The following is a 115,343-nucleotide window of genomic DNA, read 5'->3' as shown; positions in this document are numbered from 1 at the left end:
GTTTATAGTAAAGGGAGTAACATTGGCGGTGCTCAAAGTGGTGACGCCAGCATTCCCGCTGACCCAAATAGAATTAGAGTCCAATCCTGGTTCATAATAATTTTTGGGTGTCATATACCATTGGTCAAAATTACTATTTTCTAGTTGAGGTTCACTTCCTTCTTGTTTAACGGTTACAGTATAGGTTTTGGTACTACCATCTTCAGCTTTTACTGTATATATTTGTGGTGTAGAAAAGTCTAAAGTTTGGTTTTCGGATGGGGTAATTGATGCAAATGTAGAAAGTGTGATTTCTGTTGGTTTTAATTGTTTAATAGTCGCAGATGCCGAAACAGTAACTTCAATAGTTTGTTGAGTTTCGTTAATTATAGTATTACCGACCTGATTTTCAAGTATAAATGTCACTATCTTTTTTTGGTTAGAATGGCCATAATAATCTTCTGACACGCAGTTTGAAAGCGCCAAACATAGGAATGCGATGAAAAGGATATTTTTTTTCATTTTATTAAGTTTTAAAAAAGTAATAAAAGCTAATATTTAAAGATAAAATATTTAATTTTAAATCCAAATCGCTACTTTTAACTGTGGAACTTTCTATCTGATTTACAGTGGTTTTTTTGTTAGAATGAGTTAATCCAGCAAGATTTACTCCGACCTCAGTTGCAAATCCTTTTATAATAAAAACCTGGATACCAGGGGTTATTCCGATACTATAATTGTTAGTCGTGGTATAATAGCGGGTTAATATATCATCGGTGGTTTGTTCAGAAACTTTATTTTCAACATTCATTCCTAAGCCAACTACATTAAAAAGGTTGAATCTCCCATTGGGAGCTATGGGAAGATAATTTTTCATAAAAACACCTCCTCCAAGGCTGGTTTTTGCCTCTTTTACATAAGTAATCGCGCCTTCTGAATTTTCTAAAACCTGATTCAATTTTGCCCAGTCATATTTAATTATGCCTCCAACGGCAAATGACTTACTTAAAAAATACCCACCATTAAGTTGAATATTATATCCGTCTTTTTGTTTATCAATAATTTTTAAAATTAAGATGTCTTCGTTTACACTAGTTCTGGTACTAGCTCCGCCTGTTAAACCAATAAAAGCTAAGCCTTTTTGTAGGTTGGTAAATTTATAAAAATTTTTATGGTCACTGTTCGATTGTGCATAGATTGGTACAGAAGTGAAGTAGAGATGAATCACTAACAACAAAAGGAATATATTTTTTAAATAAAGCATCGAAGGTAGTTTATAGTGTTGGTTTTCAAATTTCTACAAAAAAAAGAAATTATTTTGTTTTTTATAAAAAAAAATTGAGATAACAATAAAAAATAAAGAGGTAAAAAAAGAACTCAATTGAATGAAGTTACGTGATTTGTTATTTACAATTAAGGAAACATCGAAATATTCCTGTATAATTTTTAATCGAAGGGTAACGCAAAGATTTTCTGCCACTTTTTTCGATAAGAATTAAAAAACAATTTTAAATTCTTCGTTTGGATACTTTAATTTCGCGTCAGAATGCAGAATTTTTACATACTTTTTTAAAATCTATTGCAGTTAATCCCAACATTCCATCAATAACAAATCCCCTTGTTCATGTTCTATAACAACCAAACCATCTTCTTTGACGTGGTTGCTGCTTCCTGTTCTGTAGCCAATAGTTAAGCTATCGTTTGCTAGCGGATAATAGAGGTTTTGCGAATGAATTCCGGTGACTTGTCCAACAGGAATTAGCGATATAGTTGTACGGGCTGGATACCATTTTTGGAATTTTTTGGGCAACAGAAAAACTCTTGAATGATCGTCGAGAAGTACTATTTTTAATAGATTTCGGTATTTAGAAATCGTGGTGATGTTGGTTATGGTGTGATCGGCTCTTTTTCCGGTAGCCCAAACCACATTTACCGCCGGAATTTTTCTTTCTATCAGATAATCAAATGCTTTTTCTAAATCGGTTTTGTTTTGGTCTGGGGTGTGAACAATGTCCAATGGGAATTGTTTTTCCTTGTAGTAATTAGGATCAAAACCTCGATCGAAGTCCCCCAACAGCACATCGACTTTTATGTTTAAGTCCAAAACACGTTCCATCGCCGAATCGAGTACGATTACTAATGGAGACCATTCGAGTAATTGTCCCAACAACTCCTGTTTGCAGGAAGCTCCGTTGGCAATAATTAAAGCGGGTTCTTGGTCATCGCGAACAATGTGGTGTGAAGACATTTGAATTTAGATTTTAGAGTTCTGATTTTAGATTTCAGATTTTGTGCAAATGTATGCAAAAATAGAAGATCGTTGATTTTACAATTCTAAAACATCTGAAATCAAAAGTCGTTAATCAAAAATCTACAATCACTAGCCCAGACAGCAATGGAAAGCCCGGACTGCAAAAAACTAATTTTTCTTGTTCTAAAAGAGCGACTCCCGAAGCTTCGGGAGAAGCTCCTTTTAGAGCTTAGAAAAATAGTTTTTTAAGGGAGGACTTGTAATGAATGGCTGGATTAGCTCCTTATTGAATGGTGTACTCTCGAACATCGACTTCGCTTAAAGAGAAAAATCCCAAGGCATAGTTGTCGATATTTTTTTGGTTTACAATATTTCCTCTAACGGTTGCTGGCGGCGTTTGGAAAGGACTTCCGCCACCGGAACTACTCGAAAGGGAAATGATTTTGTTCATATAATTATAGTACGATTCCGAAACTCCGTAATGCGTGATGGCAATTTTTCCACCTACTTTTAGGTCTTCGTCGCTAAACTGCCAGGACTTTTCATTTCCGTTGGTGTATTCGTCTTTGATGATGCTGTAACTTGGTGCTTTGAAAATGTCGGGAAAGAATTTTACCATATAGAAGTTTTTGGCAATAGGGTCCTGAAAGAATACTTGTATTTCGTAATCTTTGCCTGAAAATCCTCCGTTATCCTTTTGTTCAATTCTAGCTATTGGCGTGACAGATTTGAGTGTTTCTGTAGACGTGTAAGTTTCGCCTTTATAAACAACAGTCAAAGTATAACTTTCGTCAATTATGGGTTTGAATGTGCTGCATTGGTATTCGCCTGTGTTGGGAATTTCAGTAAAAACATACGTTAAATTTCCCCCGCTTTTTATAGAAACAGTAGCTCCAGAAACTTTTGGAATCACATTGCTATAAAAATCAGTGGTGGTCGATAAAATAATTTTTTGATTTGCTCCGGTGGTGCCTTTTTGCCAATTGATAGCAGCATCGATTACTAATCGTGGCGCGGCTGTGTTCAAATCGACCTCGATAACATCTTCGCAACTTGCAAAGAATAGAGATGCAAAGAATAAGGCTATATATTTTGTGATTTTCATGATATTAGAATTTGAAATTATAACTTACAGAAGGGACTGCGCCAAAAATGGAGAGTTTAACAGCTTCATTTGAGCCGGAAATTTGGTTTTCTCTAAAACTGATGGATGCTGCATTTTTTCGATTGTAAATGTTGTAAACACTAAATACCCATTCGCCTTGCCAGCCTTTTGTTTTGTTGGGTTTGGGAATATAAGTTGCCGATAAATCTAAATGATGATACAGTGGCAGGTTGTCTTCGTTTCTAGCGCCATAACTTGGAATTACGATTCCTTGATACTCGTATTGCCCATTCGGGAAGGTTACGGGTTGCCCAGATTGCAGAATAAAATTTCCTCCAAATGTCCATTTAGGGCTTAAACTATAGTTGGCTGTTACGGCCAGATTATGTAATTTATGAAAGCCTGTTTTGTACCAATTGCCATTGTTTATTCCGGATTCATTTGGTGTTCTGCCGGGTGTTTGTTGTTCGGAATTGGATAGGGTATAGGCAATCCAACCATTGAGTTTGCCTGAGTTCTTGCGTAGTAATAATTCAAGACCATACGCTCTTAACTGTCCGTTGAGGATGACTTGTTCGATGGCATTATTGGCAATCAAATCGGCGCCATCAATATAATCAATTCTATTTTTTATTTTTTTGTAAAAGCTTTCGACTTCTAATGAATACCGGTCATTGTTGAAATTTCTAAAATAACCCACAGCTACTTGATCGGCAATTTGCGGTTGAATGTATTCGTCACTTGGGGTCCAAATATCCAATGGAGTTGGTGAGGCGGTGTTCGAAACCAATTGTAAGTATTGCACCATTCGATTATAGCTTGCTTTTACCGATGATTTTTCGTTTAAAATATACGAACTCGAGAAACGTGGTTCTAGATTTGAAAAGGACGTAATTACCTCGTTGTAGCCATATTCTTTTGTTCCGATGGGAACACCTTTTTCGTAAATTTTGAGTTGGTCATTGTACGTTACGGCTAAACCGTCTTTGTATAAATTGACAGTCGATGCTCCCAATCTGTAAAACATACTATAACGCAAACCGTATAAAAAGGATAGTTTTGGCGATGCCTGGTGTTCAGCTTCTAGGTAAATCGCAGGTTCAAATGCATTCTTTTTATCTAATTGACTGAAATTGATACTGGAATTCTCATCAATGGGTTTAATTGTTCCGGGATTGAATTTGTAATAAATGGAGTTTAATCCATAATTCAATTTGATTTTGTCATTCAAATAATATTTCAAATCGTATTTCAAATTGAAGTTTTTGATACTCGATTGCCAATCAAAACCAACAGAGGTTAGTGTTAATCCATAATAATAATCACTAAAAATGGCTGATAAATTGGAAAAATGTCGTTCTGAAAACAAATGATTCCATCTCAAATTGAAGGTGGCGTTTCCATAGGTATTTTGGAATTCTTTACTAATATTAAAAAAATCTCGACCAAAATAACTGGAAATATAGAGGTTATTGTTCGGGTTTACTTCGTAGTGCAGTTTGGCATTCAAATCATAAAATGAAGCAGAATTATTATTATCAGTCAACTTCAAGAACAAATGCGCATAGGAAGTTCTACCTCCAACAAGGAAAGAACCTTTGTCTTTCACCAGCGGCCCTTCGGCCAATAAACGGCTAGAAATTAGTCCAACTCCGCCATTCATATGAAAGGAATTGCTATTTCCGTCTTTTTGATAAATGTCTAAAACCGAAGAAGCTCGACCACCATAACGCGAAGGAATTCCACCTTTGTACAATTTTAAATCTTTAATCGCATCGGGATTGAAAACCGAGAAGAACCCAAAAACGTGTGAAGAGTTGAAAATGGTGGCTTCGTCCAATAAAATTAAGTTTTGGTCAGCGCCACCACCACGAACATTGAAACCCGATTGGCCTTCGCCAGCGCTGGTCACGCCGGGAAGAAGTAATAAGGATTTTATCACATCGACTTCACCTAAAACCACTGGCATTTTTTTAATAGTGGCCATCGAGAGTTTGTTGACACTCATTTCGGGTGTTTTGATATTGGTGCTTTTTCTATTGGTAGTGATAACAACTTCTTTCAATTGTTGTTCGCTACTAACGAGTTTAAAACTTTTTTTAATGTTTTGTGTCAATTCAATTTTTTCCTCGATGGTCTGGAAACCTAAATAGTTGATTTGTAAAGTATAGCTCCCTTTGGGCAAGGTTATTGAATAAAACCCGTATTCATTGGTTGTTACCCCAGTTTTCAATTCTAAAATAGATACATTAACACCAATTAATGTTTCGTTATTTTTAGAATCTGTTATAGTTCCGCTGATGGTGATTTTTTGTTTTGAGGCATCACCTGAATTAGTTTCTTGAGCAAAAGAAGTAAGCGACAGCGACAAAAACAGGAGTAGGACTTTGATTTTAATAGCGTTCATTTCGAAAATTTTGTTATGCAAATTTCGTTATGTTTTTAGATGTTTTTACTAGACAAGTGTTAAAGTTTTGTGAAATAAAAAAGACAGCCTTTTCCAGCTGTCTTTTAGATATTTATAGAAATTTTATGGTGTATTAAGCGATTTTTGCCAATATCGAATTGAATGTTTCACTCGGACGCATCGCCTTACTAGTCAATTCCGGATTGGGTTGATAGTATCCGCCAATATTTTGCGGTTTTCCTTGTGATCCGATCAATTCGGCGTTGATTTTAGCTTCATTTGCAAAAAATTCAGCAGCGATTGGAACAAATGTGGCTTTGAGTTCAGCGTCTTTGTCTTGTGCTCCCAAGGCTTCTGCCCAATACATTGCCAAATAAAAATGAGAACCTCGGTTGTCGATTTGTCCCACTTTACGCGCGGGAGATTTGTCATTGGCCAAGAATTTCTCGGTGGCGACATCTAGGGTTTCTGCGAGAACAATCGCCTTCGGATTGTTGTGTGTTTGTCCAATATATTCTAAAGAAGCGCCTAATGCCAAAAATTCTCCTAGCGAATCCCAACGCAGATAGCCTTCTTCTACAAATTGCTGCACATGCTTCGGAGCCGATCCGCCAGCACCAGTTTCGAACAAACCTCCACCATTCATTAAGGGAACGATAGACAACATTTTGGCCGAAGTTCCCACTTCAAGAATTGGGAATAAATCGGTGAGATAGTCACGCAATACATTGCCCGTTACCGAAATGGTATCCAAGCCTTTGACGATTCTTTCCAAGGTAAAGTTCGTAGCCTCCACCGGATTTAGGATTCGAATGTCTAAACCTGTGGTATCAAAATCTTTTAAATATTGGGTTACTTTTTCGATCAATGCTCTGTCGTGTGCTCTTTTTTCGTCTAACCAAAATACGGCTGGCGTATTCGATAATCGCGCTCTGTTTACAGCTAGTTTTACCCAATCCTGAATTGGAGCGTCTTTAACCTGACACATTCTGAAAATATCTTTTGCTTCAACAGCTTGTTCCATTAAAACGGTTCCGTTAGCATCCACAACACGAACCACTCCGTCTGCAATGATTTGAAAGGTTTTGTCGTGAGAACCATATTCTTCTGCTTTTTGTGCCATCAAACCTACGTTTGGAACACTTCCCATAGTTGTTGGGTCGAAGGCACCGTGTTTTTTACAAAAATCGATGGTGGCGGTATAAATTCCAGAATAACAACGGTCTGGTATCATAGCGATGGTATCCTGCTGCTTACCTTCTTTATTGTACATCTGCCCCGAAGTACGAATCATCGCTGGCATTGAGGCATCGACAATTACATCTGATGGAACTTGAAGATTGGTGATTCCCTTATCTGAATTGACCATCGCCAAGGCGGGACCGTTTTCGATAGCTTGGTTTATGGCGGCTTCAATTTCAGCTTGCATTGCATGTCCAGCAATTTTTGCATACACATCACCCAAACCATTTCGGGTATCAACATTTAATTGATCAAATAAAGCGGCGTATTTTTCGAAAACCTCCTTGAAATATACTTCCACCACGGCACCAAAAATAATGGGGTCTGATACTTTCATCATCGTTGCTTTCAAGTGAACCGACAGCAATAGGTTATGTTCTTTGGCTTCTTTTATGGTTTTGGTTACGAAACTTTTCAACTCTTTCAAGTGCATTACCGAACTGTCGATAATTTCACCCGCTTTTAATGGAGTGCTTGCTTTCAAAACAGTAGTGGAGCCGTCTTTGGTCACCAACTCAATTTTCACATCTGTTGCTGCTGCAATCGTAACCGATTTTTCACTTCCGTAAAAGTCACCCGTTTCCATCGAAGCGACTTTGGTTTTTGATTCAGAGGACCAAGCTCCCATAGTATGTGGGTTGGCTTTGGCATAGTTTTTTATGGCTTTTGGCGCTCGACGATCCGAGTTTCCTTCGCGTAAAACAGGATTCACGGCAGAACCTAAAATTTTAGAATATTTACCTTTTACAGCGACTTCTTCTTCATTTGCAGGTTCATCAGGAAAATTTGGAACCGCATAACCGTGCGATTGCAATTCCGAAATAGCCGTTTTTAATTGCGGTACCGATGCGGAAACATTCGGTAATTTGATGATATTGGCTTCGGGAGTGTTGGCCAGTTGTCCCAATTCCGATAAAGCATCTGCTACTTTTTGATCTTCTTTCAAGAATTCAGGAAAGTTGGATAAAATTCTACCCGCAAGAGAAATATCTCTAGTCTCAATTTCTATATTAGAAGTGGTGGTAATTGCTTGTACAATTGGTAAAAAAGAATAGGTGGCCAATAAAGGCGCCTCGTCGGTAAGCGTGTAAAAAATTTTAGATTTTGTAGACATTATACTGAAAAATTACTTAATATTATTTTCGGGCTACAAATGTAAGAAAAACGTTTTCGTAAATAGTTAATCAGTCCTAATATGTTTCAATTTTAGCTAATATTTATGATATTATTATTTTTTAATTTGCGAAAAGAGAATAGTTAAATTTAGCTTGATTTTTTTATTAAATTGAAAAATTTGACTTACTATTTACTGCGCCTTATCCTAGCATTCCTTCGGTTTAGAGCAAAAAAAAGTCCCGAAATAATCGGGACTTAAAGGTAAAAAGATAATTTGACTATCTTCTTTTATCTCTAATCTTAGCTTTTTTACCGGTAAGTTCTCTAAAGTAGAAAATTCTTGCTCTACGAACGTGACCTTTTTTGTTGATTTCGATTTTTTGCAAAGCTGGCAAGTTTACTGGGAAAATACGCTCCACTCCAACTGAACCTGACATTTTACGAATAGTAAAAGTTTCTGTGATTCCAGAACCTCTTCTTTGAATTACAACACCTTTAAAAAACTGTGTTCTTGTTTTTTCACCCTCTTTAATTTCATAGAAAACTGTGATAGTATCACCAGCTCCAAACTCAGGGAAATCTTTTCTTGTTACAAACTCGTCTTGTACGAATTTCAATAAATCTGCCATCTTTTTTATTTATTATGATTTAAAATAGAGCAACATTCACGGTTTTCGCCAGAGGTTGGTCTAATGAGGGTGCAAATGTAATTAAAAATGTTTAAAGTTTAAAGTTTAAAGTTTAAAAATTTTTACGATAGTTTTAAATTCCCCCTTTGGGGGTTAGGGGGCTGTTTATTCCAACAAATCCGGTCGTCTGTTCTTAGTATGTTCATACGCCATATCCTCGCGCCATTTGTCGATTTTGGCAAAATTTCCGCTAGTGAGAACCTCAGGAACTTTCCAACCTTTGTAATCGGCAGGTCTTGTGTATATTGGTCCAGACAATAAATTATCCTGAAAACTATCCGTCAAAGCCGAAGTTTCATCGCTCAAAACTCCGGGAATTAGTCGTATTAAAGCATCACATAAAACCAAAGCGCCCAATTCTCCGCCGCTCAAAACATAGTCGCCAATCGAGATTTCTTTGGTAATAAAATGGTCGCGAACACGTTGGTCCACACCTTTGTAATGCCCACAAAGAATGATGATATTCTCGTACATCGACATCGTGTTGGCCATTTTTTGTTTCAAAGTTTCTCCGTCGGGTGACATATAAATGACTTCGTCGTAGGTTCTTTCGCTTTTCAAATGCGTGATGCAATCGTCGATAGGTTGAATATTCATCACCATTCCGGCGCCGCCACCATAGGGATAATCGTCGACACTTTTTTGTTTGTTGGTCGTGTAATCTCGCAGATTATGAAAATGAACTTCTACAATTCCCTTGTCGATGGCACGTTTCATCATCGAAGCCTCAAACGGACTTCGCAATAATTCAGGTAAAACGGTAATAATATCTATGCGCATTTTTTTATTTTCTAGGTTGCAAAGGTACAAAGTTTTTTTTGAGGAGCTATTTCCAGCACTTAATTGCAATCTTGTGGTCTTAACTGATAGATTTTTAGAGAAAAATAATCATTTATATTTTAAAATTTGTAATATAAATTTTATATATTTGATACATAATAAAGCGAAATAAACCTTCGCCAATATACCCTTTTTTGGGTTCGTATACGAAGGTTTATTTTGCCTATAAATGAGTTAGCAGAAATTTTAAACTAAACATTTGTGAAAATGAGAAAACATATAATTTTACTTTTTTTAATTACGCTAATATCTTGTGGAAAGGATGATAATAATGAACTATCAAGTGATTATTTTCGAAAAATTGAAATAAATACAACCCAAGGATTGACTGATATTTCGTTTATTAATGAAAACCAAGGCATCGTATGTGGAACGCTAGGATATTTTGCAAAAACAAATGATGGTGGTAAAACTTGGAATAAGTTAAATGTCGGAATTAATCATAGCTTTTTAAGTGCATTTATTTTAAATGAAAATAGTTTTTTTACTGCAAGAATTGGATTATATAAAACACAAAATTCTGGCTCTAGTTTTAATGAGATTGGGAGCTTAAATGGGAGTAGTATTTTTTCTATAAATTTTAGAGATGATAATTTAGGATTTATTACTCAAGGAGGAAGAATACTTAAAACAACTAACGGTGGCAATAATTGGGTTGAAAAATATAATACAAATACCTATTATAGTTTAAGTAATTTACAATTTGAAAATAATGTTGGCTATGCGTGTGGAGGTAGTAATTTTGATAACTTTAATGAAGGTGAAATTGTTAAAACAGTCGATAATGGTGTAAATTGGATTAAAATAACTTCATCTATAAATATAACTTCAATTAGTTTTGTTGATGAAAATATTGGGTTTTACTCAAATATTAATCAAGAAATTTTCAAAACTTTAAATGGAGGAATGTCTTGGATGAAAATATCTACAATAGGTTATTTACCATTAAGTATTTCTTATAAAAATGAACAAATAGGGTTCTTATCAACATACGAAGGTAAAATATTGAAGACTGAAAATGGCGGAAAAAATTGGAAAGTAATTTACGACAAAACAAATACGCCAATTTCAAAAATAATAACAATTGGAAATTCAGTTTTTGCAATCGGAGATAATGGATTATGTCTTAAATCAAAATAAAAAACTTCTGCTAACAGCTAGAGTTTCCTTGCGTGCGCAGCACGAACAATGAAGCTCCTGTTGAACGGAACCGGAGTACCTGCCGCCAACACTATGGAGTTGTCGTAAAGTTTTGAGAGAGCCCCGAAGGGTCGGGATCAAGAGGCAAGTGCGCCTCTTTTTTTTTGGAGCGATTTCAAAATCGTTTTATAGTGTTTTCGGTCACTTTTGAGCATAAAATCCCTTACCCATTATTTAGTTTTTATAGGGAATAGAGCTTTGGCTACCGCCAAGATACCAAGGCTTCGCAAAGTCTCCCAACTTTGATGTAGTAACTTTCAGTTTTCAACCGATTTTGTTTTAGTTATTTAATTTCTAAGTCAGTGAAATACTGAGGAACACAATTTCTTAGCTAGAGACTTTGCCGAGCGAGGTGGCACAGAAAGGAATCAATAAAAACTCCATTCTTTGTAATTGAGTTCTTTTTCTATTTTTTCTTCAATTTTCTCGGCCAGTTTTTCATTGAAATTGATTCCAGTGATTTCCTCGATTTTTTCGATGGTAGTGGCAAAATGATACAGCGCAGCATCTGACTTTTCATTGGGTACCAAAAACGGAATCATTACTAATGCGTCATTTTGCACTCGAACTACGATTTTGTAAAAATAATCAGGAACAGACACGTCTTCGTCGCCAATTTTTGTGAGTTGACTATGAAGTACGCTTCCCGTTACAATAAAAATTGCAGTATATTTATCGGCCCAATATCGTACTTTTTCTTCGAGTCTATTCCATATTCCAGAATTGAAATCTCTATTTTGTGGCGCTACATTCGAGGTTAAAAAAGTTTCGTTGTACGCTTCTTGACTGAATTTCATATCAGCAGCAGGCACCAGATGCCCTTTGTCGAAACCTGTATTTTTGTAATTTCTCCAATGCGCTGATTCGGTATCGACCAGCGGGTCTTGTTTGAAATACGGTCTTTGATAATGGTGGCGGTTGTTCTTATCGCTGGTTAAATAGTAAGCGGCCCATTCTGCTTGTTCGTGCTCTTCAGAATAGGACAAAAAGAAATGTTTGTGACGAACGATGCTCATAATAGTAAGATGAATAAGCGATGTATAGCGAGTTTAAACCCCAAATTGTTTTAAATGATGATCCAAATGTTTCCACATCAATTTATCCCAATCTTCGGATGTCATCTTTCCCCAAAACGGATGTTCGGTGATTTTGATTGCCTCCGGACCTTGGGCAAAACGGCTAAAATTGATGGTCAAATCTTTTTTTGCAGCTTCAAAATCATAGTGTTCTTTGAAAATAAATTCAGGAGCTGTGGGACTATTTTTTTTAAATTCGGAATTGAAAATTTTATGCTTCATCATTTTTCCTAAAAATCGCATTAGGAAATTAATTTTCAAGGTTTTTTCATCAAAAGCAATCAGAATGGCTTCGTTGGTGTGTTTCAGCATTTGATCAACTGTCATTTTCCCCCAGAGCGCCTTGCTTTCTGGTTTAAGAGATTCAATTCTGGAAAGTATCGCAGCATTGTCACTCGCATTATAAATTGAGCTCATAATGATTTTATTTTTAGTATTTCAAAAATACGATTATACTGCATTCATTCCTGAATTTATATAGTAAATTTACATTCCAATCAAAAAATAGCAAATATGAAACAGATAGGCTGGATCGGTCTCGGCAATATGGGAACGCCAATGGCAAGCAATTTGTCCAAAGCAGGTTTTCCACTAACGGTATTTAACAGAAATATTCTAAAGACAAAACCTTTCGAAAATACAGGTGTCACAATCGCTAAAAATAGTAGAGAATTAGTAGCGCAATCCGACATCATTTTTACAATGCTCAGTAATGACGAAGCCCTTGAGGCCGTCTTTGGCGAAATTCTTGGGATGGACGACATAGCGGGGAAACTTTTTATTGATATGAGTACCATTTCGGAACAACTTTCCGTGAGTACTGCCCAAAGACTAAAACAGAAAAAAGCTTCCTTTCTAGATGCTCCTGTGGCCGGAAGTACGCAACCCGCGGCCAATGGAACGCTAACCATTATGGTAGGCGGAGACGCAGCGGATCTGACTAAGGCGATGCCTTATTTTGAAAAATTGGGTAAATTCATCAAACACGTTGGGGTCAATGGCAAAGGAATTGCAACCAAATTGAGCGTGAATTATTATCTTTCCATATTGTATTTAGGCTTAGCAGAAACGGTGTTGTTTGCCGAAAATAATGGTATTGATCGTTCGGATTTGTTAGAAATTATTAACGAAAGTGCCTGTGGGAGTGGTGCTTCTAGGGTGAAAACCCCAATGTTGATTAAGGATGATTATCAAGCGGCATTTGCCTTGAGTTTAATGCATAAAGATGTATTGTTGGCTCAGAAAAATGGAGTGAATTTCGCATTGACAGATGCTATTATAGATACTTACACTAATGCTTTGAATTCTGGTTTGGGAAATCAGGATGTTATTTCGATTATCAATCAGTTGAAAAAACCTAATTCATAATTTAGTGCCTCCATATAAAACGGAAAACTAATAATTTTTGTAAATTTGCACTTCATTAAAAAAAATAAAAGAAATGGAAAACGGAATATATGCTAAATTCAACACTGCAAAAGGTTCGATTTTAGTTAAACTTACTCACGAATTGACACCGGGAACTGTAGGAAACTTTGTTGCCCTAGCTGAAGGAAATATGGAGAACAAAATTAAACCTCAAGGACAAAAATTCTACGATGGTTTGAATTTTCACAGAGTAATTCCTGATTTTATGATTCAAGGAGGTTGTCCTCTAGGAACTGGAACGGGAGATCCAGGGTATAAATTTGATGATGAGTTTCACCAAGATTTGCGTCACGATGGGCCTGGTGTTTTGTCTATGGCAAACTCTGGACCGGGAAGCAACGGTTCGCAATTTTTTATCACACACGTGGCAACGCCTTGGTTAGACAATAAACATACCGTTTTCGGAAATGTGGTTGAAGGACAAGATGTTGTAGATGCCATTGCTCAAGGCGATAAATTAGAAACTCTCGAAATTATAAGAGTAGGTGAGGAAGCTCAAAAATGGAACGCTATCGAAGCGTATGTAGGATTGAAAGGGGCGCGTTTGAAAAAATTAGCCGCTTTGAAAGCAGAATCTGAAGCCAAAATGGAACAACTAGCGGCTGGTTTCGAAAAAACAGAAAGCGGTTTGCGTTACCAATTTATCCAAAGAGGAAGCGGAAAACAAGCAGAGAATGGAAAAACAGTTTCAGTGCATTATGAAGGTTCATTAGAAAACGGAAAAGTGTTTGATTCTTCTTATCCAAGAAAAAAACCAATCGAATTCAAATTAGGAATCGGACAAGTAATCGAAGGCTGGGACGAAGGAATCGCATTATTGAAAGTAGGCGATAAAGCTCGCTTTGTCATTCCGTCGGATTTAGGATACGGGCCAAGTGGGGCGGGAGGAGTGATTCCACCAAATGCAACTTTGATTTTTGATGTCGAATTGATGGACGTGAAATAATATTCGATGTACACTATTTGTTGTACGATTTACAAGTCCCAAAGCGAAAGTTTTGGGATTTTTTTGTATTATTTTTTTGCAAAAAAAAAGCCTGAAAATCATATGACTTTCAGGTTTTTTTAGGGATTGGTTAGTTATTTTGGTAGTTGTTTTACAATTTAAATATCATCAAATTCGATATTCGTAAAATTCGAAGTGGACGGTAACTTTTCTTCTTCAAATGTTTCTGCTTCGTATTCTTTCTTGAAATCTTTTTGATGTCTTTCAGAAATTACTTCCTCGCCTTTATGGTTCAAAACATACGAAGTCATTTCTTCTAAAATTTCAGTAAAAGCAGCAAAATCTTCCTTGTATAAATAAATTTTGTGTTTTTTGAAATGAAACGAACCATCTGCTTCTGTAAATTTCTTGCTTTCGGTAATCGTAATGTAATAATCATCTGCTTTTGTTGCTCTCACATCAAAGAAATAGGTTCTTCTTCCAGCTCTTAAAACTTTCGAAAATATTTCTTCTTTTTCTAACAAATCGTGTTCTCTCATAATCATTCTATCTATTTAGTGTTCTTAAGTAGTACTCAAAAATCTAAAAAATAGTTGATTTACACAACATTTATTGCAATTCTTTTTCAGAAAGTTGTTTCAAATATAAAGCGGCATAATAGCCCTCTTGATTTAGTAATTGATTATGAGAACCTTGCTCAATAATTTGCCCTTCGTCTAGAACAATAATCCGATCGGCATTCTTAGCTGAGGAGACTCTGTGACTGACAATAATGGTGGTTTTGTCTTTACAAATTTCCTGAAGATTGTTCAAAATTGCCTCTTCGGTTTCGGTATCTACAGCAGATAAACAATCGTCGAGAAGCAAAATTTTTGGATTTTTGATAATAGCTCTAGCGATTGAAACCCGTTGTTTTTGTCCGCCAGAAAGCGTAATGCCTCTTTCGCCCAAAATCGTGTCGTATTGTTTGTTGAAGCCGATGATATTGTCGTGCACTACAGCACTTTTAGCAGCCGTTTCAACCTCCTCATCGGTAGCGTTTTCTTTTCCAAATTTGATGTTGTTTCGAATGCTATCCGAAAATAAAAATGCATCTTGGGGAACGATTCCGATGGTGTTTCTCAAATCGAATAAGTTCAGTTGGCTGATTTCTTTTTCGTCGATTGTAATTTGTCCCTCGCTGACGTCATACAGTCTAGAAATCAACGAAATAATCGTCGATTTTCCGGATCCCGTTTTCCCTAAAATCGCTAAGGTTTCGCCTTCTTGAACGGTAAAAGATACATTTTTCAAGGCCGTAATATTAGTGTCATCGTAAGTGTAGCTCACATTTTCGAAAGAAATTGCGCCTTCGATTATGGATTTTTCGGGATTGTTGTTTTGAATTTCAGGAACGATTTTCAGGAATTCATTGATGCGTTTTTGCGAAGCTTCAGCTTCCTGCACCATTGATGAAACCCAACCCAATGAGGCTACGGGCCAAGTGAGCATATTGACATATAAAATAAATTCGGCGATGGTTCCAATGCTTTTGATGGTTCCGTTGATGTACATTAAACCACCAAAATAAATCACCACCAAGTTGCTTATTCCAATAAGTGCCAACATCAATGGACCAAAAAGCGCTTGAATTTTGGCCAATTTCAAACTTTTGCTTTTGCTTTCTTGTGATAAATCCACCATATTTTTTTGATGTTGATCTTCTAACGAATACGCTTTTATCACTCGAATTCCTGAAAAAATTTCTTGTGTAAAACTCGAAACTTTAGATAAATATTGCTGAAAAATGGTACTTCGTTTATTGATTTCAGAGCTAATTTTGAAAATAGCATACGACAAAATCGGCAGGGGAAGCAGCGTGTAAAGAGTGAGTCGAGGCGAAACACTAAACATATACATAATGACGATTGCAAAACGAATGAACGTATTGATGGTGTACATTACCGCAGGGCCTACATACATTCTTACTTTCGAAACATCTTCGCTGATGCGGTTCATCAAATCGCCCGTGCGGTTTTGTTTGTAAAAATTCTGTGATAGCATTTCGTATTGGCGGAACACCTCGTTTTTCAAATCGAATTCGATGTGGCGCGACATCACGATCAGGGTTTGACGCATCAGAAAAGTCAAGAAACCAGCGATTATTGTGGTGGCAATGATGAGTAAAATGTTCGTAATCAACTCTTGTTGAATGATGCTTTTCGATACGGATTTATCTTTTGCAAACGCTTCGATGACCGTGAAGGATTTGCTGATTAACTTCGGTGTAAACAAAGAAAATATTTGCGCCACAATCGTAATCACGATGCCCAACAAAAAGCTGTATTTGTATTTGAAAAAATATTTATTTAAATGCTGTAATTCTTTCATCTGGATTTTTATTCTTTTAGAATTCCAAAGGTAATAGGAAAATTAGATATTTTTCAGGTTTAATTCTGTTTTAAAAAATGAAATTCTTATTTTTGCAAACTAATTTAAAAAAGTTCTTACAAGGTGGTAAACAGAAGACATATTCGTATTAAGGTAATGCAAACCATTTATGCGATGCATCAAAATGGGTCAGATAATCTCGAAAAGGAAGAAAAATTTCTTTTTTACAGTATCGACGCAATTCAGGATTTATACCTTATAATGCTTTCCTCTTTGATCGAAATTTGCAAAAAAGAATCTGAATTTTTGCACCTATCCAGTCAGAAACATCTCGCTACTCCGGAGGAACGCAAGCCCAATCAAAAATTCATAAAAAACGCTATTTTTCAGATACTTTCTGAAAATAATTCGTTGAGTATTGCTCTTGAAACTCGAAAAATCAACAATTGGACTTTGAATGATGATTACATTATTCTGCTCCTAAATGATATTAAGCAAAGCAAATTATATGCAAAATATATGAGCAATGCGGTGAACAATTTTGAGGAAGACAAAGAGTTTATTGCCAATTTGTTTCAAGAAGTAATTGTTCCCAACGACAAATTATACGATTATCTCGAAGATCATAAATTGACTTGGATTGATGATATTCCGGTGGTAAATACGGAGATTATCAAACAGTTAAGAGCTATAAAACCAGTAGAAGGCGGAAATTTGAAAGTACCTAAAATTTTCAAAGATGCTGAAGACCGCGATTTTGTTCGCGATTTATTCCGAAAAACGGTTTTAAACGAATCGGAATTAGCCAAAGAATATGTCGATAAAACCCCCAATTGGGACACCGAAAGAATTGCAGAAATTGATACAATTATCCTGAAAATGGCGATTTGCGAATTGTTGAAATTCCCTTCGATTCCGGTGAAAGTGACGTTGAATGAGTACTTAGAATTGGCCAAAGAATATTCTACACCAAAAAGTAGTATTTTTATCAATGGAATTTTGGACAATTTGGTCAAAGAACTACAAGTCGGCAACAGAATTCAAAAGATGGGACGTGGATTAATGTAAATTTCAACACAATTAATAATAAATAAACAAAAAAATAATTCAAAATTATGGGACAGTTAACTCAATTTGCGCCTTTTTTATTAATGTTCGTGGTTATCTATTTCTTTATGATTAGACCACAACAAAAAAGAGCTAAGCAAGAAAAAGAATTCGAAAGTGCTTTGAAAGTAGGCGACAAAATCATCACCAAAAGCGGACTTCACGGGAAAATCGCTGAGGTTGCTGAAACTACGGTTGTTATCGAAACTATGGCTGGAAAATTGAAAATGGAGCGCTCTGCTATTTCTATGGAAATGAGTGCTGCTTTGGCAAAAAAATAAATAGTGCACCACAATTAAAAATCCCAAATTCTAATTTTACAATTGGAATTTGGGATTTTTTAATGGAATAGCATCATACTATTTCTTTTTGTTCTTTTTGTTTTTCTTTGCTTTTTTAGCTTTTACTTTGGCCTTTTTTTCTTTCAGTTTGGCTTTCAGTTTGGCTTTTTTAGCTTTCTCTTTCTTTGCTTTTTTTGCTTTTTTAGCTTTCGCTTTTGCTTTTTCTTTTGCCTTTGCTTTTTTCGCTTTTTCTTTTTCTTTTTCCTTCATCTTGTTTTTTTTCTTTTTTTCTTTTTTTTCTTTTTCCTCTATTGGTGCAAAAATTTCTTCCAAGGTAGTTTCTTCTATAATTACCTCCTCTGCCGTTTCGGCTACAGTGGGTTGCTCGATTATTTCTTCAACGACTGCTTTTGGTTTACGCACTGTGGTGGCTGGTTTCCGAGCTCTCGGTTTTCGTGCTGCAGGCTTCGCAACCTCTTCCACTTTTTCTGTAGTAATTTCATTTACTGTTTCTTCTTTGTTTTCTTCCATGTGATATTTTGATTTTTTATGTTAATTAATTGTAAATTATGTGTTATCAAATATAATCATTAAATCAATTCGTCAATGTTAAGTTTTTAATCAGGGCATTCGCGTTTAAAATTCTCAGACACGAATTGCACGAATTAGCACAAATTGTATTAGTTTTAAAACTAAATCCCACGAATTTTAGTTGTTTTAATAAGTCGTGTAATCAAAATAGATTGAAATCTGTGTCAACTTTTTTTAAATGTGAATGCCGTGGTTTTTACTACAGAACAAAAAAACCATCAAACGATGGCTTTCTGAAAACGATTTTCAAGTGGTAGAAAATAGAATTATGGCTTAAAAGCGAGTGGTCCACCTCAATTCAACTCCTTCGTAATCCAAGACTTCATAACAATTTCCGGCATTGCACGCAGGGCCACCACGACGTTGTCCCGCAAATAACTGCAAGCTATTTTCGTTGTTGATTTGGTATTTTAAATTACCTCCAAACCAAGTTTTCCACGATTTATTTGTTAGAAATGGATCATTAGATAGCTCACTGACTAAGGAGAAAACCCATTTGGATTGGAAAGCGTACCCCAAGGTTAGCAATTGATTTTGGACATTGATGCCTCCGCGGTTGAAATACTGAAATTCATATTCCGTTTTTATTGATGATTTTTCGGCTATTTTCCAATCTGCATAAATTCCGGTGGAGAGGCGGTCAGTTTGGTCCTTGAACGGATCTTGAGCATAATCTAAAAATAGTTTGAAATCGTGATGTGCCGCGATCGAGAAGGAATATTCGGCGAAGTATTCTTGAAAAATATATTCTTTATCCAAATCATTTTTTGCCAGGGCGTTGTTGAGGGTCAAAACGGAGGAATCCGGGAAGGTATAATAGACTTCTATTTGGTAGCCAGATTCATTGATCGGTTGTACAACGTGCGTGCTTCTGTTGAGTACTCTGTAGCTGTGTTCCTTGATTAAGGCTGGAACTTCGTTGAAACCAGAGCCCAGAAGAAAATTATTGTAATCCTTGACTTCGGCGGTTATGCCTAAATTATCAAAAGTGAAATTGATATTGCCATAATAGGCGTGAGTCGCCGCATTGTCGAGATCATTAGCAATTTCGGTGTAATAATTTATTTTTGGCGAAAGCACGCCCGATAACGTAATCATACTATAATTGCTATTTCCTTTGTCGTTGTCCAGTGCGAGAAATGAAGCGCCCAGAGTTTGTTTTTTGAATGTATAATCAGAATAAATGGCTTTTATTTCATCGATCCTTCGAATGGCGTTGTCTTGATTCGGCGGAAAGACATTGTTCAAAGGCTTTCCCCAAATCACTTTGGTGGTAAAGTCTTTGAGTTTCAATTTTGCAGTTACTCCTTGTACATCTCTGAAAAAATAATTGCGGGACCTAAAGCCTTGGTCTTCGAGTATGGCTCCCGGAATTTCGAACGACCGCAGTAATATGCCACGTCCGATGGTTTCGTTGAAGTTCCCTAAGGAAACATCTAAAATATTAGAATTGTATTTTAGCGAATATTGGGTGAATTGTGTATAATTCCGCTCTTCGTAACGAGTGTAATAATTTTCTAAGGTTACACCTGCGGTAAATCGTTTGTAGGTATAGCCCAGTAAAGCTCTATCGTAGGCTGTACCAAAATTAATGGTGTCGGTGGGCAATTTTCCATATTGTGTTTCTAGGATATTGCTGCCATAAAATTGGGCAAATCCTCGATTGGTGCAGCACAGCAAAAGCATCACCACGGCGGCAAAAACTATTTTATTTTTCATTGCTGTATTTTTCGATTTGAGCCATTATTTCTTTTTCGTCACCGGGAACGAAACCTTCGTGAAACCATACAATTTTTCCTTTGGCATTGATAATAATTAAAGTGGGGAATGCCGATAAATTGAGTTGGGTTTTGATGGTAGAATCGATATCTAAAAGTACAGGATATTGTATTTTCAGCGATTGGCTCATCGGTCCTGCCTTGGCTATACTTCGCGGACCATCGCAATTAATGCTAATAAAGGAAACCCCTTTGTCGTGGTACTGCTCGTAAATGGTGTTGATGGCAGGAATCGATTTTAGGCAAGGTTTGCACCAAGTAGTCCAAAAATCGATGACAGTGAGTTTTTCACCTTTTAGATCTTCATAACTTTTGGTGTTGTTTTGAGTATCTTTTAAGCTGAAATTTTTGATCGTTTGTGCCTGAAGTTCAATGCCAATAAAAAACAGCAACGCTAAATAGATTAATTTCATAGTTTTTTGATTTTAAAATGGAATGCGATTTCAACTGAATTTTTGTAACAATTAATTTGTTCACGATTTCAAGACCGCGCCTGAGTGACATATTATTTGCATTATAGAGTAAAAAGAACCAAATAAGGGGCTCTTTTTTGGTTCTTTTTATAATTTTCTGGGCCAAAAAGAAGTTGAAATTTACTTTAAAAGTTCTTCAATTTTTGCTTTTGCAGCAGCAATATCTGAGGCAGCACCTTGATTTCCAGAGAACATAATTTTACCCGTTTTGTCGATAACAACAATTCGATCGTAGGTAGTTTTGTAACTAGCCGCAACCCCTGACCCCATCAATAATAAGGGGAAACTTACTGCAGTAATGGTTTGAAAGCTTTGCACTTTGGCTTCATTACCGTCCCATTGATCAATGCCATAGAGTTGAAAATCAGTTCTTTTGGCAAAAGGTGCGTTTAATTGCATACAAACCGAAGGAGCGGCTGCTTTGCAGGAAGGACATTCGTTTCCAAAAAAGAAAAGTACCACAACTTTGTTTTTGGAATCCGATAGTTTTACGGTTTGTTTGCTCAAGGATGTTAAAGTAAAATCTGGTGCCACATTTCCGGCTACTGGTGGTGTAGTAGGATTTGAATTGTCATCATCACTCGAACAAGAGTTTAATGCTAATAGAAAAAGCATTACTAAAGAAACTTTAAGCATATTTTGTAATACGCTCGATACTGTTGAAATTTTTGTTGCATTCATAATTTAAGATTTAAAGATTAGTGTTTAATTGTTTACGATTTATTTTGAATTATAGCAAGGCTTCGCCCAGGCATTCTTAGAATACTATTGAAATGGGTTGATAAATGAAATAGAATGTTGGTAAAGAAGGTGTCTACTACCTATCTTTTTTTAAATACATTTTAGTTTAAAAATGAAAGAACTTCCAGCGTTTTCTTTGCTCACTAAATCGAGCGTCGATTGATGTAAATCGAGTATCTTTTTTGCAATGGCCAGCCCAAGTCCTGTACTGTTTTTTAAATCAGTAAAATTATTGGCTTTGTAATAGCGGGCAAAAATTTGTTCTCTGTCGTTTTCAGGAATTCCTATTCCGTTGTCGGTGACCGATATTTCGATATTATTATCGGTGCTTTTTATGGTTTTTATTTCTATTTTTCCACCACTTGGGGTGAATTTTAAAGCATTGTCAATCAGGTTTTGCATTACTCTTTCAATCAAAGAAACATCGGCAAATACGGGTGGTAATTCTTTAGACAAAACAGTATTGATAGAAATATTTTTTGTTTCTGCTATCAATTGGTATTTGCTGCTGATGTCACTCACTAATTCGCTAATAATAAAGGGTTCTTTTTTGGCTAAAACTTGATTAGCTTCTAGTTTTGACAATTCAAAAAGCTCATTTACTAATCGTTCTAATTTCTCTGCACTTTCCCGTACGGTATTGATGTACTGCTTACGTTCTTCGATGGTTATGGTTTCTTCCTTCATTTGCAGGGTTTCTACATAGCCCCGAATGATGGCGATTGGCGTTCGTAAATCGTGAGAAACATTGGCAATTAGTTCTCGTCGAAGGTTTTCGACTTCATTGAGTTTGTCTATGTTTAAAGTTAGAATATCGGCCATTTCATTAAACATTTCGCCCAATTGTCGTTCGTCGCCCATAGACTTAAATTCGACTCTCGCTTTCAAATCTCCTTGACGGAATTGTTGCATTACCGTTAGAATTTTGGAGTAATTATTAGTTATTATCCTGATGATTAACAAACCAATTAAAAAGGTAAATAATAAGGTAATTCCCATTGTTCTGGCGCCTAATTTTAATAAATATCCACCAAAAAGTGAGTTGGAAGCTGCTTCTTGTTGCTCTCCGTTAAGTACCACATAAATGTAGGCGTACAGCATATTATTCATTGTCAAAGGCGACGCAGAGAATACTTTTTGCTGCGAAGGATTAAGCGGATCGTCACCCTTAATATAGGAATTCGCATTCGCAATGAAACTTAAAACCGGTTTTAGATTTATTTGTTTCAACGCAATTTTTCGTTCCGGCGGATACCAAGCAATTATTTTTCCTTTGGGATCGACTAGATATACCTCAAGACTTGGATTGATGGCTCTCACGTGGTGAAACATTTCTTCAAGAGCTGGTTTTATAACTTCGCCATTGTAAAAATTAGTGGAGTTCTCCACGATATTTTTGGCGGTATCGTGATTGAGTCTTTGGTTTACTTCCTCAAGATAGGTTTTAGAATATTCGTGACTTACATAAGTGTACATTACTCCAACTCCTGCAAGAAGAATAAAAAACACAATGGATATTTTCCAAAACAAGCTGTTAAATGTCGACTTTTCCATAATTATTTTAATTCATCAGTAAAACGGTAGCCAACTCCCCAAGTGGTCAATATGTATTTTGGATTGGTAAGATCGGCTTCGATTTTTGTGCGTAATCTATTAATGTGTGAATTTACCGTATGTTCGTAGCCCGAAAATTCATATCCCCAAACCAGATTCAAAACATTTTCTCGAGAATAACTTTTACCGGGATTTGACATAAAAAGATACAATAAATCAAATTCTTTAGGGGTAAGTTCTACTTTTACTCCTTCGAGTGTTACTTTTCTTTTGATGGGGTCTATCTTCAATCCGCTGCATTCAAAAACTTCTTCTTCTACTTTTTTCTCTGTATTGACCATTTCATTTCTTCGCAAAATGGCTTTTACACGAGCAATAAATTCTCTAATGCTAAAAGGTTTCGTCAAATAATCATCGGCTCCAGTTTCAAGACCAATTATTTTGTCAATTTCTTCGCTTCGGGCGGTTAACATTAATATGGGTGTGAATATTTTATCGGCGCGCAACCTTCTGCATATCTCGATTCCGTCCATTCCAGGCAGCATCACGTCAAGGATAATCATATCATACTTATTTTTGGAGGCCAAGCTTAATCCGTCAGTTCCGGTATGGGCTTTGGTCAATTCACAATAAATATCTTTCAAATGAATCGCAACAAGTTCCACTATGGAAATGTCATCTTCAATCATTAAAATATTTTTCATATCGTTCTATTTATGCTTAAAATCAGAATTTGTTTTACTCTTATTTAAGGTGAAAATTATTTTTATTTAGTTGCAATATACTCATTTTGACATCAATTCTATATGGCCTATCTTGAATGAGTAAAAATCATTGACTAAATAACTGTCTTTTTACAGTTACAAATCTCGCTCGAAGTTATCACGAAAAGATTGCGGAAGTATTCTTTTTTGATATTTATTAACCCGTTGGGTGAAATTATTAAATTTTTAGATGTAGTAAAATTGAAACGCATAGAATCATAGAAAAAAGAGGTTATAGCCCAATTTTTGGGTTCACATAGCTCTGATTTACTAAAATCAAGCGACGCGTCTTTTTAAAATCATTAAAAAAACTATGATTCTATGCGTTTAAAAAATTTAAATTGAATTACAACCAACGGGTTATTTATTAGATTTAAAATACAAATCCCAAAACTGTTGGTTTCAGCTTTGGGATTTAGGACTTCCTTAAAATTTAATTTTTATAGTTGCATTGCCTCTTCTAGATATTGCAAAATGGTTTCTTCGTCGATTTCGTCTTTCGATCTAAATCGCCATTGACGCATTGATTTTGTGACACCTTCTTGAGCATTTATCAAAACTTTTTTTTGGTCTGTTAGTTTCGCTCCATTAAAAAACCAAATCGTAAAAAAGTTTTTGAATCCCGCAATCCCAACTATATTCTTGCCATTGTGAACATATACATTACTGCCCCATTTGATAGTTTCGGTTAACTCTTTTTTAGCGATAATCGTTTTTAATAGGTCTAATTCAAGTGCCCATTGGTTTACTTTGTCCATCTTGTACAGGCATCGTTTATTTTATTTTTGACTTTACTTCTTTTTTAATAAAATCCCCTTTGGCCGTTAGTTCAGCAATTCTCACAATTACTTCTACCGCTTTTTGCATACTTTCTACCGGAACATATTCGTATTTACCGTGAAAGTTATGTCCACCAGCAAAAATATTTGGACAAGGCAATCCTTTGTACGACAATTGGCAGCCATCAGTTCCGCCACGAATAGGTTTTATAACAGGTTTAATTCCCAGTTCTTTCATCGCCTTTTCAGCAATATCTACAATATGTTTTACAGGAACGACCTTTTCTTTCATATTGTAATATTGGTCTTTTACCTCTGCGATTACAATGTCTTCGCCGAATTGCTTAGCGAATTTCTTGTTGAATTTCTGGGAGATTTTGGCAATTAATTCTTTGCGTTTTTCGAATTTTTTCTTGTTGTGATCGCGGATAATAAGTTCCAACACGGTTTCTTCGATACTTCCGGTTAAATGATGCACGTGAAAAAATCCTTGGTAGCCTTTTGTTTCTTGCGGGGTTTCTCCTTTTGGCAACTCGTTAATAAAATCATTGACAATCAGCATTGAATTGATCATTTTGCCTTTGGCATAACCAGGATGCACACTTTTTCCTTTGAAAGTAATTTTGGCTCCAGCCGCGTTGAAATTTTCATATTCCAATTCGCCTATTTGGCTTCCATCCATAGTATACGCCCAATCACAGCCGAATTTTTCTACGTCGAAATGGTGAGCGCCACGACCAATTTCCTCGTCAGGTGTAAATCCAACGCGTATTTTTCCGTGTTTAATGTCGGGATTATTGATTAGGAATTCCATCGCGGTAACAATTTCGGTGATTCCGGCTTTGTCATCGGCGCCGAGTAGGGTAGTGCCGTCGGTGGTAATCAAAGTTTGCCCTTTGTATTGCAATAAATCTTTAAAATACGTGGGCGACAAAATGATGTTTTGGTCCGCATTTAAGACAATGTCTTTACCATCATAATTTGGGATGATTTGTGGCTTTACATTGGCACCCGTAAAATCAGGTGTGGTATCAAAATGCGAAATAAATCCTATTGTTGGAACCTCTTGTTCTACATTCGAAGGCAAGGTCGCCATAATATAGGCTTTGTCATCAATGGTAACGTCTTGTAATCCAATAGTTTTTAGTTCTTCAACCAGTTTATGGGCTAAATCCCATTGTTTTACTGTACTTGGAGTAGTTTCTGAACTCGAATCCGATTCGGTATCAATCGTCACATAGCTTATAAAGCGGTCTATAATCTGTTGCATAAAAAAATATTTTCAACAAAGATACAAATAGGAATGATTGTGCAATGCATTGTCAATTAAAGATAAATTTTGGCAATGTAAAAATCGAATTTTTGAAATAGTGTAGGCGTTTTATTTTGTTTCTTCAGGAAACCCAAAGGTATATCCTTGCCCAGTGAGCATTAGTATTCCGTGAATGATGGATACTGGCAGAAAATCAAGTTTTTCTAAATAATTGTCAATAGTCTTATTGTCGTAGTTGGAAATCAGAAAGGGCAAAGAAATGGATGAAAGATAGATTTTTTTTACATTGTCGATGTCCAAAGCAGCATTTTCGTTAATGTTTTTGATGTTTATCGTTTTATTTTCTTTTTTTAAACGAATATATTCCAAAGATGAGAGTGGGATTTCAGGATTCGAAGCATAGAAAATAATCGATTTGGCTACATCTATCATTACCCATTTTTGTAGTTCATGGCAATATACTTCATTGTACGAATGTCCTCCTGAAATACTTTTGTCCGAAGAAAGATTTTTCATTCCCCATTCTCTAACTTTCAGCTCATTAATAACACAGAAATTATTGTAAATTTGCGAAAAGTCACTGCAAACACCCCCTTGACCAGCAATCATTTTTTGGAGTGCCATTGCCGAAGAATTCCCTAATCCTGGACCGCCTTTGATGTTGTTTCTTAGCCAAATCGCTATAGTTTTGGCTTTTTCAAAATCATTTAATTTTTTGGTAGTAGTATCAAATATTAGTTTATTTATTTCAAAAAATAAAGGTGGAATTTGGTTTTTCTTATTGATGTCGTTGTAACAAAAATTTTGGATATTTTCCGAAGCAACAGTTTTAGATACTAATTGGTACCTGATTTTATATAATAGTGGATGCCTTCTTAAGTACCAAATTAGCGGTTTGCTCATATTAGGATGGTTTTATACCATTTTTTACTCGAACCAATGGGTTTTGTATCATTTACTTCGGTACGTTATCATTTCTCAAAGAAACAATTTTTTTTTACAAAGTCCAAAAATAGTATGAAGAGTATATTATATTTGGTAATACTTTAGTTATTGTGCATCAAAACTGCGAATTCTTTCACTTTATCCCAATCGGTGTATTCGATTTTTGCTTTTGAATTGGTTGGACCTTTTGTCATCCACATGATCAACTGAATCATCCATCTGTCGGTCAAAGGATATTTTTGATAATCGAGATTACCGGCAAAAACGGCTGATGTTTTGGGTATCCAATGGATGGTTTGAAGGAATTTGATAAAATACGGATTGGTTTCCGGGCTTGCTTTTTCTGGTTTTCTGGCCACTAGATTCACCGAAAAGAAGGCATTTTCTACTTTGTCGAGTGCTATTTTATTTTGGTTTATGAATTCGATTATTTTTGGATTATGTTTCCCATAGCGGATGCTTGCACCTATGATAAACTTGTCGAAATCAGCTACTTTTCCATTGAAATCGTCAATAGAGAACAGTTGGACTAGATTGCCTTTTTCAACTAAAACATCCGCAATGACTGTACAAATTTTAAACGTTTGACCGTCAACAGTAGCGTATAAAATGCCGATATTTGAATTCATGCATTGTGTATTTTAGTATAGTTCAGTCTTTTTTATTCGGTCGATTTATATTTGCCCCGGTTTTTCACGATTTTGTCGCGCGCTACGATGCGGTTATCGTATTATCATAATCGCAATTCGTCCTAAAAAATGCGGCCAGTAAAAATGTTCTAATAAATACTACCCTAGTGCTTTACTGCCGCATCTGATTCGGTAGTACTTTTATTTTTGATAAGCTCCAGACGAATAGGTCAATTCATAACTATGGGTATATATTTCAAAAATAATTCCGAATGGATCTTCTACATAAACCATTTTATATGGTTTTTCATTAGGATAATATTCCCTTATTGGCATCCTTTGTTTGCCACCATATTCAATAATTTTTGTTGTCAAACCTTCGATATCAGGATCTTGTACGCAAAAATGAAATAGTCCTGTGTTGAAAGGTTTGAATTCAGGCGCTTTTTTTTCACCATGTGGAAAGCTAAAAAGTTCTATGCCTATACCATCCGAAGTGGACATATGTGCAATTTCAAATTCTTCCCAATCTTCACCGAATACATCAATACACATTTGTCCGATAGCCGTTGTTCTTTCTTTTTTGACTAGAGAGGGCTTCATTATGACGTACCATCCCATCACTTCACTATAGAATTTTACAGCCTTTTCTATATTAGGAACCGATATTCCAATGTGGGAGAATGATCTTGGATATTTAATTTCTTTCATATTTTTATATTTTAAGGTTTTAATAAATTCTTATAATCTTCAATCATCAGATCACTTTGATGCCCATCTATTGTTTACGAATTTGATGATTGACAATAGAATCTCATTATTGGAGTGCAAAGGCATTTTTATTTGAGCTACTAATTTAAGAATAAATATAATAGCTTTTTATTATTTTTACAACATGAGACTTACGGACGAATACATCTTTAGACAACCCGAGAAATATCAAGTGATTCTCCTGCATTTGGTTGCAGTTTTCGAAAGAGCAATTCCGGAAGTAGAATTGTTGTTCAAATGGGGGATTCCCTATTTTTATTATCGTAAAAAGCCGTTTTGCTATTTGGCTCCGAATCACAAGAAGGGCTTTGTTGACGCTGGTTTTGCAAGAGGTTTTGAATTGAAGCGAAACCAAGATTATCTAATCGGGGAAAATCGAAATACAGTCAAATCCCTTCGCTATTGTACCTTAGAAAGTATTGATAATCGGATTTTGGAAGATGTAATTCAAGAGGCATTAGGTTTGTATAAATAAAAAAATCTCCCTGAAGGAGATTTTTTTTATTGAATTATAATTTGGTTTAAAGTCTAAAAATTCCTCCAAAAGCGATGATAGTTTCGCCAAAGAAAAACTCTTGTTTTGCCGAGTCTGAACTGTTTTGAGTGGTTCGAATGTCAGGCATATTGATGTAGCCACCTTTCAAAACACCTTCTACAGTGAAATACTTGAAAATAGTCAGATTAAGACCTGCTTTGAGCGATGTTCCATAACCCGAAATATGAAACTGATCGTATCTTTCTTTGCCCAGCAGCGTAGTATTGGTTTTGGGATACAAAAGCCCAATACCAAAACCACCGTTGATATTGACTTGAAATTTATCGGTGTTTTTGATACCCAACCATTTCGAAATATCATCTTGACGGGCAATTTCGGTATACACATAATTTAAACCATCGGTATGTTCGAACATTAGAAAAGCAGGAGTCCCCACCTGCGTAGTACCTTCCTCGAAACCACCTTCTTGGGCGCCATTTTGAGACATATCTACAGGGGTGTTGCTGTAACTTCCGTTGTAATAAGATCCCGATTGATCTGCAGGTAAATTAATGTAACCAGTGACGTTAGCAATTTGGTTTTGGGTCATTACATATTTCATATGATCCACTCCGACAGAAATACTGTATTTGTCAGTGAAAAAATAGCCCAATTTGAAATTGGTTTGAGGAACGGTCATCCGACCTGGTGTAATGTAGTCGATATGCCAACCTTTGGGTTTGTCGTGTGCCTCGGCACTTTGTACCACAAAATTGTAATCCTCCCCCATAAAATGGATGTCGGATTGCGTAAATTTTTCGCGGTTTCCGCCCCACGAAATGGTGAATTTTCCCTTATTGTGTGCGGTATATCGCTCTGTTTTAATCGAGTCATTTTGTGCAAAGCTGTTGAATGCAAAGCTCAGAATTAACACTAAAGCGAATGATATTCTAGTTTTCAAAATATAAAAGTTAAAATTGATTTATGGTTTTTCGGATAGCGACTAACTTGGTCATCAAGGCTTCGAAATAGTCTAAATGCAACATATTGGCACCATCACTTTTGGCATTGGCAGGGTCAAAATGTGTTTCGATAAAAATTCCATCAACACCCACAGCGATTCCTGCTTTGGCGATAGTTTCGATCATATCAGGTCTTCCGCCCGTTACCCCCGAAGTTTGGTTGGGTTGTTGTAAGGAATGTGTTATGTCTAGGACGGTGGTCGCATATTCTTTCATTGTGGGAATTCCGCGAAAATCGACAACCATATCTTGGTAGCCAAACATCGTTCCGCGGTCGGTGACCATTACGTTTTGATTTTGGCAATCCAATACTTTCTGAACTGCATGTTTCATACTTTCGGGACTCATAAATTGTCCTTTTTTGAGGTTTACGACTTTTCCAGTATTGGCAGCAGCCACCACTAAATCGGTTTGACGCACCAAGAAAGCGGGAATTTGCAGCACATCCACATACTCGGCAGCCATCGCAGCATCTTCATTGGTATGAATATCGGTCACTGTTGGAACGCCAAAAGTTTCGGAAACTTTTCGTAGAATTTGTAATGCTTTTTCGTCTCCAATACCTGAAAAACTATCAATTCTGGAGCGATTGGCTTTTTTAAAAGACCCTTTGAAGACGAAAGGAATCTCCAATTTATCGCTAATTCCAACTAATTTTTCGGCAATTCGCATTGCCATTTCTTCGCCTTCGATAGCGCAAGGTCCCGCCAATAGAAAGAAATTGCCGCTTTCGGTATGTTTTATTTGTGGAATGTTCTGTATGTTCATAATGTGATTTTTGAAAGTGCAAAGATAGTTAGGATTTGTGGTTTTGAATTATTTTTTTTTCAAACTCATTCCAAAAGGCACCATCAAAACTCCTTTTTCGTAAATGTTGAGATATAAAAGTACGGGCGTTTTCTGACCTTCCCATTTTAGTTCGTAAACATCTAACAATCCTGCTCCCATTTCACTTCTTTTGGTGGGAAACGGACAGCAACTTTCTAGCTTGGTATAGCTTATTTTTTCGCCTTTAGGTCCAGCCAAAGCATTCAAAAAGCGTTGCTGATTGATAGTTACATTTCGAGTACTTTCGAAGAAAATATTAATGGGATAGTCCTTATCATACCCGTATTTTTTGTCTTTGCTGAATTCCGAAATTAAAAAAGTATTGTTTTCGACCAAAGTAAGATTGGGTGCATTATTGTCGATATTTTTTATGGTCGATTTTGTACTCGTACAGGATGCAATGCTAATGAATACGGCGATAAAAGGAAGTATTTTTTTCATATGTTGATATTTATTGTTTTTTATTTGTTCAATGTAATTGGCATATTATCATTGGTGTTTGCTACCAATTATCGGTTATGCTCATTTCATAATTGAAGGATTCGTTTTTTAAGGGATGATAGTTTTTGATTCGAAATATTGAATTGATTTGGAGCAACAAATTTAATAGGTATTGCTGCGATAAACAACAATTATGCCTTATTTATTCGCTATTATAAAATTAGAATTATTATTTTCGCTCCTTAAAAATGAGATGATGGAGATTTTATTTCAAACTTGGCCTTGGTATGTTTCAGGCTTTTTGATAGGAATGGTGATGATTAGCCTGATTTATTTCGGAAAGACTTTTGGTATGTCCTCCAATTTACGGTCCTTGTGTGCAATGTCAGGATTGGGTAAAAAAGTTGGTTTTTTTGATTTCGATTGGAAAGCGCAACGATGGAATTTATTGGTAGTTTTAGGAGCGATGTTGGGCGGATTTGTCGCAGTACATTTTATGAGTGATGCATCCAATGTGGCCATCAATCCGAAAACAATCGAGCAATTGTCACAACTTGGTATCGATGCTCCCAACGGAAAATTATTGCCCGATGCCTTATTTGCAAACGACATTTTTCAGTCGCCCAAAACGATTTTGATATTGATTATTGGAGGAATTTTGATTGGATTTGGAACCCGTTACGCCAGCGGTTGTACTTCTGGACACGCCATTTATGGTTTAAGCAGTTTCCAATTACCCTCTTTAAAAGCCGCAATTGGTTTTTTTATAGGCGGATTGATTATGGCACATTTTATTTTTCCTTTACTTTTTTAGACTATGAAAGCAGTAAAATACATCATTGTAGGATTTGTTTTCGGGATTGTGTTGACCAAATCCGAAGCGGTTTCGTGGTACCGAATTTATGAAATGTTTCTATTTCAATCCTTTCATATGTACGGAATTATTATGGTTGCTATCGTCACAGGCGCAATAGGAATCCAAATTATAAAGAGAAAAAATATCAAAGATTTCAGAGGTTTGCCAATAGAAATTATTCCCAAAGAACCCGGTTCTATTCGTTTTTGGATTGGTGGAATATTATTTGGATTGGGTTGGGCTTTGGTCGGTGCTTGTCCCGGTCCGATATTTATATTGCTAGGCGCAGGATTTTTGCCAATTATTCTGGTGCTTTTTGGAGCACTTTTCGGAACGTTTTTGTACGGATTGCTCAAAGATAAATTGCCGCATTAAAGCCTCACCCCAACCCTCTCCATAGGAGAGGGAGGTGAAATTGGATTAAAATAATTGTATCTTGATATAAAAAAAGCAGGATTTTCCAAAACGAAGATCCTGCTTTTTTATGGTGTAAAATGTAATTTTAAATTATTTCGGCACTCAAACCTGCTTAGAGTAATTGGGTGCACTGTGGTTTTAGTTTTTCTAAAACATCTGTTTTTACAGTACATTTTCCTTTGTAATGCACAATCAGCGCACATTGTTCTGCTTGTTCGGGTGTGTGATTGCATACTCGAATCAAGGTTTCGATCACGTGATCAAAAGTGTTCACATCATCGTTGTACAGTATAATTTCGTTGTTGATGGTGGTTGCTTCTTTAAGGCTTACTCTTTCTCTAACTTTTTCTTTAGTGCTCATTTTTAGATAAATTGTAGGTTATAAATAAAAATTGAATGGGTATTATTTGATTTTTTTAAATGTACAAAACGTGAAATTTTGCTTGGTTTCAAAAGGAGTTGTATGATCTTCTGTGATGCATTTTAGTTTTACAAAACCATTTGAAAACTGATTTTCCAATGCTATGTCTGAATATTGTTTGATGTCTAATCCGCTGCATTTTTTAGGGCCATTTTCAGAAAAAGTACCTATTATCAAATAATCATTCACCCATTTTTCGATAATTTTCACATAAGTTTTTATTTGTTCTGATGTGGTCAAAAAATGAAATGTAGCTCGGTCGTGCCAAATGTCATAACTGGTTTCGGGCTTAAATTCGGTTATATCCGAAACAATCCAAGTTACTTTTTCGGCATTTTTCCCCAATCTTTTTTTAGCTCTTACTAAGGCGTTGGCCGAAATATCCAAAACAGTGATATTTTCGTAGCCATCAGCTAACAAATAATCCACCAATTTACTGTCGCCACCGCCAATATCAATGATTTTTGCAGTTTTGTCTAAAAAGGTTTCGTGAATAAAATCAATCGAAGTTTTTGGATTTTCCTGTGTCCAACTCACTTCGTCGGGTTGTTTGGTTTCATAAACCGTTTCCCAATGATTTTTTCTATCGATTTCCATTTTTTATATTTGATTACTAATTTACATATTTTAAGGATACCCAATTGTTTCTTTCAAACTTTTTAACATACGTTAATCCTTTGTGGGTGCAGGAAGCATCAATAAACGGAATGTCTTCGGTATAAAATCCACTCAATAAAAGCGTTCCTTTTGGATTCAAACAATCGACATAAGATTGCATATCGTTCAACAAAATATTGCGGTTGATATTGGCAATAATCAAATCGTATTTTTTATCTTTTAACAAGGCAGCATCACCTTCATAAACTGTGATCTGCTTACAATTATTGCGTTCGGCATTTTCGATAGAGTTCAAATAGCACCAGTTGTCAATATCGATAGCATCGATAGGTTGAGCGCCTTTCATCTCGGCCAAAATGGCTAAAATGGCTGTTCCGCAACCCATATCCAATGTTTTCATTCCAGTAACATCCATTTCTAATAAATGCTGAATCATCATATGTGTGGTTTCGTGATGCCCAGTGCCAAAACTCATTTTAGGTTCGATGACAATGTCAAATTCGGCATCCGTTTTTGGGTGAAAAGGAGCACGTACGTGGCATTTTCCATCTACATCGATGGGTTCAAAATTCTTTTCCCATTCCTCATTCCAGTTGACTTGGTCGATTTCTTCTATTTTATAAGAAATGGTAAATTCAGGTGATTTTAGGATAAACAAATCGTCCAGAATATTTTCATTCCAAAGGTCTTTTTGGATATAGGCAACAATGCCTAAATCAGTATCGATAAAGCTTTCGAAAGGCAATTCTCCCAGTTCGGCAATCAAGATTTCGGAACCTAGTTCTTTGGGTTCAACAGTGAAGTGATAACCTAAATATATATTTGACATAAAATTATTTTTTGCAAAGGTAATAAAAAAGTTGGCAGTCAGCCTGTCTGTTGACAAGTGGCCAGTTTGCATTTTACATTTAAGGGGTAATCAAATTTATTTTCTAATATACTAAGTTCGATTATTGATTTTTAACCACATAGGCTATTAAAATAATATAATTTGGGTAGATTTTCATAGGTATTTTATTTACACATAACTATGACACGAGCAAAGCGAACTGACGGAGTAAACCTATGATAAGCAGAGTGCCTTTCTATTTATAAAATTTTTTTTCTATGTGGTTTAAATTTTTTAATAGTAATCGAGTTCAGGTTAATATGTTTTTAATAAAGGGAAATTATTTATGTAAATATTTATAAAATCGATTAGATAATTCTATTTTTGCAGTACAACACTTTTATTATGTACAAACAAATTATACGTCCTATCTTTTTCTGTTTTGACCCTGAAAAAGTGCATTATTTCACCTTTTCTCTCATTCGAAATTTATCCAAAATACCCGGAATACCTTCACTTTTTAGGGCATTATATGTTGTCGATGACAAGCGATTGGAAACCGAAGTCTTTGGCTTGAAATTCAAAAATCCAGTTGGATTGGCCGCCGGAATGGATAAAGACGCTTCTTTGTATAATGAATTGTCTAACCTTGGTTTTGGATTTATTGAAATAGGAACAATTACGCCAAAAGGGCAAGAAGGAAATCCTAAAAAACGCATTTTTCGTTTGGTTGAAGATACGGCTCTTATTAACAGAATGGGTTTCAATAACGGCGGAGTTCAAGAAGCTGTCGAAAGATTAAAGAAAAACAAAGGCGTTCTTATAGGTGGAAATATTGGCAAAAATAAAGTGACTCCAAATGAAAATGCAGTCGATGATTACCTGACTTGTTTTGATGCTTTGTATGATTATGTCAATTATTTTGTGGTGAATGTAAGCTCGCCAAACACCCCCAATCTTCGCGAATTACAAGAGAAAGAGCCGTTGAAACAACTATTGCAAACCTTGCAAAACCAGAATTTGACTAAGCCCAAGGCGAAACCTATTTTGTTGAAAATCGCTCCCGATTTGACCGATTCTCAATTGTTGGATATTATTGATATTGTCAAAGAAACTAAAATTGCAGGCGTTATTGCTACCAATACCACTTTGTCGCGTGAAGGTTTGCAATCTGAAAATAAAGTAGAAGTGGGCGGAATGTCTGGAAAACCATTGAAAAATCGTTCCACTGAAGTGATTCGTTTTCTTTCCGAAAAAAGCAATAAAGCCTTTCCAATTATTGGAGTAGGAGGAATCCATTCAGCCGATGATGCGATTGAAAAATTAGAAGCAGGAGCGAGTTTAATCCAATTGTATACTGGTTTTATCTACGAAGGACCAGGATTGATAAAAGCCATTAATAAGAAGATTTTAGAAAAACTTTAAGTTTTTAGAGACTAAACTTTCTTATATTTGGGCTTCTATGGAAGCAATAAAAATTATCGAATGTCCACGCGATGCGATGCAAGGAATAAAAACTTTTATTCCTACTGCAAATAAAGTAGCTTACATTCAATCTTTGCTGCGAGTAGGCTTTGATACTATTGACTTTGGGAGTTTTGTTTCGCCCAAGGCCATCCCACAAATGCAAGATACCACTGAGGTTTTGGCTCGTTTAGATCTTTCAAAAACGGAAAGTAAATTATTGGCTATCATTGCCAATACACAAGGAGCAATCGCTGCTTCGCAACACCAAACTATTCGATATTTGGGTTTTCCTTTTTCGATTTCTGAGAATTTCCAAATGCGGAATACCCACAAAACTATTGCAGAATCCTTAACTACTTTACAAGAAATTCTTCAAATTGCTGATAAAAGCAATAAAGAAGTGGTGGTTTATCTTTCGATGGGTTTTGGAAACCCTTATGGCGATCCTTGGAACGTGGAAATAGTGGGTGAATGGACTGAAAAACTTTCAAATATGGGTGTTAAGATCTTATCCCTTTCGGATACTGTTGGCAGTTCTACACCGGAAGTCATTCAGTATTTATTTTCGAATTTGATTCCAAAATTCCAAAATATAGAATTTGGTGCTCATTTGCACACAACTCCAGACAAATGGTTCGAGAAAATAGATGCGGCTTACAATGCGGGTTGCCGACGATTTGATGGAGCCATTCAAGGTTTTGGAGGATGCCCGATGGCAAAAGATGTTCTTACAGGAAATATGCCTACTGAGAAAATGTTGTCTTACTTTAATTCCAAAAAAGAAAATATCAATTTGAGAGCTATGAGTTTCGAAAGTGCTTACAATGCGGCTTCAAAAATATTTTCGAGCTTTCATTAAATAATACTAAAAAATAAATATCTTCGTTAAAAATGTAATTCCCCAATGCATTGAAACTATGAACAAACTATTAGGAATATTTATCATTTTACTGTTTTCTACATCCTGTTCTAGTGATTTAGATTTTAACCAAGCCAATGACTTAAAGTTGGAACCTGTAGTGGTTGCCAATATGGCTTCATTTGATATAAAAGCCAATCAATTTATTATCGGAGGAGTGGAGCAACCTTTGGTAGGTGATGTAGTGAATTTTGAAGTGTTTAATGATCCGGATTTTTCAAATAATATCCGAAGAACAGACTTTTTTTTCGAATTCACCAACACCATCAATAGGGCTTTTATCATCAATTTGTATTTATTAGATGATAATAATACTAGGCTTTATGCGATTCCATTTAGTTTGCCCGCCTATTCCGGAAGTCCAATTGTGGTTTTGAAAACTGAAATATTCGAAAATACCAAACTCGATATTTTGAAGAAAACCACAAAAATTGCCTTTGCAATTGTTCTTCTTCCCGGCACACCATTGACAGCCACTAGTTCAGGAAGCCTAAAACTTCGCTCCAGTGGCACACTTTATTTTGAAGTGCAATGAGAAAGTATTCCTTAGTTTTTATCCTTTTGGTTTCACTAGGTTGTTTTTCTCAAAACAAGCAAATCCTCTATAATTTCACCTCCGTGCCCCAATCTATGCTCAGTAATCCGGGTTCGGATGTTGACTATAAATGGTTTGTTGGTATTCCATTGCTTTCTGGATTTTCAGCAAATATGGGTTCGAGTAGTTTCTCCGTTTATGATTTATTTGCCAATGATGGAGTCGATTTTAATACCAAATTACGAAATGTTGTGTTTTCTACTTCCAGAAATGATAAGGTTAGTTTGAATCAACAATTAGAAATTTTTAGCGGTGGATTCAAATTGGGTGACTGGCAGGACAATGCTTACCTTTCCTTCGGTTTGTATCAGGAATTCGATGTTTTGACCTATATGCCCAAAGATTACGCTATTTTATTGTTGGATGGAAATCAGAATTATTTGGGAAAAGTTTTTGATATGGGCGATTTGAATGCCCGAGGCGAAATGCTTTCCGTTTTTCATATTGGTTATCACAAAAAAGTGAATGATAAACTGATTCTTGGCGCCAGAGGAAAAATTTATTCTAGTATTTTTAATGTGTCTTCTACTAAAAACTCAGGCTATTTTTATACCATTCAGGGAACCAATTCTATTTACGAACAAGTAATTTCGGCCAATGGATTGGTCAATACTTCTGGATTGACAAACTATCTCGAAAATTACTCCGGAAATGCAGGAAGTGATATCATGAAAAAAACTTTATTGGGAGGGAATCTCGGTCTAGGATTGGATTTAGGGTTGACTTATTACCCAAAAGAAAACCTGCAATTGACGGCTAGTTTGATCGATATTGGCTTTATAAATCACACCAAAGAAATCGAAAGTTACCGTTGGAAAGGCTATTATAATTATGTTGGATTAACACCAGATTTTGTTCTTGGCAACTCAAATGACATATTAGATGAATTTAATGATGCCATTCCTTTAGACACTTTGCATACAAAATACAAGACTTCGCGCCCCTTGAAATTTAATTCTTCTCTCCAATATTCCTTTGGCGATGGCAGAAGTTCGGATTGTAATTGCGTTGGTGGAAATGAAATTAAATATACAAACTCCGTTGGAGCACAACTTTTTGCAATGGCAACGCCCAGAACCCCTCTGATGGCATTGACAGCTTTTTACAGAAGACAAATTTTCGATTCTTTAGAAATGAAAGCCACTTACACCGTAGATTCTTTTTCTGCCAAAAACATTGGTCTTGGCTTGTCAACCACCCTTGGTAAAGTCAATTTTTACCTCTTAGCCGACAATCTTTTGGAATACCAAGATATTTCTAAGGCGCATAGTTTGTCACTTCAATTGGGACTCAATGTTATTTTTCCTTCTAAAAATACGCCTGATTAAATCAAGATTTTCTTCGCTTGAATGCTTTATAAATTTCTATCCAAAATACGCAAACAAAACCCACCATAATACTCATCCCTATTTGTAAAGTCGAAACGGCCTCAAACATAAAGAATCGGGCGAATACGGGAACAAACAGCAGTAAACTTGTGATGATAACGGTGATTCCTATGATCATTAATACCAGATTGTTTTTGTATCGAATAGTCGTAAATATCGAATAATAAAACGAACGATTGGCCAAGGTCAGGAATATATTCGACGCGATTAAAGTGAGAAAAACAACCGTGCGAGTACTGCTTTCTGAGCAGTTTTGGTACACACAATATCGATAGATAAATAGAAGTCCCAATGTAATCGCCAGCCCTTGAATCAGGCTAATAGTTATTTCTTTCAGATTGAAAAAGGTATTCGTTAGCGGACGTGGTTTTTGAAGCATTAAATTCGATTCCATAGGTTCATTTTCATAAATTATGGAACAAGTGGGACCCATAATTATTTCGAGAAAAATAATGTGAACAGGTGAAAAAATATTGGGATAAATCCATCCTAAAACCAATGGAATAAAGACAATCAACACGATAGGAATATGAATGGAAATGATGTATTGGATGGCTTTTTTCAGGTTGATATAGATTTTCCTTCCCATAGCAATAGCATCAGTCATTTTCGATAAATCATCGTCGATTAGGATGAGGTTTGCCGCTTGTTTGGCAATTTCGGTTCCTTTTTTTCCCATTGCAATTCCAATATGGGCCGATTTTAGGGCTGGCCCATCGTTTACACCATCGCCAGTCATTGCCACAATTTGGTTATTGGCTTTTAAAGCCTCAATAATTTTGAGTTTGGCTTCGGGAAACATTCTGGTAAAAATAGTCGTGTCCATTACTTTTTCTTTCAAAGTAGCTTCATCCATAGTCATCAATTCATCGCCGTTCAAGCTGTTTTCGGGATTTCTAAATCCAATTTGTTTGGCAATTGTAGAAGTGGTTGTGGCATTGTCCCCAGTTACAATTTTCACCTGAATTCCAGCATTATAAAAAGCATCAAAAACCGTTTTGATGTTGTCTTTTGGAGGGTCATAAAAGGCCACTATTCCTTTGAAATCGAATAGAAATTCCTGCTGCGTTTTTGGAAAATCTTTTTCTGAAAAGGGAGAAATACCAACACCTAGTACTCGAAAGCCTTCTTTCGACATCGATTCAATGGCCCTATTTATTTTTTGAATTTCTGCTGCAGAAAGTTTGCAAGAAGCTATTATGGCTTCTGGGGCGCCTTTGACCGCAATAATTCTGGTCCCTTTTTGGTTTTCAAAAATGTGAGTCATCATTGGTGGATTTCCACTCAATGGATATTCGTGAATTAATTTATAATTGGGTCTTTCATCAAGAATAGTAAATTTTGCATAGGCATCGTGAAGCGCAATTTCCATACCATCAAACGGAATGGGTTCGCTGGCCCACATTGAGATGCTGAGTAATTCCAATTCATCCTCGGAAAGTCGTTCTTTTGGATGTACAATTTTGTCTGATGAAAATAAGTAGAGTTGAGCCAGACTCATTTTGTTTTGAGTAATTGTTCCTGTTTTATCGGTACAAATTACGGTTGCGCTACCTAGGGTTTCGACCGTTTTTGTGTGCTTAACGATAATCCCCATTTTCATCAATCGCCAGGCTCCCAAAGCCATAAAAGTGGTAAATGCCACCGGAATTTCCTCTGGAATAATGCTCATTGCTAGAGTGAGTGCTTTGAGTAAACTGTCTAAAAACAGTCCAGAATTGTAGAAATTTATTGCCCAAACAATTCCGAAAAAGAATAATCCAATGATGGATAAATATTTTACAAAATTTCCAATTTGTAGTTGTAGTGGTGTTTTTTCTTCGATGATAGAGGCTAAACTATTTCCAATTTTCCCGAGTTGTGTTTGGTTTCCAACAGCGGTCACTTTACAAATGGCCAAACCACTGGCGACAATCGTTCCCTGAAATATTTGATTGATTTCGGATTTTTCATTTTTGAAAACCGAAAGAGATTCTCCTGTTAAAATAGATTCATTTACCGAAAAATCATTGGATTGAATGATGATTCCATCCGCTGGAACAAAAGTGCCTTCTTCGGTTTGGATAGAATCACCTACAACTATTTCTTCGCTCGGAATCTCAATGAGAGCGCCATTTCGAATGACTTTACTTTTGGGTTGCGATAACTTTTTAAGTTCATCAATAGCATTTCGACTTTTTGATTCTTGGTAGAGTGAAATGGTAGAAACCAAAAAAATCGCAGCCAGCATAAAAAAACCGTCGCCGTATTTTCCGGTAATAAAATAAACACTGGTCGCGATGATTAAAAGCAAGAACATCGGTTCCTGAATCATTTCAGTAAGGGAGGAAATAAAATGGTTTTTATTCTGATGTTCTAGCGAATTGGAACCGCTTTTTGCTCTTGATTGTAGTACTTCTTCGTCGGAAAGCCCTTGTAGTGACTGATTTGACTGTTCCATCTGTAAAATATTTTTATTGATTTCAGTAAAGTTTAAAATTCGTGGTGCTAGCTAGTAAAAATTGAGGCTATACAAATTTAATCATTAAAATTGCTTTTTATGATGTAAATCTGCTTAAGATTGCCTAAATTTGCACGCAATTTAACTACAACTTCAAATTGCAATGATAGCACACAACTCCAAGATTATCGGCGAAGGTCTTACATACGATGATGTATTATTAGTTCCCAATTTTTCCAATGTACTTCCTCGCGAAGTGAGTATCAAATCAAAATTTTCCAGAAACATATCGCTGAATGTTCCCATTGTATCCGCTGCTATGGATACTGTGACCGAAAGCGAAATGGCAATTGCTATGGCTCAAGAAGGCGGAATTGGTGTTTTGCATAAGAATATGACTATCGAACAACAAGCAGCAAAAGTTCGAAAAGTAAAACGTGCTGAATCCGGTATGATTATCGATCCAGTGACTTTGCCTTTGAATTCGATCGTTGCCGATGCTAAAAAAGCAATGAAAGAATACGGAATAGGTGGTATTCCAATTGTGGATGAAAATAGAGTGCTGAAAGGTATTGTAACCAACCGTGATTTGCGTTTCGAAACGAACAATGCCAGACCAATTATCGAGGTAATGACCAGCGAAAATTTGGTTACGGTGGCTGAAGGAACTTCTCTAGCTCAGGCAGAAGTAGTTTTGCAAGGCTATAAAATCGAAAAACTTCCGGTGATCAATTCAGAAAATAAATTAGTGGGATTAATTACTTTTAGAGATATCACCAAACTCACTCAAAAACCTAATGCTAATAAAGATATTTACGGCCGTTTGTGCGTTGCCGCAGCTATTGGCGTTACAGGCGATGCGCTTCAACGAGCTACCGCACTTATAAATGCTGGAGTCGATGCTATTATTATTGATACGGCTCACGGTCATACTCAAGGAGTTGTCAATGTATTGGCAGCTATAAAAGCTAATTTTCCAAAAGTAGATGTTATCGTAGGAAATATTGCTACACCAGAAGCCGCTAAATTTTTGGTAGAAAATGGTGCCGATGGTGTAAAAGTAGGTATTGGCCCAGGTTCCATTTGTACCACTCGTGTTATCGCCGGTGTTGGATTTCCTCAGTTTTCGGCTGTTTTAGAAGTGGCTGCAGCATTGAAAGGAACTGGCGTTCCCGTTATTGCTGATGGTGGAATTCGGTATACAGGAGATATTCCTAAAGCCATTGCTGCAGGTGCTCATTGTGTAATGTTGGGCTCGCTTTTGGCAGGAACTAAAGAATCTCCGGGTGAAACTATTATTTTCGAAGGAAGAAAATTCAAATCCTACCGCGGTATGGGTTCTGTTGAAGCGATGGAAGGCGGATCGAAAGACCGTTATTTCCAAGATGTCGAAGACGATGTCAAGAAATTAGTTCCCGAAGGAATCGTAGGGCGTGTGCCTTACAAAGGCGAATTGGAAGAAAGTATGCAGCAATTCATCGGTGGACTTCGTGCTGGAATGGGTTATTGTGGAGCCAAAGATGTTCCAACTTTACAAGATACAGGACGTTTTGTTCGCATCACCTCAAGCGGAATCACCGAAAGTCATCCTCATAATGTGACGATTACCAAAGAAGCTCCTAATTATTCGAGATAAAATAAGACGAAAGTCTAAAATAGAAAAGGTGTAAGATGTAGTTCTTGCACCTTTTTTATTGGTTGGATTTGTACTATACTTGTTAGTGTTCACGAGCGGGACGCTCGCGCTAGCAGGGGAATTCGGAACCAATTATTTTTTATCAAAGATAAAATTTCTTACGAAATATAAACTTGTATTTACTGCAAAATTCGCAATCTTGCCAAACGCCTGTTGAACTAAACCTTCGGTAGCACTCGCGCTGATTTTGTACCTTTCAAAGATAATTAAAACTTTGAAATTATGACTACAAAAAAAAGCATCCAGATTTATTAAGAGAAAACAAAATTATCAACCAAGCCAAGCGCGAAGTTCCCGGTTTTGAGGAACTATTAGCTCGTTTTGAGCGCACGGTTTCGGTATTGGGACGAAGCCAAAGCACGTTTAGCAATTATTCGCGGCACGTGGCGGCTATTTCGTTGTATTTTGGCAAAATTCCAACGGAATTGGATCCTGAACAAGTGCAGGACTACTTGTTTTACCAACAGAAAAAGTCCAAAACCCCATCGCAAACGTACTTTAAACACTGTGTTTATGGGCTTCGGTTCTTGTTAAAATCAGAAGGACTTCCGTATGAATACCTTCGATTGCCGTCGATAAAACACGAGAAAACGCTTCCAGTTGTTTTGAGCAAAGAAGAAGTCTGGGCGATGCTTCAAAACGCAAAATTGCTCAAACACCGCATTCTTATTGGCTTGCTTTATGGTTGCGGCTTGCGTTGTATGGAAGCCAGAAGTGTACGTTTGCAGGATTTAGATTTCGACAGACAACAACTCAAAGTAGTGCAAGGCAAAGGCAAAAAAGACCGTTACGTGCCGCTTTCGGAACACTTGATTCGGGGATTAAAAAAGTACATCGAAGCCGAAAAACCCAAGGATTATCTTTTCAACGGTCAGCCCATTGAAAGAGCCGGAGGCGATTTTGACAGTCGGTACAGCCAGAGAGGCGTACAATGGGCAGTCAAACAAGTAGCCAAAGCTGCTGGTGTGAAAAAAGAAGTTCATACCCATACGCTTCGGCACTCTTACGCCACACATTTGCTCGAAGATGGTATGGATATTATGACCCTGAAAGACCTTTTGGGACATCAAAATATCGAAACTACGATGGAGTATTTGCAGATAGCCCAGCTCGCGAGCCAACGCATTTTTAGTCCACTCGATACGCTTTTCGAGAAATGCAGACGGAAGTAGCCGATGTACTGAGAAAGGTAGGCTCGAAGATCGAGAGCTATGGATTGAATACTTGGCAATTGCGCACTCTTTCTGCTATCAAAAAATGTCGAACAGCCCAGTTGGGTGGTCATATCGATGCTTGCGATCAATGTGGAAATCTGACTATTAGTTACAACTCTTGCCGCAACCGTCATTGTCCCAAGTGTCAGGGCAACAAACGAGAAGATTGGATAGAGGCTAGAAGTACGGAACTCTTGCCAGTGCCATATTTTCACCTGGTTTTTACTTTACCCGATAGCATTAATGCATTGGCGATTCACAGTCCAAAATTGGTTTATGACACGCTCTTTGAAGCGACTTGGGAAACGATTCAAACTTTTGGCAAAACCAAGGAAATGCAAATGGGAATGATTGCGGTTTTGCACACTTGGGGGCAACAATTGAGTTTACATCCACACCTGCATTGCATTGTTCCTGGCGGCGGAATAGCTAAAAACGGACAATGGCAAAATAGCCGAACCGATGGCAAATTCTTGTTTCCAGTCAAAGCCTTGTCAAAAGTGTTTAGGGCTAAATATTGTGCAAAACTCAAAGAAAAAGAACCCATAAAGTATGAGCAAATCCGGCAAGAGTTGTGGCAAAAACCTTGGATTGTTTTTGCCAAAAAACCTTTTGGAAGTCCCAAATCAGTGGTGGAATATTTAGGGAGATATACCCATAAAATAGCCATTAGCAACCGAAGAATAAAAACTATCGACAACGAAAATGTAACTTTTGAGTACAAGGATTATCGAGTGGCGGGAGTCAAAAAGCAAATGACGCTCACGCATCAGGAGTTTATTAGGCGATTTGCTTTGCACATTTTGCCCAAACGCTTTGTCAAGATTCGTCATTATGGTTTTTTAAGCAGCAGTTGGAAGCGGGAGAAGCTCAAACTTTTGCAGGAGAAACTCGAAGTAAAAGTACTAGAAAAACGCGAAAAAAAGCTCTTTTTGCCCAAGTGTCCTTGCTGTAAAACGGGCAATTTGCACCGAATAGCCGTTTTTGACCAGCGTGGGCCGCCTGCTTGGTATCTTGGCGGTAGCCAAAGCTCTATTCCCTATAAAAACTAAATAATGGGTAAGGGATTTTATGCTCAAAAGTGACCGAAAACACTATAAAACGATTTTGAAATCGCTCCAAAAAAAAAGAGGCGCACTTGCCTCTTGATCCCGACCCTTCGGGGTTCTCTCAAAACTTTACGAAAACTCCATAGTGTTGAAGGACATGTAATCGGTTCCGTTCAACACGGGTTTCATTGTTCGGCTTGCAGCCGCAACGAAACCCTAGCTGTTGGTTGTACTTTTTTATTGCATTGCTTTAATAAATTTTTTCATTTCGTCCATTTTACCCACAGTAATTCTTGTCCATTTACCTTGCTCTTCATATATTCTTCCCACTTGAATTTTATTGTTTTCTAATTGCTTGAAATAGTCCTTGTTGTATTTTGCAAGTGAAAAATAGATGAAATTTGTATTAGAAGAAATGCATTCACAATTTAATTTTTGGAGTTCGCTGATAGCATATTGTCTTACATTTTCGTTCAGCAAGTAGCAATTTGAAACAAATTTATCATCTTTCAACGAAGCTATAGCAGCAAGTTTTGATAATACACTTACGCTATTATTTGTATTGGATTGCGAATTTGTCAAATTATCAATTATCGTTTTGTTCGCAATTGCATACCCGATTCGTGCTCCAGCCAAACCATAGATTTTTGAAAATGTTTTGGCGACAATAATATTTTTGTTGTCATTTACCATATTGCTAATGGATTGCTGTTTAGTAAATTCCAAATATGCCTCGTCAATTAAAACAATTGTATTTTGTGAAATCTTGGTTACAAATTCTACCAATGCTTCTCTTTCACAAATTGTTCCTGTTGGGTTATTTGGATTACAGATATAAACAAGTTTTGTATCTTGGTTTACAGCTTCCAACATAGCTTGTAAATTAATTTTCTTGTCGGTTGTAAGTGGTACTTTATTTTTAGTTAAACCTAAATTATCTAATGTAACTGTCCAATAATCATAACTTGGTTCTGCGATTACATAATTTCCATTGCCTAATGATACATATTTTGCAACCAAATCTAAAATTTCAGTTGAACCAGCTCCTAACAATATGTTTTCGTCTTTAACTCTATTTCTTTTTGCAAGGACAGAAATCAGTTGCGTTGCAACATCCCAATTATATCGGTTACTAATATTTGCATTGTCAATAAATGCTTTCCTTGCTAATGGAGATGGACCATAGGGATTTTCATTTGAGCGTAAAAAAACTAAGTTAGCATCACTCTCAATACTATTAATTAAATTTTCTGATGCAAGAGGTGAAGCAAATGAATTGAAGTTTGTAAGTCCAATACCAGCTATTCCAATTCCAATTTTTTTCAGCCAAAGTCTTCTGCTCTTTTCCATATTTTCTTTTTCTTAAATTGGTCTTTAAAAAAAATAGTTTGTTACAACCGCGGAGTGTTAAAACTGCCACTAACTTGTTTGTAGGTCATAAGATGTCCGACTTATCCACCCTAAATCGGGTCGCTTTGTCTGACAAAAGTCAGTGTTTTTTGTTTCTCAAATATATAAAAAAATCATTACAAGTTTTAATGATTTAACTTTGAAATAGTTTTTAGAATGAAGAATATTTTCTTTAGCGCCGATGGAAGCCAATATCCTTGTGGGCTAGTCCCGATTGTTATCTAGGTGACAAACTGGGTGGAAATACGGAGCTCCAACTAAACCAGTCCGTTTGTCATTCCGCAGGAATCTCAAAGCAATTGGGAGGAGAGGATTAATCGTGAACCAAATCGGCTAGTAATTTTTTATCGCCCACAATCCACAAAATGTCGTCTTTTTCCAGTATAACATCCGATTCTGGATTTAAGGTTCGAATGCCTCTTTTTTCAATGCCTACCACAAGACCTTTGGTTTTTTCGCGGAGCCTAGATTCCTTTATGCTTTTTCCGATGAAAGTGTGATTTTTCAATTCGATTTGGTTTAAGACAATATCGGGTTCAATCATTTCAGGCGAAACATCAGTTTCGTGTTGGTCTAAGTATTTTTTAAATTCTTGTACTTGTCGATCGGTCCCAATGACACAAATTTCATCACCTGGAAAAATACGTTCGTTTCGCTGTGGAATATGAATCGTGATTTCACCTCTTTTGATGGATACAATATTGATGCCCAAGAGTTCTCTAAGTTGTAAGTTTCGTAACGATTCACCGGCAATATTCGATTCTTTCGCTATATCAAAAACCGCCATATGTCCGTCCCAAGGCGTTAAATCACTTCTGCTTCTTTTCGCTTTTTCAATTTCTCTTCCGTGCAAATTGGCTAGAAAATGATTCTCAATTCGGTGGTATTGTTTATGGAGTTTCTTTTGGAAAATCAAATAAATAGTTATGGCAATTAATAAAGCAATCAAGGTGATTTTTTGGGAGAAAAACGCATTCAATAATAATCCAATGAAGAAAATCGCCATCAGTATCCGAATAAAAAACAACATCGTCAGCGGTCCGCGAGATTTTCTATCGGTCATCAATTGTTCCACTTCTTCTGCTGCAACTCTTCGAAAGGCTAGCGCCCACAAAAAGGGTGAAATAATAATCAAAGTAATCAGTGCTCCCAATGCAATGCCAAAATGATAATTCTCTACTAAAGGTTTGATGTAGGTGGAGGAAAGCAGAATGATAGCCAAAATGATGACCACAAGCGCTGTCACTTGAATTAGAAAAGCATTGATTACTTTTTGCCATAAGCTTACCGTTTTTATCGCTTGGGTGCTGGCAGAATAACGTTCGATTCGTTTGGTCCATTTTCGAGGTAATTGATGCGCTACATATTCCGAAAAAGGCAGCGAATATTTAATCATAAATGGAGTTGTAAACACCGTGATTGCCGAAACTGCCACGACAATTGGATACAAAAACGAATTGGTTGCATTCAAAGTTACACCCAAAGTCGCAATGATAAAAGAGAATTCTCCAATTTGCGACAAACTCATTCCAGTTCTAATGGAATCTTTTAGCGGTTGCCCAGACAATAAGGCTCCAAAAGTAGAACTGATAGATTGCCCAAAAATAGTCACAATAGAAAGAATGATGACTGGAATCGCATGCTGATACAAAGCATCCGGGTCTATCAACATCCCTACTGACACAAAAAATACGGCACCAAATAGGTCTTTTACAGGTTTTACCAAATGTTCAATATGCTCGGCTTGAGTGGTTTCGGCTATGATGGAACCCATAATAAAAGCGCCCAAAGCGGGAGAAAACCCGACATTGGCGGCAAGACCAACCATGGTCAAACACAAGGCTAAAGAAATGATGAGCAACATTTCGTCGGTCAATAAATGTTTGGTCTTTTTGAGCACTGTTGGAATGATGAAAATGCCTCCTAAAAACCAAATCACCAGAAAAAAAACGAGTTTCAAAACCGATAATAGGAGAGCCATTCCAGAAAACTGATTGCTAACAGCAATGGTTGACAATAAAACCATCATCAAAATGGCTAAAATATCCTGAACGATGAGAGAACCGATTACATTTCCAGCAAATTTTTGTGTTTTGACACCTAATTCATCAAATGATTTTAATATAATGGTGGTGGAAGAAATCGAAAGGATTACGCCCAAAAAGATGCTGTCCATTTTGGACCAATCCATCCATTGTCCTACAGAATAGCCCAAAATACACATGGCAATAATTTGTGTGCTTGCCGTAATGGAGGCTGTTCCGCCCACTTTCATTAACTTTTTGAAACTAAATTCTAGTCCGAGGCTGAACAATAAAAAGATGATTCCAATTTCAGCCCAAACTTCTACGCTTTTAATTTCTTTGACCGATGGAAAAAAATCAAAATGGTTTCCAGCCAAAAATCCAGCAATCAAATACCCTAGCACTAGCGGTTGTTTCAACTTTCGGAATATCAAAACAGCAATTCCAGCAGTCATTAATATTAGCCCCAAATCACTGATTAAGGGTTCTAAGTGATGGGAAATTTCGGCTACTTTTTCGGCTGGATTCATAGTTCTTGAATTCTATGTTGGTAATATACAAAAAAATATATTTCAAAAAAAAAACAGTAGTTAATCTAAAGGGTGTCACTTTTAATAATTTTTAGTCACGAATTTCATCAATTGCATCAGAAACGCCTATAAAATTGTACAAAACACAGGTTTTTTGTAACTCCGTAGGAGTCTAAACGCACTAGAGCAGGGACGCTTTACAGCGTGACAAACGAACTGGAATAAATGGATAAAAATGCAATTGTGAAATTTCGATAGATTAAAATTCGAGTTAATTCGTGACTTGAGTCATAGCGAATGGGCTTAGCAAATTCGTGGCTAAATTTTTTTAAAGTCTTTTGCAAAGAAGCAATCTATAATTTAAACCACTGTCATTTTTGCAACTTTTCTAAATCAGATAAAGTATAAAAATTCATATTATTGCTTTTGATGTATTTGCAAATGTATTCCAAAGTGGCATTTTTTGTTTGGTAATCGCCACTCACTTTATCGACCGTTTTATGGCTATTTAAAATTAAAATTTTGTTGTTTTTCTTGGCGTATTCCAACAAGCCCAAAAGGTGGGGAATGTTGAAGTGGTTGTGGGTGTCGTCTATGCTAAAGCTAAAAACCAAATTGGAGTTGTCGTAATAACAGCCTTGTTTGTTGGCAACGTGTTCACAAAAAGCCCTTCCTCTAATGAATTTGAATTTTTTTAATAAAGCAGCATCTAATTTTTTGCTTCTTCCGCCGTAAGGATAAGCAAAAGTGCTGACATCCAAACCATAGAAATTCATTAGTCGGATCATAGGGTCAATTTCATTATTCAAATATTCTCGAATAGTATATACTCGCAAATAATCAACAGCATTGACGTGATTGTAAGTATGCCCTGCAATTTCGTGACCTTCCTTCTGCATTTCCAGAAGTTTCTCAACTTCGGATTGGTTGAGCGTATTGATTTTGCAAACAAAAAAAGTTCCCTTCCAAGAATACTTTTTTAGCTTTTGATTGGTCGCAAACCATTCGTTTACATAAGCATCATCAAAAGACAAAATGACTCCCGCTTTATAAGGTTTGTTTACGGGTTTTGGATTTTCTTTTTTACAAGAAAAGAAAAGAAAAAAAGCACAAAGCAATACCATTTTTAGAATTGAATTCTTCATTATTACTTTGTGCTTTTTAAAAGTGTTTTTTATTAAATCCCCAAGAAATTACTTGGTGTAATTTGCATCAATTCTGCTTTGATTTCGTCTGAAACTTCAAGTGTGCTAATAAATTCGTGAATCGAATTTTTTGTCAAACAGCTAAATTGCTTTAATTAAGATAGTTATGATTGTGAAGCAATTCGTTTATCAAAGTTTTTTATAAACCGTTTGAAATACTCACAGTTCAAAGTTTTGTCAAAGTCAATTAATTCAAAAATATCAGCATTATGAGATTCGCTATATTTTCTGCTTGCTTTTTTTAAATATTCTTTTGGTTCAGTAATTGTCATTACATTTTCAATTTCTTTTAAATTTGCACCATATTTGGAATTAAAAACATCAACATCTGTCAATATCAAAGCTTCAATTTCATAAATATGCAATAACGGAATTCCTTTTTTGTCAACTACTCTATTTGAACTCGTAAAATAATTCTTTCTAGCATAGAGCTTTTCTTTATTTGGCAATGTAGAATCTAGATCTCGAATGAAAATTAAAATATCAGGTTTTTGAGTTTCAAATTCGATTCTTAATAATCTTTTTGTTTTTTGACTATCCAAATTTGAGCCGTTAATTATTTGTAGCATTGATACAAATATAAACTCATTAGCTAAATACCTCTTTTCTAATAAATTTTTAATTGATTGGGTATCATTTGGGGCTTCTCCGACTAGACCTATCTTCATAAAATTATTTTTCAAGATCCGAATAAAGCCAATAATCACTTAAAAAGTCTTCTTTTATATATTCATTTGCTTTTATTATTTCGGTTTCATTTAAATGACGAAGTTTAGTTCCTTCTTTGGAATTTGTTGAATATGCAATTGTAATTCTATTTAATTCGTTTGGATTTATTGCATCTAATGCTTGAGGAGAATGTGTAGTTAAAATAATTTGTTTGTTTTGGGCTTCCTCTTTTAAGAAACCCAAAAGTTTATGAAATTGATGCGGATGAATACCTAATTCAGGTTCTTCTATCAATATTATTCTACTGATTTGTGATTGACTCGTATATAAATCAACATTAGTTGGTCTTATATGTGTATTTTCATCATTCTCGAATACTTCTGATATAATATAAAATAATCGTTTAGTTCCATCAGATAAATTTGAAAATGGTAGCCAATCCCCTTCTATTTTAAACTCTATAAATACGTTATTAACTGAAATACTTTCATTGTCTTCAGTAATAAAAATATTGAAATTGTCACTAAATCTAATATCTTCAATCGGGGAATATTTTTTTAATGTCGATTTAATTATTTCAGTTTTTCTAAAAACATTTCTGAAAGTACTTTTTAAAATATCTAAATCAAATTCTTCTTTTAACCCCATAATTTCCAATATAAAGTCTATAGTAATACATTTTATAAAATAAGGGCTGGAAGAATTACTAAAAATATTATGCAAATCTGTTGACCATTTAGTCTTATTGTCAACTCTAAATGAAAGTGGTTTGTCAACTATAAAATAATCTTTATATATTCCGTGACAAATAAAAGTATTATCAAAAATAATTTGATTTTGTTTAAATTTTTCATAAATAGAGGTTTCTTCACTTCCTTTTTTATCTTTAATTATTTTTTTATTGACGCTTAGTTCATAATCAATTTTAGAAGTTGTATTATTTATTTTAAATAATTCATCTATTTCAATATTTCGTTGCGATTTAAATAAAATTTCTTTACCGTTTTTAAAAGTTAAACTTGAAGAAAAGTTGTTTAAATTTTCATATTTTAATGATAATATTTTTCGTAGAAATTTGATAAAATTTGTTTTTCCTGCAGCATTTTTACCTATAATAATATTTAATCCATTTTGGAACTCTACACTTACATCAAATATAGATTTGTATCCAGAAAGTTTGACTTCTTTTAGATATGTATTATTTTTCATTTTCATTTATTAATAGAACAAATATACATTATGCATTTCAATTATAAATAGATTTTATAAATATTATATCCCCAAAAAATTACTCGGTGTAATTTGCATTAATTCGGCTTTGATTTCGTCTGAAACTTCAAGTGTGCTAATAAATTCGTGAATCGAATTTTTAGTGATGGCTTCGTTGGTTCTAGTCAATCCTTTCAGAGCTTCATAAGGATTTGGATAGGCTTCGCGACGCAAAATCGTTTGAATCGCTTCGGCAACCACTGCCCAGTTTTTCTCTAAATCTTCGGCGAATTTGGATTCATTCAACAGCAGTTTGTTCAAGCCTTTCAAAGTAGCTTCAAAAGCGATTAGAGTATGTCCGATAGGTACGCCAATGTTTCTTAAAACCGTGCTATCAGTCAAGTCGCGTTGCAATCTCGAAACTGGTAATTTGGCCGAAAGATGTTCGAAAATGGCATTGGCCATGCCTAAATTTCCTTCCGAATTTTCAAAATCTATCGGGTTTACTTTGTGTGGCATTGCCGAGGAACCAATTTCTCCCGCTTTGATTTTTTGTTTGAAATATTCCATCGAAACATAGGTCCAAATATCTCTGTCTAAGTCAATGATGATGGTGTTGATTCTTTTCAACGCATCGAAAAATGCGGCAAAGTGATCGTAATGTTCGATTTGTGTAGTCGGAAAGGAGTGGTGTAAACCAAGAATTTCTTCTACAAAATTTCCTCCAAATTGTCTCCAGTCAATTTGAGGATAGGCCACGTGATGGGCGTTGTAATTTCCGGTGGCGCCACCAAATTTGGCAGCAAACGGAATGTTGAACAACAAACGTATTTGCTCCTCAAGACGTTCTACAAAAACACCAATTTCTTTACCCAAACGGGTTGGCGAAGCCGGTTGTCCGTGGGTTTTGGCAAGCATTGGAACGGCTGCCCATTCGATGCTCAACTCTTTCAATTTTGAGGTCAAAGAGATTAACGATGGCATATATACTTTTTCGAAAGCCTCTTTGGTCGAAAGCGGAATCGCAGTATTGTTGATGTCTTGTGAAGTCAATCCGAAGTGGATAAATTCTTTGTATTGTGATAAACCTAGTTTTTCGAATGCGTCTTTGATAAAATATTCTACCGCTTTTACATCGTGGTTGGTCACTTTTTCGGTTTCTTTGATCCAAAGGGCATCTTCGGTAGAGAAGTTTTTATAGATATTGCGTAAACTTTCGAATACATTTGGGTTTACGGTGGCAAGTTGAGGTAAAGGAATTTCGCAAAGCGCAATAAAATATTCAATTTCAACCAAAACACGGTATTTGATTAAAGCTTCTTCAGAGAAGAATTTTGAAAGTGAACTGGTTTTGCTTCTGTATCTTCCGTCGATAGGCGATACAGCGTTTAATTCGTTTAAAGTAGTCATTGTTGTTGGTTTTTTAGAAAGCGCAAAGATAACATTTCAGATTTCAGATTTCAGATTTCAGATTGAAAAATTGCAATTGATTTTTGAAATTGCTATTGAAATTGCCATTGTTATTGTTATTTCAATTTTTCAAGGTCTTTTTGCACTATTTTCACTCCTTCCGAACCCGTTGCGGCAATGATTTTAAGGTCATTTGGCAAATCATAAATGGGTGCTGGTTTGGGATCGATATAATAGACCGGAATAGTCTGTTTGGCAAAATTCATCAAGCCTGCTGCAGGATACACTTGAAGCGAAGTTCCAATGATAATAAGGATGTCGGCTTTTTCAACGATGGTAACGGCTTTTTCCAAAGCGGGAACTTCTTCTCCAAACCAAACAATATGGGGACGTAATTGGTTCCCTTTGTCGTCAAAATCACCTAAATTTAAATCGGTTTCCCAATCTAAAATATAATTTCGATTGGCAATACTACGCACTTTCAACAATTCGCCGTGAAGATGCAAAACATTCGAACTTCCCGCTTTTTCGTGCAAATTATCTACGTTTTGGGTAATAATGGAAACGTCAAAATCATTTTCTAATTCCGTCAAAATTTGATGCCCGAGATTGGGTTGCACATCGTGTAATTGTCGGCGTCTTTGGTTGTAAAAATCGAGTACCAATTCAGGGTTTTTATGCCAGCCTTCGGGCGTTGCCACATCCATCACATTATGACCTTCCCAAAGTCCATCGGCATCGCGAAAGGTTTTGATGCCGCTTTCGGCACTGATTCCCGCTCCGGTTAGTACTACTAGTTTCTTTTTCATATTTTATTTTGCCACACCCGAGCGACAGCGAACTGACGAAGTAAAGGCGCAAAGGCACTAAGATTATTTTGAATAATAAAAGTAGTGATTTTAATCTAAAACTAGGAATATTTGTATATTTGATTTTAATTTTTTTGCTTTTAAAAAAAACCTTATGAACAGACTCATAATAGTAGTTGCCTTATTCTATAGTACGTTTTTTTTCGCGCAGGATAGACTTTCCGTTGTAGATACAATGGCTATAAGAAAGAATTACTTCAAGGTTTATTTCGATAATTTGCCAGTTGTAAAATACACTTTCGACTTTAGTGCAAAAAAAGATAATGTACCTCAGTTGTCTATTTATAATTTTAATTCAAGAAGTAATGATGTTTATTTTTTACAGAGTGGTACGTGTATAATTATGAGTCCAAGAATAAATCTTGAAAATAATTGGATAGGAAGTAGAAAAGATTCTTTTAATCCTTATGGAACAACAAATATAGGTTCGGCTGTCGTTATGGGTTTAATCACTATGTTGTTTGAAAAACAGTAAGAAAATAGTTTTCACAAAAAAAAGTGACCAAAATTTATACTATATCAGCAATTCTCTTGAGTTTTGCTAGGTCTTTAATCACTATTTTTTTACCAATCAAACCAATCAAACCCGTTTTGTTGAAATCGGACAATAATCGGATACAACTTTCGGTCGCGGTTCCAATCATTCCGGCTAATTCTTCACGAGACAATTGAATGCGTAACGAACCATCTTCTTTTTTGCCAAAAGTTTCTTCAAGATAAACAAGGGTTTCGGCTAGACGTTCTTTGACGGTTTTTTGAGAAATCGAAATCATATGCTCACTGGCTTCTTTTAAGTCGCCGCAAATCGTTTTCATCATATTCATCGAAAACTGATTGTTCTTATCGAACATACTGATTACTTCAGATTTGGGGATAAAGCAAACTTCCATGTCCTCCAACGCTACAGCACTTAAATTGGCTGGTTCATCGCTAATCATCGATCGTTGCCCTAATAATTCTCCTGCTTTTACTAATTTTATGATTTGGTCTTTGCCGTTTGGACTTAATTTAGACAATTTACAAGCGCCAGTGGTCACGCAATAAATGCCGTTTACAAGATCTCCTTCTTCAAAGATTGGGTTTCCTTTTTTTATAGTATAGGATGTTTTACATTCTGCGAGCTTAATAAGTTCGTCTTTGTTTAGCGCTTTCAAAGAGCTGATTTCTCTAACTATACACTGTTCACATTTACCCATAAACTAAAAATATTTTTTTGTACTGCAAATCTACAAATAATATGATAAATATCATATTTTTAATTTCTTCGCAGAGTATATTTGTGTCCTTAAAAATTTTTACAAAGTTATGGATGATAATTCCTGTTTTCATTGTGGATTAGAAATTGCTAAAAGCGAAGAAATTTTCTTTGACGACAAGTCTTTTTGTTGTCAGGGATGCAAAACAGTTTACGAAATTTTCAGTCAAAATGATTTAAGTTGCTATTATGATTTCGAGAAATCGCCCGGTGCGACACCACTTGATATTAGTGGTAAATACGACTTTTTAGACAACGAAGCCATTGTATCAAAATTATTAGAATTCCAAGAAGATAAAACAGCCATAGTGTCGTTAAGCATTCCTCATATCCATTGTAGTTCGTGCATTTGGATTCTCGAAAATCTTAACAAATTGCAAAAAGGAATTAGTACTTCGCAGGTCAATTTCCCGCAGAAAAAAGTTCGAATTACGTACCATCCAGAAGCGGTTTCTCTCAAAGATATTGTTCATTTATTGAGTTCAATAGGCTACGAACCTTATATTAGTTTAGAAAATTATGAAACCGGAAAAAACAATATTGACCGCAGTCTGACGTACAAATTGGGATTGGCTTTTTTCTGTTTTGGCAATATTATGTTGCTGTCTTTTCCGGAATATTTTGAAGTCAAAGAATATTGGTTGGATACCTACAAACCTTTTTTCCGTTGGTTAATCTTTGCTATATCATTGCCCTCTTTTTTATATTCGGCCAGTGGTTATTATGTTTCAGCTTATAAAAGTATCAAATCGGGCTTGTTGAATATCGATATTCCAATCGCTTTAGGAATTATTATTTTCTTCATTCGAAGTACTTTTGATATTGTAATGGACTATGGTTCCGGCTTTTTTGACAGCCTGACGGGTTTGATTTTCTTTATGCTTTTAGGTAAAATGTTTCAAATTAAAACCTATAGTTTTTTGAGTTTCGAAAGAGATTTTAAATCCTATTTTCCGATAGCCATTACCCGAATCAATGCCGATTCTTCCGAGGAAAGTGTGCCTATTTATGATATTGAAAAAGGCAATCGACTCTTGATTCGAAATCAAGAATTGATTCCTGTAGATGGCATTCTGATTTCTGAAAAAGCCGAAATTGATTACAGTTTTGTTACGGGAGAAGCAATTCCGATTACCAAGAAATCGGGCGATAAAGTCTTCGCAGGAGGAAAGCAAATAGGTAAAGTGATTGAAATGGAAGTCCTACATTCGGTGAAGCAAAGCTATTTGACGCAATTGTGGAGCAATGATGTTTTTCAGAAAAAAGTAGAGCAAAAGCACAAATCCATAACCGATACGATCAGCCATTATTTCACGCCAATACTTTTACTAATAGCTTTTGGTGGATTTGGTTATTGGATTTTTATCGATGCCAATATCGCCTTCAATGTATTTACTGCAGTGCTTATTGTGGCCTGTCCCTGCGCCTTAGCCTTGACCGCGCCTTTTACAATGGGAAATGTCCTGCGCATTATGGGTAAAAAGAAATTTTACCTTAAAAACGCATTGGTGATCGAACAATTGGCTAAGGTCGATACCTTGGTTTTTGATAAAACAGGAACGATCACTACCAATGTAAAATCGAATATTTCGTACGAAGGAACCGAACTTTCCGCTGATAACTTAGTGATTTTAAAATCTGTTCTGCGAGCTTCAAACCATCCGTTGAGCAGAATGCTATATGAATTTTTGCCAGAATGTAACCGATTAAAAATTATTGACTTTGAGGAAATCACTGGCAAAGGCATTCAGGCGACTCTAGAAGCTGCTCAGGTGAAGGTTGGTTCTGCTGATTTTGTTGGAAATCAAGAAGAAAACAGTATTCAGCAAACTTCGGTTCACATCAAGATTAATGAAATTTATTTTGGGAAATATATTTTCAACAATCAATATAGAGAAGGTTTAGCGGCTCTTTTTGAAGGACTGAATCAGAAGTATCAGATCAAAGTCTTGTCGGGCGACAATGATGGGGAGCGCGCTTCCTTAGAAAAATTAGTGCCCGAGGGAACCGAATTGGTTTTCAATCAAAAACCGGAACAAAAGCTCGAATACATTAAAAAACTGCAAGAATCAGGTTGTAATGTGATGATGGTTGGCGATGGTCTCAACGATGCAGGGGCTTTGGCACAAAGTAATATTGGGATTTCTATATCTGAGAATGTCAATGTTTTTTCACCAGCTTGCGACGCCATTTTGGATGCGAGTGAATTTCATAAATTACATTATTTCTTGAAACTTGCCAAGAAATCCATAACGACTATAAAAATGAGTTTTGCACTTTCTATACTTTATAACCTTGTTGGATTGTATTTTGCAATAACGGGTAATCTCCTACCTTTAGTAGCGGCAATAATAATGCCTTTGAGTACCATAACAATTGTCAGTTTCGTAACAATTGTTAGTAATTATTATGCAAAAAGGTTGAAATAAATGTAGTAATTTACAGTTTTTGTTATAAATTTGATAAAGCTGTAGAATATGATAATTATCATAATCTAAAAAAAATCGATGTTCTATCTTTGCTAATCTAATCTAATTAAATTTTATGAGTGTCATCTATTTGCTAATTTCTATCAGTATTGTCGTAGCTGTTTTTTTCTTTTTTGCTTTTGTACGAGCTGTAAAAACAGGTCAATACGACGATGATTACACTCCTTCTGTCCGAATGCTTTTTGATGATGAGCTTGTTAAAAAAGTAAAGGACGAACCTATTCCTAATGCAGAAAAAAAACTTAAACCTTAAACCTTAAATTTTTAAACCAATTAACAATTATTATTTATGGAAATGCAACAGTTTTATTATGACAACAAAATTGTAAAGAAATTCATTTACGCAACCATCGTTTTTGGTGTTGTGGGAATGTTGGTAGGGCTTATTTTGGCCACTATGTTTCTTTTCCCAAATATGACCGACGGGATTTCGTGGTTGAGTTTTGGTAGACTGAGACCTTTACATACCAATGCTGTGATTTTTGCCTTTGTAGGAAACGCTATGTTTGCTGGAACGTATTATTCCTTGCAACGGTTGTTAAAAGCGAGAATGTTCAGTGACTTTTTGAGTAATTTGAATTTCTGGGGATGGCAATTGATTATCGTTGCTGCCGCAATTTCCTTACCATTAGGATACAGCACTTCCAAGGAATACGCCGAACTGGAATGGCCAATTGATATTGCCATCGCCCTAATCTGGGTTGCGTTTGGTGTCAATATGATTGGAACTATTTTAAAAAGAAGAGAGCGTCACTTATATGTAGCGATTTGGTTTTACATTGCTACTTTCGTTACGGTAGCGGTTTTGCACATTTTCAATAGTTTAGAATTGCCTATCTCTATGACCAAAAGTTATTCTGTTTACGCAGGAGTTCAAGACGCTTTGGTGCAGTGGTGGTACGGTCATAATGCAGTAGCGTTTTTCTTGACTACGCCATTTTTAGGATTGATGTATTATTTTGTTCCTAAAGTAGCCAATCGCCCTGTGTATTCTTACAGACTTTCAATTGTGCACTTCTGGTCTTTGATATTCTTATATATTTGGGCTGGACCGCACCATTTATTATATACTGCTTTACCAACTTGGGCACAAAATTTAGGTGTGGTATTTTCGGTGATGCTGATTGCGCCATCGTGGGGAGGTATGATCAACGGACTCTTGACCTTACGAGGTGTTTGGGATAAAGTACGTGAAGAGCCCGTATTGAAATTCTTTGTGGTAGCAATTACTGGTTACGGTATGGCCACTTTTGAAGGACCAATGTTATCGCTTAAAAATGTGAATGCCATAGCGCATTTTACCGATTGGATTATTGCACACGTTCACGTTGGAGCCTTAGCTTGGAACGGATTTATGTCATTTGGTATAATTTATTGGTTGATACCTCGTATGACAAAAACGAATTTGTATTCTACCAAATTGGCTAATTTCCACTTTTGGATTGGAACATTAGGAATCATTCTTTATGCTTTACCAATGTATGTGGCTGGATTCACACAAGCTTCGATGTGGAAACAATTCAATCCCGACGGCACTTTAACTTATGGTAATTTCCTTGAAACAGTAACTCAAATTATGCCTATGTATTGGATGAGAGCTATTGGAGGTACCTTATATCTAGCAGGAATGTTGGTATTGGTTTACAATATTATTCAGACGGCAAGAGCAGGTGAACCTGTTGAAGATGAATTAGCCGAAGCTCCTGAATTGAAAGCCATCAGTGCGGGAAGAATTAAGGGTGAAAAATACCACGCTTGGTTGGAAAGAAAACCAATCCAGTTAACGATTTTTGCTTTAATCGCCATTCTTATTGGTGGAATAATTCAGATTGTTCCCACTATTATGGTGAAATCGAATATTCCAACGATTACCAGCGTGAAACCTTATACTCCTTTAGAATTACAAGGACGTGATTTATACATTCGTGAAGGTTGTGTAGGTTGTCACTCCCAAATGGTTCGACCATTCCGTTCCGAAGTGGAGCGTTATGGCCCACAAGGTAAAGCCGGTGAGTTTGTATACGATCACCCATTCCTTTGGGGATCAAAACGTACAGGGCCAGACTTATTGCGCGTTGGTGGTAAATACAACGACAATTGGCATTTCAATCACTTTTGGAGTCCACAAAGTATCTCTGCTGGATCTATAATGCCAGGGTATAAATGGTTGTTTGAGAATAAAGCTATGGATATTTCAATGACTGAAAATAAAATGAAAGCCATGCAAACGCTTGGGGTTCCTTATACTGACGAAGATATTGCCAATGGTCAGAAAAATTTAAGAGCGCAAGCTTTGAAAATTGAAGAGAGTTTGAAAGCAGATCCTGACTTTGTAAAAAGTTATGATGAAAGCAAGAAAAAAGCTGCCGCCAGAGGGGATCAATTTGTTCCAATGAACGAAAGAGAAATAGTTGCTTTAATAGCTTATATTCAAAGGCTTGGAACTGATATCAAAGTAAAAGACAATTCTAAATAGAACCTAGGAATTATGTTTGAGCAAATTAAACACAATATGGAAACCATTGCTGGAATTGAAATATTTCCAGTACTATCATTGATTATATTCTTCGCATTTTTTGTCGGACTAGCCGTTTGGGTTTTAGGATACAAAAAAGATAAGATTGAAGAAATGAGTCATATTCCGTTGAACGATTAAAAATAAATACAGTACAATTTTCAAAATAGATATAAAATGAAAAAAATAATTCCCTCATATATACGAGTTCTTGTCATTTTCTTTGCTGTTTTTGGAGCAATGGAATATTTCATAGACTCAGGAGATAAGCCAGCTTTTATCAAATTCCCGATGGTTTCTCTCTTTTTATTAGTATTTCTTTTCTTGTTGATTGCTATCGAAGTAACCGTGAATGCTGTGGATACTATCACTTATCACTTACTGACCGAGGAGCAAAAAGCAAAATTGGCCGAAACCAAGGAGTTAGGTTTTGAAGATAGTCCATTTGTCAAAAATGTGAAAAACTTTCTATTCAAAACAAACCAATCCGATGACGAAGGAGAATTACTATTGGAACACGATTACGATGGTATCAAAGAATTAGACAATAATTTGCCGCCTTGGTGGGTATATTTGTTTTATGCTTGTATCGTATTTGCCGCTGTGTATTTGGTTCGATTTGAAATAATGGGAGGCGATGACCAAGAAACGGAGTTGAAAAACGAAATTGCTCAAGCCCAAATCGAGATTGCCGAATACAAAAAAACGGCTCCAGATACCATGGATGAAAATTCGGTTACCTTGCTAACAGATGCTGCTGATTTGGCAGCAGGTAAAGCTATTTTTACTGCGAATTGTATTCCTTGCCACAGAGCTGATGCTGGTGGACAAATTGGACCTAACCTAACCGATGACAGATGGATTTTGGGTGGTGGAATCAAAAATATTTTCCATACTTTAGTCAATGGAGGTCGCGACGGAAAAGGGATGATTTCTTGGAAAGGAACTTTGAAACCAAAACAAATGCAAGAAGTTGCCAGTTATGTAATATCCTTGCAAGGCAGTAATCCGAAAGATCCTAAAGCTCCAGAAGGGGAAGTTTGGGTAGATCCGAATACTCCTAAGACTGCAGCTGCAACGGCTGTCGTTCCAGATAGTACAACTGTAAAATAGTGTAAGTTTAAATTAGATGTATTAGTAACAAATCCTGAATTATTTCAGGATTTGCTTTTTGTAAAATCAAATCTAATTTTAATCTAACTTTGTTGAAATTGATTTTTTGCTGTTGCTAAAAAAGAAAATAATGAACATCGGCGGATTTAATTTAAGTTGGCTTTGTAACATTAGTTTCACAGCAAATCAATTCAATTCTTTACTTTTAGACTTCTAAATTTAAAAATGTAAATAATGTCAAAATTGCCAAACGAAGCCTTTAGAGATACCATCGGAACCATTGATGCCGAAGGGAAAAGAAAATTTATTTTTCCTAAAAAACCTTCTGGAAGATTTTATGATTATCGCAAGTGGGTGAGCTATTTCTTATTACTGATTCTAATTGCCAATCCATTCCTAAAAGTGAACGGCAATCAGTTTATGATGTTCAATGTATTGGAAAGAAGGTTCAATCTATTTGGATTCCCTTTTTGGCCACAAGATTTTTATCTTTTTGTGATTTCGATGATTGTCGGTGTTGTCTTCGTGATTCTTTTTACCGTTATTTTTGGACGTATATTTTGCGGTTGGATTTGTCCTCAGACCATATTTTTAGAAATGGTTTTCCGCAGAATCGAATTTTGGATTGAAGGCGATCGTGGCTCACAAATTCGCCTTGAAAAACAAGAATGGAATGGGGAAAAAATTAGAAAAAAAGCCCTAAAATGGTTTATTTTTCTCATAATTTCATTTTTTATTGCCAATGTTTTTCTTGCTTATCTCATCAGCAGTGACGAATTGTTTAAAATGATTTATGAAGGCCCAGAGCATCACATTAGCACCTTAATTTCGCTATTGATATTTACCGGAGTATTCTATTTTATTTTTGCTTGGTTTAGAGAGCAAGTGTGCATTATTGCTTGTCCTTACGGCAGATTGCAAGGCGTTTTATTGGACAATAAATCTATCAATGTGGCCTACGATTTTGTTCGTGGCGAGAAAGAAACCGGTCGAGCCAAATTCAATAAACAAGAAGACCGTTCAGTCACTGGTAAGGGAGATTGTATTGATTGCAAACAATGTGTACACGTCTGTCCTACTGGAATTGATATTCGAAACGGAACCCAACTCGAATGCATCAATTGTACCGCTTGTATCGACGAATGTGATACTATTATGGAAAATGTGGGGCTTCCCAAAGGGCTTATTCGATATGCATCCGAAGATGAAATTGAGAAAAATGCTAAGTTTAAATTCACTGCCAGAATGAAAGGCTATTCGGCGGTATTGTTTATTCTGATTGGAATATTAGTGGGATTACTTTTTTTAAGAACCGAAGTCGAAGCCGTCTTTTTGAGATTGCCGGGACAATTATTCCAACATAAAGGAGACAATATCAGTAATGTCTATACTTTTAAGGTCATCAATAAAACGAATAAAGATTTCAATGCCATTCATTTTAAATTGGTGGGAATCAAAGGGACATTGAAAGTGGTCGGGGAACAAGAATTGAAAGTTCCCAAGCAAGGAATGAAAAGCGGTACTGTATTTATCGAAATCAGTAAATATGTATTAGAATCAGACAAGACCCAAGTGGAAATTGAAGTTTATGAAGGTGATAAAATAATTGAAACCAGTAAAACAAGCTTTTTGAGCCCGAGAAGTTTTGATTAAATCCCTCCAGGTGCTGAAGGTAGGTTCTCGTTGAAAAAAAATAAAAACTAAAAAATGGAAAATCAGGTTTCAAATAAAAATAACAGTAATGCCAAAGTGACGCCTTCTGGTTCTACAGGTTTTAAAATAAACTGGGGAACCGGAATAGTACTAGCTTTTGCATTTTTTATCTCATTTATTTTGTATTTTATAATTAAAGTACAATCCAATTCGAAATACGACAATGATTTGGTTTATGAGGAATATTATAAACGGGATGCAAAATTTGGAGATGAAATGATTCGCCTTCAAAATGCAAAAGATTTGCCTGTAAAACCAAAAATAACGAATGATGCAGCCGGAATTACCATCGTTTTTCCAACTGATTTTGTGCCGGCAGCAATCAAAGGGAAGATTACAATGTACAGACCGTCAAACAAAAAATTTGATTTTGATTATCCGATTTCGATTACAACTTCCTCATTGACTATTCCCAAAGAAAAGTTGTTAGGAGGACGATGGAACATCAATATGGAATGGCAATATAATGGGAAAGCGTATCTTACAAAAGAAACTATTTATATGCAATAATTCGAGCTAAGAGGCACGAAATAAGAGGTAGAAGGAGGGTTGTCTAAAGTGATCTGAAAATGTATCAAATCTTAACTCCCAACTCCCAACTCCCAACTTCCAACTTCTAACTCCCAACTTCTAACTCCCAACTAACTATGCTTTTCACCGCTTTTTTCTTTGGTTTAATCAGTAGTTTTCACTGCATCGGAATGTGCGGTCCCATTGCTATGATGCTGCCTGTAGAGCGAAATAATCAAGCCAAAAAAGCAGCGCAAATTCTTACTTATCATTTGGGCAGATTATCGGCTTATGCCAGTATTGGTTTGGTTTTCGGATTAGTAGGAAGAGGATTGTATTTGGCTGGATTTCAGCAAAAAATGTCTATTTTCATTGGAATTGCAATGATACTTGTTGTATTACTTCCAGAGCGGGCATTTGCCAAATATAATTTTTCTAAACCAGTTTTCCGATTTATTTCGAAAATCAAGTCTCGCCTAGGGAGTCAGTTCAAAAACCGAAGTTATAAATCCCTTTTTATTATTGGTTTGTTAAATGGTTTTTTACCATGTGGGATGGTGTACGTAGCTTTGTTTGGAGCCATAGCGATGCAAAACGAATTATTCGGAGTCTTGTATATGATTTTGTTCGGATTGGGCACAATTCCTATGATGAGCAGTGTGGTTTATCTCAATGTATTGTTGTCGGTTTCAGTTCGAAATAAAATTCAAAAAATCATTCCAATTTTTGCGGTTATTATCGGAATATTGTTTATCTTTAGGGGGTTAGGACTTGGCATTCCTTATATCTCTCCCTCAGACCTGAGTTTGTTCGTGCGATCAAGTCCAAATTGTCATTAATTATTAATTAACTCTTATATAATTATGGAAAACCAAGATCTGCTACACGTGACTCCTGAGGTTCAGGAAAAAATTGACAAATTAGTAAACGAGAATGATCATTTTAAAGTGTTATTTGAGGAATATCTTAAAGTTAAACATGAGGTTGCTTTAATCAAATCGGAAGAAGTAGTAACCACAGATGAGCATTTGAAAGAATTAAAAGTTAAAATCCTTCACTTAAAGGACGAAATATATTCGATATTGCGGAGATAAAGACCAAAAAAATCTCGCTAATTTTAAATTAGCGAGATTTTTTTTGAAACGAATTGCTTTTTAGATTGTCATTGAAAAAAGTTTGGTTCCTGGAGCTTTTCTTTTCAATCTTAGATCAAAAGCCATGCAAATGTTGCGTACAAATGGTTTTCCGGCATTCGTTACTTTAATACCATTTTTTTCAATTTGAACTAAGCCATCATTTTCCATTTCTTTCAACTGGATTAGAATTTCAGGAACTTCTGCAAAATAAAGCGCTTTGTCTTTCCACGACGTTTCAAAATGGCACATCAAGTTCAGAATATGTTTTCTTATGATAAGATCTTCATCTGTCAATAAATGACCCCTGAAGATGGGTAGTTTGTCCGCTTTTAGCAATTTATAATACTCTTCTAATTCTTTTACATTTTGAGCAAAACTGTACCAACTATCGCTTATTGAGGAAACGCCTAGTCCTATCATTAGTTGCGTTTTAGAAGAACTGTAGCCCATAAAATTACGGTGTAATTGCCCTTTTTCGAATGAATCATATAAACTATCGCTTTTGAGTGCAAAATGGTCCATTCCAATCTCGTAATATTCATTTTCGAAAAGCAAATCTTTGCCTACTTCATATAGTTTGCGTTTGGTTTCGTCTTTAGGAATATCTTCATCATTGAAGCCCCGTTGACCGTTTCCTTTTATCCACGGCACATGCGCATAACTGTAAAAAGCCAATCGGTCCGGTTGCAACGAATTTGTTTTTTCGATAGTATCAATAACATCATCTATTTCTTGAAATGGTAAGCCAAAAATGATGTCATGACCAATTGAAGTATAGCCAATTTCTTTTGCCCAAAACGTAACTTTTGCTACATTATGAAAGGGCTGAATTCGATTAATTGCGTTCTGAACTTTTTCAGAATAGTCTTGTACGCCAAAACTCACTCTTCTGAAACCTAGATCATATAGTTTTTGCAAATGAGCACGTGTGGTATTGTTTGGATGACCTTCGAAACTAAATTCGTGATCTTTGGCTTTTACTGCATAGCAAAAAATGCCTTCTATTAAATCCTCTAAATGTTTAGTGGAAAAGAAGGTGGGAGTGCCTCCGCCCAAATGTATTTCCTTGATAATTGGTTTTTCTTCAAGGATATTGCAGTACAACGCCCACTCTTTAAGGAGCGCTTCTATATAGGGATGTTCGACATCGTGATTTTTGGTAATACGTTTATTACAGCCACAAAAAGTGCACATACTTTCGCAGAAAGGTAAATGAATGTACAAACTTAGTCCTTCCTTCGAATTGCTCTCTGAAAAAGACCTTTTTAAAGTGTCAATCCAGTTTTGATACGTAAAATCAGATTCATCCCAATAGGGGACTGTGGGATAGCTAGTGTACCGTGGTCCGGGGACATTGTATTTTTGTAGGATTGAGTTTTTCATAGAAAATAGTATTTTTCAATAATCAAAAGTAGTATGCAATTGTTAAATTTAAAATGATAATTATCATATTCCATTTTGAGGCAAAAAAAAACCCCATTCATTTGTTTTTGAATGAGGTGATCTTATTTTTTACTATTTATTTTTACGCGTCGTTCAACTTCCTTAACTGTTTGAGTTTATCTTTCAAAAGTTCCATTTCTTCTCGGTGTTTTTCGATGTTTTTTCGAACTTCTAGCACAATAGAATTTTCTTTTTTAGCATTTCTAGTGTTGGCGAAAAACTGAATATTATTTTCTAATTGGAATATTTCGTTCTTAATTTCATCAATTTTACGCATTAGGAAAATTTTCTCCCCTTCCAGTTTTCGAGTATCATTATTCTCTGACAATTGATCCATTCGGTTCGAAAAGCGCATCATTTCTGATTCTTTTTTACTCAAACTCAGTTTTTCAAATAAAGCATCAAGCACTTTATTGAATTTTCCTTCGACATGTCTTCGGCTGAATGGTACTTTTCCGAATTTTTTCCATGTTTCGATGTGCAATTTTATGGCATCTAAATCGGTTTTATGGTCACCTGTCATCTGAAAGGATCTCAAGGTTTCGAGATAGGCTTTCTTGTTGTCGAATGCTTGAATTTCCTCGCTATTCTCCTCATTTTTTTGCTCTTTTAATTTGTCAAAATAATGGTTGCAAGCGTCTTTGAACTCGATCCAAATTTTATCAGAGTATTTTCGTGGCACATGACCGATTTGCTTCCACTCTTCTTGAATTTGTTTCATTATTGGAGTGGTCACCGCAAAGTCAGTACTTTCCTGAAGTTCTTTGGCTTTGGCAACAAGGGCTGTTTTACGGCTTAAATTATTGTTTTGGTCTTTTTTAATGTCTTTGTAAAATGAATTTTTGAAAGAATTAAAATTCCTAACAGCTGTTTTAAATGCGGCCCAAGTTTCTTCATTAACTTCTGATGGGACTTTTCCAGCGGAGAAAAAAGCAGTTCTCAGGGCTTCGACTTTTTCAATTTGTTGCAGCCATTGTGCGTGCGCATTGACTTTTTCAGTAGCCAAAACTTCAATTTGGGCAATGATTTCTTTTTTCTTTTCTAAATTTTCAAGCTCGGTGCCTCTCATTTTTTCAAACAAAACTTCACGTTTGTCGTGCATTTGTTTGGTCAAATCACTAAACTTGTTCCAGATTTCGTCTCGATGTTCTCTTGAAACGGGGCCGATATCTTCTTTCCATAGTTTGTGTAAATCCTGCAATTCGCGGAAAGCTTTGTTGATGTCGTCTTCGTTGACCAATTCTTCAACTCGGGCTATTATTTTTTGTTTTTGTTCTAGATTATGCTTGAAATCGAGGTCGCGAGCTTCTCGATCTAAGTGTAAATAATCGTAAAAATTTTCAACGTGGAAATGATAATTGTTCCAAACGTGATTGTATTTGTCTTTAGGAATAGGACCAGCATTTTTCCATCGATCTCTTAATTCATTAAAGTGTTTCAAAGTGTCTTTAATGTTTTCCTGCGGATTGATAAGCTCTTTCAATTCTTCGACAATCGCCAATCGGTTTTCTAAGTTGGATTTGAGATTGCTTTGCAAACTTTTGAAATGGGCATTTTTATTGTCTTTGAACAGGGAATAGTATTGGTCAAATTGTGTTTTTATAGGCGAATGATAGGCAAAATCCTCTGTAGTATCAGGGTTTTCAGCCAAAAATTCTTCTTTTTTCTCTTCGAGAAGGTGGTAGTATTTCGCTAAGAATGATTTTTTTATTTCTTCGACATGATCCTTTACCGACATCACTTTTTCATTAGTAACTAAATTTTTCAATTCGGCTACAAGAGACTCAAGCGAAAGTGCATCATAATCCAACATTGGGATGTCGTGACGTTCTTTGAGGGTTTCGTCTTCACTTTCTTCGGCATTGGTGCCAACGATAGCTTCGATAATGGTTTCGGTTTCTGAAATTGTGGTATTTGTAATTGGAGTCGGTTCAGCAACGATGGTTTCAGAAGCTGCATCTTCCGGAATTGTAGCTTCAATTTCATCTGAAACTGTGGTAGCATCCGCTATTGGAGTTTCATTTTCTGCTACCGCAATATGCTCCTCAATAGTTTGCCCATTTTCAATTGCAAAATCGGCAGTGCTGGTTGCATCAGCTTCGATTTCATTGAGGGTTTCTACTTCAGATTGTAGAATTTCAATTGAATTGTTTTCTAAACTTCCATCTGCTTCAAGCAGGTTATCATTCTTTTCTTCTAACATTTTTTGAATGTTTAAGGGTTCGATTTTTTTTTGAATGCGAAAGATAGTAAAGGTTGTTCAAAATTCAAAGGAATTCCCTTATTTATAGTCGTTTTATGTTGATGCAAGAGGTTGCTACGGCGTTCGTTGCTATGTAATACCTTCTGAATATAAATCAATTTGTCGATTATTTTGTGAATTACATAAGGTTTTTGTGTTAAAATCTGTGTTTTGTTAGGAATTTTTAAATTTATCGAAGGTCAAAAATAAACAGCTACAACAAAGTTCTGTGCTTGGGTAAAGTTGTATTTGTTGATTCTGAAAGCCAGCACAATAATTGGGCTAGCTATGGTTTGCTCTACGATTGCATTAGCGATTTCGACAAAAAATTCTGCCAATGCAATGTTGATTTGGTGCTGCAAGAGGTGGAATAAAACCTCAGAAAGGTAGTCATATGTTATAAATACTAGGTTAAAAGTAAGCTTAGTCGTCGATTGCTTGTTCAATCGGTTCGGCTTCAAATAGTCCTTTTTTCATTTTGAATTTCACCCAACAAAAAGCAAATACCGCTGTTAGGCCAATAAATAGTGCTACATTGATAAAAACAGTAGATCGCAATTCGGGACTTGGTGAATTATGGATAAAGGCATAAGTCATTCCTAGTATTCCCACGATTTGCAGTAGAGGGAAAAATGGAGACTTGTACGAACGCGGGTAATTGGGATATTTTTTGCGCAATACAATTAAGTCGATGTGCGTAATAATGTATGCCAGTAGGTAACAGCTCGCCCCAGAAATAACAAGCATCAACAAAGTATCTGTACTTTTTTTAAATAGTAGAATAGCAATTGTTAGTAGGGTCGCAAGTACTAGTATACCAATCCAAGGAGTTCTCCATTTGGAATGTAATCTCATAAAAATTGGCGGCAATTGTTTGTGATGTGCCATGCCGTACAATAAGCGGGGTGTTGTTGCAAATCCAGTACTAATAAAACCGCAGGTTGTGGTTATTGACAAAATCAGAATAACTATTTTGCCCACATTCCCAAAAATTACTTTTCCTAAGAGCAAATGCGGAACATCGGTCTGGGCCAGTTGTTCTGCAGGAACAAGTTTCATGGCCACAAAGGCTAACAAACTATATGCAAATAACAAAACGATGCATGCCGTGAACATTGCTTTCGGAATATGTCTTACTGGATTTTTTGCTTCTTCAATAAAGTCACACACCATTTCAAAGGCTATAAAAGGCCAAAGTGCTGCTAATACTAAAGTAAATACAGAAGCATCAGGGTGCATCAAATCATGCATTATCTGATGAGGTGGAAGACCCTGATTGTTGAATGTTCCTAATCCTGCAATTCCGATGACGATCAGCGTCACGAGCATTGTGAACGAAATGATACTTTGTACTGAGGCAAATAAATCAATACCAAAAATATTAAGAAATGTAAAGGTCCAAACTACTGCGAGGGCCACGGTTGTAAAAGAGCTTGGACTGATGGAATCGAGCACATTTTGCAACAAAAGTAGTTCGGCTAATGCCCCAAATAGTGCCGGTGCAGCATAAGCTGATAGTGATGCAATAATTGCCATAAAATGTCCCACGGAAACGGCAGTATACGTACTGATGCTTCCTGCTTTTGGCATCATCAAGGCCAACTCAGAATAAGTAGATATGTAACACAAGGCTATGATAAAAGCAATAAAAATGGCCATAAAAAAAGTCCCGCCACCTAAGCCTGCACCCTGTACGATAGAAACAACAGAGGTTTGTGAAACTACTATTCCAATCGTAATGATAAATAATGAAGTGAGACCTAGTACTTTCTTCAGCCCACTTGTCAGGCCCGCTTTTTCATTCATGAATTCTATTTATGGTTGTAAGAGGAGTAAGGATGTTCCATAATTTGGTATTTGCGTTACGATACGTTGAGGAGTTTTTAGCGTAAAGAGCCAAATCCTTCGTTTTTGCATTACCGCTTTGCGCATCCTAATATCAGGGCAAATGTATAAAACAAAAATTGCAAACAATACATGTAAACCTAATTTAACTATACCAAGGAGAAAAGAACGCACGCCGAAAAAAGGTGCAATCAATTTCAGTAGCAGAACCTGATATCAGAGATAGTGAAGGTGATTCAAAATTCAAAGGAATTCTCTAAAATAAAGTCGTAGGATTTTGATAGGGTCCGGTAACGACATTTTTTGTACGTACTGTTTGCTAAATTTAAATTGAGTAATCGGTTTTCGCGCAAATAGCGGTGGGATGGGGATTTAATTTTTACTTATGGTAATAATTTAAAAATAGCACCTTGGGTGAAATTTAATTGGTGAAGTTTTTTATCCACATAGTTCTAATAGTTATCGGAACTATGTGGTTAAATTTTTTATTTAATCCAATAGTTGAAATTTTATTATCACGCTCAATGGGTAATAATTAGATGCTAGAAAATAGGATGTAAAGTAACGGTCATCTCTTGTTGGTGAAGTCGCAAAAAAAAACAAAAATTATACAGAACAGCATGCTGCACGGTTGGTGTATCGTTTTGATTTGCAATGGTTTTTGCTGAACACTGTTGGTAGTTTCCGCCGCAGCTTGCAAACGATTTTTTGTGAGCGCGACGGAACTTTGGTTGTAGTCAAGCCCTCGGTGTTTTCGGATGTGGTTACTATTCTAATGGCGGTCCTACTATTTCCATATCGTGGTCAGAAAATAGTTTTGCCCCTTCCTCTGGTGTAGGTTGTCCTTTAAAAGTGGCCAGTTTTCTGAAGTAATCTTCCATTTTGCCTGAAGGTTGAAACATAAAATACATTTTCCCTTTTTCAGACCGTTGTGTAAAGGCATGCGGCTCTTTTTTGGGCAAAAAAATGGTATCGCCTTTCTGCAATTCGTAGTAGGTGTCATTTATTTTAAAAGTGTATTCCCCTTCAATAATAAAAAAAATTTCGTCTTGATTGTGGTGAATATGTAATGGAGGACCACCTTTTACATTTCCTGTATATTCAAATACAGTTAGATTTCCGCTGGTATCTTTGCTCGATACTTTAATATCGTTTGGGCTCGTACCACCAAATAGCTTAGTCGTTTCTTTGAATCGGCTTTCGTTTGCCTTCACCACAAAACCTTTGTCTGTTCTGCTTTCTGTAGTCAGAAGGGTTTCACCCAGAGCAATGGCGGGAATTGAGACCACTGCTGTAGCAATAAATTTTCGTCTTTGCATGTCGTATTTGTTTTAAGTTCATTACAAAGAAAAAATAAAGCCAAAAACATTTAGTGGTACAAATACGACTATTTTCAATAAGTGTCTGCTTCGCCAAATATCCTTTCCGGGGCATTGAGGTCAATTTGATGAAAAACATTAGGTGTGTATCCTGTCAAATCTTTGTAGTCTCTCGCAAGATGCTGATAGTCGTAATACCCGCAACTTATGGCGATGCTGAGCCAATCTAACTGGGGGTTCTTATTTTTCATTCTAAAAGCATTTTCAAAGCGCATTACTTTTAAATAGTACTTGGGTGAAATGCCCATTCGTTCCTTGAAGTTTCGCTCAAAGTGGCGAGTCGATTGACAAGCGATTTTTGCCAAAACATCTACAGTTGGGGTCAATGAAGTACTGAAAAGATTGGTTGTAGCGATGTCTACAGCGTGCTGGTCGCAGCCGGTTCGTGTTAGCTCATGGATCAAAAAAGTTTCTACTACTTCAATCATTTGCAGATAGGACTTGCAATCATTGATCTTATCATTTACTTGTTTTATTTCCTTAGAAAAAACCGCTTCAGCATCGATATATTGATTGGTAAAATTATTACAAGGGATACCTGTAAGTCGGTATAGACCTCCGGGTTTGAAAACGACCTGAATCAATAAAAAATTATTGCCTACAAATCGGTTAGTAAGCTCGGTTTGGTGTCCGAACAAAACCGACGAAAGATTACCGGCCTTTGTTCCGCTATTTTGATACTCGACAGTTTCGCAGTCCCTTGCGTAAAAGCTCAAACATTGTTCAGGTCTCGGCGGATAAGCTTTGATGGGTAAGGAGCCATCTAATTTATACTCATAATGCACCAGTCGAAACGTACGAATGTGTTCCGAAAGCATTAAACTGGGTTTGTATTCTTGAAGTACCATTTTATTATTTTGTAGCGGTAAAGTCTTTCAAAAGTCTTTCAAAACGGCAGATTAAATCAAAAATCTGTTACGCCAGTAACAAATGTAACGAAATAGTAAGACAAAAAATATATTTTCTTGACTTCGATTGTGCATTTTAATACTAACAACAAAACGAGAAGAATACATCCTTTGGTTATTTTTTTCCAATCCTTAGGATAGCTTCATGGCGTTGATGGATTTGCAATCGTTGAGCATATCTTGAGTATTTCGAATGGTTTTACTGGAGTTTACTTCAATTGTTTATTTTTTTTGGAATTCGATAAATTTATTTGATTTCTTCGTCCGTTTACAATCGTTTTGGTGTTTGTTTTGCGAACAAAACGAATCTTTGGTCGGCGGCCAAGTCCTTGTATTTTATTCTAGTTGTTGGTTCAGCAACTCAATTTTAGTAATAATTTCGTCTAATTTAGTTTGTTGTTTTTTAATTTGTTTCGGTCGTAAATAGAACCAATTCAAAAGTATCCAAATTGCTGTAATTCCGTAAGCAAATATTCCCCAAAAAGAAGTCATTCGCGAGGTGTATTCGTACATATACAAACCAATTCCTATCGAAAGCAAAACAAAATATACGTTTACCATTGTGGTTTCCATAAATTTTTGTTTTGCCTTTATGGTTAATAAGTCTTTCAGATAATCGCTATTGCTCTCTGCGTTTTTGTCGCTTTTGAAAAGAGAATAGCTATTATTATAGGCGAACAGGAATACTACTATTGCTAAAATAATCAATATAATTCCAATTTTAGTGGTGAGGAATTGAGGTTGGTACTGCGTCCAAATTAAGATGATAAATAAAGCTGTTACCAGTAATAATAGGTTGGTCAAAAGTAGCTTTCTTAAATTGTTTTGTTTTAATTTTTTTACTTCAAAAATTAAATTTTCCGGATGTGGTGCAACGCATTTTTGTTGAGTCCATAGGTCTTTGAAATTTATATCATCGCTCATTTTTACTAAATTTTTGTGTTAATTTTTCTTTTATCCTGTGAATTTTCACTCGTACGTTAGCCTCTGATAATCCCACGATAATGGCTATTTCGGCTTGTTTGATATCTTCAAGTTCCAACGAAATAATGATACGGTCTATTTCTGATAGTTCGGCAATGCATTTGTATAAAAACTGAATTTGAGGTTCAATATTAATTTGCTTTTCTTCAGATAAATTGATAGGAAATTGCGCTTTTGGGAAGCGCTTTTGTTTTTCAATTTGCCGCAAACAATTATTGGAAGCAATTCTAAAAATCCAAGTTCCTATGTTAGATTCATTTCTGAATTTAGGGAGTTGTTCCCAGACGCTTATGAAGGTTTCTTGGGTTAGGTCTTGTGCAAGGGTGTGATCGTTTACATAACCCATGCACAAGCGAAATATCTTTTGCCAATAACTTTCATATATTTCTTCAAACACCTGCATTTATTTTTTAATTACTTTAATTTTAGATGCTAAGCTAAATATTATTATTAACACAATACCTACAGCAATATTTTTTGTTGCTATTCCAACTGCGGCACCAATAATTATTCCTTGTCTAGTTGGTATGAAATAATTTAATTTTTTCATAATAATTAATTTAAAAAGTTATTTAATTGGTTCAAATACCAGTCTTTGTCGTCATACATTATAAAATGCAGTCCTTTGTTTGAATATTGTAAATTGGCAGTTTTCAAGTTTTTGTATTGCTCCTCAATTGCCGGTTTTAGGTTTTTAAAATATTCTTCCAATAAAATTAGTGAAGGGCATTTTATTGTTTTTATTTTTTCTCGCAAATCAGTGTTTGAAAAATCGCAATACATTGCTCCAAATGTTTTTCTGTCGGAGGTAACACTCCAACCCACGATTAAATCTTGTTTCGAGGTGTCTGCAACAAGTCTTGCAATTGACATTTTTTGCATTTGATAAAATTGTTCATTCGTTGCAGCGCTCATTTGATCAATCATCGCCGAACAGTCTATTTTTTCTACTGCTTTAAACGCAGGATCCATCAATGCAGCCAAACAAGGAAGTGCGTCAACGACAACTATTTTTTTAATAAGGTCCGGATAGTCAGACGCAATGGCCAAAGCCAAACCGCCCCCCATACTGTGTCCTATTAATATGGGCTGTTCAATTTTGTTTTCCTTAATGTAGTTGACAATACTCGTTTCCCAATTTTTGAATGTTGCATTTGGTTGCGCTTTTACATCTGCAAAACCTGCCATCGTCAAGGCGTAGCAAGTGAAGTCCTTTTCATATTTTGCTTTTGTTTCGTTCCATACTTCACCTGAACTGGCAAAACCAGGAATAAATAGGATTGATTCTTTGCCTTGTCCACTTATTTTTACCGTAAATGGATATGACTTGTTTTGTCCAAAAAGATTTAAAAATAGAGCACTAGATAAAAATAGGGTAGATAAAAATTTGATTTTGTTCATTTTAGCTGTTTTTTAGGTTATTTCTCTTTTAGATACGGGCTAGTCTAAAATGTTACAGTCTTTTAGAAGATAATTCCAAAATGCTCTAAAAGTTCTATAAGGGAAGTCATTTCGATCGTTTTACGATTGAGTCAAACGTTGACAATCTTCCCTAGAAAAATACCTAAATACGGGTACGAATATTAAATACTTGCTTCCATGAACGTGGCAGCACTAACGACACTTCGGGATAAGGAATTTTCCGAAATCAATCGCAAATGATCGCTGTAGGATACACTCCGTTGGATCTGCATTTGGTTTTATATCTCACAAAATTATATTTTAACCCATCGGACGAGTATATTTATTGCGCGGTAAAGCGTCTTTACTCCTAGACCCACAGATTCCTGCGGAGGGACAAATGGCCTTGTGTTTTTTGGATTATTTTAAATGTATTAGTGGTTTTTATAAAAAAAGTTAATTTGCTATATTTTTTATACTTATCTACTTTTTAGAAAGGTATCCAAAAAAAAAGAGGCGCACTTGCCTCTTAATCCCGACCCTTCGGGGCTCTCTAAATATTTTACGAAAACTCTATAGTGTTGACGGATTTATAGCCGGTGAGCCTGTCATGGGTTTATCGAAGGGTTCAACACGGGTTTCATTACTTCGTCCGTTCGCTGTCGCTCGGGTGTTCGGCTTGCAGCAGCAACGAAACCCTAGCTGTTAGCGGTTGTATTTTTTTGTTAAGTTGTCTTCTTCTGAATCAGTTTTTATAATAATTTCATTCTTCGTCACAGTGTCAATTACGATACAGTTTCTTAATCCACCAGTGTGAGTACATTCTAAATTATCAAAATCGGTTATTATTTTTTCCTTGTTATTTTTGATGTCAAGCAAAATTAATTTTTCCTTTTTTTCGTGTTCGTTTTTGATATATAATAATACTTTTTCAACTTCATTACTGTCAACTAATATACCATCAGTTATTACTTTTCCATTTTCCTTTTCAATAAGTTGAATTTCGTGAGGATTTCCAGAACCAAATGATTGAACAAATAGAAAAGTTTCTCCAAAATCAGCGCCAATATAGCCTAAGTTTTTATGCAACATTGGAAAACTTGTTTCACTAATTTGTTTTATATCTTTTTTTCCTTTTACTAAAGTTAAACTTTGTAAAGTTTCATTTTCAATTGTGTCTTTATAAACTCGATAAGATAAATGAAAACCATTTTTTAGTATTGTATCAAAATCGTAAGGCTCAATTTCTAATTTTTTCGGTTCCTCAATTCTAGGTGTCTGTTTTAGGTTTATATTTTTAGTTATAGGACTTTTTATATTAGAAAAATTTGTGACTTCTGATTTCTTTTTTGAACAAGAAATTACAATTGAAAATAGTAATAATGCAAAGGTCTTTTTTCTCATTTTTTTTCTAATATAACCGCTAACTTTCTGGTACTACAGCGGGTTTGGGACTAAATTAAGTCCTATTTTCGGATTTGCCAAATCATCCCAAACACAAAACCATTTCCAAATTAAGCCAAATGCCCAAATCCGTTGTAGTAGCTGTTAGCAAATCGGTTTTTTATTTAAATGAATTTACAAAGTTATCCTCCATTATTTTTCCTTGTTTTAAATCATTGTAACCGATTAAGACACCGAAAATATTTTTGTCAATAATTGCATTGTAATATATTTGAGAAATTACTAGTTGATTATTCAAATTATATCCCTCAATTTTTAATCTGTAAAAATTGTATTTACCAAGTTTAATGTTTGATATTTTTTTATCAAAACGAGCTCCTTTAATTTGTTTTAAGCTTTTTGAGAGTACTTCGTCAAATAGTTTTCTATGTTCGTTTAGCGTTATGTTTTTAGTCTGTTGAGGAGTGAAGCTTGAAGTGAATGTGTTTTTATTATTATATTCAAAACTAATTAAGTTAGTTCGACTTTTATTGAGGTTTATATTTGGATTGCTTTTCTGTGCTTGTTGAATTCCTTTAGAGTGTTGTTGTTCAATATCTTGAACATCAGACACTTTATAGTCGTTAGGTATTTTTATTTGCCAATCAAAACTTCTACAGATAAAGATATTATCTTTTATAAATCCATTTCCTGGATCACCTTTAATAACTTCATTTTGTGAAAAAAGTGAAAATGTTGTTAGGAGCAATATTTTTATAAATACATTAATAATTTTCATAGGATTTTTTTTAAACTGTTTGCTAACGTTTTGCTGCTTTGAGATGGCTGGAAGTTCGTAAACGCTCAGTTTTTGGTTTAACGAAAACTTGATGCGAGACGGTAATTCCACTAAATTCCAGCTATATCAAAACAGCTGTTATATGCTGCTTGTTTTTAGTCGAAATTACGATTTTAACCGCAATCTTTTCAAGTTTTTGTTGGCAAATTAAAACTTTCACGCTTCTGTTTTTCGGTTCGTAATTTTTAGTTTTAATTATACAACTTGTTTATTATTTACAATTGTTATGAAATTCTTCTTTATGAACATCGGTATTAATAAAATCAAAACAATAATTAAAGAAAACAAAATTGATAGCCAAATATTAAACGGATTAAAAATCGGCAATGAAAATATTCCTAACGACAAAATAAAAAATGTCCAAGTAAATAATTTTCTATTCAATTTTGCAGTTAATACATTCTGAATTATTACAATGATAAAAAAAGCAAGTATGATAAAAGGAAATACAGTTCCTATAACTAGTTTTTGATTTGGCGTTATTGTTAAATATACTACAGCCAGGAGGAAGGAATAAAATATAGTTTGTATTATACTGGTTAAAAATCCAATTGCTAAAATTCGTTTCATATTTCAAACACTATAAAATTATTTTCTAATAAATCTAAATTGTATTGTTAAGTGGAAATTACAATTAAAAGAAAACTTTCCACTTTTCACGTTTCCGCTGTCAAAATCCACCTTTTAAGCCTCAATATTTTACACTCAACAAACTATTTTTAAAATTGTTTCCATCAGCGTATTTTCGGCACAAGTAGCATATAACTTATATATAGGCGCTACAAACTAGCGCATATAAACCCAAAAATGGGTAGATTGGCGCTATAAAGTAGCGTAATATTAAACAAATATAAAAATAATAATTGTATTACAAATCATCAAAAATGACTTTTAATTTGTTGAAGTCTTTTGCTTCAAAAAGTTTGAAAAAAGCCATCAAAACCCCTCAAAAACGCCCAATCCAAACAACGCAAAATCATATTTTACAGGGTCATTTGGGTCGAGTTCACGGAGTTTTAAATCGAGTTCTGCCAACGCTTTTCCATCGTTTTGTTTTCGGGTTAGCAAACCTAATTTTCGAGCGACATTGCCGGAATGAACATCCAAAGGACAGGACAGGAGTGCTGGCGAAATACTTTTCCAAATGCCTAAATCAACACCTTTGTTGTCTTGGCGACACATCCATCTCAAGTACATATTGATTCGTTTCGCTGCAGAACCATTCGTTGGGTCGGAAATGTGTTTCTGAGTTCGGTTTTGATGTTCGATTTCAAAAAATATTTTTTTGAATTCCGAAATGCTTTTTTGCATCGAATCAGGTTCTTGGTGTTTTGCAAAAACAGCTTCAAGACCATTGTGGTTTTTGTAAATATGTCGCAAACCTTTTATAAAACTAGAAAAATCTTCTCCTTTGAAGGTTCTATGAACAAAGGATTCTATTCGTTCCAAATCATCTTCGGAATGTGACATCACAAAATCATAAGGCGAATTGCCCATCAAATCCATCATTTTGTGTGCGTTTTTGATAATCATTTTGCGATTGCCCCAAGCAATGGTCGCACTCAAAAATCCAGCAATTTCAATGTCTTCCTTTTGCGAAAACAAATGCGGAATTTGAATAGGGTCACTTTCGATGAAATCAAAGGTGTTGTATTGAATTACCTTTTCGTCGAGGAAGGATTTGATTTCTGATTTATTCATTTTCGGCTGTATTTTTTGAATAAAATCCATCAGCTAGGTCAGATGTTCTAAGTTGCGGTATGAAATTGTATTTCTTTTTTAAATAGTCTACTTGGACTTTGTTGACGCAAGGTAATTCCCCATTGGCTGTACCGTAAAAAAAGAAATTTTCCTTAGGGGAATTAAAATCTAAATTGCCTTCTGTTACTTTTTCGAATGCTATTTCAGCATATTTCGAATTTTTTTTTGGAATTAATATTTGAGTCCAACTGTTGCTTTCTTTATCTTGGTGCAGTCTATTTTTTGTTAAATTTGGATAGCCTATAATTTCTGTAAAGGCTAAAGGGACAACGATAGCGATTAGAAATGAATACAGCGCAGTTTTGATACTGCCTTTAAAGCAGCAAAAAATTGTGCTAAAAATTACAACAAATAAAAATACAAATTCAGGTAGGAAATAGCGGTATTGTGGGGAAGTAAATAATAAAATTAAAAAATTGAGAGCAAGGACTAAGTATAAAAAAATATATTTTGTTTGATTTTTATAGCGTTTGATGACTAGCCCAACTGCAAAAAGCAGAATAATTCCAAAGTTAAAAATGCGATTTATACCGCCGAGTTGAATCCAGGAATTTAATTTATGGAGGATTGTTGGATTTTTTAAATCACTCGTTTTACTATACCCTGAATTCTCGGTGATATGGATTACAAATTTTAATAATTTCTCAGGGATTGTCCAATCTCTGTTTATTGGTAAAATTTGTAATGGATAAAACGGGTAACCCGTTATAATAAAATTTTTAAGACATAAAACAGCTCCAATTATGGCACTTGCGGTAAGAAAGAAATAGAGCCTTTTTTTACTTTTGTACATTTTATAAAACAGTAGTAATATCAGGGGAGCTATCGTGATTTTTATAAATAGCAAATTCAAAAATAGGAGCGTTGCGATTTTATAATTTTCAAGAGAATCCTCTTTATCCATAAAATAATAAAATAGTATTTGGGATAAAATGAAAATTAGTAAATCGGGTGATGGGGAGCTAATAAATTGAAAAAATAAAATATTGAATATCAGAATAAATCCAATCCAATGAATTTCACCATTGATTTTATATCTTTTTTCAAATTCGGTTATGAAGTATAATGAGGATAAGTTTAAAATTAAACCATTAATATCATTACTTCGTTCAGTTAAAAAATTGAAATTAAACCCAGCCTGCAAAATGTGAAACGGTGAAGTCTGTCCAAAATAAATATGTAAATTCCCAAGGCCTTTTACTAATCCATATTCGTTTATCCACTTTATGGTTTGAAGATAGTAACTTTCATTATCAACAATAAATGGAAATTGGCTGCATTTAAACAGGGAAAATATAAATATTGATAAAAGACTACACTTTGAAGTAGTCGAAAGTGCTCGTAAATCGAATAGAATTTCTTTTACACTTTCTTTTATTTCTTTTGATTTCCAATAAGTTATTACGACGCTGATTAAAAAATTGGCGATAAATACTTCTAATCCAATTTTAAAAAAGAAACTGCAAATACTCAGTCCCAAACACTGGATAAAAAGGCCTAAAAATATTGGAATATAATTTCCTGAAGATTTTAATTTTAAAAGCGATTTTACGGCAATTCCGCACGGTATGAAGAACAATAAGAGTATAATCCAACTCAGTGCAATTAAAATCATAATTAATATTTAGAAATCAATCCATCGACCATCACTAATTTTCTATCCGCCATATTAGCGAGTTCTTCGTTGTGAGTCACAATGACGAAGGTTTGCCCAAATTCATCCCGAAGTTTAAAAAACAATTGGTGTAAATTTTCGGCAGAATGGGTGTCAAGATTGCCCGAAGGTTCATCGGCAAAAATAATGGCTGGTTTGTTGATTAAAGCTCTTGCAACAGCCACACGTTGTTGTTCGCCACCCGAAAGTTCGTTGGGTTTGTGGTTGATTCGGTGGGATAGTCCAAGATATTCGAGTAATTTTTTGGCTTCAGTTTCAGTTTCCTGACGTGATTTATTGGCAATATAGGCAGGAATACAAACATTTTCCAAAGCTGTGAATTCGGGCAATAATTGATGAAATTGAAAAATGAATCCCAAATTCAGGTTTCTGAATTTAGACAAGGTTTTGTCATTCATTGACAGAATATCTTGATCGTTGATACGCAATCCTATTCCGTTTTCGATGGTGGGTTGGTCTAATGTTCCAAGAATTTGCAAAAGCGTCGTTTTTCCGGCACCCGAAGCACCTACAATAGAAACGATTTCGCCTTTTTGAATATGCAAATCAACGCCTTTGAGCACGTGGAGTTGATCGTAATATTTATGAATGTTTTTTGCTTGTATCATAATTTGCAACTGTTTTCACAAAGAAACAAAGATTTTGCTTAGCAATGCCAAAATTTTTATAGTTTCATTTCTTTCCAACCGCCAACCGCCAACCGCCAACTTCCCACTTCTAACTTGAATTCGTATCTTTGTTTTGAAAAATTGTAAAAAATGACAGAAGAAGTAATCATCGAGCAAGAAAGCAATAAAAACAGAAATCTTATTTTGGGAATCGTATTCGACGCGATAGGAATGTTGTCCTTCTCCATTCCAATGATTGGTGAATTTTCAGATGTGGTTTGGGCTCCAATGGCAGGGTTTTTAATGACTTGGATGTATAAAGGAAGGGTAGGGAAAGTGGGTGGAATTTTTACTTTTCTAGAGGAAATTATTCCGTTTACAGATTTTATCCCATCTTTTACATTGACTTGGATTTACAATTATTGGATCAAAAAAGAAAAATAAGTTACTTTTTCTCCTCTTTGAAAAGAAATCCTAATCCCATACTTTTTAACATTTTCTTTTCGAAGGCCCAGAAAAATTTAAATTGTCCGAAAATAAATCCGATCAACACTAAAAGTACTTGGTAAATGGGAAAAATTAAAAGCAATCGAACCGGAGTAAACCAAAGACCTAAATCTTCTTTTACAATTCCCAACCAATCACAAAATGGTTTCGACAACCAAGCAGAAGCCGAACCGGTGATGGCAAAAACGATAAAAATAATGCTGAGCTGAAAATTTGAAGTTAGTCCCCAGCGTTTTTTTAAATTCTCCATTTTAAATTAAAACTAATAGCACAAATATAGTGTATTATCTTGGAGGGACAATTCCATATAATCGCTGGTTATAGGTGTTTTGAAAGTAAATCATATAATTGTAAATCAAATAATTTACTTCATAGCCGTAATTGATATTTTGGTCATAATCGATTCTCATTTCATACAAATTCGGGTTATAGCGTTGCGGTTGTACCACGCGGTTATTCCATTCGTTGATGTAGAAAATGTTTTTAGTTTCTAGATAAGATTGAGAATGGTATCCTCGCGGAAAAGATCGGCTAGCGATCCACATACTAAAACCTGGGTCAATAATAATCACCTCATATTCTAAGGAATCATTAGCAATTCGGATGGTGTCGTTGGTAACTTTTATGTCTTTTTTGGCGATTTTGATGGTGTCGTTGACTACAGTTAATTTTTTTTCAGTAACCGACACAATTGATTTTGGGCTATTGCAGCTCAGAATAAAAAAGAAAATTAAAGTTAGTATGTAAAAATAATTTTTCACTTTGGAGTTTTGAATGCTAAAATTACGAAAACAAACGTTGGATTTTAACTTTTTAACAAAAAAATAGGCCGCCCTTATGAGACAGCCTATTGAGAAATTATTTCATTAATTTAGCTTAAAATGCTAATAATTTGTGACGCTAATTCGGTTCCAATTCGATCTTGAGCTTCTCCAGTTGCTGCTCCAATATGTGGAGTCAACGAGATTTTTGGGTGCATCAAAATGGTCATTTCTGGTTTTGGTTCACTTTCGAAAACATCTAATCCTGCAAAAGATACTTTTCCAGAATCTAATGCTTTTATCAAAGCTACTTCGTCAATTACGCCGCCACGAGCACAGTTTACGATTCCAACACCATCTTTCATAATTGCTAGTGCCGCTTCGTCAACGATGTAGCCGTCTTGTGCAGGAACGTGCAATGTGATAAAATCAGCTTCTTTAAACAAAGATTCTAAGGATTGTGAAACGATTTTAGTTGTTATAGATTGACCGTCGAAAAATTCAACTTTCACCTCTACTTGTGGAATAAAACTATCGGCAGCAATCACTTTCATACCCAAACCTAATGCCATTTTTGCTGTGGCTTGACCAATACGTCCAATTCCAACGATTCCAAGTGTTTTTCCTCTCAATTCCGTTCCGTTGGCATAGGCTTTTTTCAAACCTTCAAAGTTTGAATCTCCTTCTAAAGGCATATTTCTATTCGAATCGTGCAAGAAACGAACTCCCGAGAATAAGTGAGCAAAAACTAATTCAGCTACCGACTCTGATGAGGAAGCAGGTGTATTTATTACGTGTATTCCTTTGCTTTTAGCATAGTCAACATCGATATTGTCCATTCCAACACCGCCACGGCCTATAATTTTTAACCCTGGACAAGCATCAATAATATCTTTACGAACTTTGGTGGCACTTCTTACCAATACTACGCTTACGTTGTTTTCATTTACAAAATTGGCTACTTGTTCTTGGGCTACTTTTGTAGTAATAACTTCAAAACCACCTTTTTCTAAAGCAAGAATTCCACTTTTTGAAATTCCGTCATTGGCTAATACTTTCATTCTGTTTTTGTTTAAAAGTTTAAGGTTTAAAGTTGTTTAAACCAAAATAAATATTTTATTTGATCATCAATTCGTTTTCAGTACATTCCCAAATTGATAATAAAGGTTTTCTTCCTTCGCTTGCTTTTTTCCGCTAGGGAGAAAGTAATTGCGTTCTTATATTATATTTTTATACTGCAATCTGCAACCTGCAATCTGCAACCTGCAACCTGCAATCTGCAACCCGATTATTAAACTCTGTTTTCTAAATCTTTCATCACTTCAACCAAAACTTGCACGCTTTCTAGTGGCATTGCGTTGTACATTGAAGCTCGGTAACCACCTACAGAACGATGTCCGGGTAGACCAACAATTCCGGCTTCTTTCAACATAGCGTTGAATGTATCGGTGTGCAAAGGTGTGTCTAATAAGAAAGTAGCGTTCATTGTCGAACGGTCTTCCACAACTGCAGTTCCTTTGAATAATGGATTTCTGTCAATTTCTGTGTACAATAAATCTGCTTTGGCATTGTTTATTTTTTCGATAGCAGGAATTCCTCCAAGATTTTTCAACCATTGCAAAGTCAATAAAGACGCATAAACAGGGAAAACGGGTGGCGTATTGTACATACTTTCTGCTTTGATATGTTTAGCATAATCCAACATACTTGGAATATGACGACCATTTTTTCCAAGAATTTCTTCTTTAACAACAACTAGTGCTGTTCCGGCAGGTCCCATATTTTTTTGCGCTCCAGCGTAAATGATTCCAAATTTAGAAAAGTCAATATTTCTAGAGAAAATATCCGAGCTCATATCGCAAACCATTGGGATATCCAAATCTGGAAATTCCTTCATTTGCGTTCCAAAAATGGTATTGTTACTGGTGCAGTGAAAATAATCTGCATCAGCGGGAATACTATAATCTTTAGGGACGTGGTTGTAATTTTGCTCTTTCGAAGAACCAACAATCACTGTTTCTCCGAAAAATTTAGCCTCTTTTATAGCTGCACTCGCCCAAGTACCGGAATCAAGATAAGCCGCTTTACCGTTTTCTCTCATTAAGTTGTACGGAGCCATCAAAAATTCCATACTAGCTCCGCCAGCAAGAAAAAGGGCTTGGTAGCCTTTGCCTTCTAATCCTAAAAGTTCCAATGCCAATGCTCGAGCCTCTTCCATTACGGCAACGAAATCTTTGCTTCGATGCGAAATCTCTAAAATGGATAGATCCGAATTGTTGAAATTTAAAATGGCTTGAGCTGATTTTTCAAAAACTTCTTGTGGTAAAATACAAGGTCCTGCGCTGTAGTTGTGTTTTTTCATGGTATAATTGATGTCCAAAAAATTAAGTTGCAAATTTCGGAAATCGGACCCGAATATGCATTAAATAATTCGAAATAATTCGCTTGATTTTTTTTAGATTGTTGACAAAAATGTGATTGTATCCACATTATCTGCATAATCCCATAAATTTGGCGTTTGGGTTTGTCCAAAGGCAATACTGTTTTCGACAAGATTGTTACTGACAATACATTGAATTTTTTCCTGTTCTAATTGTAATCGAATTTGTACTGCTGCGATGCTATCGTAGTATTCGTAAAACACACTCGAAATCGGTGAAGCATAACTAACATCTTCCTTAATGGTCAAAAAGCCATTGTCTAATAATTTGAAATTGCTCATCAGGAAAACTGCTTTGTTGTAATCGTAATTGTTGGCGTATTTTTCATAATGAATGATGTCCTGATAGTCGAAAATTGCTTCAAAAAACGCATCAAAGGAATAGCCTTTTGGTACAAAAAGTTTCGAAACATTGCGGCATCCCAAGCCAAAATACCTGAAAATATCTTCACCCAACGCTAGGAGTTGTTCTTTGGTTTCCTTTCCGTTTAGTACAGCAACCGAATTTCTGTTTTTGCGAATAATACTCGGTTTGTCCCTAAAATAATATTCGAAATAACGAGCCGTATTGTCACTTCCGGTGGCGATTATTGCATCAAAATTTTCTAGTTTCCCTTCGACAAAGCTAATTTTGTTCGCAAATGAGGGTTCGACGGCAATGAGGTATTTGGCTAAAAATGGCAACAAAAACTGATCGTTAGACGATGTTTTTATGACCACATTATGACCAGAAATTAAAACAGATAAAAAATCGTGAAAACCTACCAATGGAATGTTTCCCGCTAAAATGAGCCCGACGGTTTTGGGTTTTACCTTATCAAAATTATAGGCGGACAGCCACTTTTCGAGGTTTTCTTCAGTCAAAGCTGTTGCCCAAGATTGCACGGCAAAAATTACGTTTTCAGGCGTGTACCAACCGTTATGCGATTGCGAAAGTTGAATTAAGTTTTCAAAATCTTCAAAAAACAAATCGTTTTGCAAAACGGATGGATCCATAGTAGACTCTTTCTCGGAAAACTGACTTAAAAATCGCCCTAATTCAATAAATCCATTTTTTTTATCGTTTTGTAGCATCTGTAATTTGTATTTGAAAAGTTTTGATTGTATTTTTGGCAAAAATAAGCTTTTTATTAGCTTTAGGCAATAGCTTCGAATGGTGTTCTAAAGCCCTGAAAACTTTACAATTCAGTATATAAACCAAAAACAATATAGATATGGCAATTATTATAACAGACGAGTGCATCAATTGCGGTGCCTGTGAACCAGAATGTCCAAATACTGCAATATACGAAGGCGCAGACGATTGGCGATATAAAGATGGGACTAGAATCAAAGGAAAAGTAGTTTTACCATCAGGCGAAGAAGTCGATGCAGACGAAGCGCAAACTCCTATTTCTGACGATATTTATTATATCGTTCCTGGAAAATGTACTGAATGCAAGGGATTCCACAGTGAACCGCAATGTGCCGCAGTTTGTCCTGTAGACTGTTGTATTCCGGATGATAATCACGTAGAAAGCGAAGAAACATTGCTTGCCAGACAAGCGTTTTTGCATAACGAATAAGAAAATATCGAAGTATAATTAAATCCTCGAGGTCTACTTCAGGATTTTTTTATGCTACTTAAAGGGCATTTCAAATAAAAAAGGGCTATTGATAAGACAGCCCTTCATTATTTATTTTTAAAATTCATTAAAAGCTAAATCCTAACCTTGTATAGTAATAAGCTCCGCTGAATCCCATTTGAACTGCATCCCAATATCCGCCCGCTTCAACCCAGTCGTCTTGTTGGTCAGGATAAATATTGAAAATATTATTACCGCCAACGGTTAATTTAAGTGATTTGGAAAGTCTAAATCCAAAAGTCAAATCCGTAACCATTTTTGCACTGTAAGTATCTGTTGCTGCTACAATTTGGTCAGCAAAACTTCCATAATCGGCGACGTCTTCGTACATTTGATAATCTAATAATTTCACTTCACTGAATCGTGTGAACGATAAACCAGCATTAAACCATTTTCTGTCATAGGTAAGATTCAATCCAAATTTGCTTTCAGGTGCCGATGCCAATAAGAAGGCTTTATCACGTTCGCCAAAGAAAGTCTGTTCATCAAGATTTCCGTTTTTAACCTCAGTAATCTCCATATGATTAATATTTCCGGTCAATGTCGCACCAAAAGTGTTTTCGTTAAATTTCTTTTTCCAAGCCAATACGACATCCAGACCTCTTGTTTTAGTGTCGGCTCCATTCACAAAAAACTGAGCCGCATCTACATTCAAGCCTAATGATGATGCATCAAAATAGCCTGTCAGTACAATTCGGTCTTTTACATTAATCATATAGCCGTCAATAGTTGCCGTAAAGTTACCTTTGGTTACTGTAAAACCTAAGGAGGCATTCAAGGCTTTCTCTTCATTTAATGATTCTATACCAAATGCCTTGGTGACCGGACTATCATTGGCCGAAAGCAAAACTTCGGTGGCTCCTGAACTGCTAAAATTGGTAAAACTGGTATTGTAATAAATTTGAGCTAGGGAAGGTGCTCTGAATCCGGTACTAATGGAGCCTCTCAAATTTACAGCATCCGAAATTTTAAATCTTGAAGAAATTTTTCCATTGATAGTACTTCCAAAATCGCTATAATTTTCAAAACGAACAGCTGTGCTTACAAGTAGATTTTTTGTAATGTCAAATTCAGCATCAACATAGGCCGAAAAATTAGAGCGAGATTCATCAACCACGTTTTTTGGGCTATAGCCAGGAAAACCTTGTGAGCCACCCGGTCTTGGTTCGCCAGAAATAGGGTCAATAGGTGCAGATTGAGTTAATGGATTGGTAATTGGATTTCCATTGGTATCATAAGTTGCATAAGAGCCCACTTCACCAGCAAAAATTTCGAAGTTCTCTGTTCTGTATTCTGCTCCAAAGGCAAGATTCATTCCTTGAAATACTGAAGAATAGTTTTTAGAAAAATCTAAATTTAATGTGTTTTGACTAAGACTATGTCCACCAGCATCGAAACGAGTTGGGGAGGCACCTTCTAGCGAAGCATTTAAAGTTCCTTTGATGGTGTAATCAAAAACATTTTTGCCGTATGTATTGCTTAAATCAATATTCCATCCGCTAGCAGTTTTGGTTTTGAAACCAGCGGCAATAGCGTTGTCAACAATTATGGAAGTAATTCGCGGGGTGAAACCACCTGGATAGATAGATTCAACCACTCTTTCACCATCATTTCTGGTAAATGCGTAGGCATCGGTGTCTCTATAATTTCTACCTCCAAAGGCATAAAAGTCAATTTTATCCGAAACCGGAAGTGATAAATTAGCCATAAAATTTGCGCCGACAATGCTGGCTTCACCAAATCCTTTTCTAAAGTCAAAACCAGGTCTTAAGGTTTTTTCTTTGTTTAAAAATTCACCGGTAAAGTTCACAAAACCGCCCTTTTTTCCTAAGCCAGTTCCGTAATTTGCCGTAATTTTTGTCGAAGCACCATCAAATTGTTTGTTTTTACCAAAGCTATTTCCATTTCCATTGGTGTCCAATCTAAAATCTTTTGTATTTGCTGTTCCTGCCGGGAAATCACCTTGTGCATCCGTATTATAAACCCCAAAGGAAACTGCTCCTGTCAGTTCATTGATATTGTCGTTCAATACAATATTTATTACACCGGATATGGCATCTGAACCGTATTGCGCAGCAGCACCATCTCTCAAAATTTCAATTCTCTTAATGGAAGATGCAGGAATTGCATTTAAATCGGTTCCAGTATTTCCTCTTCCACGAGTTCCAAAAAGGTTAATCAATGACGATTGATGTCTTCTTTTTCCGTTAATCAAAACCAAAGTTTGATCAGGTCCCATTCCTCTCAAAGAAGCGGGATCTACGTGGTCGGCACCGTCTGAACCGGATTGTTTATTGGCATTAAAGGAAGGCGCAACATATTGCAATAATTCATTAATTTCTAACTTTCCGCTTTGTGTAGTCACGGTTTTTACATCTATAATATCAATAGGCACCGCAGAGTTGACAACCGTTCTTTTGGTATTTCTGGAACCTACAATTTGAACTTCTTGCAATTCTTGTTGGCCATCAGCATCTAAAACAATATCAATCGTACTGCCAATAACGCTTTTAGCAATAGATTTGTATCCTATGTAGCTAAAAACAAGAGTGGCACCCTCTTCCACTTTTATCTTATAAACTCCATCAATATCCGTTGAAACTCCATTTTTAGTTCCTTTTTCGTATACATTTACACCTGGTAAAACGGCTCCAGAATGGTCTCTTACAATTCCGGAAATTTCTTTTTGTGCAAAAAGAAATGTGGTGCATAAAAACAATAGCAACAATGTGATTTTTTTCATAAATAATCGGTTTTTAATTTGACTTTGGTTTAGTAATAGTTTGCAATATATACGTTTTTAACAAAACATTTGCTGAATGGCTTATTTTTTCAATAAAAATTAGCGGTATACCATTAATCTATCGTTTTTAATGTGCTAAACCTTTTTTTTAATCTTATATTTGCACACTTTTAAAAAAAATAACACTATAATGAAAGCAGGAATTGTAGGATTACCCAATGTTGGAAAATCAACATTATTCAATTGTTTGTCCAATGCCAAAGCGCAAAGTGCCAACTTTCCGTTTTGTACCATAGAACCTAATATAGGAGTGGTCAATGTACCCGATCCTAGAATCAATAAATTAGAAGAATTAGTAAAACCAGAACGTGTTCAAATGGCAACTGTGGATATCGTGGATATCGCAGGTTTGGTAAAAGGGGCTAGTAAAGGGGAGGGTTTAGGCAATCAATTCCTTGGAAATATCAGAGAATGTAATGCTATAATCCACGTTTTGCGTTGTTTTGACAATGACAATATTGTGCACGTTGACGGAAATGTAGATCCAATTCGTGACAAAGAAACGATTGATATCGAACTCCAATTGAAAGATTTGGAAAACGTTGAAAAACGTCTCGAAAAAGTGAATCGCGCTGCCAAAACCGGAAATAAAGAAGCTCAAGTCGAAAAAGCGCTTTTAGACCGAATTCGAGAAACATTATTGCAAGCAAAATCAGCAAGAACTGTTGTGCCACAATCTAACGACGAGGAAGTTCTGATGGAAGGTTTTCAACTGATTACTGCAAAACCTGTTTTATACGTTTGTAATGTAGATGAAAATTCAGCTGTAAACGGTAACGCTTATGTGGATAAAGTTCGTGAATTGGTCCAAGATGAAGACGCTGAGGTAATCGTTCTTTCGGTTGGAGCCGAAGCTGATATCACTGAATTGGAAAGCTACGAAGAACGTCAGGTTTTCTTGGAAGATATGGGACTAACAGAACCCGGTTCAGCAGTTCTGATTCGTGCCGCTTATAAATTATTGAAGCAACAAACGTATTTTACGGCTGGTGTCAAAGAAGTGCGTGCTTGGACTATCAATATTGGTGCGACAGCCCCACAAGCTGCTGGAGTAATCCACACCGATTTCGAAAAAGGATTCATCCGCGCCGAAGTGATTTCGTACGAGGATTTCGTCAATTATGGTTCTGAAGCCAAATGCAAAGAAGCCGGAAAATTCAAGGTCGAAGGAAAAGAATATGTGGTGAAAGATGGCGATGTGATGCACTTTAGATTTAATGTGTAAGCAGAAAATAGAATAAAGAATAAAGAAAATAGACAAAACTGTTCAAGCAATTGGGCAGTTTTTTTATTTAATTGGTATTCCGATTTTTAGTATTTTTAGTCAAAATAAATACTAATGAAAAAATATATTTTAATATTGGGAATATTAGCTTTTCTTTCTTGTAAAAGAGCTGAAGAAGCTCCAATCGGACTCCGTTTTTATTTTGAAAATCCTCAACCGATAAATGATACTGAATTGTCTAAAATCCCCAATAAATTTAAGGGATTGTTTATGAATTCTGATTCATTATATTTGAATATCAAGGACGATATTATCCTAACTGAAAGTTTTTTTAAGTTCAAGTTTCATAACAACTACATTGATTCCCTGAGAAATGAATTTGTTCTTTCAAATGGAAAGTGGGTTGCTAAAGACGATAATGAAGTATTTGATTTTAGACAACTCAAAGATTCCATCGAATTGTCAAGTAAAAAAATTGACACTTTTTTTATCTTTTCACCAACACAGAAAGCCAAACGATTTGATGGCAAATTAGTCCTAAATTACAAAGATTCTATTTATTGGACTGTCAAATCGATCAGTGTAGAAAAAAATAGTTTAAAAATAAAATACATCTATTCTGATGAGGATTTAAAGCGAATAGATTCTTTGATAATAGTCAAATCGACAATGTTGGACTCTTCTTCATTTATTATTAAACCGTCTAGAAATGAGTTCAAACGAATCTTAAATTTAAAGCGATTGGGGATGGATTCTGAATATAGAAAAGTGAGCAAATACTATTAATAGTAACCCGTTGGGTGTAATTCAATTTAATTTTTTTAAACACATAGAATCATAGTTTTTTATTAATTTTATTAAGACGCTTCGCTTGATTTTAGTAAATCATAGCTATGTGAACCCAAGAACTGGGCTATCCAACTCTTTTTTCTATGATTCTATGCGTTTCAATTTTACTATTTCTAAAAATTTAATAATTTCACCCAACGGGTTAATAGTAGTAGTTTTCAATTTTTCATTTTTTGTTTTACATTTAGAAAAAAATATTTACTATGAAAATCATCGCCTTTGCCGGAAGTAATAGCCTGCATTCTATCAATAAAAAATTAGCAACCTATGCTTCTTCTCTTTTCGAAAACCCCGAAGTCGAAGTTTTGGATTTAAACGATTTTCAAATGCCATTATTTAGTGTTGATGTCGAAAAGGAGATCGGTCAGCATTCTTTAGCGAAAGCCTTTTTAGATAAAATTTCCATTGCCGATATTTTGGTAGTTTCCCTAGCAGAAAACAACGGAAATTATTCTGTTGCGTTCAAAAATGTTTTCGACTGGTGTTCCAGAATCAATGGAAAAGTCTTTCAAGAAAAACCAATGTTACTAATGGCAACTTCGCCTGGTGGTAGAGGAGGAGCATCGGTTCTTGAAATAGCTAAAAGTAATTTTCCGCGTTTTGGCGCTATCCTAAAAGGGATTTTTTCATTGCCAAGTTTCAACGATAATTTTGATGTTGAAAACGGGAAAATTTCGAATCTGGAATTGGATAATGAGTTGAAGGGAATTGTAAAGGATTTTTAAATGTCAATTCGCCTAGTCTTTGCTCTATTTTCTGTTTTCTAAAATCTGCAATCTAAAATCTGCAATCTGCAATCCAAAATCCACTGTCAAAAACATTCTTAATAACTTTGATGTTTCCTCTTTCAAATTTTATCAAATTACACTATATTAGCAGACGTGGCTGATGCGAGAAGTATTGGCAAAATAAAACACAGATAAATTCGATAAAATCAAAAATGTCAGATCAAACCCAGTATAACGAAGATAATATTCGGTCACTCGACTGGAAAGAACACATCAGAATGCGTCCCGGAATGTACATCGGAAAACTCGGTGACGGTTCTTCACCTGACGATGGTATTTATATTCTTCTCAAGGAAGTCCTGGACAACTGTATAGACGAATTCGTTATGGGAGCCGGGAAAACCATCGAGGTAACCATCAAAGACAAAACGGTTTCCGTTCGCGATTACGGTCGTGGAATTCCTTTGGGGAAAGTGATTGATGTAGTTTCAAAGATGAATACGGGAGGAAAATATGATTCGCTCGCCTTCAAGAAATCTGTTGGATTGAATGGTGTCGGAACAAAAGCTGTGAATGCTTTGTCCAATTATTTCCGAGTGGAATCGGTTCGTGATGAAAAACAAAAAGCGGCCGAATTTTCAGGTGGAAATTTGGTTTTAGACGAAGAAATTATAGATACCACCAAACGAAAAGGGACCAAAGTTACCTTCATTCCAGACGAATTGATTTTCAAAAATTACAAATTCCGAATGGAATATGTAGTTAAAATGCTCAAAAACTATTGCTATCTGAACAATGGTTTGACTATTTTGTTCAATGGTGAAAAATATTTTTCTGAAAATGGATTGAAAGATTTATTAGAAGAAACCATCAATGTGGAAGATTTGGAATACCCAATCATTCATCTCAAAGAAGGCGACATCGAAATTGCTTTGACGCATAGCAAAACACAATACAGCGAGGAATACCACTCTTTCGTCAACGGACAAAATACCACTCAAGGAGGAACCCATTTGGCTGCTTATCGCGAAGCGCTTGTCAAAACTATTCGGGAGTTTTATAACAAACCGTTCGAAGCTTCGGATGTGCGTAAATCTATCGTGACGGCGATCAGTATCAAAGTAATGGAGCCTGTTTTCGAATCGCAAACCAAGACTAAATTAGGTTCAACAGAAATCGGTTCAGAGCCCGGAATGCCTTCGGTACGTACCTTTGTCAATGATTTTGTCAAAAACAAATTAGACAATTATTTGCACAAAAATCCCGAAACGGCCGATGCTTTATTGCGCAAAATTATGCAAGCGGAACGCGAACGCAAAGAATTGTCTGGCATTCGAAAGTTGGCCAAGGATAGAGCCAAAAAAGCCAATCTGCACAACAAGAAATTACGGGATTGTCGCGCGCATTTGACCGATACGAAAAACCCAAGAAACCTAGAAAGCACGCTTTTCATCACCGAGGGAGATTCGGCTTCCGGCTCGATTACCAAATCACGTGATGTCAATACGCAAGCCGTTTTCAGTTTGCGTGGAAAGCCTTTGAATTCGTATGGAATGAGCAAGAAAATTGTGTATGAAAACGAAGAATTCAATCTCTTGCAGGCGGCTTTGGATATCGAAGACGATATGGAAAACCTGCGTTACAACAACATTGTAATCGCCACCGATGCCGATGTCGATGGGATGCACATTCGATTGTTGCTGATTACTTTTTTCCTTCAATTTTTCCCGGAATTGATCAAAGAAGGCCATTTGTATATTTTGCAAACCCCGCTTTTTAGGGTTCGAAACAAGAAAGAAACCATTTATTGTTATTCTGAAGAAGAACGAAAAGACGCTATCGAAAAACTGAAACCAAAACCAGAAATCACTCGATTCAAGGGATTGGGAGAAATATCGCCAGACGAATTCAAGAATTTTATTGGAGATACGATTCGTTTGGATCCCATTATGATGGATAAAAACACTTCAATTGAACAATTGTTGTCTTTCTATATGGGAAAAAACACACCCGATCGACAAGATTTTATCATCAATAATTTGAAGGTGGAATTGGATACAATGGAGGCTAATTAAACTGGGAAATAATGGAAAATCAAGACATTCGTTGGAAACAGAGATTTGAACATTATAGCAATGCTTTAAAGCTTTTAAACATTGCTGTATCAATTGGTTACGAAAAGATGGATGATTTGCAAAAAGAGGGTTTTGTGCAAAGATTTGAATTTACACACGAATTATCCTGGAAATTGATGAAAGATTATTTGAATTATCAGGGTAATTTTGAAATAAATGGAAGTAGAGACGCAATTCGTGAAGCTTTTAAAGTGGGATTGATTCAAGATGGTGAAGTATGGATGGAAATGATTAAAAGTAGGAATTTATCATCACATACTTATGATGAAGCAACATTGAGACAAATTTTAGAAAGTGTTTCCCAAAAATACATAAAAGAGTTTAATTTGTTTTTTACTAAAATGACTAGCTTACGATAATGTTTGGTATCTATCCTAAAAGCCACCAAGAAATTTTAAAAATAATTGATAGTTGTTCTTCTATCGATGAGGTTATTATTTATGGGTCTAGAGCTAAAGGTAATTATAGAGAAGGTTCAGATATTGATATTACTTTAAAGGGAAATATTAGTAGAGAAGATTTAAATAAATTGTGGCATAAGTTAGATGATAGTTATATCCCATATAAATTTGATATTTCTATTTTTAAAGAATTAAAATCTGAAAGTTTAATTGAACACATACAAAGAGTTGGTAAAACTTTGTACAAAAGAAAAACTGAAAGTTAAAAAAATGTCAGAAGACCTTCAAAATAAAATGTTGTTCCAACAAGTAGCTGAGCTTTTGCAAAATGCTCGGCAACAGGTTTTACGTACTGTAAATTCAACAATGGTTTGTACGTATTTTGAAATTGGAAAAATGATTGTGGAAGAAGAACAAAGTGGAAAAGACCGAGCGGAATACGGAAAACAAATTCTAAAAGGACTTTCGGAACAGTTAACGAATGAGTTTGGGAAAGGTTTTTCATTAAGGAATTTAGAGCAAATTAGAAAGTTTTATTTGATTTATTCAAATTCCGCAACAGTGTTGCGGATTTTCGATATTCAAAAAACGCAGACAGTGTCTGCGCAATTGCTTGATAACATTCCGCAGACAGTGTCTGCGGAATTGAATTCTCAAACATTATTTTCTATTTTCAAACTTACTTGGTCTCATTATTCGTTTCTAATGCGAATTGACGATGAAAACGAAAGACGTTTTTACGAAATAGAATCCGAAAAATACAATTGGAGCGTTCGGGAATTAAAACGACAATACGATTCGGCACTTTACACAAGATTGACCTTAAGTCGAGACAAGGAAGGTGTTTTAAAACTTTCGGAACAAGGGCAGATTATTGAGAAACCAAAAGATCTTATCAAAGATCCCTATATTCTTGAATTTCTTGGATTGCCAGAATTACATCAATATTCTGAGTCAGAGTTGGAAGAAGAAATTATCAATAAATTAGAGCATTTTTTATTAGAATTGGGACACGGTTTTACATTTGTAGCTAGACAAAAGCGAATTACTTTTGATGATAAACATTTTAAAATTGATTTGGTTTTCTATAACAGAATTTTAAAATCATTTGTTTTGATTGATCTGAAAATTGGCGAATTAAAACATCAAGATTTGGGTCAGATGCAAATGTATGTAAATTATTATGACAGAGAAATGCGTTTAGAGGATGAAAACAAAACGATAGGAATTGTGCTTTGCCAAAATAAAAGTGATTTGGTTGTAGAATATACTTTGCCAGAGAATAACGAGCAAATTTTTGCCAGTAAATACAAAATGGTTCTTCCAACTAAGGAAGATTTAATAAAATTAATTTCGGAATCAAAATAAATGAAAGACGAAGAAGAAGACAACATTATTCCAAACGAAGACGAGAATAACGAAGAGTTGAACGAATCCACAACCGAAGAAGGATTCGAAGACATCATCCGTTCGGGAGGAAATCATTTCTACGAGAACGACGAAAACAGCGAGGACACCATAACCAAAGTAACAGGAATGTACAAAGATTGGTTTTTGGATTATGCTTCCTATGTAATTCTGGAGCGTGCCGTTCCTGCGATTGAGGACGGTTTCAAACCCGTTCAGCGTAGAATTATGCACTCTCTTAAAGAGTTGGATGACGGTCGTTACAATAAGGTGGCGAACGTTGTGGGGCACACGATGCAATACCATCCGCACGGAGACCAAAGCATTGGTGATGCGATGGTACAAATTGGCCAAAAAGAATTGCTAATCGATTGTCAGGGAAACTGGGGAAATATCCTCACGGGAGATGGTGCTGCGGCTTCTCGTTATATCGAAGCGCGTTTGTCGAAATTTGCTTTAGAGGTTTTGTATTCTCCAAAAATTACCGATTGGGGTGTTTCCTATGATGGGCGTCGTGCTGAGCCGAACAATCTGCCTGTAAAATTTCCATTGCTTTTGGCACAAGGCGCCGAAGGGATTGCCGTGGGACTTTCGACCAAAGTCTTGCCACACAATTTCAATGAATTAATAGACGCTTCAATAAAAATATTAAAAGGAAAATCTTTCACGCTTTACCCAGATTTTTTGACAGCTGGTATTGCCGACGTTTCCAATTACAATGATGGAATGCGTGGCGGTCGAGTTCGGGTTCGTGCCAAAATTGCTCAATTGGACAAAAACACTTTAGTTATTACCCAGATTCCGTTTTCGACCAATACGACCACTTTGATTGATAGTATTTTGAAAGCCAATGAAAAAGGCAAAATCAAAATCAAAAAAATTGAAGACAATACCGCTGCGGAGGTCGAGATTTTAATTCATCTTTACCCTGGAGTTTCTCCAGATAAAACCATCGATGCCTTGTTTGCTTTTACAGCCTGCGAAACTTCGGTGGCGCCATTGGGCTGTGTGATTGAAGATAATAAACCTTTGTTCGTAGGTGTTTCGGAAATGTTGAAAATTTCGACAGCTAGAACGGTTGAATTACTCAAAGCAGAGTTAGAAATTCAATTAGAAGAACTCAAAAATAAGTGGCATTTTTCCACATTAGAAAAAATCTTCATTCGTGAAGAAATGTACATTGATTTCAAATTATATTCTGATAGAGAGGCACTTTACAAATATATGTACGATCGTTTTGAGCCTTTTGTGAAATCATTTGTTCGTGAAATTAACGATGATGATTTACAGCGATTGACTCAAATTCCGATGATTCGCATTACCCGTTTCGATTCGGACAAGGCTGATGATTTCATCGCTAAGTTGGAGGACGAAATGAAGGAAGTGGAATTTAATTTAGCCAACTTGACCGATTTTGCCATTGCCTATTTTACCAAATTAAAAGAGAAATACGGGAAAGGCAGAGAGCGCCAAACAGAATTGCGTGGTTTTGACAATATCGAAGCGACAAAAGTTGCCTTGCGCAACACCAAACTTTTTGTCAATAGGGCAGAAGGTTTCATAGGAACAGGGTTGAAGAAGGACGAATATGTTACCGACTGTTCCGATATTGATGATGTGATTGTTTTTCTCCGAGACGGTAGTATGATGATCAGCAAAGTCGATGATAAGAAATTCGTTGGAAAAGATATTATTCACGTTGCCGTTTTTGACAAGAGCGACAAACGGACTATTTATAATATGATTTATCGCGACGGAAAGTCGGGTCCAGCCTATATAAAACGTTTCAATGTTTCGGGGGTTACTCGGGATAAATTGTATGATTTGACCAATGAAAATAAGGGTTCGCAGATTCTTTATTTTACCTGTAATCCCAATGGTGAAGCCGAAGTTATAACCATATTATTACGTCAAATAGGAAGTATTAAAAAACTGAAATGGGATCTGGATTTTGCTGGCATTGCCATTAAAGGGCGCGCCTCGAAAGGGAACTTAGTTTCTAAATATCCTATTAAGAAAATTGAAATCAAGGAGAAGGGAATTTCGACTTTATTGCCGAGAAAAATATGGTTCGACGATACAGTACAGCGCCTAAACGTAGATGCTAGAGGTGAATTATTGGGAGAATTTAGACCCAATGACAAAATTCTTGTGATTTCGCAATCGGGAAAATTGAAAGTAATGATTCCCGAATTATCCACACATTTTGATGAAGATATGGTAGTTTTAGAAAAATGGCATCCTAAGAAACCAATTTCAGCGATTTATTATGATGGTGAAAAAGAACGTTATTATGTAAAACGTTTCTTGATAGAAAGTGAAGGAAAAGAAGAGAGCTTTATTACAGAACACCCCAAATCGCAACTCGAAATCGTCTCAACTGATTATCGTCCGATGGCTGAATTGGTTTTTACCAAAGTAAAAGGCGTTCAAAAAGAAAATCAAATCGTAGATATCGAGAATTTTATCGCCGTGAAAGGTTTTAAAGCACTCGGAAATCAATTGACTTCGGATAAATTGAAGCAAGTGAATCTTTTGGATCCATTGCCGTACGAAGAACCTGAAGAAGTGATTCCGGAAGAATTAGAGGTCGAAGGGGACACAGCAGTTGGGTCTGGAACGGATGCCGATGATGATGTTCAGCTCAATGACGACGGTCAAATTACCTTATTTTAATTAGTAACAATTTTCAAGGATTTAGTTTTACATCAATATTTAAATAATTGTTGTAAGCTAAATCCTTTTTTATCTTTCAGTTTGTTCACTATTTTCAAAAACGCGATTGCCGTTATATAGGCATCTCCCATTGCAGTATGTCTGTCTTTTTTTGAAATGTCAAATTTATCAGCAAGGTCGTCGAGGCTGTAATTGTCTTTTCTGGGTAATAAGGGAGAGTTCAATAAGGTTTTTTTGTATAACAGACCTGTGTCTAGCGTTTTGTTTTTTAATTTGGATAATCCATTTCTTTCCAAAGCCTTATTAATCATTGTGATATCAAAATGGGTATGATGTGCCACGATGATAGAGTCGCCTAAAAAATCGATCAATTGCTGTAAAGCCTCTAATTCATAAGGACGATCCAATACCGATGCTCGTAATATTCCGTGAATTTGTGCCGTAGATTGGTTGTAATGTTCCTGCTGAATATAAATTTCCAAACTTTCCTGAATTGGAATCTTATAATTTTGCAAAACAATAGCACCTATGCACAAAATTCGGTCTTTTTCATAATCAAAACCAGTCGTTTCCGTATCCAGAACTACAAAACGAGTCGAATGGATATCTCCTTGAATTTCATCCGCTACGCGTTGAGGAGAACGACCGACAAGTGTGAAAAGGAAGTTTTTTATTTTTGTTAAAAAGTCCATTACAATAGGTTTGAAGTATTAAATCGTACTCGGATGATTTCTTGTAACTCTTTGATGGTTTTAAAGGTACTCTTTAATTTTATTTTTTCAGCTTTTGATAAAGTTTCCAAAGCGATAAACTGCCCAGAGTCATTATGCAAAAGGCCTTGATTGGTTCTAAAACGCAATAAAATTTTATAGGAAGATGCACAAGATAGATACAATTCACTATTCTGTGGTTCTAGCTCGGCCAATTTTTCAAAACGTTCTACGGTATTACTAATTGATTTTATGGAGTGCGAAAGGATTAAAACTCTCGCTGCATCGGCTAACGGCATTAATGCACGGTTTTTTATATTGAAAAAGTCTTTGTTGGCTCCATCTTGCTCCAATAGAAATTCTCTAAAAAAACCGGTCGGTGATGGACTTTGCAATGCGCCACTGACTAGGTGAATATAAAAAGTTGGATTTGCTTTGACCTGCTCGAAGATATAATCAGACAAATCGTTTACCAAATCCCTGTCGCCATAAACTAAACTATAATCAAAGAAAATGAACGATAGTAACACTTCATTTTTTCCGGTATTGGTAATCCAATGGCGCACTTTTTCTTGGCATTCGCTGAGACTTAAACACCAATTGGGGTTGGATGCCATCATTTCGGCAGGGCAATATTCGTACCCAATTTCAAAAAGTCCTTTGGTGATTTTAGTGGCCAATTCTAAAAAGTATTTTTTAGTTTGGGCTTCTAATGGGGCAGGAACATCCTCATAAACAAGAGCATTGTCTTGGTCGGTTTGCAATAATTGTTCACTCCTTCCTTGACTTCCCAAGGCTAACCACGAAAATTTTACAGGTGGAGGAGTATCCATTTTGTTCAGCACGATGGCGATTACCTGCTTAGTACAGGCGTCATTCAATTCTGAAATTATTTTTGAGGTCAGCATCATCGGAATATTTTGGTCCAAATAGCCGCGAAGTAATTGCATAATACCTACTCGAATAAGCTTGATTTTCTTGAATTTCTTAGCTCGTTTTATGGCTCGTAACAAAACGGCTGGATTGTTGCCTATCGACACCATCACATCATGTTTAGATAATATGCCAACTGCTTTGGAATTTGCAGTTCCGTCTAGGGTGAGGCATAAATGACTAATATCACTTTTCATCATGGCCATTTGTGCCTGCGTAATGGTCATTTTGGTGGGATAAGTAATAACGGGTGACGTCATTATTTCTGCTGCCGGGGTGGTAATAGGGAATTGTCCCGTAACAATTTTGTTTCTTAGATCTTTGTCCGTAATGATGCCAATGGGAAGCGAATCTTCGACGACAAGAATCGCACCTACATTTTTGTCGAGCATAATTTTAGCGACTTCTTTTGCACTATTTGTAGGATAACAACTGATTATTTTTTTAGAATATTTGACTTCTTGCAAGTCCAATAATTTTGTATCAGTTTCAATTTCCTCGCCGTATAATTTTCCTCTATGACTTTTAGAAAACGGGTTCAAAGTATTGGATGCAAAGCTTTCAATCAGAAAATTACCAACCGCCTTGTTTTCTAGTGCATAAGGTTTGAAAATCTGAATGGGAATGGCATAAAGAATGGTTTCTTCATAAGTTCTCGCTTCCATTTTATAATTTTCATTGGCAATAAGGGGTCTTAAACCAAAAATATCTCCTTCGTCGCACATGTCCATAATGTCCGTTTCTTGGTCCGCTTTAAGGGTCACCGCTCCTTTGTGTACGACATAAAAACTATCGTGAGTATCTTCATTAACTGCAAAGATTACACTGTCTTTTTCTTTGTAAATAATGCTAATTTGTTGCGAAATTATTTCTAAATCTCTTGGTTTCAAAAAACTGAAAGGGGGATAGTTTCTTAAAAAGTCGGCTACTCTTTGTGAAATGGTGTTTTTCATATGTAACGATAAAATAGAATTAAAAAATCCAGTTACGATTCTGTAACTGGATGGGTTTTAATTTGAGTTTTGAATGATTTGGTTGCTTTATTCGATGAATATAGGGAAACACAAAAGGGAGTTATGTAGGTCAAAATAATTTTAATTATAGTTCTACTGCTCCAATTTCCTTCCAAAATCAAATCATAACTATTGATTGCATTTAGAATAGTGCCGACGACAACTGCCAAAATTAGCGCGTTTTTTATGTTTTGTGACATCCTATTGTTTCTTTTTTTTATCGACTTTCATATTCAAAACTTCAACAAGTAGTGAAAATGAAATCGCAAAATACAAGTATCCTTTTTGCACTGGAGTCACGTGACTACCAAAAACTAGGGCATTCGATAAATGAGCGCTTTCGGTGATGAGCATAAAGCCTATAAGAATTAAAAAGGACAATCCCAGAATTTGAATCGATGGATGTTTGTTGACAAACGCGCCAACAGGGACAGCAAATTGCATCATAATTAAAACCGAAATAATAACTGCCGCAACCATAATATAAAGCGCACCTTCGACTCCGTTGGTCATCCCAACCGCGGTGAGAATACTATCAAACGAAAAAACTAAATCGATCATAATAATTTGCAGTAGTACACCCTGAAAAGATTTTGCAGCCGTTTTTTTGATTTCCTTTTCTTCTTCGCCTTTTACATCCACCTTTTCGTGGATTTCCTTGGTACTTTTATAAATTAAAAACAATCCACCTAGCAAAAGGATAAGGCTTTGTCCGGTCACTCCAGCCGAAAACCAGCTGAAATCAATAAAAAACCAAGGTTTTTTCATTTGGATCAAGAAACTAATGCCAAACAAGAGGGCAATTCGCATAAACATAGCCAAAAACATTCCAATTTTTGTGGCACGTTTTCTCTTTTCGGGAGGCAATTTTCCTGTTACAATCGATATGAAAATGATATTGTCAATACCCAGAATGATTTCCAGAAAAGTCAATGTTAACAGCGCTATCCAAGCATCTGGATTTAAAAATACTTCCATTTTTTTTATTTATAAGTTTTAATTTTTATGCAGTGCTACTCCCATCTTCCATCTCCCAACTTCCAACTTCAATCTCCCATCTTCCATCTCCCATCTTCCAACTTCCAACTTCCAACTTCCAACTTCAATCTTCCAACTTCTCCACAGTTCCCCGCTGTTTTTGGTCGCTTCCTACGATCCCGAATTCAAAAGTATATGAATTTTTTGAGGTGCTCAAAATTTTCATCGAAATTGCCTTTTCTTCTGCCATATTCTTTGGGTGAATTTTTTGCAAAATGTATTCACAATCGTTTACCCATCGAATGCTTGAACTGTCGGTTTTGCCCTCAAATGTTTCAATTTCGATGTTATCTTTGCGTTCAAAAAACGTAGTTTTTTTGACACCATCCACTTCATATTCAAATTTGAATTTTCCAGTTTTAAAATCTTTACAATTGTGTTCAGCATTGTAGCATGACATTAACACCAATAGTGGGAGTAGGAAGATTATTTTTTTCATTTGTTAATTTTATGAAACCTTAGGTTTCGAAACCATAAGGTTTGTTATTTTAATTTATTCAACTCTTCGTCGGTAAAATGCTGAATACTTTTTTCTTTAGAAAATTTTTCTGAGTTGTAACTATTCGATTTGTTTTTTGGAATAGACAAGCTTGTCCATTCGCTTTTCTTCAACATTTTGGCATAGAAGACAATTTGTCCAATATGATAGGGATAATGGGCCAATTGGCGATTTATTGCTTCAATTACGGTATGTCCCTCATTTCGGATATAAATAATAGTAGAAAGTTGTTCGGATTTTAATCCATTCAAAGCATCCAAAAAGCAATCCCAACCTTTGTTCCAAGTTGCCAATAATTCGTCTTTTGTTTTGTTGGTGTCAACAAATTCAGCGTCACGATTTCTCCATTCTTTCTCACCATCCGTATTTAGAAAATTAGTCCAACGCGAAAGCATATTTCCCGAAAGATGCTTCACAATTGTGGCAATGCTATTGGTGTCTTCGTTTATCGAAACAAAAAGTTGTTCTGGTTCGAGTTGATCCATCGCTTTTTCTCCCAACGTTTTATAATAGAGAAATTGCTTTTTTACGCTTTCTAAATAGGAGTTGTTCACTTCCATATCACTCTATTTTAATATCATATTTATCCAAAAGTCCAACAATGCCTTGTGTCGAAAACTGGGCCTTTTTCATCGGATTGAATTCAGGATCGATTTTATAATGGTACGCTTTTCTAAAATCAGCTCCGGCCAATTGGGTATCATTGAAAATAGCATTGTCCAAATTACAATTTTCGAAACTTGCATTGGTGAGATTCGTTCCTATAAACGAAACCTCTTTCATCGAACAAGCGTAGAACTTGGTTTTCGGCATTTTCTTGTTGGCAAAAGACGAATAATCCAAAACGCAATCCTGAAAACGCACATTGAATAGGAAATCCGTGCAAGTGTGGAATTGAATTCCCATTAATTTACAATTTTTAAAATCAACCGTTTTCAAACTCGTCCCGACCAATTGTGTCATCGATAAGTTACAATCGATAAACTGGCAATCCATAAAAGTGTTGTTCGAAAAATCACTATTCGAGAAATCACAGTTCTTGAAAACGCAATCTTCAAACTCCCGATTGTTGACTCTTTGGTCAATAAAAGCTAGTTTTTCAAAGGTATGATTCGTGTACAGTAGATTTTCCATTAAAATTTTTTTGGTTTCAGTGCTGTGTGTCTAACTCGAAGAATCTGAATGTAATCTGTGGTAATTTGGTATGAAATCATATAATCATAGACAAAATATGCTCTGAAACGACCGTCATTGCTCTTCTTTTTTAGCGTCCAATTTATAGATTTCTGGACTGGTTTTTAGAATTTCAGTGCTTTCAAAAATTTTGTCAATCACTTTGTCAGCTATCTGAATGGATTTACTTTCAAAAAGAATGTAAAAATGAATGTCTTCTAATTGTTGCAATGCATCCGAAGCCCAAATTATTTTCGTCCCCATTTTCTTGAAATTTCCCTTGCTTCTGCTTCAGAGTGAAAATGGCCATTTTTAATACTTTCTAAGGCCTTTTCAATATCAATATTGTAATCAACATTAGTAGTTTCAGAAACTGTTGAATTTGTAGAAAGCAATAGACGTTTTAATTTTTCAACAAAAGTTGGGTCTTTAACTTTGTCGATTTCTTGATGTATCCAATTTATTTCGGCTTGAATATCCATAATTCTAATTTTTAGTAAATGTACAAATTAATCGTTAAATAAACTTCGCATCAATAGTCTCAGTCCAGCAAAAGCCAAATACACCGCACCCAAACAAACCGCAATTCCAATTCCTAAAACCAAATAATGCCATACATTTTCCTTGTTGATAAATGCATTGTAAATCACAGAGGGTCCAATAAAAAGCAAAGGCAAAGCCCAAGCTAATTTTTTAATTCCCTTCGATAATAATTCTTTGTTGGTTGACATTTAGATTTTAAAATTTAAAAAATTATACGTGTAAAATATAATAATTGCTAACCCAATAATAATAACAATTGCAGATAAATTTTCCATAATTTTATTTTCAACTATTACTTCTATTTCAGATTCATTTTGTTTGTAATATATTTTTGTGATGTATGGTAAAGTTTTTGTTGATTTAATTGATGTTCCAATTTCAGACTTTCTTACTAAAATATTCCCTTTCTTGTCCTTAAATCTTATAACTGGATAATAATAATATTTGTTTATACTATCCTCTGTATAGTTACTTTCTTTCATGAAATCAATAACTTCTCCATCAGTACAAATTCCGTTTTCTTTAATTTTATTTATTTTATTATTAAATAGTATTCCAATAATTAAAATGATGAAACCAAAAAGTAATTGTAATACAAAGTGTTGATTGTTAGCAATGTATTCAATTGTATTTTCCATTTTTATTATTTTTCAAAATGATCCACTGCTTTCCGAACACTACCATATTTTTCCAATAATTCAGAAGCTTTTTCGTAAGATACAGGAATTTCTGCCATTATCATTTTTACGCCGCGATCCACCAATTTGCTATTACTTAATTGCATATCGACCATTTTGTTGCCTTTCACTTTCCCCAATTGAATCATCGCTGAGGTCGAAATCATATTCAATACCAATTTTTGCGCGGTTCCAGCTTTCATTCTGGAACTTCCGGTGACAAATTCTGGCCCAACAATTACTTCAATAGGAAATTTTGCCGTTTGCGAAAGCGGGCTTCCTGCATTACACGAAATACTTCCGGTTGCGATATTATTTGCATTGCACATTTTCAATCCGCCAATGACATAGGGTGTGGTCCCTGAAGCGGCAATTCCGACTACGACATCATTTTGGTTGATATTGTGTTCTTGTAAATCTATCCAAGCTTGGTTGGCATCGTCTTCGGCATTTTCTACGGCTTTGCGAATGGCTTTGTCGCCACCAGCAATAATTCCGTTGACGAGCTCCGCGGGAACGCCATAAGTAGGAGGGCATTCGGAGGCATCTAGGATTCCTAAACGTCCTGAAGTTCCTGCTCCAATATAGAATAATCGGCCGCCCAATTTCATTTTGGCAACGATTTCAGAAACTAAAGGTTCGATTTGCGGCAAGGCTTTTTCTACAGCAAGAGGCACGGTTTTGTCCTCGTTGTTGATATTAGCTAATAATTCAGAAACCGACATTTTTTCTAAATGTTCGTATTTCGAGGATTGTTCGGTGGTTTTTGTAAAGGTCATTTTAGATTTTTTAAACTTTAAACTGTTTTACCATTTAATTTTTTGGTTTATGAAAGCAATCAAACTATCTGCCATTGCGCTTTGTTCATTGACTTTGGGGTGACCCGGAGTATTTTTATACTCAAAAAAATGGGTGTATATTTTTTTGTCATTCAAATTTTCGACTGCTTTTACAATATAATTTGGCCAGTTCGAACCTACTTTTGTGGCATCCATATTGCCTAGAGCACAAATAATAGAGGCTTTAGGATATTTCGCTCTAATTGTTTTTACAAAGTTCTCGTACGCCTTAATTATAAAATCTTCTTTAGGTTTTTCGGAGCCAAATCTATTCTTAAACTGTTCATGTTTGGGCATATTGACAAGCCAGGAATCATTTTGGAAAAGATTAATTACCACAACATCAGGTGAGTATTGGTCAAAATCCCATTTCGTATTTTTGTCGTGGGGATCTGTCAAGTCATAAGTGTCTGACATGATTGTAGGAAACCAACTTATCGTAATTCCGATACCACTTGTGGCGATACAGTGAAATTGTGCATCGAAATGTCGCGCTGTAATTGCACCATAGGTTAAATAATGGTTTTCGAAATGCCCGGTTCCAGAGTCTTGTCCGTTTAGAACTTCGTTGCCATATCCGCAGCTAATGGAATCACCATAAAACTCCAGTTTCTTTTTTTTCGGCTTCGATGGAGATACAATTTTATCATTTTCATTGGTTACAAAACCATAAAAAAAAGTTTGTCCCTTTCCCCATTCGGTTCTTTTGTACAGTTGAATTTTGTGTTTTCCCTCGCTCAAACCCGAGGCAAGAACGTAGTTTCGCTTTACCGTATCAAGTTGAATTTTTGAAATTACTGAATCGTCTAAAATCACATTGTAGTAATTGGCGGTATCCGCATCTTTCAGAATGGCGGAAATTTCAGAACCCTTAAAATTCAGGCTGATCGAGGAGCCTGACCAATTGATGCAGGCGGCGCTATCTTTGAAAGCGATTCTTCCCTCGTACTTAATTTTCGGATGATTGAAAGGAATGTTCTTTTTTTGAGCCAAAATAGAATTGGACCACAGAATTACGCCTAAAATCAGTATTGATAAATTAATTTTCATCACTATTTTTTTAAAAATTATATAAAATACGCTAGCATTACACCAAAGATAATCATCGAAACCTTGGCAACATTAAATTTATGACCTTCGCTGCTTTCGAAAATAATGGTCGACGAAATATGGAATAATATTCCAATAACCACTGCGGTTATTTCGATGTAATACTCGTTTAGTATCGGTAAATATTCCGACAAGATCGTTCCCAACGGCGTCATAACCGCAAAAGTAATCATAAAAGCAAAAATGGCTTTTTTATTTAAACTTGAATTGATAAAAAAAGTAGTTAAAATCACAGCAATGGGCAAATGATGAATGGCGATTCCAATGGCTAAATTGTGATGGTGGCTCACAGGAAATCCTTCTAAAAAAGCGTGAATACAAAGGCTGGTAAAAAGCAACCAAGGAATATGAGACATCGTTTCGTGACCGTGAACGTGACCGTGTTCGGCACCTTTCGAGAAAAATTCTAAGACAATTTGAAACAAAATCCCTCCCATTATAAAAAGGCCAATATTATGATTATGGCTTTCGTAAACGTCTGGTAGCAAATGAATCACCGTTAGAGACAATAAAAAAGAACCGCTAAACGCGAGCAATAATTTTAGGTTCGTTTTACTTTTTGGTTTCAAAAACAAAGCGATTCCATAACCGAGAAGTACAGAAAATAAAGGTAAAAGGTAATTCATTTGGTATTATTTTTTGTTTCTTAAAACAACAAACATATTTCTATAACTTGTATTGATGACAATTCCATCAACATCAATTTCATCTGCCATTTTGAAAAGTGTTTTTGATTCAAGTTTTACATAGCGACTTGTTTTTTTTAACCAATCTTCTAATAATTTTAAATCGGTAAATGCTCCAAGATATTTTTTATTTTCAATTTCATAAATGCCAAAAGTCAATTTAGAATCTTTACCACCTATTGAATTACCCTCTTCAATTCCAACACTTTTGACGGCTTCAATAAATAAATGTGAATTTCCATTTAATAATTCTAAAACTACATTTTCATATGAATTTCCAGAATTACCAGTTTCCAACCAATTATCTATTAGCGATAATAATCTATAGTTTTCCAAAGTATTTGATTCGATATCTGAACTCATAAAATTAATTTAACTTCTAGCTTTTAAATTCTTACTTGAATATCATTATCAATCGTTCGCTATCGGTTTTATGAAATTTTTTGAGTTTGTAATCTCCAAAAATATCCAAAAGGAAAATTCCGGCTTCTTCCATCATTTCTTCGAAATCCTTTAGTGTTAAGGCTTTCACTTTCTCGGTAAAATGGAATTTTTCGCCTTGATCTTCAAAATCGATTTCTTTATAAATATGCCCCTCGCTCAGATATCGTTTGATGTGAAAGTCAATTCCATCGACCGTTTTTATTTCTTCAGGAACAATAGTATTAATCACTTGATTCACATTCATAAAGTCTATGACAGCAAAACCGTGTTCGGTCAAACTCGCCTTCATCGCCTTGAGCGTGGTCAGGTTGTCGTCGTCATTTTCGAAATAACCAAAACTAGTAAACAAATTGAAAATAGCATCAAATTTATCCTCAAAAACATCGCGCATATCGTGAACTTGGAATTGTAGCGTTTTATTTTGGTTTTTGCTGGCTTCGGCTATACTGTTTTCAGACAAATCAGCACCCACAACTTCATACCCCAATTGATTCAAATAGATGGAATGTCGTCCTTTGCCACAAGCTAAATCGAGTACTTTCGCTTTCTCTGGAAGATTGAGATAATGGGTCAAATTGTCCATAAAAATCTGAGCTTCTCTATAGTTTCTTTCTTTATAAAGAATATGATAATAGGGAGTGTCAAACCAAGAGGCAAACCAGTTTTTGGTAGATGGTTTATCGTTGGTGGTTTGCTTCGCCAGTTCGCTATCGCTGCCTTGTTGTTGGTAGGAATCTAACATTTATTAATTTGAATTTCAATTAAAATGCAAATTTAGACTATTTTTGTCCAAAATAATTTTCAAATCGTTTGGAATTTGGAATTTTAATATTGGATTGTAATACGTCTATGGAAAATAATTTTAGAATGATTGCCAAAACCTTTTTTGGTTTTGAAGAAATATTGGCAAACGAGTTGAAAATGCTGGGCGCTCAAGAGGTCGAGCAAGGTGTGCGGATGGTGAGTTTCAAAGGGGATAAAGGGTTTATGTACAAAGCTAATTTATCTTTGAGAACGGCTTTGAAAATATTGAAACCCATCTATTCTTTTAAAGCGACCAACGAACAAGCATTGTACAAAGGAATTTCGGGAGTCAATTGGTCGAAATACCTCAGTGCCAATCAGACTTTTGTGATTGATGCCACCGTGCACTCCACTTATTTTAATCATTCGGAGTTTATTTCACAAAAATGTAAAGATGCCATCGTCGATCAATTCAGAGAAAGAACCGGTCAACGTCCGAGCATCGAGAAAATTCATCCCGATTTGCGAATTAATATTCATATTGACAAAGACCAAGTTTCGGTAGCATTGGATACTTCTGGAAATTCATTACACCAACGTGGATATCGGTTAGCAACGAATATTGCGCCTATCAACGAAGTTTTAGCAGCGGGAATCCTTTTGCTTTCGGGTTGGGAGGGTCAAAGCGATTTCTTGGATCCAATGTGTGGTTCAGGAACTTTCTTGGCAGAAGCGGCAATGATTGCTTGTAATATTCCAGCCAACATCAACCGTAAGGAATTTGCTTTCGAAAAATGGAACGATTGGGACAACGATTTGTTTGACCAAATTATGGATTCCTTACTGAAAAAAGTTAGAGAATTTCACTACACTATAAAAGGGTATGACAAAGCACCATCGGCAGTTGCGAAAGCCAAAGACAATATTAGAAATGCCAATTTAGAGGAATACATCAGCATCGAAGAACGTAACTTTTTCGACACAGAGAAAACGTCGCAAGGCAAGTTGCACATCGTGTTCAATCCGCCTTATGATGAACGATTGGACATTCATATGGAGCAATTCTACAAGAATATTGGCGATACTTTGAAAAAAAATTACCCCGGCACCAATGCGTGGTTCATTACCGGAAATCTCGAAGCTTTGAAATTCGTTGGATTGAAACCTTCTCGAAAAATCAAACTTTTCAACGCCAGTATCGAAGCGAGATTGGTAAAATATGAGATGTACGAAGGTAGTAAGAGAACGAAGTTTCAAAGCCCCCTAACCCCCGAAGGGGGAATGTAGTAGTTTTTCCGAAAATATTAATTAGTATTTATTTTTTAAATTTATAAAACCCTATTTACCCCTAATAGGATTCCCCCTTCGGGGGTTAGGGGGCTAATATGACAAAATTACAAGTACGTGCTTTTTTATACCAACTGGGATGTTTTGGAATATTATTTGTTTTATTCCGATTTTTGCTTGGGAATTATACCCATTTAGAGGGAATATGGGTTTCTTTGACAGCTTTTGTGATAGGAACTATTTTGGCTCCCCAATTCAAGGCTGCCAAAACAAAAGAGGGCGAAAAACTCTTTATGTCTTGGATTTTTATTAAAGGAATTAAGGAAATCGGGTAATCAGGAAGTACGATTTACGAAGTACGATTTACGAAGTACAAAATGCGATGTACGAATTATAAAACTAACGAAATTTTATCCTTTACTGTTTTCCTTTGGTTTTACAGTCTTTTTATACAGGGGAATAAAATAGGTCACTGTGTAGTTGAAACCAGCGCCAAAGTTCCCATCATAAGTTCTATTGAATCCCGGAATATATAAATTTTCGAAGTTGTCACTGGGTTTCTTTTCGTAAAGAAGTGTGTTCAATCGAAGGCTGAAGCCTACAAATATATTATTGTATACTTTTACTTTTACGCCTGCAACCACTTCAATCCAACCCGCAGTGAGGCCACTAAAAGTTTCCCCGGAAGCAATCGGCGGCATTTCTCCCCAATAGGGATGAGGATTGTAAATTTTGTAGCTGTTCAATTCTTGACTAAATGCGCTAAAACCAGCGCGCAAACCTATAGAAATGATGTTCTCCATATCGAGCCAATTGTTGTAGGCATTGTAATCGAATCCGCCTTTGATGTAGGTTCCTTTGGTGGTTGTATTCAAGCGGTCATCTTCGGTTGTTTTATCTTCACTTCCTAGTTCAGCTGCTAAAAAATATTTTTTGGTCAACCGGTAATCACCAACGAGCTCTATTCCTTTATAGTTTTCATCGTATAAACCTCTAGTCAGTTTGTATAAATCAACTCCTACACGCACGCCATAGCGGTCTTTTTTAACTGGCACAATAGTGTCAGCCTTGGGCGTTTTTGTGGTTTTTTTTGTGGCTGGTTTGGGTGCTTTAGGAATTTCGCCAACAATTTTCGTTCTTTCGAGCTGCGTTTTGCTGGGAATCGTGTCTTGTGCATTTGTCATTATCATTGACAACAATAGACAAAAACTAAAAAAATACTTTAATATGTGTTTCATTTTCGTTATCTATGTTGCTTTTTTCAATATTTATAAACTGCATCCATTTGCTTTTCGTTGCTGGTACTGCGATATGGAGGATTGGGTTGTTGGGTACAAAAGTAAAAAGGGTTTTAAAACCACAGGCTCTCGACACAAAAACATCATTTCTGGTGTAGTTGAAGGTAACCTTGTCCGTGTCAATCAGCGTTGGGTTTGGATTGCCAGAATTTAAAATAAAACTGTAGGTAGTGCTATTGGCATCAGTTTTTAGTGGAATTGAAATGCTGCTTCCATTAGCCAGATATTGCGCTTCACCACTACTTCCTTCATTGAAAATAATACCTTCGGTCATTCCCTCTCCAATAACTTTTAAATCGGTTACATTTTTCTTAACCGATGGCGTGGTGATATTATAAAAATCAATCACCAAACGAGGCGTTGTGGGCGTATTGGCATCGCAAATATCATCCTTTTCACAGCTCGAGGAAGTGAATAGTACTATTAGTAATAGAGCAACTATTTTTTTCATAAGTTTTAAAAATCTATGGCAATGGCAATTTCAATGGCAAAAATTAATTTCAATTTTCACTAAAATCTGCAATCTCGAATTATCTCCTCTCCAAAAGTACAACATTTTCTACGTGATGCGTTTGCGGAAACATATCTACGGGTCGCACGCGAGCTACCTTGTATTTTTCGTCCATCAAAGCCAAATCTCTCGCTTGTGTCGCCGAGTTGCAACTTACATAAACGATTTTTTCTGGTTCAATTTTCATAATTTGCTCGATCACGTCTTTGTGCATTCCGTCACGCGGCGGATCCGTGATAATCACATCGGGTTTTCCGTGTTGTGCAATAAAACTTTCGTTGAAAACTACTTTCATATCACCCACATAAAATTCACAATTAGTAATATTGTTGCGTTCCGCGTTGGCTTTGGCATCGATAATGGCTTCGGGAACGCTTTCTACACCAATAACTTTTTTGGCTTTTTTCGATACGAATTGAGCAATGGTTCCAGTTCCGGTATATAAATCATAAACGGTTTCTGTACCAGTCAATCCAGCAAAATCTCGTGTAATTTTATACAATTCGTAGGCTTGGTCGGAATTGGTTTGGTAAAATGATTTGGCATTAATGCTAAATTTCAAACCTTCCATTTCTTCCAGAATGTAATCTCTTCCTTTGTACAATTTAATGTTTTGGTCGTATAAAGTGTCGTTGGCTTTATTGTTCACCACATATTGCAGCGAAGTAATCTGCGGGAATTTTTCGTAAATATGATCTAAAATTAATTCTCTACTGGCTTTGTCATTTTCGAAAAACTGAATCAAAACCATAATTTCTCCAGTCGAAGCAGTCCGCATCATCAAGGTTCTCAACAAACCTTCGTGGTTTCTCGGGTTGAAGAATGTTAAATTATTTTCATTGGCGAAAGCCCGAATCTCGTTGCGAATCGCATTTGATGGATCTTCCTGCAAATGGCATTTATTAATATCCAAAATCTTGTCCCACATCTTCGGAATATGGAAACCTAGCGCATTTCGGTTGCCTAAATCTTCGGTGCTATCAATTTCTTTTTCGGTCAACCAACGGCTGTTCGAAAACGAAAATTCCATTTTATTTCTGTAGAAAAATTGTTTTTCGGAACCTAAAATCGGTTCAAACTCGGGAAGTGCTATTTTTCCAATGCGTTGCAAATGATTGAAAACCTCGTTTTGTTTGTAGAACAATTGTTGGCTGTATTTCATATTTTGCCATTTGCAACCGCCACACACGCCAAAATGTTCGCAAATAGGTTCGATTCTGTGTTCGGAATATTCGTGAAATCGTACCGCTTTTCCTTCATAATAAGCCTTGCGCTTTTTGAAAGTTTGCACATCGACCAAGTCGCCAGGAACGACATTGGGAATAAAAATTACTTTTCCATCTGGGGCTTTTGCCACCGATACGCCTTTTGCACCTGCATCAAGGACTTTTATATGATCAAAAACGATCTTGTCTGTATTTTTCTTTGCCATAGCGCAAAAATAAGTCTTTGAATGGTTTTATAAATTCAAATTCGGAAATATTTTTGAAAACTTGTTATTCCTCCATAACTTATCAAAGAAATGAGTCTTTTATAGCAACCTAAGAATGATTGTTTTTTTTACCTCATAGATTTTCAAGGAAATGATTTACAAAGTAATTCTATGATAAGCGAAGCGCCTTCGAGTTAAATTTTTTTCTATGTGGTTTACGCTTTAAAGTATTCATTAAGTGCAAGTTATTTTTGTTTCCTCTTAATCATTTCATAATTAAGTATGGCAAGACCATAGAAAATGGAATCAGCCGAAATTTTCCCGAATAGGATTCCCATAAAATAATTTTCGGTCAAAATGGGCATCCAATACATACAAAACGGGCGAATGAAAAAGAAATCGAGTAGGGCAGGATAGCCAAATTCTAAGAGTAAATTTCGAGTCAGGATAGCTAATTCTTTCAGAGACGTTTTTTTACCCAATAACCGATTGGTTTTGATCAATTTTTGATACGCCATAAATACAACGACGCCATAAAACGCAAAATATTCGGCAAAAGTGATTAAATACGCTGTTACCAAACCATCAAAGATTCGGCTGAATTGCGAACTTGCCAAGGCTGCCGATGTAGCAGCGATTTCGGCATATTTATACCGATCAAACCATTCTTTGAAATTGGATTTATTGAACATTTTTAGTTTTTATTGTAACCGCAGATTCACAGATTTTAAATCAATGTTTATAATCTGCGAATTTGAGTTAAAGTTTTTTACAATAAATTACCACAATTGATGTACTTGCGGCTTGATAAATTGTTCGTAAATTGCATTCATAGCAGCAATTTTCTCTGCTGTCAAGGGAGGTAAATCATAAACCGATAAATTCGATTCTACGTGACTGGCTTTTGACGCTCCCGGAATAATACAACTGATTTCATTGAAACTCAAAATCCATTGCAAGGCAATTGGCGCCAAATTTTGAACTCCGGGAAATAAAGCTTTCAAGGCTTCGACTGCTTTTAAACCCAATTCATAATCGATTCCCGAGAAGGTTTCTCCTTTGTCGAAAGCGGCTCCGTTTCGGTTGAAATTTCGATGATCTTGCGCTCCAAAAGTGGTTTTGGAATCGAATAATCCAGTCAGAAGTCCGCTAGCCAATGGAACTCTTGCAATGATACCTATATCTTTTTTCTGGGCTTCCTTGAAAAACAATTCGGATGGTCGCTGACGGAACAGATTGAAAATGATTTGAACCGTGGTTACATTTGGATATTCAATGGCTTTCAGTCCTTCTT

The 115,343-nt window shown here is 35.7% G+C and carries 116 protein-coding genes (2 of these 116 cut by a window edge); 37 read left to right on the top strand and 79 right to left on the bottom strand.

What is annotated here, in order from left to right:
• The 8 genes from E1750_RS05665 to trmD all read right to left on the bottom strand — a co-directional run.
• Positions 1-501: the start of a PCMD domain-containing protein gene (locus E1750_RS05665; RefSeq protein ID WP_133275843.1), read on the bottom strand. The gene continues 552 nt to the left of window position 1, outside the view; only the first 501 of its 1,053 coding nucleotides appear in the window; its start codon is at positions 499-501; its stop codon lies off the left edge, out of view.
• Positions 502-505: 4 nt separating this feature from the next.
• Positions 506-1,243, bottom strand: a complete 738-nt coding sequence (locus tag E1750_RS05660) for a hypothetical protein (protein WP_133275842.1) — start codon at positions 1,241-1,243, stop codon at positions 506-508.
• A 321-nt stretch (positions 1,244-1,564) separates the two neighbouring features.
• The gene (locus E1750_RS05655) at positions 1,565-2,227 is read right to left on the bottom strand and encodes a thiamine diphosphokinase (RefSeq protein WP_133275841.1); all 663 of its coding nucleotides are present in this window, start codon (positions 2,225-2,227) and stop codon (positions 1,565-1,567) included.
• 286 nt (positions 2,228-2,513) lie between these two features.
• Positions 2,514-3,335, bottom strand: a complete 822-nt coding sequence (locus tag E1750_RS05650) for a DUF4249 domain-containing protein (protein WP_133275840.1) — start codon at positions 3,333-3,335, stop codon at positions 2,514-2,516.
• Between the two features lie 4 nt (positions 3,336-3,339).
• Positions 3,340-5,742: a TonB-dependent receptor gene (locus E1750_RS05645; RefSeq protein ID WP_133275839.1), complete on the bottom strand. Its 2,403-nt coding sequence runs from the start codon at positions 5,740-5,742 to the stop codon at positions 3,340-3,342.
• A 133-nt stretch (positions 5,743-5,875) separates the two neighbouring features.
• Complete coding sequence (locus tag E1750_RS05640; RefSeq protein WP_133275838.1) at positions 5,876-8,098, bottom strand: NADP-dependent isocitrate dehydrogenase; 2,223 nt, start codon at positions 8,096-8,098, stop codon at positions 5,876-5,878.
• A 280-nt stretch (positions 8,099-8,378) separates the two neighbouring features.
• Positions 8,379-8,729 (bottom strand): 50S ribosomal protein L19, encoded by a 351-nt coding sequence (gene rplS, locus E1750_RS05635; protein ID WP_133275837.1) that lies wholly within the window; start codon positions 8,727-8,729, stop codon positions 8,379-8,381.
• A 165-nt stretch (positions 8,730-8,894) separates the two neighbouring features.
• Positions 8,895-9,569 carry a tRNA (guanosine(37)-N1)-methyltransferase TrmD gene (gene trmD / locus E1750_RS05630; RefSeq protein ID WP_133275836.1) on the bottom strand — a complete coding sequence of 225 codons (675 nt, stop codon included), beginning with the start codon at positions 9,567-9,569 and terminating at the stop codon, positions 8,895-8,897.
• Positions 9,570-9,836: 267 nt separating this feature from the next.
• Between trmD and E1750_RS05625 the strand changes: the two genes are divergently transcribed.
• Complete coding sequence (locus tag E1750_RS05625) at positions 9,837-10,769, top strand: WD40/YVTN/BNR-like repeat-containing protein (RefSeq protein WP_133275835.1); 933 nt, start codon at positions 9,837-9,839, stop codon at positions 10,767-10,769.
• 428 nt (positions 10,770-11,197) lie between these two features.
• Here the strand turns inward: E1750_RS05625 and E1750_RS05620 are convergent, their stop codons facing one another.
• Entirely contained in the window at positions 11,198-11,845 is a 648-nt protein-coding gene (locus E1750_RS05620; RefSeq protein WP_133275834.1) for a DNA/RNA non-specific endonuclease, read from the bottom strand.
• Between the two features lie 33 nt (positions 11,846-11,878).
• Positions 11,879-12,322 (bottom strand): DUF1569 domain-containing protein, encoded by a 444-nt coding sequence (locus tag E1750_RS05615; protein WP_133275833.1) that lies wholly within the window; start codon positions 12,320-12,322, stop codon positions 11,879-11,881.
• Positions 12,323-12,418: 96 nt separating this feature from the next.
• Between E1750_RS05615 and E1750_RS05610 the strand changes: the two genes are divergently transcribed.
• Positions 12,419-13,273 carry an NAD(P)-dependent oxidoreductase gene (locus E1750_RS05610; protein ID WP_133275832.1) on the top strand — a complete coding sequence of 285 codons (855 nt, stop codon included), beginning with the start codon at positions 12,419-12,421 and terminating at the stop codon, positions 13,271-13,273.
• 73 nt (positions 13,274-13,346) lie between these two features.
• On the top strand, positions 13,347-14,279 hold the full coding sequence (locus tag E1750_RS05605; RefSeq protein ID WP_133275831.1) for a peptidylprolyl isomerase: 933 nt from the start codon (positions 13,347-13,349) through the stop codon (positions 14,277-14,279).
• 158 nt (positions 14,280-14,437) lie between these two features.
• On the opposite strand, the gene E1750_RS05600 is transcribed toward E1750_RS05605, so the two are convergent.
• Positions 14,438-14,818: a PUR family DNA/RNA-binding protein gene (locus E1750_RS05600; protein ID WP_165698085.1), complete on the bottom strand. Its 381-nt coding sequence runs from the start codon at positions 14,816-14,818 to the stop codon at positions 14,438-14,440.
• A gap of 70 nt (positions 14,819-14,888) precedes the next feature.
• Entirely contained in the window at positions 14,889-16,649 is a 1,761-nt protein-coding gene (locus tag E1750_RS05595) for an ABC transporter ATP-binding protein (RefSeq protein WP_133275829.1), read from the bottom strand.
• A 156-nt stretch (positions 16,650-16,805) separates the two neighbouring features.
• Here E1750_RS05595 and nusB point away from each other — a divergent pair, with 156 nt between their 5' ends.
• Positions 16,806-17,717, top strand: a complete 912-nt coding sequence (gene nusB / locus E1750_RS05590; protein WP_133278086.1) for a transcription antitermination factor NusB — start codon at positions 16,806-16,808, stop codon at positions 17,715-17,717.
• A gap of 47 nt (positions 17,718-17,764) precedes the next feature.
• Complete coding sequence (gene yajC, locus E1750_RS05585; protein ID WP_133275828.1) at positions 17,765-18,037, top strand: preprotein translocase subunit YajC; 273 nt, start codon at positions 17,765-17,767, stop codon at positions 18,035-18,037.
• A 78-nt stretch (positions 18,038-18,115) separates the two neighbouring features.
• Here yajC and E1750_RS05580 read toward each other — a convergent pair whose 3' ends face one another.
• The 11 genes from E1750_RS05580 to E1750_RS05530 all read right to left on the bottom strand — a co-directional run bounded on the left by E1750_RS05580 (position 18,116) and on the right by E1750_RS05530 (position 28,275).
• A complete protein-coding gene (locus tag E1750_RS05580; protein ID WP_133275827.1) occupies positions 18,116-18,568 on the bottom strand; it encodes a hypothetical protein in 453 nt (150 codons plus the stop codon).
• A 333-nt stretch (positions 18,569-18,901) separates the two neighbouring features.
• Positions 18,902-20,347 carry a DUF6029 family protein gene (locus E1750_RS05575; protein WP_133275826.1) on the bottom strand — a complete coding sequence of 482 codons (1,446 nt, stop codon included), beginning with the start codon at positions 20,345-20,347 and terminating at the stop codon, positions 18,902-18,904.
• Positions 20,337-20,819 (bottom strand): TlpA family protein disulfide reductase, encoded by a 483-nt coding sequence (locus E1750_RS05570; protein WP_133275825.1) that lies wholly within the window; start codon positions 20,817-20,819, stop codon positions 20,337-20,339. Before E1750_RS05570 ends, E1750_RS05575 begins: the two co-directional genes overlap by 11 nt.
• Before the next feature lie 180 nt (positions 20,820-20,999).
• On the bottom strand, positions 21,000-21,560 hold the full coding sequence (locus E1750_RS05565) for a peroxiredoxin family protein (protein WP_133275824.1): 561 nt from the start codon (positions 21,558-21,560) through the stop codon (positions 21,000-21,002).
• Between the two features lie 150 nt (positions 21,561-21,710).
• Positions 21,711-23,174, bottom strand: coding sequence for a sensor histidine kinase (locus tag E1750_RS05560; protein ID WP_133275823.1), 1,464 nt, complete (start codon positions 23,172-23,174; stop codon positions 21,711-21,713).
• Positions 23,175-23,176: 2 nt separating this feature from the next.
• Positions 23,177-23,878, bottom strand: a complete 702-nt coding sequence (locus E1750_RS05555) for a response regulator transcription factor (RefSeq protein ID WP_133275822.1) — start codon at positions 23,876-23,878, stop codon at positions 23,177-23,179.
• 500 nt (positions 23,879-24,378) lie between these two features.
• The gene (locus E1750_RS05550; RefSeq protein WP_133275821.1) at positions 24,379-24,696 is read right to left on the bottom strand and encodes a DUF1801 domain-containing protein; all 318 of its coding nucleotides are present in this window, start codon (positions 24,694-24,696) and stop codon (positions 24,379-24,381) included.
• A gap of 16 nt (positions 24,697-24,712) precedes the next feature.
• Positions 24,713-25,987, bottom strand: coding sequence for a peptidase T (gene pepT, locus E1750_RS05545; RefSeq protein WP_133275820.1), 1,275 nt, complete (start codon positions 25,985-25,987; stop codon positions 24,713-24,715).
• A 111-nt stretch (positions 25,988-26,098) separates the two neighbouring features.
• On the bottom strand, positions 26,099-26,893 hold the full coding sequence (locus E1750_RS05540) for a transglutaminase domain-containing protein (protein ID WP_133275819.1): 795 nt from the start codon (positions 26,891-26,893) through the stop codon (positions 26,099-26,101).
• Positions 26,894-27,036: 143 nt separating this feature from the next.
• Positions 27,037-27,564 (bottom strand): menaquinone-dependent protoporphyrinogen IX dehydrogenase, encoded by a 528-nt coding sequence (gene hemG, locus E1750_RS05535; protein WP_133275818.1) that lies wholly within the window; start codon positions 27,562-27,564, stop codon positions 27,037-27,039.
• Positions 27,565-27,765: 201 nt separating this feature from the next.
• Positions 27,766-28,275, bottom strand: coding sequence for a lactoylglutathione lyase family protein (locus tag E1750_RS05530; protein ID WP_133275817.1), 510 nt, complete (start codon positions 28,273-28,275; stop codon positions 27,766-27,768).
• A gap of 184 nt (positions 28,276-28,459) precedes the next feature.
• On the opposite strand from E1750_RS05530, the gene E1750_RS05525 reads away from it, so the two are divergent.
• Positions 28,460-28,810 (top strand): DUF1801 domain-containing protein, encoded by a 351-nt coding sequence (locus E1750_RS05525; protein ID WP_133275816.1) that lies wholly within the window; start codon positions 28,460-28,462, stop codon positions 28,808-28,810.
• A 46-nt stretch (positions 28,811-28,856) separates the two neighbouring features.
• Here the strand turns inward: E1750_RS05525 and E1750_RS05520 are convergent, their stop codons facing one another.
• From E1750_RS05520 to E1750_RS05510, 3 genes are read right to left on the bottom strand one after another with little or no spacing between them, the layout of a single operon-like run.
• The gene (locus E1750_RS05520; RefSeq protein ID WP_133275815.1) at positions 28,857-29,771 is read right to left on the bottom strand and encodes a hypothetical protein; all 915 of its coding nucleotides are present in this window, start codon (positions 29,769-29,771) and stop codon (positions 28,857-28,859) included.
• Positions 29,772-29,781: 10 nt separating this feature from the next.
• Positions 29,782-30,600 (bottom strand): 3-deoxy-8-phosphooctulonate synthase, encoded by an 819-nt coding sequence (kdsA, locus tag E1750_RS05515; protein ID WP_133275814.1) that lies wholly within the window; start codon positions 30,598-30,600, stop codon positions 29,782-29,784.
• Between the two features lie 48 nt (positions 30,601-30,648).
• Positions 30,649-31,101 carry a 2-dehydro-3-deoxyphosphooctonate aldolase gene (locus E1750_RS05510; RefSeq protein WP_133275813.1) on the bottom strand — a complete coding sequence of 151 codons (453 nt, stop codon included), beginning with the start codon at positions 31,099-31,101 and terminating at the stop codon, positions 30,649-30,651.
• A 256-nt stretch (positions 31,102-31,357) separates the two neighbouring features.
• Here E1750_RS05510 and E1750_RS05505 point away from each other — a divergent pair, with 256 nt between their 5' ends.
• Positions 31,358-31,915: a YeeE/YedE family protein gene (locus tag E1750_RS05505; protein WP_133278085.1), complete on the top strand. Its 558-nt coding sequence runs from the start codon at positions 31,358-31,360 to the stop codon at positions 31,913-31,915.
• Positions 31,916-31,918: 3 nt separating this feature from the next.
• On the top strand, positions 31,919-32,332 hold the full coding sequence (locus tag E1750_RS05500) for a DUF6691 family protein (RefSeq protein WP_133275812.1): 414 nt from the start codon (positions 31,919-31,921) through the stop codon (positions 32,330-32,332).
• 154 nt (positions 32,333-32,486) lie between these two features.
• Here the strand turns inward: E1750_RS05500 and E1750_RS05495 are convergent, their stop codons facing one another.
• From E1750_RS05495 to prmA, 3 genes are read right to left on the bottom strand one after another with little or no spacing between them, the layout of a single operon-like run.
• Positions 32,487-32,735 carry an ATP-dependent Clp protease adaptor ClpS gene (locus E1750_RS05495; protein ID WP_133275811.1) on the bottom strand — a complete coding sequence of 83 codons (249 nt, stop codon included), beginning with the start codon at positions 32,733-32,735 and terminating at the stop codon, positions 32,487-32,489.
• 42 nt (positions 32,736-32,777) lie between these two features.
• Entirely contained in the window at positions 32,778-33,392 is a 615-nt protein-coding gene (locus tag E1750_RS05490; RefSeq protein ID WP_133275810.1) for a class I SAM-dependent methyltransferase, read from the bottom strand.
• A gap of 16 nt (positions 33,393-33,408) precedes the next feature.
• Positions 33,409-34,242 carry a 50S ribosomal protein L11 methyltransferase gene (gene prmA, locus E1750_RS05485; protein WP_133275809.1) on the bottom strand — a complete coding sequence of 278 codons (834 nt, stop codon included), beginning with the start codon at positions 34,240-34,242 and terminating at the stop codon, positions 33,409-33,411.
• 405 nt (positions 34,243-34,647) lie between these two features.
• Between prmA and E1750_RS05480 the strand changes: the two genes are divergently transcribed.
• Genes E1750_RS05480 through E1750_RS05465 form a run of 4 tightly spaced genes read left to right on the top strand, consistent with a single transcriptional unit; the run spans position 34,648 to position 38,551 of the window.
• On the top strand, positions 34,648-35,667 hold the full coding sequence (locus E1750_RS05480; protein WP_133275808.1) for a quinone-dependent dihydroorotate dehydrogenase: 1,020 nt from the start codon (positions 34,648-34,650) through the stop codon (positions 35,665-35,667).
• 37 nt (positions 35,668-35,704) lie between these two features.
• A complete protein-coding gene (locus E1750_RS05475; protein WP_133275807.1) occupies positions 35,705-36,568 on the top strand; it encodes a hydroxymethylglutaryl-CoA lyase in 864 nt (287 codons plus the stop codon).
• Between the two features lie 58 nt (positions 36,569-36,626).
• Positions 36,627-37,163 (top strand): hypothetical protein, encoded by a 537-nt coding sequence (locus E1750_RS05470; protein ID WP_133275806.1) that lies wholly within the window; start codon positions 36,627-36,629, stop codon positions 37,161-37,163.
• On the top strand, positions 37,160-38,551 hold the full coding sequence (locus E1750_RS05465) for a DUF5723 family protein (protein WP_133275805.1): 1,392 nt from the start codon (positions 37,160-37,162) through the stop codon (positions 38,549-38,551). The genes E1750_RS05470 and E1750_RS05465 overlap by 4 nt, the downstream gene beginning before the upstream one ends.
• 1 nt (position 38,552) lies before the next feature.
• Here E1750_RS05465 and E1750_RS05460 read toward each other — a convergent pair whose 3' ends face one another.
• A complete protein-coding gene (locus E1750_RS05460; RefSeq protein ID WP_133275804.1) occupies positions 38,553-41,051 on the bottom strand; it encodes a cation-translocating P-type ATPase in 2,499 nt (832 codons plus the stop codon).
• Between the two features lie 163 nt (positions 41,052-41,214).
• Between E1750_RS05460 and guaB the strand changes: the two genes are divergently transcribed.
• From guaB to E1750_RS05445, 3 genes are all read left to right on the top strand, one after another.
• Entirely contained in the window at positions 41,215-42,687 is a 1,473-nt protein-coding gene (guaB, locus tag E1750_RS05455) for an IMP dehydrogenase (protein WP_133275803.1), read from the top strand.
• Between the two features lie 401 nt (positions 42,688-43,088).
• Positions 43,089-43,919 (top strand): tyrosine-type recombinase/integrase, encoded by an 831-nt coding sequence (locus E1750_RS05450; RefSeq protein ID WP_227873967.1) that lies wholly within the window; start codon positions 43,089-43,091, stop codon positions 43,917-43,919.
• On the top strand, positions 43,904-45,013 hold the full coding sequence (locus E1750_RS05445) for an IS91 family transposase (RefSeq protein ID WP_133275802.1): 1,110 nt from the start codon (positions 43,904-43,906) through the stop codon (positions 45,011-45,013). Before E1750_RS05450 ends, E1750_RS05445 begins: the two co-directional genes overlap by 16 nt.
• A 234-nt stretch (positions 45,014-45,247) precedes the next feature.
• Here E1750_RS05445 and E1750_RS05440 read toward each other — a convergent pair whose 3' ends face one another.
• The 7 genes from E1750_RS05440 to E1750_RS05410 form a co-directional block, all read right to left on the bottom strand.
• The gene (locus E1750_RS05440; RefSeq protein WP_133275801.1) at positions 45,248-46,360 is read right to left on the bottom strand and encodes a pyridoxal phosphate-dependent aminotransferase; all 1,113 of its coding nucleotides are present in this window, start codon (positions 46,358-46,360) and stop codon (positions 45,248-45,250) included.
• Positions 46,361-46,733: 373 nt separating this feature from the next.
• Positions 46,734-48,974: a cation:proton antiporter domain-containing protein gene (locus E1750_RS05435; protein ID WP_133275800.1), complete on the bottom strand. Its 2,241-nt coding sequence runs from the start codon at positions 48,972-48,974 to the stop codon at positions 46,734-46,736.
• Between the two features lie 371 nt (positions 48,975-49,345).
• Entirely contained in the window at positions 49,346-50,119 is a 774-nt protein-coding gene (locus tag E1750_RS05430; protein ID WP_133275799.1) for a polysaccharide deacetylase family protein, read from the bottom strand.
• Positions 50,120-50,283: 164 nt separating this feature from the next.
• Entirely contained in the window at positions 50,284-50,847 is a 564-nt protein-coding gene (locus E1750_RS05425; RefSeq protein ID WP_133275798.1) for a DUF4276 family protein, read from the bottom strand.
• Positions 50,848-50,851: 4 nt separating this feature from the next.
• Entirely contained in the window at positions 50,852-52,057 is a 1,206-nt protein-coding gene (locus tag E1750_RS05420) for an AAA family ATPase (RefSeq protein ID WP_165698010.1), read from the bottom strand.
• Between the two features lie 63 nt (positions 52,058-52,120).
• Complete coding sequence (purB, locus tag E1750_RS05415) at positions 52,121-53,467, bottom strand: adenylosuccinate lyase (protein ID WP_133275796.1); 1,347 nt, start codon at positions 53,465-53,467, stop codon at positions 52,121-52,123.
• Positions 53,468-53,583: 116 nt separating this feature from the next.
• Positions 53,584-54,276, bottom strand: coding sequence for an SIR2 family NAD-dependent protein deacylase (locus E1750_RS05410; RefSeq protein ID WP_133275795.1), 693 nt, complete (start codon positions 54,274-54,276; stop codon positions 53,584-53,586).
• Positions 54,277-54,430: 154 nt separating this feature from the next.
• Between E1750_RS05410 and E1750_RS05405 the strand changes: the two genes are divergently transcribed.
• Positions 54,431-54,811 (top strand): hypothetical protein, encoded by a 381-nt coding sequence (locus E1750_RS05405; RefSeq protein ID WP_133275794.1) that lies wholly within the window; start codon positions 54,431-54,433, stop codon positions 54,809-54,811.
• A 34-nt stretch (positions 54,812-54,845) separates the two neighbouring features.
• Here E1750_RS05405 and E1750_RS05400 read toward each other — a convergent pair whose 3' ends face one another.
• Complete coding sequence (locus tag E1750_RS05400; protein ID WP_133275793.1) at positions 54,846-55,532, bottom strand: Crp/Fnr family transcriptional regulator; 687 nt, start codon at positions 55,530-55,532, stop codon at positions 54,846-54,848.
• Between the two features lie 109 nt (positions 55,533-55,641).
• On the opposite strand from E1750_RS05400, the gene E1750_RS05395 reads away from it, so the two are divergent.
• The 9 genes from E1750_RS05395 (at position 55,642) to E1750_RS05355 (ending at position 65,025) form a co-directional block, all read left to right on the top strand.
• Entirely contained in the window at positions 55,642-58,020 is a 2,379-nt protein-coding gene (locus E1750_RS05395) for a heavy metal translocating P-type ATPase (protein WP_133275792.1), read from the top strand.
• A gap of 115 nt (positions 58,021-58,135) precedes the next feature.
• Positions 58,136-58,333, top strand: a complete 198-nt coding sequence (gene ccoS, locus E1750_RS05390) for a cbb3-type cytochrome oxidase assembly protein CcoS (protein ID WP_133275791.1) — start codon at positions 58,136-58,138, stop codon at positions 58,331-58,333.
• Positions 58,334-58,369: 36 nt separating this feature from the next.
• Positions 58,370-60,556 (top strand): cytochrome-c oxidase, cbb3-type subunit I, encoded by a 2,187-nt coding sequence (gene ccoN / locus E1750_RS05385; protein WP_133275790.1) that lies wholly within the window; start codon positions 58,370-58,372, stop codon positions 60,554-60,556.
• A 12-nt stretch (positions 60,557-60,568) separates the two neighbouring features.
• Positions 60,569-60,736, top strand: a complete 168-nt coding sequence (locus tag E1750_RS05380) for a CcoQ/FixQ family Cbb3-type cytochrome c oxidase assembly chaperone (RefSeq protein ID WP_133275789.1) — start codon at positions 60,569-60,571, stop codon at positions 60,734-60,736.
• 36 nt (positions 60,737-60,772) lie between these two features.
• The gene (locus tag E1750_RS05375) at positions 60,773-61,708 is read left to right on the top strand and encodes a cbb3-type cytochrome c oxidase N-terminal domain-containing protein (protein WP_133275788.1); all 936 of its coding nucleotides are present in this window, start codon (positions 60,773-60,775) and stop codon (positions 61,706-61,708) included.
• A gap of 234 nt (positions 61,709-61,942) precedes the next feature.
• Positions 61,943-63,361 (top strand): cytochrome c oxidase accessory protein CcoG, encoded by a 1,419-nt coding sequence (ccoG, locus tag E1750_RS05370; protein WP_133275787.1) that lies wholly within the window; start codon positions 61,943-61,945, stop codon positions 63,359-63,361.
• 54 nt (positions 63,362-63,415) lie between these two features.
• A complete protein-coding gene (locus tag E1750_RS05365) occupies positions 63,416-63,931 on the top strand; it encodes a FixH family protein (protein WP_133275786.1) in 516 nt (171 codons plus the stop codon).
• 137 nt (positions 63,932-64,068) lie between these two features.
• Positions 64,069-64,770 carry a sulfite exporter TauE/SafE family protein gene (locus tag E1750_RS05360; protein ID WP_133275785.1) on the top strand — a complete coding sequence of 234 codons (702 nt, stop codon included), beginning with the start codon at positions 64,069-64,071 and terminating at the stop codon, positions 64,768-64,770.
• A 24-nt stretch (positions 64,771-64,794) separates the two neighbouring features.
• The gene (locus tag E1750_RS05355) at positions 64,795-65,025 is read left to right on the top strand and encodes a YdcH family protein (RefSeq protein ID WP_133275784.1); all 231 of its coding nucleotides are present in this window, start codon (positions 64,795-64,797) and stop codon (positions 65,023-65,025) included.
• Positions 65,026-65,085: 60 nt separating this feature from the next.
• Here E1750_RS05355 and hemN read toward each other — a convergent pair whose 3' ends face one another.
• From hemN to E1750_RS05290, 14 genes are all read right to left on the bottom strand, one after another.
• On the bottom strand, positions 65,086-66,450 hold the full coding sequence (gene hemN / locus E1750_RS05350; RefSeq protein ID WP_133275783.1) for an oxygen-independent coproporphyrinogen III oxidase: 1,365 nt from the start codon (positions 66,448-66,450) through the stop codon (positions 65,086-65,088).
• A 142-nt stretch (positions 66,451-66,592) separates the two neighbouring features.
• Positions 66,593-68,713 (bottom strand): DUF349 domain-containing protein, encoded by a 2,121-nt coding sequence (locus tag E1750_RS05345; RefSeq protein WP_227873966.1) that lies wholly within the window; start codon positions 68,711-68,713, stop codon positions 66,593-66,595.
• A 462-nt stretch (positions 68,714-69,175) separates the two neighbouring features.
• A complete protein-coding gene (locus E1750_RS05340) occupies positions 69,176-70,558 on the bottom strand; it encodes an APC family permease (protein WP_133275782.1) in 1,383 nt (460 codons plus the stop codon).
• An 806-nt stretch (positions 70,559-71,364) separates the two neighbouring features.
• A complete protein-coding gene (locus E1750_RS05335) occupies positions 71,365-71,916 on the bottom strand; it encodes a cupin domain-containing protein (protein WP_133275781.1) in 552 nt (183 codons plus the stop codon).
• A 74-nt stretch (positions 71,917-71,990) separates the two neighbouring features.
• Positions 71,991-72,824 carry a helix-turn-helix domain-containing protein gene (locus E1750_RS05330; protein WP_133275780.1) on the bottom strand — a complete coding sequence of 278 codons (834 nt, stop codon included), beginning with the start codon at positions 72,822-72,824 and terminating at the stop codon, positions 71,991-71,993.
• A gap of 396 nt (positions 72,825-73,220) precedes the next feature.
• Entirely contained in the window at positions 73,221-73,808 is a 588-nt protein-coding gene (locus E1750_RS05325; protein ID WP_133275779.1) for a hypothetical protein, read from the bottom strand.
• Complete coding sequence (locus E1750_RS05320) at positions 73,798-74,271, bottom strand: RNA polymerase sigma factor (RefSeq protein ID WP_133275778.1); 474 nt, start codon at positions 74,269-74,271, stop codon at positions 73,798-73,800. Before E1750_RS05320 ends, E1750_RS05325 begins: the two co-directional genes overlap by 11 nt.
• Complete coding sequence (locus E1750_RS17720) at positions 74,272-74,418, bottom strand: hypothetical protein (RefSeq protein ID WP_165698009.1); 147 nt, start codon at positions 74,416-74,418, stop codon at positions 74,272-74,274.
• Positions 74,419-74,423: 5 nt separating this feature from the next.
• Positions 74,424-75,269 carry an alpha/beta fold hydrolase gene (locus E1750_RS05315; RefSeq protein ID WP_133275777.1) on the bottom strand — a complete coding sequence of 282 codons (846 nt, stop codon included), beginning with the start codon at positions 75,267-75,269 and terminating at the stop codon, positions 74,424-74,426.
• Between the two features lie 705 nt (positions 75,270-75,974).
• Positions 75,975-76,673 carry a hypothetical protein gene (locus tag E1750_RS05310; protein WP_133275776.1) on the bottom strand — a complete coding sequence of 233 codons (699 nt, stop codon included), beginning with the start codon at positions 76,671-76,673 and terminating at the stop codon, positions 75,975-75,977.
• Between the two features lie 160 nt (positions 76,674-76,833).
• A complete protein-coding gene (locus tag E1750_RS05305; RefSeq protein ID WP_165698008.1) occupies positions 76,834-77,451 on the bottom strand; it encodes a hypothetical protein in 618 nt (205 codons plus the stop codon).
• A gap of 996 nt (positions 77,452-78,447) precedes the next feature.
• Positions 78,448-79,212 (bottom strand): TIGR02757 family protein, encoded by a 765-nt coding sequence (locus E1750_RS05300; protein WP_133275774.1) that lies wholly within the window; start codon positions 79,210-79,212, stop codon positions 78,448-78,450.
• On the bottom strand, positions 79,205-80,887 hold the full coding sequence (locus tag E1750_RS05295) for an LIC_10190 family membrane protein (protein ID WP_133275773.1): 1,683 nt from the start codon (positions 80,885-80,887) through the stop codon (positions 79,205-79,207). The genes E1750_RS05300 and E1750_RS05295 overlap by 8 nt, the downstream gene beginning before the upstream one ends.
• Positions 80,888-80,889: 2 nt before the next feature.
• Positions 80,890-81,555 (bottom strand): ABC transporter ATP-binding protein, encoded by a 666-nt coding sequence (locus E1750_RS05290; RefSeq protein WP_133275772.1) that lies wholly within the window; start codon positions 81,553-81,555, stop codon positions 80,890-80,892.
• Positions 81,556-81,705: 150 nt separating this feature from the next.
• Between E1750_RS05290 and E1750_RS05285 the strand changes: the two genes are divergently transcribed.
• Entirely contained in the window at positions 81,706-81,999 is a 294-nt protein-coding gene (locus E1750_RS05285) for a hypothetical protein (RefSeq protein ID WP_133275771.1), read from the top strand.
• 1 nt (position 82,000) lies between these two features.
• On the opposite strand, the gene E1750_RS05280 is transcribed toward E1750_RS05285, so the two are convergent.
• The 5 genes from E1750_RS05280 to E1750_RS05260 all read right to left on the bottom strand — a co-directional run bounded on the left by E1750_RS05280 (position 82,001) and on the right by E1750_RS05260 (position 86,337).
• Positions 82,001-82,312: a DUF6787 family protein gene (locus E1750_RS05280; protein ID WP_133275770.1), complete on the bottom strand. Its 312-nt coding sequence runs from the start codon at positions 82,310-82,312 to the stop codon at positions 82,001-82,003.
• Positions 82,313-82,346: 34 nt separating this feature from the next.
• Positions 82,347-82,823 carry a DUF6146 family protein gene (locus tag E1750_RS05275; protein WP_133275769.1) on the bottom strand — a complete coding sequence of 159 codons (477 nt, stop codon included), beginning with the start codon at positions 82,821-82,823 and terminating at the stop codon, positions 82,347-82,349.
• 110 nt (positions 82,824-82,933) lie between these two features.
• Positions 82,934-83,884: a D-2-hydroxyacid dehydrogenase gene (locus tag E1750_RS05270; protein WP_133275768.1), complete on the bottom strand. Its 951-nt coding sequence runs from the start codon at positions 83,882-83,884 to the stop codon at positions 82,934-82,936.
• 230 nt (positions 83,885-84,114) lie between these two features.
• Positions 84,115-85,185, bottom strand: coding sequence for a 3-phosphoserine/phosphohydroxythreonine transaminase (gene serC, locus E1750_RS05265; RefSeq protein WP_133275767.1), 1,071 nt, complete (start codon positions 85,183-85,185; stop codon positions 84,115-84,117).
• A 93-nt stretch (positions 85,186-85,278) separates the two neighbouring features.
• Positions 85,279-86,337, bottom strand: a complete 1,059-nt coding sequence (locus E1750_RS05260; protein ID WP_133275766.1) for an acyl-CoA reductase — start codon at positions 86,335-86,337, stop codon at positions 85,279-85,281.
• A 140-nt stretch (positions 86,338-86,477) separates the two neighbouring features.
• Between E1750_RS05260 and E1750_RS05255 the strand changes: the two genes are divergently transcribed.
• Entirely contained in the window at positions 86,478-86,828 is a 351-nt protein-coding gene (locus tag E1750_RS05255) for a 4Fe-4S dicluster domain-containing protein (protein ID WP_133275765.1), read from the top strand.
• Positions 86,829-86,955: 127 nt separating this feature from the next.
• Here E1750_RS05255 and E1750_RS05250 read toward each other — a convergent pair whose 3' ends face one another.
• A complete protein-coding gene (locus E1750_RS05250; RefSeq protein WP_133275764.1) occupies positions 86,956-89,631 on the bottom strand; it encodes a TonB-dependent receptor in 2,676 nt (891 codons plus the stop codon).
• 190 nt (positions 89,632-89,821) lie between these two features.
• Here E1750_RS05250 and ychF point away from each other — a divergent pair, with 190 nt between their 5' ends.
• The 8 genes from ychF to E1750_RS05210 all read left to right on the top strand — a co-directional run bounded on the left by ychF (position 89,822) and on the right by E1750_RS05210 (position 99,112).
• The gene (gene ychF, locus E1750_RS05245; protein ID WP_133275763.1) at positions 89,822-90,916 is read left to right on the top strand and encodes a redox-regulated ATPase YchF; all 1,095 of its coding nucleotides are present in this window, start codon (positions 89,822-89,824) and stop codon (positions 90,914-90,916) included.
• Between the two features lie 114 nt (positions 90,917-91,030).
• Entirely contained in the window at positions 91,031-91,702 is a 672-nt protein-coding gene (locus E1750_RS05240) for a hypothetical protein (protein ID WP_133275762.1), read from the top strand.
• A gap of 266 nt (positions 91,703-91,968) precedes the next feature.
• Positions 91,969-92,490 (top strand): NADPH-dependent FMN reductase, encoded by a 522-nt coding sequence (locus E1750_RS05235; protein WP_133275761.1) that lies wholly within the window; start codon positions 91,969-91,971, stop codon positions 92,488-92,490.
• 215 nt (positions 92,491-92,705) lie between these two features.
• The gene (locus E1750_RS05230; protein WP_133275760.1) at positions 92,706-94,568 is read left to right on the top strand and encodes a DNA topoisomerase IV subunit B; all 1,863 of its coding nucleotides are present in this window, start codon (positions 92,706-92,708) and stop codon (positions 94,566-94,568) included.
• A gap of 11 nt (positions 94,569-94,579) precedes the next feature.
• Positions 94,580-94,987 carry a nucleotidyltransferase substrate binding protein gene (locus tag E1750_RS05225; RefSeq protein ID WP_133275759.1) on the top strand — a complete coding sequence of 136 codons (408 nt, stop codon included), beginning with the start codon at positions 94,580-94,582 and terminating at the stop codon, positions 94,985-94,987.
• Complete coding sequence (locus E1750_RS05220) at positions 94,987-95,295, top strand: nucleotidyltransferase domain-containing protein (RefSeq protein WP_133275758.1); 309 nt, start codon at positions 94,987-94,989, stop codon at positions 95,293-95,295. Before E1750_RS05225 ends, E1750_RS05220 begins: the two co-directional genes overlap by 1 nt.
• A gap of 4 nt (positions 95,296-95,299) precedes the next feature.
• On the top strand, positions 95,300-96,397 hold the full coding sequence (locus tag E1750_RS05215; RefSeq protein ID WP_133275757.1) for a PDDEXK nuclease domain-containing protein: 1,098 nt from the start codon (positions 95,300-95,302) through the stop codon (positions 96,395-96,397).
• Positions 96,398-99,112, top strand: a complete 2,715-nt coding sequence (locus E1750_RS05210) for a DNA gyrase/topoisomerase IV subunit A (RefSeq protein WP_133275756.1) — start codon at positions 96,398-96,400, stop codon at positions 99,110-99,112.
• Between the two features lie 32 nt (positions 99,113-99,144).
• Here the strand turns inward: E1750_RS05210 and E1750_RS05205 are convergent, their stop codons facing one another.
• From E1750_RS05205 to E1750_RS05130, 16 genes are all read right to left on the bottom strand, one after another.
• Complete coding sequence (locus E1750_RS05205) at positions 99,145-99,804, bottom strand: 3'-5' exonuclease (RefSeq protein ID WP_133275755.1); 660 nt, start codon at positions 99,802-99,804, stop codon at positions 99,145-99,147.
• Positions 99,804-101,708: a DUF294 nucleotidyltransferase-like domain-containing protein gene (locus tag E1750_RS05200; RefSeq protein WP_133275754.1), complete on the bottom strand. Its 1,905-nt coding sequence runs from the start codon at positions 101,706-101,708 to the stop codon at positions 99,804-99,806. Before E1750_RS05200 ends, E1750_RS05205 begins: the two co-directional genes overlap by 1 nt.
• Positions 101,709-101,740: 32 nt before the next feature.
• A complete protein-coding gene (gene nrtS / locus E1750_RS05195; RefSeq protein ID WP_133275753.1) occupies positions 101,741-101,968 on the bottom strand; it encodes a nitrate/nitrite transporter NrtS in 228 nt (75 codons plus the stop codon).
• 1 nt (position 101,969) lies between these two features.
• Positions 101,970-102,746 carry a TerC family protein gene (locus E1750_RS05190; RefSeq protein WP_133275752.1) on the bottom strand — a complete coding sequence of 259 codons (777 nt, stop codon included), beginning with the start codon at positions 102,744-102,746 and terminating at the stop codon, positions 101,970-101,972.
• 124 nt (positions 102,747-102,870) lie between these two features.
• The gene (locus tag E1750_RS05185; RefSeq protein ID WP_133275751.1) at positions 102,871-103,245 is read right to left on the bottom strand and encodes a DNA topoisomerase IV; all 375 of its coding nucleotides are present in this window, start codon (positions 103,243-103,245) and stop codon (positions 102,871-102,873) included.
• 44 nt (positions 103,246-103,289) lie between these two features.
• On the bottom strand, positions 103,290-103,865 hold the full coding sequence (locus E1750_RS05180) for a DUF1572 family protein (RefSeq protein WP_133275750.1): 576 nt from the start codon (positions 103,863-103,865) through the stop codon (positions 103,290-103,292).
• A 1-nt stretch (position 103,866) separates the two neighbouring features.
• Positions 103,867-104,439 (bottom strand): pentapeptide repeat-containing protein, encoded by a 573-nt coding sequence (locus E1750_RS05175; RefSeq protein ID WP_133275749.1) that lies wholly within the window; start codon positions 104,437-104,439, stop codon positions 103,867-103,869.
• A gap of 114 nt (positions 104,440-104,553) precedes the next feature.
• Entirely contained in the window at positions 104,554-104,742 is a 189-nt protein-coding gene (locus tag E1750_RS17905; RefSeq protein ID WP_227873964.1) for a type II toxin-antitoxin system RelE/ParE family toxin, read from the bottom strand.
• Positions 104,727-104,960: a hypothetical protein gene (locus E1750_RS05165; protein ID WP_133275748.1), complete on the bottom strand. Its 234-nt coding sequence runs from the start codon at positions 104,958-104,960 to the stop codon at positions 104,727-104,729. Before E1750_RS05165 ends, E1750_RS17905 begins: the two co-directional genes overlap by 16 nt.
• Positions 104,961-104,987: 27 nt before the next feature.
• Positions 104,988-105,209, bottom strand: a complete 222-nt coding sequence (locus E1750_RS05160) for a DUF6095 family protein (protein WP_133275747.1) — start codon at positions 105,207-105,209, stop codon at positions 104,988-104,990.
• Complete coding sequence (locus tag E1750_RS05155) at positions 105,210-105,659, bottom strand: hypothetical protein (protein WP_133275746.1); 450 nt, start codon at positions 105,657-105,659, stop codon at positions 105,210-105,212.
• Positions 105,660-105,664: 5 nt separating this feature from the next.
• Complete coding sequence (gene murQ / locus E1750_RS05150; protein ID WP_133275745.1) at positions 105,665-106,477, bottom strand: N-acetylmuramic acid 6-phosphate etherase; 813 nt, start codon at positions 106,475-106,477, stop codon at positions 105,665-105,667.
• A 27-nt stretch (positions 106,478-106,504) separates the two neighbouring features.
• Entirely contained in the window at positions 106,505-107,587 is a 1,083-nt protein-coding gene (locus E1750_RS05145) for an SGNH/GDSL hydrolase family protein (RefSeq protein ID WP_133275744.1), read from the bottom strand.
• Between the two features lie 17 nt (positions 107,588-107,604).
• A complete protein-coding gene (locus E1750_RS05140) occupies positions 107,605-108,273 on the bottom strand; it encodes a ZIP family metal transporter (RefSeq protein ID WP_133275743.1) in 669 nt (222 codons plus the stop codon).
• Positions 108,274-108,279: 6 nt separating this feature from the next.
• Positions 108,280-108,696 (bottom strand): SseB family protein, encoded by a 417-nt coding sequence (locus tag E1750_RS05135; RefSeq protein ID WP_133275742.1) that lies wholly within the window; start codon positions 108,694-108,696, stop codon positions 108,280-108,282.
• A gap of 31 nt (positions 108,697-108,727) precedes the next feature.
• Positions 108,728-109,519: a class I SAM-dependent methyltransferase gene (locus E1750_RS05130; protein ID WP_133275741.1), complete on the bottom strand. Its 792-nt coding sequence runs from the start codon at positions 109,517-109,519 to the stop codon at positions 108,728-108,730.
• A 107-nt stretch (positions 109,520-109,626) separates the two neighbouring features.
• On the opposite strand from E1750_RS05130, the gene E1750_RS05125 reads away from it, so the two are divergent.
• Both E1750_RS05125 and E1750_RS05120 read left to right on the top strand, forming a co-directional pair.
• The gene (locus E1750_RS05125) at positions 109,627-110,808 is read left to right on the top strand and encodes a THUMP domain-containing class I SAM-dependent RNA methyltransferase (RefSeq protein ID WP_133275740.1); all 1,182 of its coding nucleotides are present in this window, start codon (positions 109,627-109,629) and stop codon (positions 110,806-110,808) included.
• A gap of 98 nt (positions 110,809-110,906) precedes the next feature.
• Positions 110,907-111,143 carry a hypothetical protein gene (locus E1750_RS05120; protein ID WP_133275739.1) on the top strand — a complete coding sequence of 79 codons (237 nt, stop codon included), beginning with the start codon at positions 110,907-110,909 and terminating at the stop codon, positions 111,141-111,143.
• Positions 111,144-111,218: 75 nt separating this feature from the next.
• On the opposite strand, the gene E1750_RS05115 is transcribed toward E1750_RS05120, so the two are convergent.
• From E1750_RS05115 to E1750_RS05095, 5 genes are all read right to left on the bottom strand, one after another.
• Positions 111,219-112,046: a DUF6048 family protein gene (locus E1750_RS05115; RefSeq protein ID WP_133275738.1), complete on the bottom strand. Its 828-nt coding sequence runs from the start codon at positions 112,044-112,046 to the stop codon at positions 111,219-111,221.
• Complete coding sequence (locus E1750_RS05110; protein ID WP_133275737.1) at positions 112,018-112,557, bottom strand: DUF6452 family protein; 540 nt, start codon at positions 112,555-112,557, stop codon at positions 112,018-112,020. Before E1750_RS05110 ends, E1750_RS05115 begins: the two co-directional genes overlap by 29 nt.
• A 79-nt stretch (positions 112,558-112,636) precedes the next feature.
• Positions 112,637-114,049: a 23S rRNA (uracil(1939)-C(5))-methyltransferase RlmD gene (gene rlmD / locus E1750_RS05105; RefSeq protein WP_133275736.1), complete on the bottom strand. Its 1,413-nt coding sequence runs from the start codon at positions 114,047-114,049 to the stop codon at positions 112,637-112,639.
• A 245-nt stretch (positions 114,050-114,294) separates the two neighbouring features.
• The gene (locus tag E1750_RS05100; protein ID WP_133275735.1) at positions 114,295-114,741 is read right to left on the bottom strand and encodes a hypothetical protein; all 447 of its coding nucleotides are present in this window, start codon (positions 114,739-114,741) and stop codon (positions 114,295-114,297) included.
• Positions 114,742-114,828: 87 nt separating this feature from the next.
• Positions 114,829-115,343, bottom strand: the 3' portion of a protein-coding gene (locus E1750_RS05095; protein WP_133275734.1) for an aldo/keto reductase. It continues 472 nt past the right edge of the window; only the last 515 of its 987 coding nucleotides appear in the window; the start codon falls outside the window, past its right edge; its stop codon occupies positions 114,829-114,831.

The sequence above is a fragment of the Flavobacterium nackdongense genome, assembly GCF_004355225.1.
Classification (GTDB): Bacteria; Bacteroidota; Bacteroidia; order Flavobacteriales; family Flavobacteriaceae; genus Flavobacterium; species Flavobacterium nackdongense.
The sequence above is the reverse complement of the archived record's forward strand: the minus strand, read 5'-3'. Positions and strand labels throughout refer to the sequence as shown.

Excerpts from the sequence above, each read along its gene's own strand:
- E1750_RS05660 (WP_133275842.1), bottom strand. The coding sequence starts at position 1,243 with ATGCTTTATTTAAAAAATATATTCCTTTTGTTGTTAGTGATTCATCTC.
- E1750_RS05655 (WP_133275841.1), bottom strand. The coding sequence starts at position 2,227 with ATGTCTTCACACCACATTGTTCGCGATGACCAAGAACCCGCTTTAATT.
- E1750_RS05650 (WP_133275840.1), bottom strand. The coding sequence starts at position 3,335 with ATGAAAATCACAAAATATATAGCCTTATTCTTTGCATCTCTATTCTTT.
- E1750_RS05645 (WP_133275839.1), bottom strand. The coding sequence starts at position 5,742 with ATGAACGCTATTAAAATCAAAGTCCTACTCCTGTTTTTGTCGCTGTCG.
- E1750_RS05640 (WP_133275838.1), bottom strand. The coding sequence starts at position 8,098 with ATGTCTACAAAATCTAAAATTTTTTACACGCTTACCGACGAGGCGCCT.
- rplS (WP_133275837.1), bottom strand. The coding sequence starts at position 8,729 with ATGGCAGATTTATTGAAATTCGTACAAGACGAGTTTGTAACAAGAAAA.
- trmD (WP_133275836.1), bottom strand. The coding sequence starts at position 9,569 with ATGCGCATAGATATTATTACCGTTTTACCTGAATTATTGCGAAGTCCG.
- E1750_RS05625 (WP_133275835.1), top strand. The coding sequence starts at position 9,837 with ATGAGAAAACATATAATTTTACTTTTTTTAATTACGCTAATATCTTGT.
- E1750_RS05620 (WP_133275834.1), bottom strand. The coding sequence starts at position 11,845 with ATGAGCATCGTTCGTCACAAACATTTCTTTTTGTCCTATTCTGAAGAG.
- E1750_RS05615 (WP_133275833.1), bottom strand. The coding sequence starts at position 12,322 with ATGAGCTCAATTTATAATGCGAGTGACAATGCTGCGATACTTTCCAGA.
- E1750_RS05610 (WP_133275832.1), top strand. The coding sequence starts at position 12,419 with ATGAAACAGATAGGCTGGATCGGTCTCGGCAATATGGGAACGCCAATG.
- E1750_RS05605 (WP_133275831.1), top strand. The coding sequence starts at position 13,347 with ATGGAAAACGGAATATATGCTAAATTCAACACTGCAAAAGGTTCGATT.
- E1750_RS05600 (WP_165698085.1), bottom strand. The coding sequence starts at position 14,818 with ATGAGAGAACACGATTTGTTAGAAAAAGAAGAAATATTTTCGAAAGTT.
- E1750_RS05595 (WP_133275829.1), bottom strand. The coding sequence starts at position 16,649 with ATGAAAGAATTACAGCATTTAAATAAATATTTTTTCAAATACAAATAC.
- nusB (WP_133278086.1), top strand. The coding sequence starts at position 16,806 with ATGCAAACCATTTATGCGATGCATCAAAATGGGTCAGATAATCTCGAA.
- yajC (WP_133275828.1), top strand. The coding sequence starts at position 17,765 with ATGGGACAGTTAACTCAATTTGCGCCTTTTTTATTAATGTTCGTGGTT.
- E1750_RS05580 (WP_133275827.1), bottom strand. The coding sequence starts at position 18,568 with ATGGAAGAAAACAAAGAAGAAACAGTAAATGAAATTACTACAGAAAAA.
- E1750_RS05575 (WP_133275826.1), bottom strand. The coding sequence starts at position 20,347 with ATGAAAAATAAAATAGTTTTTGCCGCCGTGGTGATGCTTTTGCTGTGC.
- E1750_RS05570 (WP_133275825.1), bottom strand. The coding sequence starts at position 20,819 with ATGAAATTAATCTATTTAGCGTTGCTGTTTTTTATTGGCATTGAACTT.
- E1750_RS05565 (WP_133275824.1), bottom strand. The coding sequence starts at position 21,560 with ATGAATGCAACAAAAATTTCAACAGTATCGAGCGTATTACAAAATATG.
- E1750_RS05560 (WP_133275823.1), bottom strand. The coding sequence starts at position 23,174 with ATGGAAAAGTCGACATTTAACAGCTTGTTTTGGAAAATATCCATTGTG.
- E1750_RS05555 (WP_133275822.1), bottom strand. The coding sequence starts at position 23,878 with ATGAAAAATATTTTAATGATTGAAGATGACATTTCCATAGTGGAACTT.
- E1750_RS05550 (WP_133275821.1), bottom strand. The coding sequence starts at position 24,696 with ATGGACAAAGTAAACCAATGGGCACTTGAATTAGACCTATTAAAAACG.
- pepT (WP_133275820.1), bottom strand. The coding sequence starts at position 25,987 with ATGCAACAGATTATAGACCGCTTTATAAGCTATGTGACGATTGATACC.
- E1750_RS05540 (WP_133275819.1), bottom strand. The coding sequence starts at position 26,893 with ATGAGCAAACCGCTAATTTGGTACTTAAGAAGGCATCCACTATTATAT.
- hemG (WP_133275818.1), bottom strand. The coding sequence starts at position 27,564 with ATGAATTCAAATATCGGCATTTTATACGCTACTGTTGACGGTCAAACG.
- E1750_RS05530 (WP_133275817.1), bottom strand. The coding sequence starts at position 28,275 with ATGAAAGAAATTAAATATCCAAGATCATTCTCCCACATTGGAATATCG.
- E1750_RS05525 (WP_133275816.1), top strand. The coding sequence starts at position 28,460 with ATGAGACTTACGGACGAATACATCTTTAGACAACCCGAGAAATATCAA.
- kdsA (WP_133275814.1), bottom strand. The coding sequence starts at position 30,600 with ATGAACATACAGAACATTCCACAAATAAAACATACCGAAAGCGGCAAT.
- E1750_RS05510 (WP_133275813.1), bottom strand. The coding sequence starts at position 31,101 with ATGAAAAAAATACTTCCTTTTATCGCCGTATTCATTAGCATTGCATCC.
- E1750_RS05505 (WP_133278085.1), top strand. The coding sequence starts at position 31,358 with ATGGAGATTTTATTTCAAACTTGGCCTTGGTATGTTTCAGGCTTTTTG.
- E1750_RS05500 (WP_133275812.1), top strand. The coding sequence starts at position 31,919 with ATGAAAGCAGTAAAATACATCATTGTAGGATTTGTTTTCGGGATTGTG.
- E1750_RS05495 (WP_133275811.1), bottom strand. The coding sequence starts at position 32,735 with ATGAGCACTAAAGAAAAAGTTAGAGAAAGAGTAAGCCTTAAAGAAGCA.
- E1750_RS05490 (WP_133275810.1), bottom strand. The coding sequence starts at position 33,392 with ATGGAAATCGATAGAAAAAATCATTGGGAAACGGTTTATGAAACCAAA.
- prmA (WP_133275809.1), bottom strand. The coding sequence starts at position 34,242 with ATGTCAAATATATATTTAGGTTATCACTTCACTGTTGAACCCAAAGAA.
- E1750_RS05480 (WP_133275808.1), top strand. The coding sequence starts at position 34,648 with ATGTACAAACAAATTATACGTCCTATCTTTTTCTGTTTTGACCCTGAA.
- E1750_RS05475 (WP_133275807.1), top strand. The coding sequence starts at position 35,705 with ATGGAAGCAATAAAAATTATCGAATGTCCACGCGATGCGATGCAAGGA.
- E1750_RS05470 (WP_133275806.1), top strand. The coding sequence starts at position 36,627 with ATGAACAAACTATTAGGAATATTTATCATTTTACTGTTTTCTACATCC.
- E1750_RS05465 (WP_133275805.1), top strand. The coding sequence starts at position 37,160 with ATGAGAAAGTATTCCTTAGTTTTTATCCTTTTGGTTTCACTAGGTTGT.
- E1750_RS05460 (WP_133275804.1), bottom strand. The coding sequence starts at position 41,051 with ATGGAACAGTCAAATCAGTCACTACAAGGGCTTTCCGACGAAGAAGTA.
- guaB (WP_133275803.1), top strand. The coding sequence starts at position 41,215 with ATGATAGCACACAACTCCAAGATTATCGGCGAAGGTCTTACATACGAT.
- E1750_RS05445 (WP_133275802.1), top strand. The coding sequence starts at position 43,904 with ATGCAGACGGAAGTAGCCGATGTACTGAGAAAGGTAGGCTCGAAGATC.
- E1750_RS05440 (WP_133275801.1), bottom strand. The coding sequence starts at position 46,360 with ATGGAAAAGAGCAGAAGACTTTGGCTGAAAAAAATTGGAATTGGAATA.
- E1750_RS05435 (WP_133275800.1), bottom strand. The coding sequence starts at position 48,974 with ATGAATCCAGCCGAAAAAGTAGCCGAAATTTCCCATCACTTAGAACCC.
- E1750_RS05430 (WP_133275799.1), bottom strand. The coding sequence starts at position 50,119 with ATGAAGAATTCAATTCTAAAAATGGTATTGCTTTGTGCTTTTTTTCTT.
- E1750_RS05425 (WP_133275798.1), bottom strand. The coding sequence starts at position 50,847 with ATGAAGATAGGTCTAGTCGGAGAAGCCCCAAATGATACCCAATCAATT.
- E1750_RS05420 (WP_165698010.1), bottom strand. The coding sequence starts at position 52,057 with ATGAAAAATAATACATATCTAAAAGAAGTCAAACTTTCTGGATACAAA.
- purB (WP_133275796.1), bottom strand. The coding sequence starts at position 53,467 with ATGACTACTTTAAACGAATTAAACGCTGTATCGCCTATCGACGGAAGA.
- E1750_RS05410 (WP_133275795.1), bottom strand. The coding sequence starts at position 54,276 with ATGAAAAAGAAACTAGTAGTACTAACCGGAGCGGGAATCAGTGCCGAA.
- E1750_RS05405 (WP_133275794.1), top strand. The coding sequence starts at position 54,431 with ATGAACAGACTCATAATAGTAGTTGCCTTATTCTATAGTACGTTTTTT.
- E1750_RS05400 (WP_133275793.1), bottom strand. The coding sequence starts at position 55,532 with ATGGGTAAATGTGAACAGTGTATAGTTAGAGAAATCAGCTCTTTGAAA.
- E1750_RS05395 (WP_133275792.1), top strand. The coding sequence starts at position 55,642 with ATGGATGATAATTCCTGTTTTCATTGTGGATTAGAAATTGCTAAAAGC.
- ccoS (WP_133275791.1), top strand. The coding sequence starts at position 58,136 with ATGAGTGTCATCTATTTGCTAATTTCTATCAGTATTGTCGTAGCTGTT.
- ccoN (WP_133275790.1), top strand. The coding sequence starts at position 58,370 with ATGGAAATGCAACAGTTTTATTATGACAACAAAATTGTAAAGAAATTC.
- E1750_RS05380 (WP_133275789.1), top strand. The coding sequence starts at position 60,569 with ATGTTTGAGCAAATTAAACACAATATGGAAACCATTGCTGGAATTGAA.
- E1750_RS05375 (WP_133275788.1), top strand. The coding sequence starts at position 60,773 with ATGAAAAAAATAATTCCCTCATATATACGAGTTCTTGTCATTTTCTTT.
- ccoG (WP_133275787.1), top strand. The coding sequence starts at position 61,943 with ATGTCAAAATTGCCAAACGAAGCCTTTAGAGATACCATCGGAACCATT.
- E1750_RS05365 (WP_133275786.1), top strand. The coding sequence starts at position 63,416 with ATGGAAAATCAGGTTTCAAATAAAAATAACAGTAATGCCAAAGTGACG.
- E1750_RS05360 (WP_133275785.1), top strand. The coding sequence starts at position 64,069 with ATGCTTTTCACCGCTTTTTTCTTTGGTTTAATCAGTAGTTTTCACTGC.
- E1750_RS05355 (WP_133275784.1), top strand. The coding sequence starts at position 64,795 with ATGGAAAACCAAGATCTGCTACACGTGACTCCTGAGGTTCAGGAAAAA.
- hemN (WP_133275783.1), bottom strand. The coding sequence starts at position 66,450 with ATGAAAAACTCAATCCTACAAAAATACAATGTCCCCGGACCACGGTAC.
- E1750_RS05345 (WP_227873966.1), bottom strand. The coding sequence starts at position 68,713 with ATGTTAGAAGAAAAGAATGATAACCTGCTTGAAGCAGATGGAAGTTTA.
- E1750_RS05340 (WP_133275782.1), bottom strand. The coding sequence starts at position 70,558 with ATGAATGAAAAAGCGGGCCTGACAAGTGGGCTGAAGAAAGTACTAGGT.
- E1750_RS05335 (WP_133275781.1), bottom strand. The coding sequence starts at position 71,916 with ATGCAAAGACGAAAATTTATTGCTACAGCAGTGGTCTCAATTCCCGCC.
- E1750_RS05330 (WP_133275780.1), bottom strand. The coding sequence starts at position 72,824 with ATGGTACTTCAAGAATACAAACCCAGTTTAATGCTTTCGGAACACATT.
- E1750_RS05325 (WP_133275779.1), bottom strand. The coding sequence starts at position 73,808 with ATGAGCGATGATATAAATTTCAAAGACCTATGGACTCAACAAAAATGC.
- E1750_RS05320 (WP_133275778.1), bottom strand. The coding sequence starts at position 74,271 with ATGCAGGTGTTTGAAGAAATATATGAAAGTTATTGGCAAAAGATATTT.
- E1750_RS17720 (WP_165698009.1), bottom strand. The coding sequence starts at position 74,418 with ATGAAAAAATTAAATTATTTCATACCAACTAGACAAGGAATAATTATT.
- E1750_RS05315 (WP_133275777.1), bottom strand. The coding sequence starts at position 75,269 with ATGAACAAAATCAAATTTTTATCTACCCTATTTTTATCTAGTGCTCTA.
- E1750_RS05310 (WP_133275776.1), bottom strand. The coding sequence starts at position 76,673 with ATGAGAAAAAAGACCTTTGCATTATTACTATTTTCAATTGTAATTTCT.
- E1750_RS05305 (WP_165698008.1), bottom strand. The coding sequence starts at position 77,451 with ATGAAAATTATTAATGTATTTATAAAAATATTGCTCCTAACAACATTT.
- E1750_RS05300 (WP_133275774.1), bottom strand. The coding sequence starts at position 79,212 with ATGAATAAATCAGAAATCAAATCCTTCCTCGACGAAAAGGTAATTCAA.
- E1750_RS05295 (WP_133275773.1), bottom strand. The coding sequence starts at position 80,887 with ATGATTTTAATTGCACTGAGTTGGATTATACTCTTATTGTTCTTCATA.
- E1750_RS05290 (WP_133275772.1), bottom strand. The coding sequence starts at position 81,555 with ATGATACAAGCAAAAAACATTCATAAATATTACGATCAACTCCACGTG.
- E1750_RS05285 (WP_133275771.1), top strand. The coding sequence starts at position 81,706 with ATGACAGAAGAAGTAATCATCGAGCAAGAAAGCAATAAAAACAGAAAT.
- E1750_RS05280 (WP_133275770.1), bottom strand. The coding sequence starts at position 82,312 with ATGGAGAATTTAAAAAAACGCTGGGGACTAACTTCAAATTTTCAGCTC.
- E1750_RS05270 (WP_133275768.1), bottom strand. The coding sequence starts at position 83,884 with ATGAAAGTATTAGCCAATGACGGAATTTCAAAAAGTGGAATTCTTGCT.
- serC (WP_133275767.1), bottom strand. The coding sequence starts at position 85,185 with ATGAAAAAACACAACTACAGCGCAGGACCTTGTATTTTACCACAAGAA.
- E1750_RS05260 (WP_133275766.1), bottom strand. The coding sequence starts at position 86,337 with ATGCTACAAAACGATAAAAAAAATGGATTTATTGAATTAGGGCGATTT.
- E1750_RS05255 (WP_133275765.1), top strand. The coding sequence starts at position 86,478 with ATGGCAATTATTATAACAGACGAGTGCATCAATTGCGGTGCCTGTGAA.
- E1750_RS05250 (WP_133275764.1), bottom strand. The coding sequence starts at position 89,631 with ATGAAAAAAATCACATTGTTGCTATTGTTTTTATGCACCACATTTCTT.
- ychF (WP_133275763.1), top strand. The coding sequence starts at position 89,822 with ATGAAAGCAGGAATTGTAGGATTACCCAATGTTGGAAAATCAACATTA.
- E1750_RS05240 (WP_133275762.1), top strand. The coding sequence starts at position 91,031 with ATGAAAAAATATATTTTAATATTGGGAATATTAGCTTTTCTTTCTTGT.
- E1750_RS05235 (WP_133275761.1), top strand. The coding sequence starts at position 91,969 with ATGAAAATCATCGCCTTTGCCGGAAGTAATAGCCTGCATTCTATCAAT.
- E1750_RS05230 (WP_133275760.1), top strand. The coding sequence starts at position 92,706 with ATGTCAGATCAAACCCAGTATAACGAAGATAATATTCGGTCACTCGAC.
- E1750_RS05225 (WP_133275759.1), top strand. The coding sequence starts at position 94,580 with ATGGAAAATCAAGACATTCGTTGGAAACAGAGATTTGAACATTATAGC.
- E1750_RS05220 (WP_133275758.1), top strand. The coding sequence starts at position 94,987 with ATGTTTGGTATCTATCCTAAAAGCCACCAAGAAATTTTAAAAATAATT.
- E1750_RS05215 (WP_133275757.1), top strand. The coding sequence starts at position 95,300 with ATGTCAGAAGACCTTCAAAATAAAATGTTGTTCCAACAAGTAGCTGAG.
- E1750_RS05210 (WP_133275756.1), top strand. The coding sequence starts at position 96,398 with ATGAAAGACGAAGAAGAAGACAACATTATTCCAAACGAAGACGAGAAT.
- E1750_RS05205 (WP_133275755.1), bottom strand. The coding sequence starts at position 99,804 with ATGGACTTTTTAACAAAAATAAAAAACTTCCTTTTCACACTTGTCGGT.
- E1750_RS05200 (WP_133275754.1), bottom strand. The coding sequence starts at position 101,708 with ATGAAAAACACCATTTCACAAAGAGTAGCCGACTTTTTAAGAAACTAT.
- nrtS (WP_133275753.1), bottom strand. The coding sequence starts at position 101,968 with ATGTCACAAAACATAAAAAACGCGCTAATTTTGGCAGTTGTCGTCGGC.
- E1750_RS05190 (WP_133275752.1), bottom strand. The coding sequence starts at position 102,746 with ATGGAAGTATTTTTAAATCCAGATGCTTGGATAGCGCTGTTAACATTG.
- E1750_RS05185 (WP_133275751.1), bottom strand. The coding sequence starts at position 103,245 with ATGAAAAAAATAATCTTCCTACTCCCACTATTGGTGTTAATGTCATGC.
- E1750_RS05180 (WP_133275750.1), bottom strand. The coding sequence starts at position 103,865 with ATGGAAGTGAACAACTCCTATTTAGAAAGCGTAAAAAAGCAATTTCTC.
- E1750_RS05175 (WP_133275749.1), bottom strand. The coding sequence starts at position 104,439 with ATGGAAAATCTACTGTACACGAATCATACCTTTGAAAAACTAGCTTTT.
- E1750_RS17905 (WP_227873964.1), bottom strand. The coding sequence starts at position 104,742 with ATGGGGACGAAAATAATTTGGGCTTCGGATGCATTGCAACAATTAGAA.
- E1750_RS05165 (WP_133275748.1), bottom strand. The coding sequence starts at position 104,960 with ATGGATATTCAAGCCGAAATAAATTGGATACATCAAGAAATCGACAAA.
- E1750_RS05160 (WP_133275747.1), bottom strand. The coding sequence starts at position 105,209 with ATGTCAACCAACAAAGAATTATTATCGAAGGGAATTAAAAAATTAGCT.
- E1750_RS05155 (WP_133275746.1), bottom strand. The coding sequence starts at position 105,659 with ATGGAAAATACAATTGAATACATTGCTAACAATCAACACTTTGTATTA.
- murQ (WP_133275745.1), bottom strand. The coding sequence starts at position 106,477 with ATGACCTTTACAAAAACCACCGAACAATCCTCGAAATACGAACATTTA.
- E1750_RS05145 (WP_133275744.1), bottom strand. The coding sequence starts at position 107,587 with ATGAAAATTAATTTATCAATACTGATTTTAGGCGTAATTCTGTGGTCC.
- E1750_RS05140 (WP_133275743.1), bottom strand. The coding sequence starts at position 108,273 with ATGAATTACCTTTTACCTTTATTTTCTGTACTTCTCGGTTATGGAATC.
- E1750_RS05135 (WP_133275742.1), bottom strand. The coding sequence starts at position 108,696 with ATGAGTTCAGATATCGAATCAAATACTTTGGAAAACTATAGATTATTA.
- E1750_RS05130 (WP_133275741.1), bottom strand. The coding sequence starts at position 109,519 with ATGTTAGATTCCTACCAACAACAAGGCAGCGATAGCGAACTGGCGAAG.
- E1750_RS05125 (WP_133275740.1), top strand. The coding sequence starts at position 109,627 with ATGGAAAATAATTTTAGAATGATTGCCAAAACCTTTTTTGGTTTTGAA.
- E1750_RS05120 (WP_133275739.1), top strand. The coding sequence starts at position 110,907 with ATGACAAAATTACAAGTACGTGCTTTTTTATACCAACTGGGATGTTTT.
- E1750_RS05115 (WP_133275738.1), bottom strand. The coding sequence starts at position 112,046 with ATGAAACACATATTAAAGTATTTTTTTAGTTTTTGTCTATTGTTGTCA.
- E1750_RS05110 (WP_133275737.1), bottom strand. The coding sequence starts at position 112,557 with ATGAAAAAAATAGTTGCTCTATTACTAATAGTACTATTCACTTCCTCG.
- rlmD (WP_133275736.1), bottom strand. The coding sequence starts at position 114,049 with ATGGCAAAGAAAAATACAGACAAGATCGTTTTTGATCATATAAAAGTC.
- E1750_RS05100 (WP_133275735.1), bottom strand. The coding sequence starts at position 114,741 with ATGTTCAATAAATCCAATTTCAAAGAATGGTTTGATCGGTATAAATAT.